This window comes from Streptomyces sp. NPDC003023 (genome assembly GCF_042888225.1).
Taxonomy (GTDB): Bacteria; Actinomycetota; Actinomycetes; order Streptomycetales; family Streptomycetaceae; genus Streptomyces.
In genome coordinates, this window is the sequence record NZ_JBIAPL010000008.1 from 57,345 (window position 1) to 172,687 (window position 115,343).

General features: G+C 72.0%; 97 protein-coding genes (2 of these 97 cut by a window edge). 48 read left to right on the plus strand and 49 right to left on the minus strand.

All coding sequences use genetic code 11. From position 1 onward, the window contains the following. The 4 genes in view from ACFYV1_RS24860 to ACFYV1_RS24875 are tightly spaced (at most 39 nt apart) and all read left to right on the plus strand, a layout consistent with a single transcriptional unit that may run on beyond the window. On the plus strand, positions 1-3,423 hold the 3' portion of the coding sequence (locus ACFYV1_RS24860) for a putative baseplate assembly protein (protein ID WP_389397771.1). 381 nt of this gene lie to the left of the window's left edge; the window shows 3,423 of its 3,804 coding nt (coding positions 382-3,804); the start codon falls outside the window, past its left edge; its stop codon occupies positions 3,421-3,423. A gap of 22 nt (positions 3,424-3,445) precedes the next feature. Further along, positions 3,446-5,602, plus strand: a complete 2,157-nt coding sequence (locus ACFYV1_RS24865; protein WP_389397772.1) for a hypothetical protein — start codon at positions 3,446-3,448, stop codon at positions 5,600-5,602. 39 nt (positions 5,603-5,641) lie between these two features. Further along, positions 5,642-7,207: a DUF6519 domain-containing protein gene (locus ACFYV1_RS24870; RefSeq protein WP_389397773.1), complete on the plus strand. Its 1,566-nt coding sequence runs from the start codon at positions 5,642-5,644 to the stop codon at positions 7,205-7,207. A gap of 24 nt (positions 7,208-7,231) precedes the next feature. Further along, positions 7,232-8,104, plus strand: a complete 873-nt coding sequence (locus ACFYV1_RS24875) for a peptidoglycan-binding protein (protein ID WP_389397774.1) — start codon at positions 7,232-7,234, stop codon at positions 8,102-8,104. 99 nt (positions 8,105-8,203) lie between these two features. Here ACFYV1_RS24875 and ACFYV1_RS24880 read toward each other — a convergent pair whose 3' ends face one another. From ACFYV1_RS24880 to ACFYV1_RS24900, 5 genes are all read right to left on the minus strand, one after another. Beyond that, complete coding sequence (locus ACFYV1_RS24880; protein WP_389397775.1) at positions 8,204-8,740, minus strand: cysteine hydrolase family protein; 537 nt, start codon at positions 8,738-8,740, stop codon at positions 8,204-8,206. A 9-nt stretch (positions 8,741-8,749) separates the two neighbouring features. Then, the gene (locus ACFYV1_RS24885) at positions 8,750-9,715 is read right to left on the minus strand and encodes an LLM class F420-dependent oxidoreductase (RefSeq protein ID WP_389397776.1); all 966 of its coding nucleotides are present in this window, start codon (positions 9,713-9,715) and stop codon (positions 8,750-8,752) included. Between the two features lie 3 nt (positions 9,716-9,718). Continuing rightward, positions 9,719-11,122, minus strand: coding sequence for an NADP-dependent succinic semialdehyde dehydrogenase (locus tag ACFYV1_RS24890; RefSeq protein ID WP_389397777.1), 1,404 nt, complete (start codon positions 11,120-11,122; stop codon positions 9,719-9,721). 55 nt (positions 11,123-11,177) lie between these two features. After that, the gene (locus tag ACFYV1_RS24895) at positions 11,178-11,561 is read right to left on the minus strand and encodes a hypothetical protein (protein ID WP_389397779.1); all 384 of its coding nucleotides are present in this window, start codon (positions 11,559-11,561) and stop codon (positions 11,178-11,180) included. Positions 11,562-11,814: 253 nt separating this feature from the next. After that, positions 11,815-12,468 (minus strand): DUF6629 family protein, encoded by a 654-nt coding sequence (locus tag ACFYV1_RS24900; RefSeq protein WP_389397780.1) that lies wholly within the window; start codon positions 12,466-12,468, stop codon positions 11,815-11,817. A gap of 712 nt (positions 12,469-13,180) precedes the next feature. On the opposite strand from ACFYV1_RS24900, the gene ACFYV1_RS24905 reads away from it, so the two are divergent. Further along, positions 13,181-14,101 (plus strand): S1 family peptidase, encoded by a 921-nt coding sequence (locus ACFYV1_RS24905; RefSeq protein ID WP_389397781.1) that lies wholly within the window; start codon positions 13,181-13,183, stop codon positions 14,099-14,101. A gap of 123 nt (positions 14,102-14,224) precedes the next feature. After that, positions 14,225-14,458 (plus strand): hypothetical protein, encoded by a 234-nt coding sequence (locus ACFYV1_RS24910; RefSeq protein WP_389397783.1) that lies wholly within the window; start codon positions 14,225-14,227, stop codon positions 14,456-14,458. 118 nt (positions 14,459-14,576) lie between these two features. Here the strand turns inward: ACFYV1_RS24910 and ACFYV1_RS24915 are convergent, their stop codons facing one another. Further along, positions 14,577-15,089: an ATP-binding protein gene (locus ACFYV1_RS24915; RefSeq protein ID WP_389397784.1), complete on the minus strand. Its 513-nt coding sequence runs from the start codon at positions 15,087-15,089 to the stop codon at positions 14,577-14,579. 156 nt (positions 15,090-15,245) lie between these two features. On the opposite strand from ACFYV1_RS24915, the gene ACFYV1_RS24920 reads away from it, so the two are divergent. Genes ACFYV1_RS24920 through ACFYV1_RS24930 form a run of 3 tightly spaced genes read left to right on the plus strand, consistent with a single transcriptional unit; the run spans position 15,246 to position 19,593 of the window. Then, a complete protein-coding gene (locus ACFYV1_RS24920) occupies positions 15,246-17,663 on the plus strand; it encodes an FHA domain-containing protein (protein ID WP_389397785.1) in 2,418 nt (805 codons plus the stop codon). A gap of 11 nt (positions 17,664-17,674) precedes the next feature. Further along, on the plus strand, positions 17,675-18,574 hold the full coding sequence (locus ACFYV1_RS24925; protein WP_389397786.1) for a hypothetical protein: 900 nt from the start codon (positions 17,675-17,677) through the stop codon (positions 18,572-18,574). Beyond that, positions 18,574-19,593 carry a serine/threonine-protein kinase gene (locus ACFYV1_RS24930; protein ID WP_389397787.1) on the plus strand — a complete coding sequence of 340 codons (1,020 nt, stop codon included), beginning with the start codon at positions 18,574-18,576 and terminating at the stop codon, positions 19,591-19,593. The genes ACFYV1_RS24925 and ACFYV1_RS24930 overlap by 1 nt, the downstream gene beginning before the upstream one ends. Here ACFYV1_RS24930 and ACFYV1_RS24935 read toward each other — a convergent pair. Next, entirely contained in the window at positions 19,587-20,900 is a 1,314-nt protein-coding gene (locus ACFYV1_RS24935; protein WP_389397788.1) for a streptophobe family protein, read from the minus strand. The two genes, ACFYV1_RS24930 and ACFYV1_RS24935, sit on opposite strands and share 7 nt — an antisense overlap. A 161-nt stretch (positions 20,901-21,061) precedes the next feature. On the opposite strand from ACFYV1_RS24935, the gene ACFYV1_RS24940 reads away from it, so the two are divergent. The 3 genes from ACFYV1_RS24940 to ACFYV1_RS24950 all read left to right on the plus strand — a co-directional run bounded on the left by ACFYV1_RS24940 (position 21,062) and on the right by ACFYV1_RS24950 (position 25,014). Beyond that, positions 21,062-22,363, plus strand: coding sequence for a DUF6777 domain-containing protein (locus ACFYV1_RS24940; protein ID WP_389397789.1), 1,302 nt, complete (start codon positions 21,062-21,064; stop codon positions 22,361-22,363). 192 nt (positions 22,364-22,555) lie between these two features. Beyond that, positions 22,556-23,998 (plus strand): tannase/feruloyl esterase family alpha/beta hydrolase, encoded by a 1,443-nt coding sequence (locus tag ACFYV1_RS24945; RefSeq protein WP_389397790.1) that lies wholly within the window; start codon positions 22,556-22,558, stop codon positions 23,996-23,998. A 32-nt stretch (positions 23,999-24,030) separates the two neighbouring features. Then, complete coding sequence (locus tag ACFYV1_RS24950) at positions 24,031-25,014, plus strand: aldo/keto reductase (RefSeq protein ID WP_389397792.1); 984 nt, start codon at positions 24,031-24,033, stop codon at positions 25,012-25,014. Between the two features lie 55 nt (positions 25,015-25,069). Here the strand turns inward: ACFYV1_RS24950 and ACFYV1_RS24955 are convergent, their stop codons facing one another. The 4 genes from ACFYV1_RS24955 to ACFYV1_RS24970 all read right to left on the minus strand — a co-directional run bounded on the left by ACFYV1_RS24955 (position 25,070) and on the right by ACFYV1_RS24970 (position 29,948). Continuing rightward, positions 25,070-26,518 (minus strand): GH1 family beta-glucosidase, encoded by a 1,449-nt coding sequence (locus ACFYV1_RS24955; protein WP_389397793.1) that lies wholly within the window; start codon positions 26,516-26,518, stop codon positions 25,070-25,072. A gap of 78 nt (positions 26,519-26,596) precedes the next feature. Beyond that, positions 26,597-27,520 carry a carbohydrate ABC transporter permease gene (locus ACFYV1_RS24960; protein WP_389397794.1) on the minus strand — a complete coding sequence of 308 codons (924 nt, stop codon included), beginning with the start codon at positions 27,518-27,520 and terminating at the stop codon, positions 26,597-26,599. After that, the gene (locus ACFYV1_RS24965) at positions 27,517-28,539 is read right to left on the minus strand and encodes a carbohydrate ABC transporter permease (RefSeq protein WP_389397795.1); all 1,023 of its coding nucleotides are present in this window, start codon (positions 28,537-28,539) and stop codon (positions 27,517-27,519) included. The genes ACFYV1_RS24960 and ACFYV1_RS24965 overlap by 4 nt, the downstream gene beginning before the upstream one ends. A 98-nt stretch (positions 28,540-28,637) precedes the next feature. Next, complete coding sequence (locus tag ACFYV1_RS24970) at positions 28,638-29,948, minus strand: ABC transporter substrate-binding protein (protein WP_389397796.1); 1,311 nt, start codon at positions 29,946-29,948, stop codon at positions 28,638-28,640. A 281-nt stretch (positions 29,949-30,229) separates the two neighbouring features. On the opposite strand from ACFYV1_RS24970, the gene ACFYV1_RS24975 reads away from it, so the two are divergent. From ACFYV1_RS24975 to ACFYV1_RS25000, 6 genes are all read left to right on the plus strand, one after another. Further along, positions 30,230-31,246 carry a LacI family DNA-binding transcriptional regulator gene (locus tag ACFYV1_RS24975; protein ID WP_389397797.1) on the plus strand — a complete coding sequence of 339 codons (1,017 nt, stop codon included), beginning with the start codon at positions 30,230-30,232 and terminating at the stop codon, positions 31,244-31,246. A gap of 368 nt (positions 31,247-31,614) precedes the next feature. Then, on the plus strand, positions 31,615-32,643 hold the full coding sequence (locus ACFYV1_RS24980; RefSeq protein WP_389397798.1) for a Ku protein: 1,029 nt from the start codon (positions 31,615-31,617) through the stop codon (positions 32,641-32,643). A gap of 71 nt (positions 32,644-32,714) precedes the next feature. Beyond that, positions 32,715-33,107 carry a DUF6479 family protein gene (locus ACFYV1_RS24985; protein ID WP_389397799.1) on the plus strand — a complete coding sequence of 131 codons (393 nt, stop codon included), beginning with the start codon at positions 32,715-32,717 and terminating at the stop codon, positions 33,105-33,107. A gap of 213 nt (positions 33,108-33,320) precedes the next feature. Further along, positions 33,321-33,752, plus strand: a complete 432-nt coding sequence (locus ACFYV1_RS24990; RefSeq protein ID WP_389397800.1) for a hypothetical protein — start codon at positions 33,321-33,323, stop codon at positions 33,750-33,752. A gap of 87 nt (positions 33,753-33,839) precedes the next feature. Beyond that, positions 33,840-34,556 carry a DUF6766 family protein gene (locus ACFYV1_RS24995; protein WP_389397801.1) on the plus strand — a complete coding sequence of 239 codons (717 nt, stop codon included), beginning with the start codon at positions 33,840-33,842 and terminating at the stop codon, positions 34,554-34,556. Between the two features lie 173 nt (positions 34,557-34,729). Further along, positions 34,730-35,197, plus strand: coding sequence for a VOC family protein (locus ACFYV1_RS25000; RefSeq protein WP_389398004.1), 468 nt, complete (start codon positions 34,730-34,732; stop codon positions 35,195-35,197). A gap of 265 nt (positions 35,198-35,462) precedes the next feature. Here the strand turns inward: ACFYV1_RS25000 and ACFYV1_RS25005 are convergent, their stop codons facing one another. From ACFYV1_RS25005 to ACFYV1_RS25015, 3 genes are read right to left on the minus strand one after another with little or no spacing between them, the layout of a single operon-like run. Then, the gene (locus tag ACFYV1_RS25005) at positions 35,463-36,038 is read right to left on the minus strand and encodes a DUF6328 family protein (protein ID WP_389397802.1); all 576 of its coding nucleotides are present in this window, start codon (positions 36,036-36,038) and stop codon (positions 35,463-35,465) included. Positions 36,039-36,051: 13 nt separating this feature from the next. Further along, positions 36,052-36,414, minus strand: a complete 363-nt coding sequence (locus ACFYV1_RS25010; protein ID WP_389397803.1) for a DUF3040 domain-containing protein — start codon at positions 36,412-36,414, stop codon at positions 36,052-36,054. 37 nt (positions 36,415-36,451) lie between these two features. Continuing rightward, positions 36,452-36,607 (minus strand): hypothetical protein, encoded by a 156-nt coding sequence (locus ACFYV1_RS25015; RefSeq protein WP_389397804.1) that lies wholly within the window; start codon positions 36,605-36,607, stop codon positions 36,452-36,454. A 231-nt stretch (positions 36,608-36,838) separates the two neighbouring features. On the opposite strand from ACFYV1_RS25015, the gene ACFYV1_RS25020 reads away from it, so the two are divergent. The 4 genes from ACFYV1_RS25020 (at position 36,839) to ACFYV1_RS25035 (ending at position 42,254) form a co-directional block, all read left to right on the plus strand. After that, complete coding sequence (locus ACFYV1_RS25020; protein WP_389398005.1) at positions 36,839-38,419, plus strand: FAD-dependent oxidoreductase; 1,581 nt, start codon at positions 36,839-36,841, stop codon at positions 38,417-38,419. Between the two features lie 78 nt (positions 38,420-38,497). Then, positions 38,498-39,064 carry a (2Fe-2S)-binding protein gene (locus tag ACFYV1_RS25025; RefSeq protein ID WP_389397805.1) on the plus strand — a complete coding sequence of 189 codons (567 nt, stop codon included), beginning with the start codon at positions 38,498-38,500 and terminating at the stop codon, positions 39,062-39,064. Further along, positions 39,061-40,131: an FAD binding domain-containing protein gene (locus ACFYV1_RS25030; protein ID WP_389397806.1), complete on the plus strand. Its 1,071-nt coding sequence runs from the start codon at positions 39,061-39,063 to the stop codon at positions 40,129-40,131. Before ACFYV1_RS25025 ends, ACFYV1_RS25030 begins: the two co-directional genes overlap by 4 nt. After that, positions 40,128-42,254 (plus strand): xanthine dehydrogenase family protein molybdopterin-binding subunit, encoded by a 2,127-nt coding sequence (locus ACFYV1_RS25035; RefSeq protein ID WP_389397807.1) that lies wholly within the window; start codon positions 40,128-40,130, stop codon positions 42,252-42,254. Before ACFYV1_RS25030 ends, ACFYV1_RS25035 begins: the two co-directional genes overlap by 4 nt. Here the strand turns inward: ACFYV1_RS25035 and ACFYV1_RS25040 are convergent. Together ACFYV1_RS25040 and ACFYV1_RS25045 are read right to left on the minus strand one after the other, a co-directional pair. Beyond that, entirely contained in the window at positions 42,235-43,014 is a 780-nt protein-coding gene (locus ACFYV1_RS25040; RefSeq protein WP_389397808.1) for a uracil-DNA glycosylase, read from the minus strand. The two genes, ACFYV1_RS25035 and ACFYV1_RS25040, sit on opposite strands and share 20 nt — an antisense overlap. 67 nt (positions 43,015-43,081) lie before the next feature. Next, positions 43,082-45,634, minus strand: a complete 2,553-nt coding sequence (locus tag ACFYV1_RS25045) for a SpoIIE family protein phosphatase (RefSeq protein WP_389397809.1) — start codon at positions 45,632-45,634, stop codon at positions 43,082-43,084. Positions 45,635-45,764: 130 nt separating this feature from the next. Between ACFYV1_RS25045 and ACFYV1_RS25050 the strand changes: the two genes are divergently transcribed. Together ACFYV1_RS25050 and ACFYV1_RS25055 are read left to right on the plus strand one after the other, a co-directional pair. Then, the gene (locus ACFYV1_RS25050; RefSeq protein ID WP_389397810.1) at positions 45,765-46,688 is read left to right on the plus strand and encodes a MurR/RpiR family transcriptional regulator; all 924 of its coding nucleotides are present in this window, start codon (positions 45,765-45,767) and stop codon (positions 46,686-46,688) included. Between the two features lie 329 nt (positions 46,689-47,017). Beyond that, positions 47,018-47,401 (plus strand): hypothetical protein, encoded by a 384-nt coding sequence (locus tag ACFYV1_RS25055; protein WP_389397811.1) that lies wholly within the window; start codon positions 47,018-47,020, stop codon positions 47,399-47,401. Between the two features lie 31 nt (positions 47,402-47,432). Here the strand turns inward: ACFYV1_RS25055 and ACFYV1_RS25060 are convergent, their stop codons facing one another. The 6 genes from ACFYV1_RS25060 to zwf form a co-directional block, all read right to left on the minus strand. Beyond that, positions 47,433-50,342: an NHLP bacteriocin export ABC transporter permease/ATPase subunit gene (locus tag ACFYV1_RS25060; RefSeq protein ID WP_389397812.1), complete on the minus strand. Its 2,910-nt coding sequence runs from the start codon at positions 50,340-50,342 to the stop codon at positions 47,433-47,435. Position 50,343: 1 nt separating this feature from the next. Continuing rightward, positions 50,344-52,644: an NHLP family bacteriocin export ABC transporter peptidase/permease/ATPase subunit gene (locus ACFYV1_RS25065; protein WP_389397813.1), complete on the minus strand. Its 2,301-nt coding sequence runs from the start codon at positions 52,642-52,644 to the stop codon at positions 50,344-50,346. After that, entirely contained in the window at positions 52,641-53,447 is an 807-nt protein-coding gene (locus tag ACFYV1_RS25070) for a hypothetical protein (protein WP_389397814.1), read from the minus strand. Before ACFYV1_RS25070 ends, ACFYV1_RS25065 begins: the two co-directional genes overlap by 4 nt. A gap of 166 nt (positions 53,448-53,613) precedes the next feature. After that, on the minus strand, positions 53,614-53,832 hold the full coding sequence (locus tag ACFYV1_RS25075) for a type A2 lantipeptide (RefSeq protein WP_389397815.1): 219 nt from the start codon (positions 53,830-53,832) through the stop codon (positions 53,614-53,616). Between the two features lie 487 nt (positions 53,833-54,319). After that, positions 54,320-55,282: a glucose-6-phosphate dehydrogenase assembly protein OpcA gene (opcA, locus tag ACFYV1_RS25080; protein WP_389397816.1), complete on the minus strand. Its 963-nt coding sequence runs from the start codon at positions 55,280-55,282 to the stop codon at positions 54,320-54,322. Beyond that, positions 55,279-56,838, minus strand: coding sequence for a glucose-6-phosphate dehydrogenase (gene zwf, locus ACFYV1_RS25085; RefSeq protein WP_389397817.1), 1,560 nt, complete (start codon positions 56,836-56,838; stop codon positions 55,279-55,281). Before zwf ends, opcA begins: the two co-directional genes overlap by 4 nt. Before the next feature lie 236 nt (positions 56,839-57,074). Here zwf and ACFYV1_RS25090 point away from each other — a divergent pair, with 236 nt between their 5' ends. Next, on the plus strand, positions 57,075-58,283 hold the full coding sequence (locus tag ACFYV1_RS25090) for an endo-1,4-beta-xylanase (protein ID WP_389397818.1): 1,209 nt from the start codon (positions 57,075-57,077) through the stop codon (positions 58,281-58,283). 93 nt (positions 58,284-58,376) lie between these two features. Here the strand turns inward: ACFYV1_RS25090 and ACFYV1_RS25095 are convergent, their stop codons facing one another. Genes ACFYV1_RS25095 through ACFYV1_RS25110 form a run of 4 tightly spaced genes read right to left on the minus strand, consistent with a single transcriptional unit; the run spans position 58,377 to position 63,945 of the window. Next, a complete protein-coding gene (locus tag ACFYV1_RS25095; protein ID WP_389397819.1) occupies positions 58,377-60,812 on the minus strand; it encodes a glycoside hydrolase family 3 N-terminal domain-containing protein in 2,436 nt (811 codons plus the stop codon). A 52-nt stretch (positions 60,813-60,864) separates the two neighbouring features. Then, positions 60,865-61,728, minus strand: coding sequence for a carbohydrate ABC transporter permease (locus ACFYV1_RS25100; RefSeq protein ID WP_389397820.1), 864 nt, complete (start codon positions 61,726-61,728; stop codon positions 60,865-60,867). A gap of 4 nt (positions 61,729-61,732) precedes the next feature. Next, positions 61,733-62,692, minus strand: coding sequence for a carbohydrate ABC transporter permease (locus tag ACFYV1_RS25105; protein ID WP_389397821.1), 960 nt, complete (start codon positions 62,690-62,692; stop codon positions 61,733-61,735). 2 nt (positions 62,693-62,694) lie between these two features. Next, a complete protein-coding gene (locus ACFYV1_RS25110; RefSeq protein WP_389398006.1) occupies positions 62,695-63,945 on the minus strand; it encodes an extracellular solute-binding protein in 1,251 nt (416 codons plus the stop codon). 213 nt (positions 63,946-64,158) lie between these two features. Here ACFYV1_RS25110 and ACFYV1_RS25115 point away from each other — a divergent pair, with 213 nt between their 5' ends. Both ACFYV1_RS25115 and ACFYV1_RS25120 read left to right on the plus strand, forming a co-directional pair. Next, positions 64,159-65,217, plus strand: a complete 1,059-nt coding sequence (locus ACFYV1_RS25115; RefSeq protein WP_389397822.1) for a LacI family DNA-binding transcriptional regulator — start codon at positions 64,159-64,161, stop codon at positions 65,215-65,217. 82 nt (positions 65,218-65,299) lie between these two features. Beyond that, a complete protein-coding gene (locus tag ACFYV1_RS25120) occupies positions 65,300-66,586 on the plus strand; it encodes a Tm-1-like ATP-binding domain-containing protein (protein ID WP_389397823.1) in 1,287 nt (428 codons plus the stop codon). A 30-nt stretch (positions 66,587-66,616) separates the two neighbouring features. On the opposite strand, the gene ACFYV1_RS25125 is transcribed toward ACFYV1_RS25120, so the two are convergent. The 4 genes from ACFYV1_RS25125 to ACFYV1_RS25140 all read right to left on the minus strand — a co-directional run bounded on the left by ACFYV1_RS25125 (position 66,617) and on the right by ACFYV1_RS25140 (position 71,506). Next, positions 66,617-66,847 (minus strand): hypothetical protein, encoded by a 231-nt coding sequence (locus ACFYV1_RS25125; protein ID WP_389397824.1) that lies wholly within the window; start codon positions 66,845-66,847, stop codon positions 66,617-66,619. Positions 66,848-66,856: 9 nt separating this feature from the next. Beyond that, a complete protein-coding gene (locus tag ACFYV1_RS25130) occupies positions 66,857-67,813 on the minus strand; it encodes a TerC family protein (RefSeq protein ID WP_389397825.1) in 957 nt (318 codons plus the stop codon). A gap of 149 nt (positions 67,814-67,962) precedes the next feature. After that, positions 67,963-68,979, minus strand: coding sequence for a DUF3048 domain-containing protein (locus tag ACFYV1_RS25135; RefSeq protein ID WP_389397826.1), 1,017 nt, complete (start codon positions 68,977-68,979; stop codon positions 67,963-67,965). Positions 68,980-69,106: 127 nt separating this feature from the next. Continuing rightward, the gene (locus tag ACFYV1_RS25140) at positions 69,107-71,506 is read right to left on the minus strand and encodes a SpoIIE family protein phosphatase (RefSeq protein ID WP_389397827.1); all 2,400 of its coding nucleotides are present in this window, start codon (positions 71,504-71,506) and stop codon (positions 69,107-69,109) included. 263 nt (positions 71,507-71,769) lie between these two features. Between ACFYV1_RS25140 and ACFYV1_RS25145 the strand changes: the two genes are divergently transcribed. Further along, complete coding sequence (locus ACFYV1_RS25145) at positions 71,770-72,156, plus strand: VOC family protein (RefSeq protein WP_389397828.1); 387 nt, start codon at positions 71,770-71,772, stop codon at positions 72,154-72,156. Positions 72,157-72,167: 11 nt separating this feature from the next. On the opposite strand, the gene ACFYV1_RS25150 is transcribed toward ACFYV1_RS25145, so the two are convergent. Both ACFYV1_RS25150 and ACFYV1_RS25155 read right to left on the minus strand, forming a co-directional pair. Beyond that, entirely contained in the window at positions 72,168-73,808 is a 1,641-nt protein-coding gene (locus tag ACFYV1_RS25150) for a phytoene desaturase family protein (RefSeq protein WP_389397829.1), read from the minus strand. Then, a complete protein-coding gene (locus ACFYV1_RS25155; protein ID WP_389397830.1) occupies positions 73,774-74,247 on the minus strand; it encodes an SRPBCC family protein in 474 nt (157 codons plus the stop codon). The genes ACFYV1_RS25150 and ACFYV1_RS25155 overlap by 35 nt, the downstream gene beginning before the upstream one ends. A gap of 267 nt (positions 74,248-74,514) precedes the next feature. Between ACFYV1_RS25155 and ACFYV1_RS25160 the strand changes: the two genes are divergently transcribed. Continuing rightward, positions 74,515-76,131 carry a hypothetical protein gene (locus tag ACFYV1_RS25160; RefSeq protein ID WP_389397831.1) on the plus strand — a complete coding sequence of 539 codons (1,617 nt, stop codon included), beginning with the start codon at positions 74,515-74,517 and terminating at the stop codon, positions 76,129-76,131. Between the two features lie 77 nt (positions 76,132-76,208). Here the strand turns inward: ACFYV1_RS25160 and ACFYV1_RS25165 are convergent, their stop codons facing one another. Beyond that, positions 76,209-76,376, minus strand: coding sequence for a hypothetical protein (locus ACFYV1_RS25165; protein ID WP_389397832.1), 168 nt, complete (start codon positions 76,374-76,376; stop codon positions 76,209-76,211). A 242-nt stretch (positions 76,377-76,618) separates the two neighbouring features. Here ACFYV1_RS25165 and ACFYV1_RS25170 point away from each other — a divergent pair, with 242 nt between their 5' ends. Continuing rightward, positions 76,619-77,383, plus strand: coding sequence for a 2OG-Fe dioxygenase family protein (locus tag ACFYV1_RS25170; protein ID WP_389397833.1), 765 nt, complete (start codon positions 76,619-76,621; stop codon positions 77,381-77,383). Here ACFYV1_RS25170 and ACFYV1_RS25175 read toward each other — a convergent pair. Further along, on the minus strand, positions 77,370-78,488 hold the full coding sequence (locus tag ACFYV1_RS25175; RefSeq protein WP_389397834.1) for a glutamate--cysteine ligase: 1,119 nt from the start codon (positions 78,486-78,488) through the stop codon (positions 77,370-77,372). The genes ACFYV1_RS25170 and ACFYV1_RS25175 overlap by 14 nt on opposite strands. A gap of 132 nt (positions 78,489-78,620) precedes the next feature. On the opposite strand from ACFYV1_RS25175, the gene ctaD reads away from it, so the two are divergent. Further along, positions 78,621-80,309, plus strand: coding sequence for a cytochrome c oxidase subunit I (gene ctaD, locus ACFYV1_RS25180; RefSeq protein WP_389397835.1), 1,689 nt, complete (start codon positions 78,621-78,623; stop codon positions 80,307-80,309). Next, positions 80,306-80,695 carry a cytochrome c oxidase subunit 4 gene (locus ACFYV1_RS25185; protein ID WP_389397836.1) on the plus strand — a complete coding sequence of 130 codons (390 nt, stop codon included), beginning with the start codon at positions 80,306-80,308 and terminating at the stop codon, positions 80,693-80,695. The genes ctaD and ACFYV1_RS25185 overlap by 4 nt, the downstream gene beginning before the upstream one ends. 29 nt (positions 80,696-80,724) lie before the next feature. Here the strand turns inward: ACFYV1_RS25185 and ACFYV1_RS25190 are convergent, their stop codons facing one another. Beyond that, entirely contained in the window at positions 80,725-82,374 is a 1,650-nt protein-coding gene (locus ACFYV1_RS25190; RefSeq protein ID WP_389397837.1) for a cytochrome bc complex cytochrome b subunit, read from the minus strand. Between the two features lie 198 nt (positions 82,375-82,572). Here ACFYV1_RS25190 and ACFYV1_RS25195 point away from each other — a divergent pair, with 198 nt between their 5' ends. Together ACFYV1_RS25195 and ACFYV1_RS25200 are read left to right on the plus strand one after the other, a co-directional pair. Next, on the plus strand, positions 82,573-83,181 hold the full coding sequence (locus tag ACFYV1_RS25195) for a flavodoxin family protein (RefSeq protein ID WP_389397838.1): 609 nt from the start codon (positions 82,573-82,575) through the stop codon (positions 83,179-83,181). 142 nt (positions 83,182-83,323) lie between these two features. Next, positions 83,324-83,911, plus strand: coding sequence for a DUF2867 domain-containing protein (locus ACFYV1_RS25200; RefSeq protein ID WP_389397839.1), 588 nt, complete (start codon positions 83,324-83,326; stop codon positions 83,909-83,911). Positions 83,912-83,958: 47 nt separating this feature from the next. Here ACFYV1_RS25200 and ACFYV1_RS25205 read toward each other — a convergent pair whose 3' ends face one another. The 3 genes from ACFYV1_RS25205 to ACFYV1_RS25215 form a co-directional block, all read right to left on the minus strand. Further along, entirely contained in the window at positions 83,959-84,846 is an 888-nt protein-coding gene (locus ACFYV1_RS25205) for a hypothetical protein (RefSeq protein WP_389397840.1), read from the minus strand. Positions 84,847-84,982: 136 nt separating this feature from the next. Further along, the gene (locus ACFYV1_RS25210) at positions 84,983-85,303 is read right to left on the minus strand and encodes a hypothetical protein (RefSeq protein ID WP_389397841.1); all 321 of its coding nucleotides are present in this window, start codon (positions 85,301-85,303) and stop codon (positions 84,983-84,985) included. Between the two features lie 57 nt (positions 85,304-85,360). Then, positions 85,361-86,479 (minus strand): cellulose binding domain-containing protein, encoded by a 1,119-nt coding sequence (locus ACFYV1_RS25215; RefSeq protein ID WP_389397842.1) that lies wholly within the window; start codon positions 86,477-86,479, stop codon positions 85,361-85,363. 214 nt (positions 86,480-86,693) lie between these two features. Between ACFYV1_RS25215 and ACFYV1_RS25220 the strand changes: the two genes are divergently transcribed. Continuing rightward, positions 86,694-87,221 carry a GNAT family N-acetyltransferase gene (locus ACFYV1_RS25220; protein ID WP_389397843.1) on the plus strand — a complete coding sequence of 176 codons (528 nt, stop codon included), beginning with the start codon at positions 86,694-86,696 and terminating at the stop codon, positions 87,219-87,221. Between the two features lie 69 nt (positions 87,222-87,290). Here the strand turns inward: ACFYV1_RS25220 and ACFYV1_RS25225 are convergent, their stop codons facing one another. After that, positions 87,291-87,764 (minus strand): VOC family protein, encoded by a 474-nt coding sequence (locus ACFYV1_RS25225; protein ID WP_389397844.1) that lies wholly within the window; start codon positions 87,762-87,764, stop codon positions 87,291-87,293. 118 nt (positions 87,765-87,882) lie between these two features. Between ACFYV1_RS25225 and ACFYV1_RS25230 the strand changes: the two genes are divergently transcribed. Beyond that, positions 87,883-90,348, plus strand: a complete 2,466-nt coding sequence (locus ACFYV1_RS25230; RefSeq protein ID WP_389397845.1) for a SpoIIE family protein phosphatase — start codon at positions 87,883-87,885, stop codon at positions 90,346-90,348. A gap of 315 nt (positions 90,349-90,663) precedes the next feature. Here the strand turns inward: ACFYV1_RS25230 and ACFYV1_RS25235 are convergent, their stop codons facing one another. Both ACFYV1_RS25235 and ACFYV1_RS25240 read right to left on the minus strand, forming a co-directional pair. After that, positions 90,664-91,875, minus strand: a complete 1,212-nt coding sequence (locus tag ACFYV1_RS25235; protein WP_389397846.1) for a cation:proton antiporter — start codon at positions 91,873-91,875, stop codon at positions 90,664-90,666. A 4-nt stretch (positions 91,876-91,879) separates the two neighbouring features. Beyond that, positions 91,880-92,350: a cation:proton antiporter regulatory subunit gene (locus ACFYV1_RS25240; protein WP_389397847.1), complete on the minus strand. Its 471-nt coding sequence runs from the start codon at positions 92,348-92,350 to the stop codon at positions 91,880-91,882. Positions 92,351-92,563: 213 nt separating this feature from the next. On the opposite strand from ACFYV1_RS25240, the gene ACFYV1_RS25245 reads away from it, so the two are divergent. From ACFYV1_RS25245 to ACFYV1_RS25255, 3 genes are all read left to right on the plus strand, one after another. Next, entirely contained in the window at positions 92,564-93,547 is a 984-nt protein-coding gene (locus ACFYV1_RS25245; protein WP_389397848.1) for a LysR substrate-binding domain-containing protein, read from the plus strand. A 69-nt stretch (positions 93,548-93,616) separates the two neighbouring features. Further along, entirely contained in the window at positions 93,617-94,987 is a 1,371-nt protein-coding gene (locus tag ACFYV1_RS25250) for an alpha-lytic protease prodomain-containing protein (RefSeq protein WP_389397849.1), read from the plus strand. Positions 94,988-95,222: 235 nt separating this feature from the next. After that, positions 95,223-96,101: a trypsin-like serine protease gene (locus tag ACFYV1_RS25255; RefSeq protein WP_389397850.1), complete on the plus strand. Its 879-nt coding sequence runs from the start codon at positions 95,223-95,225 to the stop codon at positions 96,099-96,101. A 44-nt stretch (positions 96,102-96,145) separates the two neighbouring features. Here ACFYV1_RS25255 and ACFYV1_RS25260 read toward each other — a convergent pair whose 3' ends face one another. The 3 genes from ACFYV1_RS25260 to ACFYV1_RS25270 all read right to left on the minus strand — a co-directional run bounded on the left by ACFYV1_RS25260 (position 96,146) and on the right by ACFYV1_RS25270 (position 100,292). Continuing rightward, a complete protein-coding gene (locus tag ACFYV1_RS25260) occupies positions 96,146-97,228 on the minus strand; it encodes a hypothetical protein (protein ID WP_389397851.1) in 1,083 nt (360 codons plus the stop codon). A 106-nt stretch (positions 97,229-97,334) separates the two neighbouring features. Beyond that, positions 97,335-99,035: a SpoIIE family protein phosphatase gene (locus tag ACFYV1_RS25265; RefSeq protein ID WP_389398007.1), complete on the minus strand. Its 1,701-nt coding sequence runs from the start codon at positions 99,033-99,035 to the stop codon at positions 97,335-97,337. Positions 99,036-99,104: 69 nt separating this feature from the next. After that, positions 99,105-100,292, minus strand: coding sequence for an AraC family transcriptional regulator (locus tag ACFYV1_RS25270; protein WP_389397852.1), 1,188 nt, complete (start codon positions 100,290-100,292; stop codon positions 99,105-99,107). Between the two features lie 172 nt (positions 100,293-100,464). On the opposite strand from ACFYV1_RS25270, the gene ACFYV1_RS25275 reads away from it, so the two are divergent. Then, positions 100,465-102,561 (plus strand): neutral/alkaline ceramidase, encoded by a 2,097-nt coding sequence (locus tag ACFYV1_RS25275; protein WP_389397853.1) that lies wholly within the window; start codon positions 100,465-100,467, stop codon positions 102,559-102,561. Positions 102,562-102,714: 153 nt separating this feature from the next. Further along, positions 102,715-103,638 carry a glutamate ABC transporter substrate-binding protein gene (locus tag ACFYV1_RS25280; RefSeq protein ID WP_389397854.1) on the plus strand — a complete coding sequence of 308 codons (924 nt, stop codon included), beginning with the start codon at positions 102,715-102,717 and terminating at the stop codon, positions 103,636-103,638. Positions 103,639-104,115: 477 nt separating this feature from the next. Here ACFYV1_RS25280 and ACFYV1_RS25285 read toward each other — a convergent pair whose 3' ends face one another. Together ACFYV1_RS25285 and ACFYV1_RS25290 are read right to left on the minus strand one after the other, a co-directional pair. Continuing rightward, a complete protein-coding gene (locus ACFYV1_RS25285) occupies positions 104,116-104,544 on the minus strand; it encodes a pyridoxamine 5'-phosphate oxidase family protein (RefSeq protein ID WP_389397855.1) in 429 nt (142 codons plus the stop codon). 210 nt (positions 104,545-104,754) lie between these two features. Next, entirely contained in the window at positions 104,755-106,974 is a 2,220-nt protein-coding gene (locus tag ACFYV1_RS25290) for an NADP-dependent isocitrate dehydrogenase (RefSeq protein ID WP_389397856.1), read from the minus strand. Between the two features lie 189 nt (positions 106,975-107,163). Between ACFYV1_RS25290 and ACFYV1_RS25295 the strand changes: the two genes are divergently transcribed. Next, on the plus strand, positions 107,164-107,820 hold the full coding sequence (locus ACFYV1_RS25295; RefSeq protein ID WP_389397857.1) for a TOPRIM nucleotidyl transferase/hydrolase domain-containing protein: 657 nt from the start codon (positions 107,164-107,166) through the stop codon (positions 107,818-107,820). Between the two features lie 40 nt (positions 107,821-107,860). Here the strand turns inward: ACFYV1_RS25295 and ACFYV1_RS25300 are convergent, their stop codons facing one another. The 3 genes from ACFYV1_RS25300 to ACFYV1_RS25310 all read right to left on the minus strand — a co-directional run bounded on the left by ACFYV1_RS25300 (position 107,861) and on the right by ACFYV1_RS25310 (position 109,927). Next, positions 107,861-108,013 (minus strand): hypothetical protein, encoded by a 153-nt coding sequence (locus ACFYV1_RS25300; RefSeq protein WP_389397858.1) that lies wholly within the window; start codon positions 108,011-108,013, stop codon positions 107,861-107,863. Between the two features lie 217 nt (positions 108,014-108,230). Beyond that, positions 108,231-108,890, minus strand: coding sequence for a response regulator (locus ACFYV1_RS25305; RefSeq protein WP_389397859.1), 660 nt, complete (start codon positions 108,888-108,890; stop codon positions 108,231-108,233). Continuing rightward, positions 108,887-109,927 (minus strand): sensor histidine kinase, encoded by a 1,041-nt coding sequence (locus tag ACFYV1_RS25310; RefSeq protein WP_389398008.1) that lies wholly within the window; start codon positions 109,925-109,927, stop codon positions 108,887-108,889. The genes ACFYV1_RS25305 and ACFYV1_RS25310 overlap by 4 nt, the downstream gene beginning before the upstream one ends. A 347-nt stretch (positions 109,928-110,274) precedes the next feature. On the opposite strand from ACFYV1_RS25310, the gene ACFYV1_RS25315 reads away from it, so the two are divergent. From ACFYV1_RS25315 to ACFYV1_RS25340, 6 genes are all read left to right on the plus strand, one after another. After that, entirely contained in the window at positions 110,275-110,601 is a 327-nt protein-coding gene (locus ACFYV1_RS25315) for a TraR/DksA family transcriptional regulator (protein WP_389397860.1), read from the plus strand. 47 nt (positions 110,602-110,648) lie between these two features. Then, positions 110,649-111,014, plus strand: coding sequence for a TraR/DksA family transcriptional regulator (locus ACFYV1_RS25320; protein WP_389397861.1), 366 nt, complete (start codon positions 110,649-110,651; stop codon positions 111,012-111,014). Next, positions 111,011-111,838 carry a rod shape-determining protein gene (locus ACFYV1_RS25325; RefSeq protein ID WP_389397862.1) on the plus strand — a complete coding sequence of 276 codons (828 nt, stop codon included), beginning with the start codon at positions 111,011-111,013 and terminating at the stop codon, positions 111,836-111,838. The genes ACFYV1_RS25320 and ACFYV1_RS25325 overlap by 4 nt, the downstream gene beginning before the upstream one ends. A gap of 198 nt (positions 111,839-112,036) precedes the next feature. After that, positions 112,037-112,657: a hypothetical protein gene (locus tag ACFYV1_RS25330; RefSeq protein WP_389397863.1), complete on the plus strand. Its 621-nt coding sequence runs from the start codon at positions 112,037-112,039 to the stop codon at positions 112,655-112,657. Between the two features lie 94 nt (positions 112,658-112,751). Beyond that, positions 112,752-114,857: an ATP-binding protein gene (locus tag ACFYV1_RS25335; RefSeq protein ID WP_389397864.1), complete on the plus strand. Its 2,106-nt coding sequence runs from the start codon at positions 112,752-112,754 to the stop codon at positions 114,855-114,857. A 134-nt stretch (positions 114,858-114,991) separates the two neighbouring features. Next, positions 114,992-115,343 carry the 5' end (the start) of a PepSY domain-containing protein gene (locus tag ACFYV1_RS25340; protein ID WP_389397865.1) on the plus strand. The gene runs 419 nt beyond the window's last position, so the window shows 352 of its 771 coding nt (coding positions 1-352); it begins with the start codon at positions 114,992-114,994; its stop codon lies off the right edge, out of view.

Genomic DNA, 115,343 nt, shown 5'->3' on the forward strand with positions numbered 1-115,343 from the left:
TCCCTCGACCGCGACCCGCGGGACCCGGAGCTCTCCGTGGTGATTCCGCGGGGTGCGCGCAGCAACAGTGTGCCGACGACGTCGGGCGAGGAGTCGCAGGTTTTCGAGACGAGCGAGGACCTGACCGCGCGGGCCTCGTGGAACACGCTGGCGGTGCGCAGGCGGCGCCCGTCGCTGGTGACGCCCGAGGATCTGTCACGGCGTTCGGAGATCTTCGTGTCGGGCACGTCGGCCGCGCTGACGGCGGGCGACCGGCTGCTGTTCGTCTTCGCCGGTGAGGAGGGCGGGTCCGGCGGGCGGCGGCTGCTGCTGCCGGTGGCCCGTGTCCGCACCGACCGCGAGGACGACGTGACGGCGATCGGGCTGCCGCGGTCGGCGCCGCCGATGCTGGCCGAGCTCGTCGACGAACTCCGCGAGTGGATCACGGAGGACGAGCGGGAGGTCGAGGACGGGGAGCCGACCCCGGCCAACCCCAATCCGCGGCCGGTCAGCCGGTACATCGAGGAGTTCGACGCCCAGGTGCTGGCGCCGCTGCGGGCCGATCTGGACGCGATCAGAACGCCCGCCGCGTTCGCGGCGCGTCTCGCGGAGCCGCACGACCGGCTGGCGGAGGCGCAGGCGGTGGCCGCCGCCCATGAGGACGTCGCGGCCTGGTTCGAGCAGTTGGAGGCGATGGTCGGCGAGCTGCGGGAACGGGCGGCCGACCTGGAGCCGTCCCGCCCCGCCCCGCCGGACGGAACCCGCCGGCGGGACGGGACCCGCCTGCCGGACGGCGCAACGTTGTCCGACGGCGCGGCGGCACTGCGGGCGCTGGGCGCGGTGCTGCCCGCCCTGCGCACCCGTGATGTGCGGCCCGGTGGCCGCACACGTCGGGCGGCGGGCCGGCTGCCGGTCGTCGGCTCCGAGCTGGGCGCGCAGTTGCTCGGTGCGCTCGATCCGCGTGTGGCGGACGGAATGTACGCGGCATGGCGGCAGACCGCGCCGACGGAGCCCGCGCTGCTTCGGGAGTTGCAGGCGATGCGGTTCACGGCGGCGCCGTTCGGTGCGACGGCTCCGCTGCGTCCGGTGCAGGACGAACGGGGCCGGGTGATCCGGCAGGCGGACTGGCCGCTGACGGGCGCGGCGCTCACCACCATGCGGGTGGTGTACGACCCGGCGGGACGGGTGCCGGTGCGCGCCGAGTTCCAGCACACGGAGACCGGTTCGTCGGTGCAGGTGTCGGAGAACCTGCCGGCGGAGAAGTCGTTCGACCTCGGTCCCGGCCGGATCACGCTGCGTACGCGGGCCGCCCAGGACCATGACCTGAGCTGGCTGAGCCGGCGGCCCGCGGACTCCCAGGAGCCCGGCGTCACCGCGCAGTTGCACGACGGTCTTCCGGACCGGACGCTGTTCGTGTCGCGTCCCGGCGAGGACGGCCGGGTCCATGTGGCGGTGAACAACGGTGACACGAAGGCCTGGCACCTGGCGCCCGGTGAGCATCACCAGCTGCGGCACGGCGACTACGAGTTGACGGTGTCCTACACGGTCGGCAGCGAGCCCGCGAACGTCGTCATCGGCATCGCGACGGTGCCGGAGCCGGCGAACCGCCATGTCCTGCCCCTGGACTCGGTCCGGGACTCGATCACGGTGGGCAGCTGGGTCGCGGTCGAACGTCCCCGCAAGGGTGCGGAGGGACCCGACGGCATCCCGGGCGACGGGAACCTGAGGCTCGTCACCACACGGGTCACCGCGGTGCGCACGGCCGTGTACACCAACTACGGCATCACGGGCCGCGGTACGGAGCTGACACTCGCCGATCCGTGGCTCGACGAGCACGATGTGGTGCTGTCCAACATCCGCGACACCACGGTGCACGCCGACGGGCAGTCGCTGCGTCCCGCCGACGAGCCCCTCGGCGAGGACGTGCACGGCGACGAGATCGAACTGGCCGAGCTGTACGACGGGCTGCGGCCCGGACGGCATCTGATCGTCTCCGGGGAACGGACCGACGTACTGCCCGGCTCCCCGGGTGCGTCCGGTGTCGCGGGCACGGAGCTGGTGGTGGTCGCCGGGGTGGAGCAGGTGCTCGATCCGCGGCTGCCGGGCGACCATGTGCACACCCGGCTGCGGCTCACCTCGAAGCTGGCGTACCGCTACCGCCGTGACACGGTCCGGGTGCTCGGCAACGTGGTCGCGGCGACGCACGGCGAGAGCCGTGACGAGCCGATCGGCAGCGGGAACACGGACCGGCCGAACCAGACGTTCGCCCTGTGGCAGTCACCACTGACCTGGCTGCCCGCGGACAATCCGCTGGGCGCGGAGCCGGAGTTGGAGGTCCGCGTCGACGGGCTGCTCTGGCACGAGGTCGACAGTCTGGCCGGCCGCGGCCCCCGCGAGCGGGTGTACGTGACCGGCACGACGGCCGGCGGCCGGACGACGGTGACGTTCGGCGACGGGGTGCACGGTGCCCGGCTGCCGACCGGATCCGAGAACGTCCGGGCCCGCTACCGGTTCGGCACCGGCCGGGCGGCGAATGTGCGGGCGGGCCGTATCACCCAGGCCGTCACCCGTCCGCTCGGCGTCACGGGTGTCACCAATCCGCAGCCCGCGTCGGGCGGCGCCGACGCCGACGGCCCAGGCCTGACCCGGCGCACCGTGCCGCTCGCGGTCTCCGCGCTCGACCGTCTCGTGTCGGTCGCGGACTACGAGGACTTCGCCCGCTCGCGCGCCGGTATCGGCCGCGCCGTGGCGCGGGAGGTCTTCGACGGCAGGCGGCGGCTGCTGCATGTCACGGTCGCCGGGGTCGACGACATTCCCGTCGCGGAGGACTCCGACGTCCTGCGCTCCCTGCGGTCCTCCCTGGCCCGCTACGGCGATGCGCGGCTGCCGGTCCGGGTGGACGTGCGGGAGCTGGTGCTGCTGCTGATCGCCGCGAAGGTCAAGCTCGCCCCCGACCACAGCTGGCAGGTGGTGGAGCCCCGGCTGCGGGCCGCGCTGCTGCGGGAGTTCGGAGCCGGCAGGCGCGAACTGGGGCAGGCCGCACAGCTGTCCGACGTGCTGGCGACAGCACACCGGGTGCCCGGGGTCGACCATGTCGACGTCGATGTCTTCGACGGCGTTCCCGCCTCGCTCACGCCCGAGGAACTCACCCGGCTCACGGACGAGTTCGACCGGCCCCGTGCCACGGTGCCGGCCCGGCTCGCCGCGTACGACGAGGACGTGCACCGGGTCACCGCGCAGGAGGGCGAGACGCTCACCGGGATCGCGGCGCGGTACGGCATCGCGCTCGCCGACCTGCTGCGCCTGAACCCGGACATCACCGACACCCGGCGGCTCGCGCGGGGGCGCGCGGTCTTCGTCTTCCGAGGCATCCGCCCCGCCCAGCTCGCCCTGCTGTCACCGCAGGTCGCGGACACGCTCATTCTCACGGAGGTCACCGCATGAACACGCACGAAGGGAGCACCGCATGAGCAGGGAACCGGACGGGCTCGCGGAGCTGCTCCCCCAGTGGCACCGGCTCCGGGACGCCGAGGCCGGGGAGCCCCTGCGCGCGCTGCTCGCAGTGATCGCCGAACAGGTCGACCTGGTGCGCGACGGGGTGGAGCAGGGCTACGAGGACCTGTTCGTGGAGACGGCCGCGCCCTGGGTGCTGCCGTATCTCGGCGACCTGGTGGGCTACCGGCCGCTGCCGGGCTACGAGAGGGTACGGACGGACGGGATCGGCGACGAGGGCGGCGACGCGTCGCGCGCCCGGCTCGCCGAGGCGCTCGCGCCGCGCCGGGACGTCGCGCGGACGGTCGCCAACCGCAGGCGCAAAGGGACGCTGCATCTGCTGGAGGAGCTGGCGCAGGAGATCGGCGGGTGGCCGGCGCGCGCGGTCGAGTTCTCCCGCCTGGTCTCGCACCACCAGCCGGTGAAGCTGTACGGGTCGTCGGCGGCGTCCGCCGATGTACGACGGGTGGGACGCGGCCGGCTGGCCGATGTCCGCGAGGGTGCCGAACTCGACCTGGCGGGAGGCCCGTTCGGGACAGTGGCGCGTTCGGTGGACGTGCGCAGGGCCGGTTCGTCGCGCCGCGCGGGCGGGTACTCGCCGGCGGGGGTGGGGCTGTTCGTGTGGCGGCTGAAGCCGTACCACGTCACGCGGGCCCCCGCGTACTGCATCGACCGCGCGCGCAGCCTGTACACGTTCTCGATCCTCGGCAATGACAGCCCGCTGGTGACCAAGCCGGTGCCGGAGCCGTCCACGACGCACATCGCGACGATCGACAACGTGCCCGCCGGCATCCGGCGCCGGCAGCTCGCCGACCGGCTCGCGGACTACTACGGGCCGGGCAAGAGCTTCACGATCTGGCGGGACGGCCAGGACGAGCCGGTGCCGATGTCGGACATCGTCGTCGCGGACCTCTCGCAGTGGCGGTACCGGCCCCGGCGCGGTCAGGTCGCGGTCGACCCGGTGCTGGGCCGGATCGCGTTCGGGTCGCGTTCGGCACCCCGGCAGGGCGTGTGGGTGACCTACCACTACGCGTCCGGTGACGACATGGGCGGCGGCGAGTACCCCCGCGAGCGGGACACCTCGCCGGCGGCGAAGGTCTACCGGGTGGGACCCGGCGGCTCCCACCAGAAGATCATGGACGCGTACGAGGAGTGGCGCGGCGACCGGCGTGCGGGCCGCTGCGGGCCCGAGGGCGTCATCGAGATCACGCACAGCGGTGCCTACCAGGAGCAGTTGGACTTCGATCTGGAGCGCGGTGACCGGCTCGAGCTGCGGGCGGCGGAGGGCTGCCGGCCGGTGATCCGGCTGCTCGACTGGTACAGCAACCGTCCCGACGCGCTCAACATCCGTGCGCAGGAAGACTGTTCGCCAGGCCGTGACGCCCCGCGGATCGTGCTCGACGGACTGCTGATCACCGGGCGCGGGCTGAACGTGTGCGGCCCGGTCGGCGCGGTGGTGCTGCGGCACTGCACGCTGGTGCCCGGCTGGTCGCTGGAGCCGGAGTGCGATCCGCACTCGCCGGAGGAGCCAAGTCTGGTGCTGGACCGGACGACGGCGTGTGTGCAGATCGAGCACAGCGTCCTCGGGACGATCGAGGTGATCGGTGACGAGGTGAACCACGATCCGCTGCCCATCCACATCCGGGACAGCATCCTCGACGCCACCGGCCACGACCGCGAGGCGCTGTCCGCGCCGGACTGCCGTCTGGCGCACGCCGTCCTGCACGCCCACCGCACGACCGTGATCGGCGAAGTGCACACCCACGCCGTCGAGATCGGCGAGAACAGCATCTTCACCGGGCAGATGCGGGTGGCCCGGCGCGGTGTCGGCTGCCTGCGGTACTCGTACGTGCCGCCCGGCTCCCGCACCCCGCGCAGGCACCGGTGCCTGCCGGACCTCGCGGGCGGCGAGCCGCTGCGGCCGCTGTTCACCAGCGAGCGGTACGGCACCCCCGCCTACGGGCGGCTGTCCGACGCGTGCCCGCCCGGGATCCGCAGGGGCGCCGACGACGGCTCGGAGATGGGTGTCTTCCACGACCTGTACGAACCGCAGCGCGAGGACAGCCTGCGGGCCCGGCTCGCCGAGTACACCCCGGCCGGTACGGACGCCGGGATCATCCCCGTCACCTGAGACGACTTCTTCCGAACTTCCCGAGGGGGACACCGACCCATGCACGCAGACATCTCCCGTGACACCTTCCGGCCGGAGCGGCACTACTCGGCGGTGGTCGCTCAGCAGGGCCGCGTCCAGCTGGACGCCGACGCCAACGAGCAGACGGCCATCCAACTGCACCAGGCCCGCACCGCCTTGTCCGATCTGATCGGCACGCACGGCGGCCCGCGCGGCGCCGCCGGCTTCGAGGTGCGTTTCCTCGGCGGCAGCCGGGAACTCGACGACCTGTCCATCGGCGGCGGCCGGTACTACGTGGACGGCATCCTCGTCGACGCCACCCGGCCCGCACCCGGTGTGCCGGTTCCGGACGACGACGCGGCAGAGGACGCACCGGCACAGTCCCCGGCCCCGCCGGCCACCTGGACGTACTGGGAACAGCCCGACGGGCACCGCGACCCGGAGCGGCCGGGCGACCGGCTGCCGACGCGATTCCCCTATCTCGCCTGCCTCAAGGTGTGGGAGCGGACGGTCACCGCGGCGGAGGACCCGTCGCTGCGCGAGGTGGCGCTCGGTTCCGCGATGCCGGACACGGCCGCCCGGCGGAAGGTGGTGTGGCAGGTGTCCCCGGTTCCCGGTTCGGAGCTGGAGCTCGAGGACGGGGCGACCAAGGACCAGGTCCGTGAGGCGTTCGCCAAGTGGGAGGCGGGGCAGGCCCCGACGGCCCGGATGGCGGCGCGCAGCGACCGCCCGGACCGGGCGGACGAGGACCCGTGCCTGGTGAAGCCGGACGCCCGGTACCGTGGACCTGAGAACCAGCTGTACCGGGTGGAGATCCACGACGGCGGTCCCGCGGGTGAGGCGACGTTCAAGTGGTCGCGGGAGAACGGGTCGGTGACCTTCGCGGTCGACGGACTGGACGGCACCTGGGTCGAGCTGGCCTCACTGGGCAGTGACGACAAGCTGGACCTGAACGTGGGCGACTGGGTCGAGTTCGTCGACACGGCATACACCAGCCGCCGTGAACCGCTGCCGCTGCTGCGGGTGGAGGAGCTGGACCTGCCGGGCCGGCGGGTGCGGTTGTCCGGCGAGCCCGACCCGTCCGTGGGCAGGCGCCCCGAGCTCAACCCGTATCTGCGGCGCTGGGACCACCGTCCCGGGTCCCGCCCGGCGGGCTCCGGCCGTTCCAGGGGGGCCGCGGCGAAGTCGCGGGGCGGTGCGCTGCGGATCGAGGAAGGCGCCTGGCTGCCTCTCGAGGACGGGGTGTTCGTGTACTTCGAGGCGGGCAGGACGTACCGCTCCGGTGACTTCTGGACGGTGCCCGCCCGCACGGCGACCGGCGGTGTCGAGTGGCCGTCGGACGCCGCTCGGCGTCCGCTGCTGCGTTCCCCGCACGGCGTGCGCGTGCATCACGCACCGCTGGCGTGGGTGCTCGGCGAGGGTTCCGTCGCCGATCTCCGGCTGGTGTTCGGCCCGTTGGCCGCACCGATCCCCGCCGCCGACGCAGAGGCGCTGGAGGCGGAGGCGGACGCGGAGGAAGAGGCCCTCGCCGCGGAGCGCACGGCGGCGGGCGGTTCGACGGGGCCCACAACCGGGCAAAACGATCAGGGACGGACCGACAACTGAGGGTCTCCCGGAAGGAGCACCACGATGGCAACGCCGCTGTCCGCCGACAAACTGCTCAGAGCCCTGCGCAATGAAGGACTGCGTGTCGTCGAGCACCGTAGCTGGCGCACGCACAACCGCAACCACAAGGGCCCGTGGGGGCCGGTGAACGGTGTGATGATCCATCACACCGTGACGTCGGGGACCTCCAGTTCGGTGGAGCTCTGCTACAACGGCCATTCCAGCCTGCCGGGGCCGCTGTGCCACGGAGTCATCGCCAAGGACGGGACGGTGTACCTCGTCGGCAACGGCCGGGCCAACCACGCCGGCCTCGGCGACGACGACGTCCTGCGCGCCGTGGTCAACGAGTCGGCGCTGCCCGCCGACAACGAGGCCAACACCGACGGCAACCGCCACTTCTACGGCTTCGAGTGCGTCAACCTCGGCGACGGCAAGGACCCGTGGCCGGCGGCGCAGCTGGAGGCCGTCGAGAAGGCGGCGGCCGCGATCTGCCGTGCCCACGGGTGGACGGACCGCTCGGTGATCGGGCACAAGGAGTGGCAGCCGGGAAAGGTCGACCCGCGCGGCTTCACCATGGACTCGATGCGCGGCCGCATCAGGGAACGGCTCGGCGGCAAGCCGTCCGGCCCGACCACGCCTCCCGCCCCGACGTACGAGCCGTTCCCCGGCGCGGCGTTCTTCCAGGTGGGCAGGCGCAGCGCCATCATCACGGCGATGGGCAAGCGCCTGGTCGCCGTGGGCTGCAGCCGCTACGAGGTGGGGCCCGGCCCCAACTGGTCGGAGGCCGACCGCAAGTCGTACGCCGCGTGGCAGCGCAAGCTCGGCTACTCGGGCAGCGACGCGGACGGGATTCCGGGAAAGACGAGCTGGGACAAGCTCAAGGTCCCCAACGTCTGACCGGTGGACCCGCGGCACCGCCGGGCGGCTCCCGTGTCCAGCACACGGGAGCCGCCCGGCCCCGCACGCGGGCGGCGCCGGGTGCTGCCGTACGGCCGGTCAGAAACGGACGGTGTCCACGGTGACGATCTCGGCCCCCATGTTGCGCTCCATCATCCGCAGCGCGGCGTCGGCGAGGTCGGCGTGGATGTGGGCGACGGCATCCCGCGGCACGCTCACGTCGAGATGACGGATGTGGGCGTCGAGAGCGGAATACAGGATGCACTGCTCGGTGACCTGACCGCACAGCACGACGCGCCGGACGTCCAGCTGGTCGAGCAGATAGGCCAGCGGCGTCTCGAAGAAGATCGAGTGCCGGGCCTTGACGACGAACAGGGAGTCGGTGTCGGGCTGCAGGGGCTCGACGAGGTCGGCGTGGTCGCCGGCCAGCGCGGTCCGCAGGATCTCCCCGTGGTGGGACCGCCATTCGCCGAAGTTGTCGTTGACGTAGACGACCGGCACCTCACGCTCGCGCGCGCGTCGGAGCAGCCGGACGACGCGGGGCACGGCCCGGGTGACCGACGGCAGCAGCAGGTCGGCGTCGGCGTGCTCGTATGTGTTGATCATGTCGATGACGACGAGCGCGCTGCTGCCCATCGCTTCGCCTCACAGTTCCCGCAGGGCGGGCAGCAGCGTGCTCTGCGCCCATCGGAGGAACGGCTCCTGCCGGTCGCCGCCGATCTGGACGAGGGCGACCTCCGTGAAGCCCGCGTCCACGTAGGCGCGCACCGCGTCGACGAAGACGCCGGTGTCGTCGCCGCACGGGATCGCGTCCGCCACGTCGTCCGGCGTGACGAGCCCGGTGGCCTGCTCGAAGGACTTCGGGCCGGGGAGCTCCGCGTTGACCCGCCACCCGCCGACGGCCCAGCGGAACTGGTCGTGCGCCCGTTTCACGGCGGCGTCGCGGTCGGTGTCGTAGCAGACGGGCAGCTGCCCGACGCGCGGTTTCCCCGCACCGCCGAACCGGTCGAAGGCGTCGAGGAGTTCCCGTTTCGGTTCGGTGGCGATGACCAGGTCGGCCGTCCGCCCGGCGACCGCGCACGCCTTGTCGCCCGACACGGCCACTCCGATCGGCACCCGTTCCCCGGGCACGTCCCAGAGTCTTGCGTCGACGACGTCGAAGTGCGGGCCGTGGTGGGTCACGTGCTCGCCGTCCAGGAGCCTGCGGATGATGCCGGCCGCCTCTTCCAGCATCTCGATGCGCACATGTGCGGCGGGCCAGTCCGCGCCGACCACGTGCTCGTTGAGGTTCTCGCCGGAGCCGAGGCCGAGGCGGAAGCGCCCCTGCGACAGCAGCTGCACGGTGGCGGCCTTCTGGGCGACGACCGCGGGGTGGTAGCGGATGGTCGGACAGGTCACGTACGTCATCAGTGGGATCCGGGAGGTGGCCTGGGCCGCGGCTCCGAGGACGCTCCACGCGTACGGGGCGTGCCCCTGGGAGGCCAGCCAGGGGAAGTAGTGGTCCGAGACGACGGAGAAGTCGAATCCGGCCTGCTCGGCGGCGACCACGTGGCCCACCAGGTCACGCGGCCCGGCCTGCTCGGTCATCATCGTGTATCCGAACCGCACCATGGTCTACTTCTCCGTCTCCGCGCCGTGCCAGAGGGTGGTGATGTTGCAGAACTCCCGGATGCCGTGCCCCGACAACTCGCGTCCGTAGCCGGACCGTTTGACGCCGCCGAACGGCAGCGCCGGGTGCGACGCGGTCATCCCGTTGAAGAACACGCCGCCCGCCTCGATGTCCCTGGAGAAGAGCTCCACCTCCGTCTCGTCACGGGTCCAGGCGTTGGAGCTGAGACCGAAGGGGCTGTCGTTGGCGACGCTGACGGCCTCTTCCGCGCCGGACACCCGGTAGACGGACGCCACCGGACCGAACGCCTCCTCGCGGTGGATGCGCATCCCGTCATGGACACCGGTCAGGACGGTCGGCTCGTAGTACCAGCCGCGGTCGAGGTGTGCCGGGCGGCGGCCCCCGCAGCGTGCCGTCGCGCCGCGGCTCACCGCGTCGTCGACGAGCTCCTCGAGGTCGGCCCGGCCGCGTTCGCTCGCCAGGGGGCCGACGTCGGTGGACTCGTCCATCGGGTCACCCACCTCGAGGTCCTTCATGGCGGCGGTGAAGCGGTCGCAGAAGTCGTCGTGGACGTCCGTGTGCACGACGAACCGCTTGGCGGCGATGCAGGACTGGCCGTTGTTCTGGACCCGGGCGGTCACCGCCGTACTCACCGCGCCGTCGAGGTCCGCGGACGGCATGACGATGTACGCGTCGCTGCCGCCGAGTTCCAGCACCGTCTTCTTGACCTCGTCGCCGGCGACAGCGGCGACCGAGCGGCCCGCTCCCTCGCTGCCGGTCAGGGTCGCGGCCGCCACCCTGGGGTCCCGCAGCACGGACTCGATCGCGTCGGAGCCGACGAGCAGCGTCTGGAAGCACCCCTGTGCGAACCCGGCACGCCCGAACAGTTCCTCCAGGTACAGCGCGGTCCTCGGCACGTTGGACGCGTGCTTGAGCAGTCCCACGTTGCCCGCCATCAGCGCCGGTGCGGCGAAGCGCACGACCTGCCAGAGCGGGAAGTTCCACGGCATGACCGCGAGGACGACACCGAGCGGCCGGTAGCGGACCGTGGCCCGTACGGCTCCGGAGTCCTCCACGTCGGCGGCCGCCGGTTCCTCGTCCGCGAGCAGTTCCTCGGCACGCGCCGCGTACCAGCGCATGGCCTTGGCACACTTGGCGGCCTCCGCGCGGGCGGCCCCGATGGGCTTGCCCATCTCGGTGGTCATCACCCGTGCGATGTCCTGCTGGTCGGCGTCCAGCAGGTCCGCGGCCCGGTTCAGCAGGGCCGCCCGCTCGCCGAAGGGCGTGGCGCGGTGCCTGAGGAAGGCGGACCGGGCGAGGTCGAGCCGACGGTCGATCTCCTCGGCGTCCAGCGCGTCGAAGGTCTCGAGCGTCTCGCCGGTCGCGGGGTTGACGGTGGCGATGGGCATGTACGGTCCTCCTGGGCGTTCGCGGTGGTTCCGGTGGTGCGCCGACTGCCCGCTGTCAGGTCTCCTCCTGGTGGACGCCGCTGCTGAGCCGCAGTTGGACGTCCTTCTCCTGGTCTCCTGCGGCCATGCCCTCCTCCTCCAGTTCGAAGGCCGCGGCCAGCGTCGCCTGCATCCGGTCCACCGCCCAGTAGCCGCCCTGGAGCTCCGCCGTCACGGGTGCCGCGAGCCGCACGGGCTCCGCGTCCTCGTGCGGCTTTGACACGTCGAAGGTCGCGGCCCACACGGTCATGTGGCCCTCGGACACGTACTGGGGTGAGTCACCCGCCGCGCGGTCCGATTCGAACGACCTGGTCAGCGTGCGGAAGACCGCGTCGGCGTCCTCCCTCGAGCAGCCGCTGAGCGTCACCGCGACGGCTGTCGCTTCCTGTGCACTGTTCACCGTTGTTCCCGCCTCTCGGAGCGTGTCGCCCGTCTCCCGGTCCTCGTGCCGTTCCCGACGGCGCCGCCGTGCGCCGGCGCGTGGCGCACGGCGCCTTGTACAGCCTGACCCGCGTGCCCTTCGGGTGCGACCGGACCGGGTCCGGATGCCCCGCTGCGGAGCGGGCGCGGCGGCGGTGCGGCTCGAGCCGTCGGGTACCCAGCGGCCGCCGCCGGGAACATCCCGCAGCAGCCCGTTCGGGCGGGCGGCGGGCCTACGGGCGGGCGTACGACGGGGGCGGGCGCTGCGCGACCGGGCCGCGCGCGACCCAGGCGAGCACGACGACGGAGGCGACCGCCGCGACCGCGCACCAGGTGGACACGAACGCCGTTCGCCACAGCAGCAGGCACACCACCGCCCCGGCCGCCACGAGTGCGCCGAGGATCCGCAGCACCCGGTCCCCGGCGAGCAGCAGGGAGCCGACGGTGGCGACGAGGTACGCCCCGACCAGCAACGGGGCGTACGGGAGGTCGATGACGTAGCCGACCGTGTGCCTGCGAACCTCGGCGGTCACGGTGCCGGTGCCGAGTCGCACGGCGAGTGCGGCGGCGGTCGCCGCGCCGACGGCCGCCGGAGCGAGCAGCCTTCCGCGTGCCGTCGGCGGCGCGGCGAGCAGCACTCCCGCGGGGACCCATACGGCGAGCACCGGCAGGGCGATGAGGGCCCAGGCAGTGGTGGCGGCCCCGGTGCCTCCGCCGGAGCGCCACACCGCCGCCTCGACGATTTGGTGGACGCCGAGCAGCAGCGGCAGCGCGGCGAGGAGCAGGTCGCGGGGCCGGCGGCGGTGCACGGCGACGGCCAGACAGGCTGTGCCGACGGTGGCGATGCCCGTGCCCGCCGCCAGGTCGGCCGTCGCGCTCCAGCACATGCACTCACGGTACGACGGTCGGGATCCGGACACCGGAGGGCGCTGGGCGAACAGGAGCGATTGAGGCATAAGGGAGTGACGGATGCGGCCGGCACGCCGCGGGTGCCGTCGGCCCGGCCGGCCGCGGGCGGGGCACGGGGGACGGCCGGCACGGCGCTCATCGCCGCTCCGGGATCCGGGCGGCCCGCGTCCCGGATGTGCGGGCGCCACTGCAACGCGTTCCGCCGGGCTCGAAATCTTGCACGAGGCAAATGCGCCACGGCCGCCCGGCCCGGTGTTCCGGGACGCCCGCCTCCCGGTGCTCGCTGAGCAGCCGAAACGGCGTATGCCATTCCGGTTGATGACGGGGAGCGCTCCCATGCCCGGCCGCGTCCCACCGCGGGGACGCAACACCTGACTCTTTGTCAGCAAACGGTCCGCACCCTTTGCTCTCACGCCGGCGGCGGCCGCCCGCCGTGCCGGTACGGGGGCGGCCGGGAGCCGGGCGGAAGGCCCGGCGGAGGGCCGCCGGCTCCACCGTGGCGGCACGGTCGGCGGACGCACGTCAGCGCGGCCGAAAGGCGATCTTGTCGCACGGGTGCCGGGAGCCCAGGATTCGTTCCGCGACGGTTGTCAGGCTCATGACCTCAAACCTCTCGTCAGGAACCGGCAGCCGGCGCACGAAGGACCCGCCCACCCAGCGGGACCCCCACTTCCCCCACCGGAGGATGTAGTGAACATCAAGCGCATGTCCCCCCTCGGCAGCCTCTCGAGAGGTGCGCGGCTGATCGCCGTCGCTTCCGCACTCGTGGCCGCCTCCGCGCTTGCAGTCCCGTCCGCGGTCGCCGAGCCGGCCGACTCCGCGCGGGCCACCACCGCCCAGCTCGCCCAGGCCAGCGGCGCCGTGCTCGGCGCCGACGTGCCCGGCACCGCCTGGTACACCGACGCCAAGAGCGGCAAGCTCGTCGTCACGGCCGACTCCACCGTCTCCGCGGCCGAGATCGCGAAGATCAAGAAGGCCGCGGGCGACCGCGCCGGCGCCCTCGAGATCAAGCGCACTCCTGGCACGTTCAACAAGCTCATCGCGGGCGGCCAGGCCATCTACTCGGGCAGCGGCCGCTGCTCGCTCGGCTTCAACGTCCGCAGCGGCAGCGGCGCCGCCTACGCCCTGACGGCCGGCCACTGCACCGAGGGCGCCAGCACCTGGTACACGAACTCCGGGAGGACGACCGTGCTCGGCAGCACGGCCGGCTCCAGCTTCCCGAACAACGACTACGGCATCATCCGCCACTCCAGCTCCTCCGCGGCGGACGGCCGGGTCTACCTCTACAACGGCAGCTACCGCGACATCACCGGCGCCGGCAACGCCTACGTCGGCCAGACCGTCCAGCGCAGCGGCAGCACCACCGGTCTGCACAGCGGACGCGTCACCGGCCTCAACGCGACCGTCAACTACGGTGGCGGCGACGTCGTCTACGGCCTGATCCAGACCACCGTCTGCGCCGAGCCCGGCGACAGCGGCGGCGCGATGTTCGCGGGCAGCACGGCCCTCGGCCTGACCTCCGGCGGCAGCGGCAACTGCTCCTCGGGCGGCACCACGTTCTTCCAGCCCGTCACCGAGGCCCTCAGCGCGTACGGCGTGAGCATCATCTAGGACCTTCCCCCACGGCCTGCGGCCGGCGGTCCCGCCACCCCTGGGCGGGCCGCCGGCCTTCGCCGTTGTCAGTGGTGTCGGCAATGCTTGACGGTCCGACACCTTCACGAGGGGAAGCGTGAGATGAACGATCCCGAGCTCGCCGCCGCGCAGGCGTACGTACGACTTCTGCAGACCACCAGGGCCGTGCTCGCCGATCCGCAGCAGGCGCCGCTCGCCGTTCCATTGCTGGCCGTACCGATGGCGGAGGCGGACGACGCCCTGCGCGCGATCGGACTCGCGGGCAACGAGGCGGACTTCTTCCGGCTGCTCGCGACACTGCGTCCCGCCGAGCGGGAGGACAGAAGGGCGGCGTGAACGGCGGCGGCCCCCGCCCGGGCACGCCTGCTCGGGCGGGGGCCCTGCCGGATACGCGGTTGTCGCGCGCGAGGCAGCCCCAGGGCGGACACAGGCCGGACGACGCCGGCGGTTCGTGTCAGCGCACGGCGTGCAGAGGAAGGGCCGGCGCCTCGAACGTGCCGGCGGGGACCGGCTCCAGCGGAAGCGGTCTGAACTCCCCGACCGGCGGCTGGGGCACGTGCGGGCCGGACAGCACCCGCTGCGGCTCCTTCACGCGCCGGCTGAACCAGATCACCTTGCCCTGGTCCGTGGCGCAGGTGCCCCAGCTGTCGCTGAGCATCGCGACCCTGGCGAGCCCGCCCCTGACAGGAGTGGAAGTGTGCAGCCTCGGCAGGGTGCGGTCGCGGTCGGAGACGGACGCGTTGAGATTGCGACCCGTCCAACGAAGCTCCACCGCACACGTCTTGTCGCCGCCGACGTGCTTGACGACATTGCCGACGAGCTCGTCGACGGCACTGCATACGGGTACGACATGGGCATCGAGGCCCCAGTGCTTCAGATGGGCCGCGAGGATGCGCCTGATCTGAGGGATGCGCTCAGGGGAGGCCGGCACTTCGATTCTGTACCGGCAGGCGTCGGGGACGTGCATGACCGTGGCTCCTCACCGCGACGGCCCGTCATTCGTATGCGGCCCCCGAGTACGAAGAGTGAGCCCGTGTCGCTTCTGGGTAATCAACAGAGTGCACCGGCTCCCGTCCCACCGCAACACACGGCGCGACAACGGACATATCGCTAGAATTCGAACATGGCAGAGCGGCCTGGTACGCCGACCGCGCCCGCACTCGTCGTGGAGACCGACAACGGCTCCACGGTGATGGACCCGAACCGGGCGTATCACGTCGGGCGTGACCCCCTGAGCGACATCGTCATCGACGACGCGCGCGTGTCCTGGCACCACGCGCTGCTCCACACCGTCGACGGCCACTGGACACTGGCCGACGAGGACAGCACCAACGGCACGTACACCGAGGGCCGTCGCGTCCACGAGCGGGAGGTCGGCCCCGGCAGCGTCATCCGCTTCGGGCACGCGGCCGACGGCCCGCGGGCCGTCCTGGTCGACCGTGCCGCGCCGCCCGCCACGCCGTCGTCCGCCGCCCGGCCGTCCACGGCGCAGGCTCCCGCCCCGTCCTCCGCGACGCCGCCGTCCTCCCCGGCGCGACCGTCCGCCGTCTCCATGCCCGCCGCGACCGGCACCTTCCGCAGGCCGACCAGTGTGCGGCCGCTGCCGACCCGCACCGTGCGCATCGGCAGGAGCGCCGACAACGATCTGGTGGTCGACGACCTGGTCGTCTCCCGCCACCACGCGGAGCTGCGCTCCCCCGCCGAGGCCGCGTACGAGATCGTCGACCTCGGCAGCCACAACGGCACGTACCTCAACGGACTGCCCGTCGACAGGGCCGCGGTGCTGCCCGGCGACATCGTCGGCATCGGACACTCCGCCTTCGTCCTCGTCGGCGACGAACTCCAGGAGTTCGTCGACACCGGCGAGGTCTCCCTCGACGTGCAGGACCTGGCGGTCACCGTGGACCGGGGCCGCAGGACCCTGCTGGACCATGTGTCGTTCCCGGTCGGCGAGAAGTGCCTGCTCGCCGTGATCGGCCCGAGCGGCGCGGGAAAGTCCACGCTGCTGAACGCCCTCACCGGGCTGCGCCCCGCAGAGCAGGGCACCGTCCTGTACGACGGGCGGGATCTGTACCGCGACTACGCCGAGCTGCGCCGGCGCATCGGGCTGGTGCCGCAGGACGACATCCTGCACGCGCAGCTGACGGTCCGCCGCGCCCTCGCCTATGCGGCGGAGCTGCGTTTCCCCCAGGACACCAGGCGGTCGGAGCGGGAGGCTCGGGTGGCGGAGGTGATCGGCGAACTGGGCCTCGGGCAGCGGGCGGACCAACCGATCCACAGTCTCTCCGGCGGCCAGCGCAAGCGGGTCAGCGTGGCCCTGGAGCTGCTGACCAAACCGTCCCTGCTCTTCCTCGACGAGCCGACGTCCGGCCTCGACCCCGGTATGGACCGCTCGGTCATGCACATGCTGCGCGGTCTGGCCGACGACGGGCGCACGGTCGTCGTCGTCACCCACAGCGTGCTCAGCCTCGACGTCTGCGACCGGCTGCTGGTCCTCGCGCCGGGCGGCAGGATCGCCTACTACGGGCCACCCGAGGACGCCCTCGGCTTCTTCGGGTTCTCCCAGTGGCCGGAGGCGTTCGAGGCCTTCGAGAGCGACCGCGACCGGGACTGGGCGGGGACGTACCGCGAGTCGCGGTTCCGCCGGCAGTACATCGTGGGCTCCACGGCCCAGCCGCGCGTCCCACGGCGTCCGGCGGCCGGGCCGGTACCGCCGCCGCCCAAGACGCAGACCTGGGGTGCGCAGGTGCGGACGCTGGTGCGGCGCTACACGGCCGCCCTGAGCGCGGACCGCACGTTCCTCGTCATCATGATCGGCCTGCCGTTCGTGATGGGAGCGATGGCCCGCGCGCTGGCAGGCGGCCGGCTGGACCGCGAGACGGCCATGAACGCGCTGCTCATCCTGTGCGTCGGCGGCGTGCTGACCGGCGCGGCCAACGCCGTACGCGAACTGGTCAAGGAACGGGCCGTGTACCAGCGGGAACGGGCGGTCGGCCTGTCCAGATCCGCTTACCTGATGTCCAAGGTCGTGGTCCTGGGGACGATCACGGTGCTGCAGGCCGTCGTGCTGACCCTGGTCGCCCTGGCCGGAGTCGGCCTCAACGCACCCGGCGGCGAGGGCGTGCTGCTGCCGCCGCTCGTCGAGATCACCCTGGCCGTCGCGCTGCTGTCGTTCACCGCGATGATGCTCGGTCTGGTGATCTCCGCGCTGGTGCGCAAGGAAGAGGTCACCATGCCGCTGCTGGTGCTCCTCGCGATCGTGCAGGTCGTGTTCTGCGGCGCGCTGCTCCGGCTGGACGGCGTCGCGGTCGTCGAGCAGCCGGCGTGGCTGATCCCCTCGAGGTGGGCGCTCGCCGCGATGGCGGGCACGATCGGCCTCGGCCGCATCGTGCCGGGCGACCTGACGGCCGACCCGCTCTTCGAGCACTCGGCGGGCGTGTGGCTGCTCGACCTGGGGATGCTGCTGGTCCTCTCCGCGCTCTTCGGGATCCTGATCACCCGGCTGCTGCGCCGGCACGAGCCCGCCGTCATGCGGAAGTAGGCCGGGCCGCCATGACCACCTGGGAGTTTCGCGCCACGCATGTCGTACCGCAGTCGGGAATGCCCGCCTGGGAGACGCCCGACGTGTCCCGGCCGACGGCACCGCTCGATCCTCTGCTCCCCGTCCAGCTCGCCGAGCGGCGGGGCGACTGGGGGCGCATCGTGTGCGCCAACAGCTGGTCGGCGTGGGTCGACGGGCGCCTGCTGGTCCCGGTGCCGCAGGACCCGCCGGCGGTCGGCGGGCCCGTGGCCCGAACCGCGGACCCCCGGCCCCTGCTGGCCAGGGTGGGCGAGACGCTCGCGGGCTACCGGCGCGCCGTTGAGGATCTGGCGGACGGCCTGTCCGACGGCGAGACCTTCCGGGGCCGTACCCGGGGGCTGCGGGTGGGGCTGGTGGTGGACGGTGAGTCGATGTGGCTGTACGACGCCGAGCACGAGCGCTGGGCGTACTGCGACGGCCTCCGGCTGAACACGTTCGCGACCTCGTCCCGCCCGGCGTCCGCGGCCGGGGACGCGGGTGTTTCCGGGTCCAGGCCCGCCCAGTGGCCGGGCGCGGACCCGCCGGACCCGGTCCGGACCGTCCCCCCGGACTCCGTACGCCCGGTCCCGGAGCCGACGCAGGTCGTCGCCGCCCGGGAGCGGACCGCGTCGCCCGACCTGGGCACGCGCTCCTCCGACGGGCCGGGCGGCGAAGGAACGCCGTGGCACGAGCCCACCCGGATCGTGGACCCGCACAACACCGGTGGCGCCGGTCAGCGGGAGCCCGAGGAGCCGTCCCCCCGTGCAACGGAGGACGAGGAGGAGGCGACGCGACTGCTCGAGCCGCCTCCGCGGCCCGACGAGGAACGCCCCGACGCGACTCGGGCCGTGGAACGGCCGGAAGCGGCGCGCGACCGCGGTGGTGACCGCTGATGGCGGGGTCCGCCGGTATGCCCGGCGGCGGGCCCTCCGAGCTGATCGGCAGGGAGGTGGCGAGCTACCTGGTGGAGCGCGAGATCGGCCGCGGCGGCATGGCGGTCGTCTACCGCGCGCGGGATCTGCGCCTGGACCGGACCGTCGCGCTCAAACTCCTCGCTCCCGAACTGGCCCGCAACGACACCTTCCGCAGGCGGTTCACCCACGAGTCGCGCGTGGCCGCCTCCATCGACCATCCGCACATCGTTCCCGTCTTCGAGGCGGGCGAGACGGACGGGCTGCTGTACATCGCCATGCGCTACGTCGCCGGGCAGGACCTGCGCGTACTGCTCGACCGGCAGGGCCCGCTGCCCGCCGTGACGGCGGGGCGCATCGCGGCCCAGGTGGCGTCCGCCCTCGACGCCGCGCACGCGCACGACCTGGTGCACAGGGATGTGAAGCCGGGCAACATCCTGGTCGCGGAGGGCACCGACAGCGATCATCCGGAGCATGCGTATCTCACCGACTTCGGGCTGACGAAGAAGTCCCTGTCGCTCACCGGATTCACGACGGTCGGCCAGTTCGTCGGGACGCTGGACTACGTCGCACCGGAGCAGATCTCCGGGCGGCCGGTGGACGGGCGGTGCGACGTCTACAGCCTCGGCTGCGTCGTGTTCGAGACGATGGCCGGTGCGCCGCCGTTCCAGCGGGACGACGACATGGCCCTGCTGTGGGCGCACCAGTACGATCCAGCGCCGCCGCTGACCGGTCTGCGGCCCGATCTGCCACCGGGCGTCGACGGCGTCATGTCGAGGGCCCTCGCCAAGGGTCCGGACGACCGCTACGACTCCTGCGGCGAGTTCGTGGCGGCGCTGCGGGCGGCGGTGACGGCCGGCGGGAGCGGGGCCGCCGACGGCGAACGCGTCGCGGCGGCCGGCCGCGGCGCGTTCGTGCCCGGTGAGGACGGCGCCGTGCCGGATCCGCCGCGCTGGGCGCTGCCCGTCCTTCCCGGCTCGGCCGTTGCCCGGCCTCAGTGAGGCGCCGGCAGGTCCGTCCGGCCCCGCCGGTGGACCCTGGATGCCAGCAGCCCGCCGATCGGTCCGGTGACCAGTCCCCACAGGGCCGCGAGGCCCAGTGCCGGCCAGAGACGGGGCCGCAGCGCCACCTCCCCGGCGAGGTCGCCGCCGAGGTCGCCGATGCCCAGCAGCGACAGACCGTAGTGGGCATACAGCCGTCCGAGCAGGCACACGGTCAGCACCGTGAGGACGAGCGCGACGGCCATGTGCAGCGCGTGCTGCCACAGCCGCGTCCGGGCCGGTGACCGGACCGCCGTCAGGAAGGCGGCCGCCGTCACGAGCACCGCGGCGACCACCAGCAGCCACCAGGCGCGGCCGTCGCGTTCGGCCAGTGTGCCGAGGTCCACGGTTGTCGTGTCGCCGGCGCGGAGCACCTCGTCGAGCAGCTGCGGCATCGGCAGACCGAACGGGCCGTCCACCCTGCCCTCCCAGGACGCGCCCAGGCCGAGCGTGAGGGCGAGCCAGACGAGATTGGGCAGGCCGAGAAGGACGACGGCGAAGGTGTCCGCGGTGCTGTCCCCCGTCAGGGCCACCACGATCCCGACGACCGCGCCGATCCCCGCGTAGGCGAGCAGCAGCGTGACCATCGCGAAGGCCGCCGGGCGCACCGTCTCCTGGAAGCGCAGCAGCCTGCCGGGGAGCGGGGCGCCACGCGACACGAGCACGGCCAGGGTGAGGACGCCCGCGAGCCACAGCAGGCCGAGGAGCAGGGTGAGCGGGAGGTCCGTACGGAACCCCACCCGCGGCGTCGTGTCCAGGAACTCCTCGAGGAAGCCGCCCGTGGGGTCCTCGACCGGGATGGTGAAGGTGTGGCGTGCGAGAGCGCCGAGGCCGACGAGGGCGAGCAGCCACGGCACGGCCAACCGGGCGGCCCATCCCGCGAGTTCGGGTGCCGAGGCGACGGCTCGGTGTCGCAGCGGCCGCAGGAACCCGGCAGCGACGGTGAGAGCTCCGGCGAGGCTCACGGAGAGGGGCAGCGCGGTCAGCCCGGCGCTCGTCTCCGCGATCACACCGGCGTCACCGGCGATCGCGACGGTGCCGCCGGCCGCCATCACGACGAGCGCCGCGACGACCGGGAGGAAGCCGCCGTCGGGCAGGTTCGCGGCACCGGCGGCCCACAGCCCGAGGGCGGCGGTGAGGGACATGACCACGAGTGCGGCGAGTACCGCGGCGAGTGCGTGGAGCCAGCCGTGGGCCGGGCGGGGCGTGCCGCTCGGTCTGCCGGGGCCGCTGGGGTTTCTGGGCTTGTTCGACGCCTGCTGACTCACGCCGCCACGCTATGCAGGGCGGGTGCGGTGCGCTTCCCGGGTGGGCCGACCGCGTCGGCTTGCGGGCCCTGCGGGTGGCGGGCACACAATGGGAACATCATGTGACAGAGCGGGCGAGAACATCCCGCCCGCCGTCTTCCTACACCAGGGAAGAAGAGCTTGTGAGTGCCGAGAACCCGCCCTCCGGCCCACCGACGGGTCCCCCGTCGGGCCCCCTCTCGGGACCTTCGCAGCAGGGTCCGACGCCGCCGCCCCCGCCCGGTGGATCCGGCGGAGGTCCGGGCGGTCCCGGCGGGCCGGGCGGTGGAGCGGACGGCGGTAACGGTGACGGTGGCCCGCACGGAGGTCCGCACGGAGGTCCGCGGCGGCCCTGGTGGCGCTCGGTGCCGCGGATCGCGGCCGTCGCCGTCGCGGTCGTGGCCGCCGTGGTGCTGGTCGTCGTGCTGACCCGGCCCGACGGCGTGCCCCGCACACCGTCCGGCGGTGGCGGTGGCGGGGAGGTCTTCCTCCAGGCCGCCGGCTCCACCGGGCCCGACCCCTTCACGGAGTCGACGGCGAAGGAGAGTTCGCCGCCCGCGTCGACGCCCGCGGCGAAGCCGGACGGATCCACCACGCCGCCCAACGCCACCCGCAGCGTCGAGGGCTCGACGCCTGGCCTGTACGGCGGAACCCGCAACGTGTCGAGCTGCGACGTGGAGAAGCAGATCAAGGCGCTGGCCGCCGAGCCGGCGAAGAACCGGGCCGTCGCCGAGGTCCAGAGGATCGAGCCGTCCCGTGTCGCGGGCTATCTGCGCTCGCTCACCCCGGTGCAGCTGCGGATGGACACCCGGGTGACGAACCACGGCTTCAAGGACGGCGGCCCCACCGCCTATCAGGCCGTCCTGCAGGCCGGCACGGCGGTACTGGTCGACGACCGGGGTGTTCCCAGGGTTCGCTGCGCCTGCGGCAATCCGCTGCTTCCGCCGGTCGCGCAGAAGGGCACCCCGAGGACGACCGGCGACTCCTGGCCCGGGTACCGCGCGGCCGACGTCGTAGTCGTGGCACCGGCGGACCGGCCGGTGAAGGAGTTCGTCCTCCGCGAGGACAAGGGGTGGATCAAGCGCCCGGCCGGCGACACGGGCACCCGGGACGAGACGACGAAACCCCCGTCCCGCGAGCCCTCGCCCTCGAAGTCCGACGGCGCCACCACCCCGCCGGAGCCGGCAGAGCCCCCGGCGGAGCCGCCGCCGCAGGAGCCGCCGTCGGCGCCGCCGCCGCCCGCGTCGGATCCGGCACCGGAGGACCCGTCACCCGCGGAGCCCCCGTCCGAACCGGCTCCCGAGTCCGGCGCCGACTCGCCGCTCGGACCGGCGCCGGACGACTCACCGGAGCAGGCTCCGCAGCGCTACGGCGACACCAGCGGACTCGCCCCCCGTACGCCGGACCCGGCACGCGCACCGATCCTGGGCACGGTCCTGATCTGACAGCGGGCGAGGCAGCGTTAGCAGGGCCGCGCCGATGAGCGCAAGGGGGTGCGAACCGCCGTCGAGGGACGTGGATATGGGTGGCGTCACCATTCTCCTGGGCACGACGCGTTCCTAGTGTGACGGCAGTCGTCGCGCCGCCGGTCCGGGACTTCCTCCGCCGGGCGCCTTGTCCCGGCAGGAGGCCGTTCCGTGCCGTTCGCCCTGCCGCCAGGCATCCTTTCCGCACATCGCAGACGGCCGGGAGCCGGGAGCCGCGCCGTACGGGCGGTCGCCGGGGCCGCGCTGCTGCTCGGTCCGACCGCCGTACCCGCCGCAGAGGCCCGCGAATCGGAGCACTGCGCGCGGCAGCAGACACTGCGGGTGCCCGGGGCCGAGCACCAGGAGCTCTCCTGCCTGGGCGAGTTGACGACCGCGGGCACGGTCGCGTCGGGGCACACCGACCGGGCGGACTGGTCGGGGCTCACCCCGGCGGGGCTCGCCACGCCCAGCGGAGTCCCCGGCATCCAGATCGACGGCTACTTCCCCGACGACTCGGCCACGAACACCAATCACGGCTGGCGGCACGACTCCCAGTTCGTCATCCGGCTGCCCGACCGCTGGAACGGCGGTCTGGTCGTCGCCGGTTCGCCGGGCGTGCGTGAGCAGTACGCCAACGACCGGGCCGTGTCGGACTGGGTGCTGTCGCGTGGCTACGCGTTCGCCGCCACCGACAAGGGCAACACCGGCGCCGCCTTCCACCGCGACGGCAGGCGGCCCGGCGAGGCCATCGCCGAGTGGAACGAGCGGGTCACCCAGCTGACCCGGGCCGCCAAAGCCGTCGTCGCCCAGCGCTACCACCGGCCACCGCAGCGCACCCTGGCCACCGGCATGTCGAACGGCGGCTATCTGGTGCGCTGGCAGTTGGAGAACCATCCGGAGCTGTACGACGGCGGTGTGGACTGGGAGGGCACGCTCTGGCACGCCGAGGGACCGAACCTGCTGACGTTCCTGCCGCCCGCGCTGCGCGGCTACCCGGTGTACGCGGCCGGCGGTGCGGGCGCCGGGCAGGCGCACCGGGAGATGGTCGCGGCCGGGTACCCGGCGGGCTCGGAGTTCCTGTGGCCGTTCCACCACCAGTACTACTGGGACCTGACGCAGCGCATCTACCGCGAGGAACTCGACCCGGGATTCGACGGGTCCACCGAGGCCGGCACGCCCTTCTGCGCACCGGGCACGCCGGCGTGCGACGCGGACTACGACTACGCCTCGCGGCCCCCCGAGGTGCACAGGGCCGTGGACCGTATCGCGCTGACGGGCCGGATCGGGAAGCCGCTGATCACGCTGCACGGCACGCTGGACGTGCTGCTGCCCATCGGTGAGGGGTCCGACGTCTATGCGCGGATGGTGCGCGACGCCGGCCGGGACCGGTTGTTCCGCTACTACCGTGTCGAGGGCGGCACGCACGTCGACTCGCTGTACGACGTGTTCCCGGACCGATTGCGTCCGCTGACGCCGTGCCATCGCTCGGCCTTCGCGGCCATGGAGGACTGGATCGGTGAGGGCAGGAGTCCCGCGGCGGGGCACACCGTGGCGATGCCCGCCGCCGGGAGCGACCCGCTCACCGACTGTCCCCTCGGGGGCCGGCTCACCTGACTCGGACTGACGTGACGCATAGGATGCACGACATGGAACAGCGGGTTTTGGGCAGGACCGGCCGGGACGTCTCCGTGGTGGGACTCGGCACCTGGCAGCTGGGCGCCGACTGGGGCGATGTCACGGAGGAGGACGCCGTCCGTGTCCTCGACGCGGCCGTCGAGTCGGGTGTGACCTTCTTCGACACGGCCGACGTCTACGGGGACGGGCGCAGTGAGCAGCTCATCGGCCGCTATCTGCGCGAGCGTCCGGACGCGGACCTGTTCGTGGCCACCAAGATGGGCCGGCGCGCCGACCAGCTCCCGGAGAACTACGTACTGGACAATTTCCGCGCCTGGAACGACCGTTCGCGCGAGAACCTGGGCGTGGACACCCTGGACCTGGTGCAGTTGCACTGTCCCCCGACCGCCGTGTTCTCGTCCGACGAGGTCTTCGACGCACTGGACACGCTGGTCGCGGAGAAGCGGATCGCCGCGTACGGCGTGAGCGTGGAGACGTGCGAGGAGGCGCTCGCCGCGATCGCCCGGCCGGGCACCGCGAGCGTCCAGATCATCCTCAATCCGTTCAGGCTCAAGCCGCTCGAGGAAGTCCTCCCGGCGGCCGCGCGGGCGGGTGTGGGCATCATCGCCAGGGTGCCGCTCGCGTCCGGGCTGCTGTCCGGCAAGTACACCAGGGACACGGTGTTCGCCGCCGACGACCACCGCACCTACAACCGGCGGGGCGAGGCGTTCGACCAGGGCGAGACCTTCTCCGGTGTCGACTTCGCGACCGGGATCGAGGCGGCCGCCGAGTTCGGCGCACTCGCCGCTCCCGGCAGCACCCCGGCGCGTACGGCACTGCGCTGGATCATCCAGCAGCCGGGCGTGACGAGCGTGATCCCCGGCGCGCGCTCCGCCGACCAGGCTCGCGCCAACGCGGCCGCGGCGGACGAGCCGCCGCTGTCGCAGGGTTCGCTGGACGCGGTCCGGGATCTGTACGACCGGCGTATCAGGGCGCAGGTGCACGGCCGCTGGTGAAGCGGTGGGCAGGGCCCCGGTGCGCGGCACCGGGGCCCTGCCGTACGCCCGGACGTCAGTCGAGAGGCGTCAGGGTGCCGGTGCGCGCCAGGTCCGCGTACCAGCGCGAACTCGCCTTGGGGATGCGCCTGCCCGTCGGATAGTCGACATAGACCGTGCCGAAGCGCTTGCTGTATCCGTAGCCCCACTCGAAGTTGTCGAGGAGGGACCAGAGGAAGTAGCCGCGCACGTCCACGCCCGCCTCGATGGCCTGGTGCACCGCGGTGAGGTGCCCGTGCAGGTAGTCGATCCGCTCCGGGTCGCGGACCTCGCCGCTCGGGTCGACGTAGTCGTCGAAGGCCGCCCCGTTCTCGGTGATCACGAGCGGCATGCCCGGCAGGTCCGTGCCCATGCGCAGCAGCAGGTCGCGCATGCTGGTCGGGTCGACGGCCCAGCCCATGGCGGTGGTGCTGCCCGGCGGGAGGTGGAAGGCCACGTTGTCGGCGCCGGGCCAGGGGCTGTGGTCGCTCCTGCCGTGGCCGTCGGAGCCGTGGCGGGTGCCGTCGGCAGCGGCTGAGACCAGCGTCGGCGTGTAGTAGTTGACGCCCAGGAAGTCGAGCCGCTGCTTGATGTCGGCGGTGTCGCCGTCGCGGACGAAGGACCAGTCCGTCAGGTGGGCCGTGTCCCGCAGCAGGTCGGCGGGGTAGGCGCCCTCGAACATCGGTCCGGTGAAGACCCGGTTGGCGAGGGCGTCGATCCGGCGCGCGGCGTCCACGTCGGGCGCCTGCCCGGTGAGCGGCCTGACGTGGTGGATGTTGAGGGTGACGGACACCTGTGCGGCGGAGGGCAGGCCGGCGCGCAGCGCCTGGACCGCCTTGCCGTGCGCCAGGTTGAGATGGTGGGCGGCGCGCAGGGCGGCCACCGGCTCGGTGCGGCCGGGTGCGTGCACTCCGGAGCCGTAGCCGAGGAAGGCGCTGCACCAGGGTTCGTTGAGCGTGATCCAGGTGCGGACCCGGTCGCCGAGCGCGTCGGCGGCGAGTCCGGCGTACTCCGCGAACCGTTCCGCGGTGGCCCGCTCGGGCCAGCCGCCGGCGTCCTCGAGCTCCTGCGGCAGGTCCCAGTGGTAGAGGGTGGCGACCGGCTGGATGCCCTTCTCGAGCAGCTCGTCGGTGAGCCGGCGGTAGAAGTCCAGTCCCTTCTGCACGGCGGGGCCGCGGCCCGTCGGCTGCACGCGCGGCCACGCGATCGAGAACCGGTACGCGCCGACACCGAGGTCGGCCATGATGGCGACGTCCTCACGCCAGCGGTGGTAGTGGTCGGTGGCGATGTCGCCGGTGTCGCCGTTTCTGACCTTGCCCGGGGTGCGGGAGTAGGTGTCCCAGATGGAGGGCGTGCGGCCGTCCAGCGCGGCCGCTCCCTCGATCTGGTACGCGGCGGTCGCCGTGCCCCACAGGAAGTCCTGAGGGAAGGTGCGGGTGGCGGGCGCCTGGTCGGCTGGGGTGGCGTGCCGGGTTGCGGTGGTCACGTGAGTCCTTCCGGTGACGGGAAGATCGGGGGAGGAGAGGGGGATCGTCCGGCGCTAGTCGGCGCCCGGCGGCAGGGCTCAGCCCTTGACGGCGCCCTGCATGATGCCGCCGACGATCTGGCGGCCGAAGACGACGAACATCGCGAGGAGCGGCAGCGTGCCCAGCAGGGCGCCGGCCATGATCAGCGACTGGTCGCGGATGTATCCGGCGCTCAGCTGGGTGAGCGCGACGGGCACCGTCGGGTTGCTCATGTCCAGGGCGATGAACGGCCAGAAGAAGTCGTTCCAGGCGTGCACGAACGTGATCATGAACAGCACCGACATCGCCGGCCTGGCGACCGGCAGGACGATGCTCCAGAAGATGCGGAGCGAGTGGGCGCCGTCCACCCGGCCGGCCTCGACGAGTTCGTCGGGCAGGGCCTCCGCGAGGTACTGCCGCATGAAGAACACGCCGACGGCGCTCACCAGGGTGGGGAAGATGACGGCGGGCAGCTTCTGCCCCCAGCCCAGGTCGCTCATCATCATGAACAGCGGTACGACACTGAGTTGGGGCGGCACCATCATCGTGCCGATGACCAGCATCAGCAGTACGTTGCGCGCCTTGAACCGCAGCTTGGCGAAGGCGAAGCCGGCCAGCGTCGCGAAGAGCACCGTGGCCAGGGCGATGCAGCCGGCGACGATCAGGCTGTTGATCATCGCCTTGCCCATGGCGGCCTCGTCCCACGCCCTGGCCAGGTTCTCGAACAGGTTCGGTCCCGGCAGCAGCGGCGGCGGGGTCTGCGTCACCCGCGTGTTGTCGGTCGAGGCCGCCACCATCGTCCAGTACAGGGGGAAGAGCGAGGTGAGCGCCGCGATCGCGAGGAGCACGTAGGCGAGCGGGCCCGCGTGGTGCTGACGGCCGGCCCGCGGGCGCAGCACAGGACGGCGGCGGGCCGTGGGGGTGGACTCCCGTACGGCGGCGGGTCCGGGTTCGGTCCGGGCCGCGAGGCTGTCGGTGGTCATGACGCGGTGCTCCTGGTCGGTGCGGACCTGCGGGCGGCGACGCGCCGGACGACGCGCTGGACGACGAAGACGAGGACCAGCAGGAGGAACATCATCCACGCGACGGTCGCGGCCCGGCCCATCTGGTAGTTCTTCCAGCCCTCCTCGTACAGCAGCAGTCCGAGGGTCTGGTACTGGTTGTCGGCGCCGCCGGTGATGCCGTTGGGTCCCTGCCCGAAGATGAGGGGCTCGCCGAACAGCTGGGTCGCGCCGATCGTCGACAGCACGATGGTGAAGACGATGGTGGAGCGGATTCCGGGGACGGTGACGGTGAGGAACTGCTGCCAGCGCGAGGCGCCGTCGATGGCGGCCGCTTCGTAGCGGTCCCTCGGGATGGCCTGCATGGCGGCGAGGTAGAGCAGGGCGTTGTAGCCGGTCCATCGCCAGATCACGATCGTCGAAATGGCGATCTGCGCGGCCCACTTGTTGTTCTCGAAGTCGACGTTGTCGAAACCGAAGAGGCCGAGCATCCAGTTGATCATGCCGAAGTCGCGTTCGAAGAGCATGGTGAACACGAGCGCCGCCGCGCCGACAGAGGTGGCGTACGGGGCGAGGGCGGCGACCCGGAAGAAGGTCGAGCCCCGCATGCGGTAGTTGAGCAGGTGGGCGAGGCCGAGGGCCATCAGCAGCTGCGGCACGGTGGAGATCACGCCGAGGGTGATGGTGTTGCCGGCCGCGTTCCAGAAGCGTTCGTCCTCCCACAGGGTGACGTAGTTGTCGAAGGCCACCCACTCCATGATGTTCATGGTGGCGAGCTCGACACGGTGCAGGGATATCCACGACGTGTAGATCAGCGGATAGAAGCTGAAGGCCGCGAAGACGACGAAGAACGGGGCGACGAAGACGTAGGGCGCGCCGCGCACGTCCAGCCGGTGGAGCAGGGCGCGCCGGCGCGGGCGCGCGCCGTCGGCGGGTGCGCCGGGTGCCGGGGGCTTGCCGACGGGTCCGCCGGCCGGCGCGACGGGAGTGGAAGCGGCCACGGGGGCAACCTTCCTGTGAGGCCTGGGTCAGGGGATCGGTCCCGGTGACCGCCTGCCGCTCGGGGCGGGGCGCGGTCACCGGGCGGACGGGGGCCGGCTCAGCCGGTGGCCTTCTTGATCCGCTCGTCGGTGGTCTTCCAGGCCTCTTCCGGGCTCTTGTTCTGCGACTCGATCAGCGTCAGGCCCTGCGAGAAGATGTCCTTGATCGTGCCGTCCTTGCGTCCGAGGACCTGCTCGTCGGGGATCTCCTGAGCCGCGGCACCGAAGATCTTGCCGATGGGCGCGTTGCCGAAGTACTCCTGCTCGGCGCCGGTCACGGCCGGCGACGTCAGCGCCTTCTGCGAGGAGGGGAAGTTGCCGAGCTTCTGGAACACGAACTCCTGCTGCTCGGGCGCGGTCAGCCAGGCGACCAGCTTCTTGGCCTCCTCCTTGACCGGGCTCTTGTCCATCACGCCGAGGAAGGAACCGCCCCAGTTGGCGCCCTTGGGGGCCTTGGCGACGTCCCACTTGCCCTTGTTCTTCGGTCCGGCCTTCTCCGTGATGTGGCCGAGCATCCACGCCGGGCAGACGGTGGTGGCGAAGGTGCTGTTGGCCAGCCCCGGGTCCCAACCGGGCTGGAACTGCCGCAGCTTGGCGGTCAGCCCGGTGGTCGCGGCCTGCGAGGCGAGGTCCCAGGCTCCTCTGACGGCGGGGCTGTCCCGGTAGATCAGCTCGCCGTCCTTGTCGTAGAACTGCTCGGAGTTGCCGTAGATCATCGCGTTGAACAGGCCGCTCGAGCTGTCCATGAAGGCGACGCCGTCGCCCTTGAATCCGGCCTTGAAGTCCTTGCCGGCCTGGACGTACTTGGACCAGTCGCCCGCCCACAGCTCGGCGACCTCGTCGCGGTCCGTCGGCAGTCCGGCCTGCTCGAACAGGTCCTTGCGGTAGCAGACGGCCATCGGGCCGATGTCGGTGCCGAGACCGATGAGCTTCTTGTCCGGGGTGGTGACCTGGCTGAGCTTCCAGGGCAGGTAGTGCTCGATGCCGGGTACGTCGGCGAGGTCGACGAACTTGTCCGCCTGGGTGTCGACGAGCTCCTTGGCCCGCCCGATCTCTATGCCCTGGATGTCCTTCAGACCGCTGCCCGCCGCCAGGTGCGTCTGCAGGGCCGTGTAGTAGGTCTGCTCGTCACCGGCCACCTCGGCCTTGATCGTGACGTTCGGGTTCTCCTTCATGTACCGGTCCAGCAGACCGGTCTCCTTGTACCCCATGACGCCGAACAGGCCCATGGTGATGGTGACCTTGCCGTCCTTGACGCCGCCGCCGGTACCGGAGTCGCCGCCGCTGCAGCCCACGATCAGGCCGAGGGCGGCGACTGCGGAGACAGCGCCGGTAATTCTTGTACGCAACAGCTTCTGGTTCCTGGTCATGGTGTCCTCCCCAGCGACGGTGCCGATGCACCGGAATGCGGACGCGACGGTCCGCTGAGTGGCCCGATTCATGGTGGGTACGTTCTCAAGCTACGATGGGAACGTGCCCATCAAGGTTCACGAAGACTGACGGCCTCGCCGTACACCTGTCAAGAACTTGAAACCAGATCGTCTCCCGATGCACATCAGGCGACGAGCAGGCCGGGCCGCCGGGAGCGGTGAGCGCTTCTGGCACAATGCGCTGCCTGGCGGCGTGTCAGCCGATCGACGAGGGAGGGGCCATGGGGGGCAGCGGGCGGCCGACCATCAAGACAGTCGCCGCGCGGGCCGGTGTCGGCCGCACGACGGTGTCACGGGTCATCAATGGTTCGGCACTCGTCAGCGACGAGGCGCGGGACGCGGTCCTTGCGGCGATCGCGGAGCTGGGTTACGTACCGAACTCCGTCGCCCGGGGCCTGGTCACCAGCCGGACCGACTCGATCGCCCTGGTGATCCCGGAGTCGGAGAGCAAGCTGGGCTCCGAGCCGTACTTCTCCGCGGTCATCCGCGGCGTCAGCACCGGCCTGGCGCAGACCCGGACCCAGCTCCAACTGGTCCTCGTACGCGACAAGGGCGAACAGGACCAGCTCACCGACTCGGTCGCGGCACGCCGGGTGGACGGCGTCCTGCTGGTCTCGGTGCACGAGCACGACCCCCTGCCGGGGCTGCTCGAGGACATGGGACTGCCGACGGTTCTCGCCGGCCGCCGCTCCCCCGCCGAGTCGCTCAGCCACGTCCACTCCGACAACGTGGGCGGTGCCGCCTCAGCCGTGCGGCACCTGGTCGAACGGGGCCGGAAGACCATCACCACGATCACCGGCCCGCTCGACATGGATGTCGCCCGGAGCCGTCTGCGCGGCTGGCGTGAAGCCCTCGACGCGGCCGGCCGGGACTCCGGTGAACACCTCGTCGCCGCGGCCGACTTCACCGAGGAGGGCGGCCGCCAGGGCATGCGTTCACTTCTTGAACACATGCCGGGGCTCGACGCCGTTTTCGCCGCGTCCGACGTGATGGCGGCCGGAGCCATGAGCGAGCTGCGCGCGCAGGGCCGGCGCATCCCCGAGGACGTGGCGGTGATCGGCTTCGACGACTCCTTCATCGCCCGGCACACCGACCCTCCGCTGACGACGGTGCGCCAGCCCGTCGAGGAGATCGGACACACCATCGCGCGCATGCTCCTCGACGAGATCGCCGACCCCGGCGCGCCGCGGCAGCACATCGTGCTGCCCACCGAACTCGTCGTCCGCGACTCGACCTGAGTCCCCTGCCGACGAGGGTCGGGAACCGGCAGGACGGCGGGGAGGCGGTCGCGGCCGTCCGCGCGTTCGCGTGCGTCCACGGCACGATCCTCGCGGCACGTACCGGTCAGGCCGGCCGGTCGGCGGTGGCCGGGCAGCGTCACGGTCACGTCGTCGCGCGGCGTCGGCCGGTTCACGGCCGTGACGCCCGCGTGCCCACTCTCCGTGAAGAGGGCGCGCGAGGCCGGCTCTCGTCACCCGGAAGGGCGAGCGGCCCGCTGCGCGTGTCAGCGCTGCCCAGGTGGCCGTGACATCCGGTCGGCTCCCAGAATGAGGCGCGGTCAGGAACCCGCGAGGGACCCGTTACGGCGACGCGGAGGTGCGGGGCGATGGCAAGAGCGATGTGGACAGGGGTGCTGAGCTTCGGGCTGGTCACCCTGCCCGTGGGAATGTTCACCGCCACCGACGACCACACCGTCCACTTCCACCAGCTGCAGCGCGGCACCGGTGACCGTATCCGCAACAAGCGCGTCAACGAACGCACCGGCCGCGAGGTCAGGAGCGAGGACATCGTCAAGGGCTACGACACCGGCGACGGCGAGTACGTGGTCGTCGAACCCGAGGAGCTCGACGACATCGCCCCCGGCCGGTCCAAGGTCATCGACGTCAGCGGCTTCGTCGAACTGGACAGCATCGAGCCCGTGTACTTCGCCCGCACGTACTACCTCGCCCCGCGCGGCGACGAGTACTTCAAGGTCTACGAGCTGCTGCGCGGTGCCCTCGACCGCTCGCGGAAGGCGGGTGTCGCCACCTTCACCATGCGCGGCAAGGAGTACCTGACCGCGGTCCGCGCCCAGGAGTCCGTACTCGTGCTGCACACCATGCACTACGCGGACGAGATCAGGGACCCCGGCCGGGAGTTCGACCTGCCCAAGCGGCGGCCCAGGATCGGCGCGAAGGAGCTGGGCACGGCCCGGAAGCTCATCGACGCGCTCACCGTCGAGTGGAGACCGGAGGACTACCAAGACACCTACGAGGACCGGGTCCGCGGCCTCGTCGCGTCGAAGCGCGAGGGCCGCGAGGTGGTCACGGAGGCCGGGCCGCCGGAGACGACCGACGTCACCGATCTGATGGAGGTGCTCAGCCGCAGCGTCGAGCGGGCCCGCTCCGGGGAGGGACGCGGCAGCCGTGCGCGTACCCGCAGAGCCAGGGCCTCCGCGGGTCCCGGCAGGGGCGCCAGGGGTTCCGAGGGCGCCGCGGGAGGCGATCGGCACCGGAAGGCCGCAGGGCGGGACCTGGCCGGACTCAGCAAGAAGGAGCTGTACGCCCGCGCCACCGAGCTGGGCATCTCGGGCCGGTCGTCCATGACCCGCGACGACCTCCTGGCCGCCCTCGGCGCGGCCGGCCGGGCCGCCTGACAAGGCGCGTCCATTCGGGCGGCTGCTCCGCCGCCGACGGATATACCGGCCAGATTGGGTACCCGGTAAGCATGGTCACTTTCAACCAGCCGGCCGGGGACGGCGCCGCTCTCCTCGCGGCCGGTGAGGGAGCACCCGCGGTCATCGTTTTCAGCCTGATCGTGCTCGGGCTGCTGGTGCTGCTCGTGTGGATCGTCTGGCAGGTGGGCGCGCGCCGGCGACGCGACATGCCGCCGCGGCCGGACGAACAGCCGAGGCGCCCCGATCACCAGACGCACTACGAGAGCCGTCTGGAGCCCGACGAGTTCGACACGAGTGAGGGACACGAGGTACCGGGGCGTCTGACGCCCCACGAACTCCACGGCTACGGGAACATGGGCTCCCGGCCCGCCCCTGAGAAGAAGCCTCCGCGTGACTCCGACGAGAGCGGCGGAGCCTTCGGCAGCGGCGGTCCCGGGGGCTGAGGGGCCAGGCGGACGCCCGGATCCGCACATCGCCGCCGGCTGCACGCGCAGCCGGCGGCATTCGTCGCTCACGCATTCGTCGCTGACGCACTCGTCGCGGATGTACGCCGCGGGTGTACGCGTCGCGGATGTGTCGTCGCCGGTATTCGCCGGTATTGAGGCAGCACACAGCTCGGGGGCTCAGGGGCTCGGCCAGGGGGTCCAGGAGGAAAGTTGGCAGGCTCGAAGCGTCCCGGTCCACCGACGGCGGTCCTGACGACCGCTGCCGTCGTCGCAGCGGTCGTGGCACTGGCCGGCTGCACGTCGCTCGGCTCGCGCGAGGACGCCGCCGCCCGCGCCGTCGAGCACTTCGAGGCCGTTCTGCGCGCGGGCGACGCGGAGAAAGCCTGCTCCGCGCTCGCGCCGGGCACGCTTCAGGAGCTGGAGGACAGCGCGGAGGCGCCGTGCCCCAGGGCACTCACCGAAGCCGGTCTGCCTGACGGCGGCCGGGCGGAACGGGTGGACGTGTACGGCAGGGAGGCACGGGTCGTCCTCGTCAACGACACGCTCTTCCTCTCGACGTTCCCGGGCGGATGGAAGATCACGGCCGCCGGATGCGAACCGCGTGCCGGCAAGCCGTACACATGCCAGGTCAAGGGGGAATGACGAGATGACACGGACCTTGTTCTTCCTCTGCCTCCTGGTCGCCGGCGGCGGTCTCGCGTACTGCGTCTCGATCGGGGTGATGCACCGTTGAAGCCCGACCACGACTCCCCCGGGCTGGCACCAGGTGGCCGGCTGCGAACCCTCAGGGACAACAGCCTGACGCTCGCCTTCGGCACCGCGTTCCTGCTGGCTCTGCTGGGGCAGGCGTTCGCCGGGCAGGCCCGTCTCAACAGCGAGCTGGTCACCGAGGGCCTGCACCCGATCGGTTTCGGTGACTATCTGACCTCCTCGGATTTCGCGGTCAACGTGACCGAGAACTGGCAGTCGGAGTATCTGCAGTTCTTCCTGCTCATGTTCGGGACGGTCTGGCTGCTCCAGCGGGGTTCCCCGGAGTCGAAGAAGCTCGACAGGGCGGGCCCGGAATCGGACAGGGAGCAGCGCGTGGGGGCCTTCGCCCGGCCCGACTCCCCGCGCTGGGCGTATACCGGCGGTCTGCGCCAGGCCCTGTACTCGCGGTCGCTCGGTGCCGTGATGGGCACGATCTTCGTCCTGTCGTGGCTGGCCCAGTCCGTCACCGGGCTGGCCGCTCACAACGCGGAGCAGCTGCGGACGCTGCAGGCGCCGCTGAGCTGGTCCCAGTACGTGTTCTCGGCAGACTTCTGGGACCGCACCCTGCAGAACTGGCAGTCGGAACTGCTGGCGGTGGCCTCGATGGTCATTCTCTCCGTCTATCTCCGGCAGCGTGGCTCGCCCGAGTCCAAGCCGGTGGGCTCCTCCCACGACGCGACCGGCGTGGAGGGCTGAACGCATGAGGGAGGTGGTCTGGAAGACCGGTTCGCCGTGGGGCATCATCGCGGCGACGCGCGTGACGGACGACCGGCCGGGCGCCGAGAACGCGGCAGCGGCCCCGTCCCAGGGGGACCTGCGGCCAGAACGGACTGCGTGTGGGAGAAGGAGCGCCCGTGGCACTTCAGCGGATGGACAACGTGGGCATCGTCGTCGACGACCTGGCGGCCGCGGTCGCCTTCTTCACCGAACTCGGCATGGAGCTGGAAGGGGAGGCGCGGATCGAGGGAGTCTGTGCGGACCGGATGGTCGGCCTCGACGGGGTCCGCAGCGCCATCGCGATGATGCGCACCCCGGACGGCCACGGCCGACTCGAGCTGACGAAGTTCCACACCCCCGCGGCGATCACCGCCGGGCCCCCCGACCCGCCGCCCCACACGCTCGGCCTGCACCGCGTCATGTTCGCCGTCGACGACATCGACGACACGATCGCCCGTCTGCGCCGCCACGGCGCCGAACTCGTCGGCGAGGTGGCGCGGTACGAGAACGCCTACCGGCTCTGCAACCTCCGCGGCCCCTCCGGAATCATCGTCGCTCTTGCCGAACGCATCGGTCAGGTTCCGTCTCTGCGGTCCGCGCCGGAAGGAGACCCGCGCTGAGCGCCGGCCTTCGAGGCGGTCATGGCCGGAATCCGGGTCCCGTGGGGCGTCGGGATCCCGCCTGAGAGGTCGATGGAGTACGAGTACCAGTGCCAGTGCCGGCGCAGATTCGCCCTTCAACCAACGGACGTCGATCCGCGGGGACAAGGGTGATCACAGTTGGCCAGGACACTCGCCCGCCTCCCCGGCGGCCGTAGCCGAGCAGCCCCTCGAGGCGCCGGACTTTCCGGTCGGCTGGGCGGCTTCTCCGGCAAAGAGGCAGGCTCTAGCCGTGGAGTCCCCGCTCCCGGCCCTCCCCGTCGGGGACCGGGTCGTGAGGCCCTTCGTCTTCGTCCTGGGCGGCCCCGGCGACGAGGGCACTGCGGCGGCTCATCAGGACGGCGGGCACCAGCCAGCTGAGCGTGAGGCCGCCGACTACGGCCAGGGTCATCACCAGCGCGGTCGTGTCGCTCAGGGTGGCGACGCTGCGCAGCACGATAAGTACGGCGAGCCCCACCAGGCACAGCAGCAGCACGAGACCGGCGACGGTGAGCCGCGAGGACCACTTGACCGCCTCGTACTTGAGTCCGCGGCCGGTGACCACGCGGTGTATGCCCACGGGTGCGGTCAGCAGTCCCGTGGCGGCCACGCCGACGAGCAGTGAGGCGACGTACATGGTCCGGTCGCCCTCACCGAGGCGGGCGAATCCCGGGGCGAAGGCCACGGCGAGCAGGAACACGAAGACCAGTTGCACACCGGCGAGCGCCACCCTCACCTCGCGCAGGAGCTCGGCCCACAGCCGGTCGAACCGCTCGTCCTCGTCTTCGCGCCGGCCGCCCGGACCGGTGTGCGCCACTCCCATCGACGGCCGCCGCTCAGGCCGGGCCCGGGCCGCCCCCGCGGCCCGTTCGGCGGCGCCGCGCGGCCAGCCGTTCCAGCCGGCGGCACACGAGGAGCATCAGCCCCACCGTGGTGAGCGCCGACGTCGCCGCGAACGCCCAGAGGAGGGCGGGCGACGACGTGGACGCGGCCATCACGAGGAGTACGCAGGTCAGGGTGGCGAGCACGCACACGGTGAAGGCGAGCAGATGCGACCGGAATCCGTGGGTGACCCGCCCGAGCCGCGGTCCGGGAGTCATCGTCCGCAGACGGCGGTCCAGGATCTCGTCGGCGCGCAGGTCGCGTTCGATCTCGGCGAGGATCATCCGCTCCGGTTCGGAGAGTCCGGGTCCGTCCATGGCTGGCGCCTCCGTACGCTGTCAGACGGTTGGTATGTCAGTCCTCGCCCCGGACGATGTTCGCCTCCGGGCCGCTCTCCCCCTGCCGTTCGGGTTCGCGTCCCTGCGTCACCACCGCGGGTCTGCAGGTGCGCACCCGTTCCCGTTCCGAGATCCGGCTGCTGGTCCTTTCGGTGTCGGCCCGCGTCTCCACGGCTGACACCTCCTCTGGTGCTCGGTACCGGCGGCCTGGCTTGTGGCGCTGCCGGATTTCTGTTCTTCCGGGTACCCCGTCCGTCCGGCGTCAGTCACCCGGACGGACGCTTCGGGAAGGACGCATCGGCGGCCCGTGGCCGGGCACCCGGTCCGCATGTCGAACGACTCTGATTCTCCGGACGCGGCCGAGGTGGCACCCCGGCCGACGCGCACGACGGACTCGCACTGGATGCGTACCAGCGACAGCACCTCCTACCCGCCCCTGACCGCCGATCTCGAGGTGGACGTGGCCGTCGTGGGCGGCGGTGTCGCGGGGCTGAGCACGGCATGGGAGCTGACCCGTGAGGGCGGCCGGTCGGTGGTGGTCCTCGAGGCGGACCGCGTCGCGGCCGGCGTCACCGGCTTCACCACGGCGAAGGTCACGGCACAGCACGGCATGATCTACGACCGGCTGCGGCGGACCAGGGGCCCGCAGGGTGCCCGGCTCTACGCACAGTCACAGCAGGCGGCCGTCGAACGCGTGGCCGAGGTGACCTCCGCACTTGGAATCACATGCGAGTTCGAGCGCGGTCCGTCGTACGTCTACTCCCGTGACGGCGCCGAACGCTCGGCCCTGAGGACCGAGGCGGAGGCGGCGGCCGAGGCGGGCCTCGAGGCGTCGTACGTCGAGGACACCGGTCTGCCGTTCCCCGTGGCCGGAGCGGTTCGGGTGGAGGACCAGGCGCAGTTCCATCCGCGCAAGTACCTCCTCGGCCTGGCGCGCGACCTCACCGCGTACGGCAACGTCATCCACGAGCGGACCCGCGTCACCGGCCTGCACGAGGGGAGTCCCTGCCGGCTCACCACGGAGGGCGGCTTCACGGTGACCGCCCGCGACGTCGTCGTCGCCACACACTTCCCTGTCTTCGACCGGGCGCTGCTCTTCGCCCGGATGTCGCCGCGGCGCGAACTGGTCGTGGCCGCGCCGCTGCCGGCGGACCGCGACCCGGGCGGCATGTTCATCACCGAGGACGGCGCCAAGCGGTCGGTGCGGACGGCTCCGCTGGGCGACGGCCGCCGGCTGCTGATCGTGACCGGGGAGAACTTCACCCCTGGTACGGGGGACGTCCTGGAGCGGATCGAGCGCCTCGACGAGTGGATGCACACCCACTTCGCCGTGGAGGAGACCATGTACCGCTGGGCCGCGCAGGACAACGACTCCAGCGATCATGTGCCGCTGATCGGCCCGTTCCACCCGGGAGCCCGGCACACGTACGTGGCGACGGGTTTCGGCGGCTGGGGCATGAGCGGCGGAGTGCTGGCGGGGCGGCTGCTCACCGGGCTGATCTGCGCGGTGGAACCCCCTTGGACGGACCTCTACGACCCCCGGCGGCTGTGGAGCACCCTGCGGGAGGCGCCCACCCTGCTGTCCCAGCAGGCTGAGGTCGGCAAGCACTTCGTCGGGGACCGGCTGCGCACCACCCATGTGGACTCCGCGGCCGACATCCGGCCCGGCACGGGCGCGGTCGTACGCCTGGAGGGGCAGCGCTGTGCCGTGTACCGCGACGACGAGGGCGCCTGCCACGCGGTATCGGCTCGCTGCACTCACCTGGGATGCCTGGTGGCGTTCAACGACGCGGAACGCGCATGGGAGTGCCCTTGCCACGGCTCACGGTTCGCTGTCGACGGCTCCGTTCTGCAGGGACCGGCGCTGCGGCCCCTCGAACGGCGGACCGTCGAAGGCGCCGACAACCCCGCCGGCCCGGAGGCGTCAGCGGGCACCGGGGGCTCCCGGGGGTCGGAGCGCCCGAAGGACTCGGACAGCTCCTGAGCGGTCGAGCCGCGCAATCCCACGCGGACTGGTAGGAAAAGAACAAAACCTCATCACCCGACCGGAAAGGGCTGCGGCGTGGACGCAACCAGCCGACCGGAGACCGCGGGCCCACGCAGCGGCCCGGACGCCCATCACTCCGCGGTCACCCTGCATGTCAACGGTGTCAGGCACACGCTGACCCTCGACCACCGCACCACCGTCCTGGACGCCCTGCGCGAGCACCTGGACCTGACCGGGCCCAAGAAGGGCTGCGACCACGGCCAGTGCGGTTCGTGCACCGTCATCGCCGACGGACGGCGGGTGAACAGCTGCCTGATGCCTGCCGTGTCGCACGACGAGGCGCACATCACCACGGCCGAGGGCCTTGCGCCCGGTGGCGAACTCCATCCCGTGCAGGAGGCGTTCGTCGCCAGGGACGCCCTCCAGTGCGGGTACTGCACCCCCGGCCAGGTCTGCTCCGCCGTCGCGATGCTGGCGGAGGCGGCCGACGGCCGCCCCTCGCTGGTGACCGGCGGGCCGCAAGGGGCGGCCGGCCCCGTCGCCCTCACACGGCGGGAGATCCGCGAGCGCATGAGCGGCAATCTGTGCCGCTGCGGCGCCTACCCCAACATCGTGGCGGCCATCGAGGACGTGACACCGTGAAGCCATTCGCCTATGTCCGGCCCGGCACGGCCGCGGAGGCCGTCGCCGCGTACGCCGCCCACACCGGGGCGCAGTACCTCGCGGGCGGCACCAACCTCGTCGACCTCATGAAGCTCGGCGTCGCGACGCCCGACGTGCTCATCGACGTGAGCCGGTTGCCCCTCGGCACGGTGGAGGGGGTGGCCGGGGGCGGGCTCCTCATCGGCGCCGCCGTGCGCAACAGCGACCTGGCGTCCCATCCGGCGATCCGGACCCGGTACTTCGCCCTCTCCGAGGCCCTGCTCGCGGGAGCCTCCGGACAACTGCGCAACTCGGCCACCACCGGGGGGAACCTGCTTCAGCGCACCCGCTGCACGTACTTCCAGGACGTCTCCAAGCCCTGCAACAAGCGGGCGCCGGGCACCGGCTGCCCCGCCAGGGAAGGCGTCCACCGCGATCTCGCCGTACTGGGGCACTCCGAGCACTGCGTCGCCACGCACCCTTCCGACATGGCCGTGGCGCTGGCCGCGTTCGACGCCACCGTGCATCTGCACTCCACGGAAGGCGACCGGTCCCTCGCGGTCACCGACTTCCACCGGCTGCCCGGGGACCGTCCCCAGGTGGACACCGAGTTGAGAGCCGGCGAGCTGATCACGGGCGTGGAACTGCCGCCGGTGCCGACCGGGGCGCGGTCGGCGTACCGCAAGGCCCGCGACCGTGCCTCGTACGCGTTCGCCCTGGTGTCGGTCGCCGCCGTGCTCGACATCGAGGACGGACGGATCCGGCACGCGGCGCTGGCCTTCGGGGGCCTCGCCCACCGGCCCTGGCGTGCCCGCAGGGCGGAGGAACGACTCGTCGGTGCGCCGGCCGGCCGGGAGACGTTCGTGCGCGCGGCCGAGGCGGAACTGGAGGCGGCGCGGCCGCTGCGTGACAACGCGTTCAAGGTGCGGCTCGCGCGCGGTCTCGCCGTCGACGTCCTCACGGGACTCGCGGACGGCACGGCGGACTCCGACGGTACGGCGGACTCCGACGGTACGGCGGACGCCGTCGGCTCCGGAGACGACGGCGGCGACGGGGAGCTCTCGTGAGCGGGCCGGCCGCCGGGCCGGGAGCGCCGGTGGTGCGGCGCGAAGCCCGCGAGAAGGCCGCCGGCCACGCGCGCTACGCCGCCGAGCACACCCCGTCGGGCTGCGCGTACGGCTGGCCGGTGCCCGCAGCGGTCGCGAAGGGCCGTGTGACGGGAATCGGTACGGCGGCGGTGCTCGGCCTCCCCGGCGTGCTGGCGGTGCTCACCCACGAGAACGCCCCTCGTCTGGCACAGCCGGACGATCCGACGCTCCGACTGTTGCAGGACGACCGCGTCCCGCACCGCGGCTGGCACATCGCCCTGGTCGTTGCCGACACCCTGGAGAACGCCCGCGCGGGTGCGGCGGCCCTGCGCGTCGAGTACGAGACCGAGGAGCACGACGTACTGCTCACCGGCAGTCATCCTGGTCTGTACACGCCGCAGGAGGCCAACGGCGGCTTCCCGGCGGTGCGTGAACGGGGCGACTTCGACGGCGCGTACGCATCGGCCGACATCCGCGTGGACACCTCGTACCGGATCGGCGCGCTGCACAACCATCCGATGGAGCCGCACGCCGCCACGGCCCACTGGCACGACGGCCGGCTGACCGTGTGGGACTCCAGCCAGGGTTCCGGCTCCGTCAGGGACGCCCTGGTGCAGTTGTTCGGGCTCGACCGCAAGCAGGTCACGGCGGTGTCCGAGCACGTGGGCGGCGGTTTCGGGTCGAAGGGAACGCCCCGGCCGCCGGTGGTGCTGGCGGCGATGGCCGCGCGCCACGCCGGACGGCCCGTGAAGGTGGCCCTGCCCCGGCGTCAGTTGGCCGCGGTGGCGGGTCACCGGGCGCCGACGCTGCACCATGTCCGGCTGGGCGCCGGTTCCGACGGCCGGATCGCCGCGCTCGCCCACGAGGTGGTGACCCAGACGTCGCGGGTGAAGGAGTTCGTGGAGCAGGCCGCGGTCCCGGCCCGTGTCATGTACGTCTCCCCCAACAGCCGTACGGTCCACCGGGTGACGGCCCTCGACGTGCCGAGCCCTTCCTGGATGCGGGCACCCGGAGAGGCGCCCGGAATGTACGCCCTGGAGTGCGCGATGGACGAACTCGCCGTCGCCTCCGGGCTGGACCCGGTCGAACTGCGGCTGCGCAACGAACCGGAGACCGAGCCCGACTCGGGGCTTGTGTTCAGCAGCAGGAATCTCGTCGCCTGCCTGCGCCGTGGCGCGGACCTCTTCGGCTGGCAGGACCGCGACCCGCGTCCGGGCGTCACGAGGGAGGGTGGCCTGCTGCTGGGCACCGGTGTCGCCGCGAGCACCTACCCCGTGCTGATCTCCCCGTCCTCCGCGACCGCCCACGCCGGCCGGGACGGCACGCACCGGATCCGCGTGAACGCCACCGACATCGGCACGGGCGCACGCACCGTACTGGCGCAGATCGCCGCGGAGGCGCTGAAGGTTCCCGTGGAAGCGGTGACCGTCGACATCGGCAGTTCCGACCTGCCGCAGGCCCCGCTCGCCGGCGGTTCGTCCGGTACGGCGTCGTGGGGGTGGGCGGTCCACAAGGCCTCCGCGCTCCTCGCGGAACGCCTCGCCGACCACGACGGCGAACTGCCGCAGGAGGGGCTCACCGTCACCGCCGACACCCGCGAGGAGACCGGCGAGGAGCCCGCGTACGCCCGGCACGCCTTCGGCGCCGTCTTCTGCGAGGTGCAGGTGGACACGGTCACCGGCGAGACGGCGGTGCGGCGGATGCTCGGGGTGTACGCGGCCGGCCGCATCCTCAACGCCCGTACCGCACGCTCGCAGTTCATCGGCGGGATGACGATGGGCATCGGGATGGCGCTGATGGAGGGCAGCACCATGGACGAGCGCTTCGGCGACTACGCGGAGTGCGATCTGGCCTCGTACCACGTCCCCGTCTGCGCCGACATCCACTCGATCGAGGCGCACTGGATCGACGAGGACGATCCGCACCTCAATCCGATGGGCAGCAAGGGCATCGGCGAGATCGGCATCGTCGGCACCGCCGCGGCCGTCGCCAACGCGGTGCACCATGCGACGGGTTCGCGGCTGAGGGACCTGCCGCTGACGCCGGACAAGGTGCTGGAGCGGCTCGACCCGACGGTGGGTGTCAGCGGCTCAGGCCGCTGACGCGGGCGGCGTGCCCGAGGACGTCGGCGAGCATCCTGAAGGTGAGGCGCCCGGTGAAGACGTTGCGCCTGCTGGGGTGGTAGCAGCCGAGCAGATGCAGTTCCGGCAGGTCGCCGTCGGCCGGCAGCACGACATGGGCGCCGTGCCCGAACGCGGGCCGCGGCCTGGGCAACCGGCGTCCGGTCGCCTCGAGCACGGGCAGCAGGGCCTGCCATCCGAACCCGCCGAGGACGACGATCGCGCGCAGCCGCGGCAGCAGGGACAGTTCGGTGGCGAGCCACGGGCGGCAGGTGTCGCGCTCACCGGGCGTCGGCCTGTTCTCCGGCGGGGCGCAGTGGACGGGTGCGGTGACGCGTACGCCGTGGAGCACGAGTCCGTCGCCGCGGTGGGTGGACGTCGGCTGTGAGGCGAGGCCGACGGAGTGCAGAGCGGCGAAGAGGACGTCGCCGGAGTCGTCCCCGGTGAACATGCGGCCGGTGCGGTTGCCGCCGTGGGCGGCGGGCGCGAGCCCGACGACGGCGAGCGGGGCGTCGGCGGGTCCGAAGCCCGGCACCGGACGGCCCCAGTACTCCCAGTCGGCGAAGGCGGCACGCCTGGTGGCCGCGACCTGCTCCCGCCAGGCCACCAGTCTCGGACAGGCGCGGCACCGGCTGACGGCGGCGTCCAGTTCGTCGAGCCCGGTGCAGCCCGGGGCGGTCCGTTCGGGGAAGTCGCCGTCCTCGGGACCTGCGGGCGGGCCGGCGGCCGGGGAGCTGTCCATGGTGTTCACGCTAGCTCCCGGGGCCCTGGACGGCGGACGGCAGGAGCCGGGCGGGTCGAGGGCAAGGTCAGCGGTCGGGTCCGGCGGCAGGGGCAGGGCGCGCCGCCAGCAGCAGCGCGATGTCGTCGGGCCGGTCGGCCATCTGACGGGCGTGGTGGACCAGACGGTCCGCGGTGTCCGACAGCGGGGCGGCTCCCACGTCCGCGAGCGTGGCCCGCAGCCGCTCGATGCCGAGATCGATGTCGGCCCCCGGCTGCTCCACCAGGCCGTCGGTGAAGAGGGCGAGCACCGCGCCGGGCTCCAGCGTGAGTTCGGTGGCCGGATAGGTCGCGTCGGCGTCGACCCCCAGCACCACGCCGCCGGGGAGGGCGAGGACCTCGGTGAGGCCGTCGGGGCGGCGGAGCAGGGGCTGGAGATGCCCTGCCCGGACGGCCTCGGCCCGGCCGGTGGCGGGGTCGAGCAGGATGTAGCAGCAGCTGGCGAAGAGACCTGGGTCGAGGTCGATCAGCAGCTGGTTGGTACCGGTCATGACCTCGACGGGCGTGTGCCCGCTGACGGCGAGTGCCCTGACGGCGCTGCGGAGTTGCCCCATGGTCGCGGCGGCCTGGACGCCGTGTCCCTGTACGTCTCCGATGATGACGGCCGCTCCGCGGCCGGTGTCGATGACGTCGTACCAGTCGCCGCCGATCTCCATTCCCTGTGTCCCGGAGAGGTACCGCCCCACCGTGTCGAGCCGGTCGACGACGGGGAGCCGGTGCGGCAGCAGTGCGTCCTGCAGCCCTCGGGCGAGCGCCGCCTCCGAGTCGTAGCGCTGGGCCCGTTCGAGGGCCTGTGCGATGAGTCCGGCGAGCGCGGTCAGGACGGTGCGCTCCTCCGGGCTGAAGTCCCGGGGCTGGTCGAAGCCGAGGATGCACGAGCCGACCGGGCGGCCGGAGGCGATCAGCGGCAGGAAGGCCCTGGCGCCGACGTACGCGTCGAGCGGCACGCCCGGATAGGCGTGGGCGAGGTGCTGCATGGACTCGAAGAAGAGGGGTCGGCCGGAGGTCAGGGTCTCGACACCGGGCAGTTTCGCGTCGAGGCCCACGCCGTCGAACCGGTTGAGGAAGCCTCTCGGGAACCCGGTCTCCCACGCGAGGTGGAGGTGCCGGTTGCTCAGCAGGTAGATCGCCAGCTGGCGGCCTCCGAAGGCGGGCAGCAGCTCCTCGGTGACCACGGCGGAGACCTGACGGGCCGTGACCGCCTCGGTCAGCGCGATGGCGAGGGCGACCGGGCGGTACAGGGCCACCGCCCGGTCGGCGGGTGAGCCCGCGCCCGTGCCGGGGGCGATGACGGATCCGGGGGCGTAGGCGGGCGGTTCGCCGCTGGTGAGGGTCAGGGTCACGCCGTCGAGCCCGGAGTAGAGCGTGACGGACAGCCAGCCGTCGCCGTGCGGTACGAGGAACTGGACCGGGTCCGAGGACAGCAGCGCCGCCCTGAACCGGTCCTCGTGTGCGGGCGGCTGGAACGTCGCGACGGCTTCCCACAGGATCCGTCCGATCAGATCGGACCGCTGCCGGCCGAGGAGCCGCTCCGCCTGTTCGTTCATGTACGAGATGCGGCCGAGACGATCGAGCGAGCAGACGCCGAAGGGCAGCCGGTCCGCCGAGTCCGCGACGACCGGCCCCGCGCCGAGGTCGACGAGGTAGCCGGTCAGATGGGTGGCCGACTCGTCCGCTGACCGTCTGCGGCGGCCGGTGAGTTCCAGCAGGTGCGGACGTCCGTCGGCGCCCTGCAGCCGCATTCTGCGGGTGACCGGCCGGTCCGACTCTGCGGACCGGCGGCCGAGCGCCCAGAGCCCGTAGGCGTCCTCCGGCTCGATCCGCGCCGCCACGGCCTCCGCGGTGAGAGGCAGGTCCTCCGGCTGGACACGGAGAATGCCGCGCCAGCCTTCGTCGCCGGTCACGGTGCCCGCCTCAAGGTCCCAGTCGAAGATCCCGATACGCAGCGGCGGTGCGGTCAGGGCCTGCAGCGTCACGGCCACCGGGTCGCCCTCCCACACGATGCGCGGGCCGTCCGGCCGGGCGGCGGACAGCACACTGCCGAGCCGCTCTCCCACCTGCTCGATGCGCCGCTGGTCTGCCTCGTTGACCGGCAGGCCGGGGGTGGCGGGGCGGAGCACCGCCATGACTCCGAAACATTCGCCCTCGTGGACGATCGGCACATAGAGGGACCCGAAGGGGAACGGCAGGCCCGCCATGAGCTGCGGATACCGGCGCATGGCCGCCTCGGCGTCGCCGAGGTAGACGGGACGGCCCGTGCGGAACACGTCCGAGTGGGGGAAGGGGCGGTTCACATGCATGCTCCACCAGTGGCGGAACAGGTTCATGGGGAGCCCGGCGATCACGGCGAGGCGCAGCAGTTCGGGTGACTCGGAGCGCAGGTAGAGGCCGCCCGCGAAGCCGCCGACGGACTCGATGGCGCCGGCCTCCGCCTGGGCGAGAACCATGGAGAGCTCGTCGGACTGCGGGGCGCCGTCGATCGGGTCCCTGTGGTTCGAGCCGTCCTCGGCGGGAGGCCCGGGCCCGCCCGTGCCGTATCGGGTCACCTTGCCAGCATGCTCCCCGGCGGCGTGACGGCGCATCTCCTCGGCCCGGTCCGGTCGCCCCGCCGGCCCGGGGCGGCGGGAAGTCCGCCGGCGCGGCCGAGCATCCTGACGGGCGCGGCGGGTGGGCTATGTTGAGCACGGGCTGGACATAGAAGGGGGCACATCGGTGCCATCAGGGCAGCAGGAACGTGCGCAGGCGGCCGCGATCACCCCGGGCGGGGCGCCCGAGGAGCAGGAGCCCGCTCCCGAGGAGCGGTTGCTCGCACTGCTGGGAGGCCACCGCCTCTCCCCCGGCCGGCGGCGCATCGCCCAGTACATCATCGACCATCTGACCGAGGCCGCGTTCCTGTCCATCACCGATCTCGCGGAACGTGTCGGTGTGAGCCAGCCGTCGGTGACCCGGTTCGCCACCTCCCTCGGCTACAGCGGGTATCCCGCGCTGCGGGAGGCACTGCAGCCGATCGCGCTGAGCGCGGTCGCCGGGGCGCCGGAGACCCGTACGGAGATCCGCCGGGACGAACTCCAGTCGGCGGTCGACGCCGAGATCCAGAACCTGGAGAGCCTGCGGCGGGTGCTCGCCGACACCGACAGGGTGCTCGGCATCGGCCGGGAGCTGGCGTTCTCCGTGCCGCTGACGATCCTCGGTCTGCGGATCTCCGTGTCTCTCGCGGAGTACTTCGCGTACGCCGCGCGCCGAATCCACCCCGACGTACGGCTGGTGACCGGCGGCGGGAGCGTGGCCTACGACGCGCTGCTGCAGTCCCGTGAGGCCGGCGGGACATGGGTGCTGGCCTTCGCCATGCCGCGGCACGCCAACGAGACACTGGCCGCGATGCGGGCGGCCCGCCGTACGGGGCTGCGGGTCGCGCTGATCACCGATCAGGCGTTCGGGCCTCTCGTGGAGGAGGCCGACGTGACGCTCACCGCGGGGACGGGGTCGCGGCTGGTGTTCGACTCGTACGCGGCGCCGGGGGTGCTGTCGGCCGCCGTGCTGCAGGCGATGGCGGACGCGGACCCGGAACGGACGCAGGTGCGGCTGGAGGGCTACGAGCAGGTGGCCGACCAGCACAACTTCTTCCTCGACGACTGACCCGCCTGTCTTTTGCAGCTCGAACCGGTCTCTTACCGGACTTTTTCATGCCAGAGGACGCATGAAATTTTTCATACCCTTGCTTACTCGACGGTAAATATATTTACTACTCCTGGCGCCGGGGTCCTCCGATGCCATGAGGGCGAATCCGAGCCCTCCCCCAACCGAACACTCGGTGCCGGCGCTCCCTCCTCGCGCCGGGGTCCCTGTGTTCAATCCGGGCTCCGCATTCCGCCGCGGACGCCCTCGGCGGTCCCGGTCAACCCCTGGGCCGGGACCGCCGTACATCTCTCGATCAGAGTTCATCTGCACCATCCGGAGCGACGACGATGTCCCAGATCCTCTCCCCGATCAGTCCGGACTGGCCCTGCCAGGTGAAGGCTCCGGGCAGTCACGGCTGGGAGCGCACCGCGTCCCGATGGCTGCGTGATCTGCTGCCGGCCCGTTACGCCGGCTACTCCACGCTCACCCGCCACCCGGCCGTTCTCGCCCGCCACGCGCAGCTCCAGATACAGCACGAGGCGCGAGCGGTACGGGTGGCCCTGCAGACGTCCCGGGCCGAACTCCCCACTCTGGGCGTGGCGGAGTCGGTCATCGAGAACACCATCCGGCTGTACGCCGTGGAGCTCGAGCAGCTCGGCCGGCTCGCCCGCGGGGTCAGGCTCGTGGGCGACGCGCTCGTCGCCGGCAGCGGCGCGCAGCGCAGGCGATAGGGCACCTCCGGCGGACGGCGCGGCCGGCCGCTCAGGCCAGCTGTCGCCGTACCAGTTCGTGGAGCCGGCCGCCCACGTCGGCGACGAGGTCGGCGGGCCTGCCCTCCTCCACGACCCGGCCCTCCTCCATCACGATCACCCGGTCCGCGTCCATGACGGTGGACAGCCGGTGGGCGATCACCACGCGGGTGGCGTCCAGCCGGCGGGTGCTCTCGATGACGACGCGCTGGGTCTCGTTGTCCAGCGCGCTGGTCGCCTCGTCGAAGAACAGGATGCGCGGCCGGCGCACCAGTGCCTGGGCGATCATCAGCCGCTGCCGCTGGCCGCCGGATATCGCGCCGCCCGAGGCGATCATGGTGTGCAGGCCCATCGGCATCCGCTTGATGTCCTCCGCCAGACCCGCCATCTCGGCGGCCTCCCACACCTCCTCCTGCGAGAACGTCTCCGCGCCGCAGATGCAGTCGAAGATCGACCCCGTGAGCGGCTGCGCGTTCTGCAGCACCACCCCGCACTGCCTGCGAACGGCGGCGGGATCCAGGGCCGCCAGGTCCTGGCCGTCGTACAGCACGGTGCCGGACGCGGGCCGTTCGAAGCCGATGAGGAGCCGCAGCAGGGTCGACTTGCCGCAGCCGCTCGGGCCGACGACGGCCACGAACTCCCCCTGCCGGACCTGCAGCGAGACGTCGTCGAGGACGGGCGGGCCGTCGTCGTTGTAGCGGAAGGTGAGTTTCCTCGCCTCGATCGCGCCGGACAGGGTTCCGGGCTGCGCGCTCGCGCCGCGCACCTCCGGTGCCTCGTCCAGGATGGGGCGCACCTGCTCGAACATGGGCAGCACGGCCGCCGCCGACACGAGGACGCCGGTGAGCTGGGTGACCGAGGTCAGCAGCATGGTGACGGCGGTGCTGAAGGTGAGGAACTCGCCCGCCGTCATCGAGCCGCGCGCCGGTCCCGCCAGCAGCATGAACATGATGAGCGAGCAGAGCGGCAGATAAACGGCGTCCAGCACGGTGGTCAGGTTCTTGATGCGGCCCACCCGCTGCTGCAGCTCGCGGGACCGGGCGAACTGCCGGGCCCAGGCCGCGTAGGCGAAGCTCTCCGCCGCCGCGACCCTCAGCTTCGGCAGTCCCCGCAGGGTCTGGAACGCCTGGTTGTTGAGCTTGTTGCTCAGCTCCACCAGCCTGCGCTGCCAGCGCACCTGCCACAGCCCCATGCCGAGGAACACCGCGCCGATGACGAGCAGCATGCCGATGGCGGCGAGCGCCAGCGGGACGCTGTACCAGAGCAGCAGCGCCACGTTCATCGCTCCGACGGTGGTGGACTGCAGGGCCACCGGGCCGACACCGGACAGGACGCGGCGGATCGAGCTGATGCCCATGGCCGCGCTCGCCAGCTCTCCGGTCGAGCGTCCGGCGAAGAACCTGGTCGGCAGTCGCAGCAGCCTGTCCCAGACGGCCGGCTGGAGGGTGCTCTCGATCCGTCCCTCCATGCGCAGGACGGTCAGGTTCTGCAGCAGCATGAACGCGGCCGAGACGATGCTCGTGATCATCAGGGCCAGCGAGACCTGGACGATCAGCCCGGTCTCCGCCTTCGGCACGTACACGCCGAGCACCTGCCCGGTGGCGATCGGGACGAGAGCGCCGAGGGCGACCGTGACGAGGCCGGCGAGCAGCAGGTTCCGCAGGTCCATACGGGTGCCGCGGAGGCTGAAGCGGGCCAGTCGCCAGGCGCTGGGGGGCAGTTCGGGCAGCGGCCGGTAGAACATGACGGCGCGTTCGTCGAACTCGTCGGCGTTCTCCTTGCCGATCCGGGTCCGCGAACCGCTGACGGGGTTGACCGCCTCGTAGCGTCCACGGCGCCAGATCAGCGCGACGGGTGCGCCGGAGGCGGCCCGGTGGCCCACGAGCGGACCGGCGTCCGTGCGCCACCAGCTTCCCTGGAGGCGGACGGGCCGGGTGCGGATGCGGGAGGCGACGGCGATGCGTTCGACGGGGCCGACGCGGTCCTCCTCGGGGCCGCCGCTTCTCGGCGGGTCGGTCAGGGTGATCCCACAGGCGCGGGCGACGTGCCGGCACACCGCGAGGAGGGTGTCGTCCCCGTCCGTGCCACCGGGGCCGCGCGACGCCCGGTCCCGCCTGCCGATGGACGCGAGCAGCGCCTCGTCGGCCCGGGCACCGGCGTCGGCGCCCGCCTTGATCCCGGCGGCGGTCCGGTCCTCGTAGGCCCGCTCCAGCTGTTCGATCCAGCCGTCCACCGCGGACAGCAGCCGGTACTGCTGGTTCACCATGCTCTGCCACATGGCGGCCTCGACAAGGAGGTCGCCCGCGGCCTCGGCGCTGTAGGAGGCGCCGTACTGGACACTGCCGGGTTCGACCTGCATCCACAGCACGTCGTCGTCGGCCATGGCCTCGTCGGCGGCCGGACGGCCTTCGAGGGGCGCCTCGAACAGCACCCCGAGGCCGCGGCCGACGCCCAGGCCGAAGGCGTACTCCAGCTGGGTCGCGGCCGTACGGCCGTACGGGTCCTGGTGGGCGGACGGGTACGGCTGGGCGTACCCCGGGTGATCCGCGTACCCCGTGTGATCCGGGTTCTCGGCGTACTCCGGGACGTACAGCTCCCGCAGCGCGATCCGGCGCAGCGCGCAGTCCTGGGACGGCCGGCCGGTCAGCGTGTGCCGCGGGCCCTCGACCGGGCCGAGGAGCAGCGTGCCCGGTTCGAGACGGCCGAGGAAGTGCCAGTGGCCCTCCTCCGCGGCGTCGACCGCGAACAGGTCGAGGGTGCCGGCCACGACGAGCCACAGCACCAGCGGTCCTTCGAGATGCAGGCTGCGCAGGCCGCTGCAGTCGACGGGCGAGCCCAGGCCGCCGAGGGCATGGACAACCGGGTCGGTCTGTACGGGATGGGCCTGGTGGTGGCCGGTGGCCGGGGGGTGTACGGACGACACGTCAGTGCTCCTTGACCAGCTGGGCGTACGCCCCCTGCGCGGCGACCAGCTCCTCGTGGCGGCCTCGTTCGACGACGGTGCCGTGGTCGAGCACCACGATCTCGTCGCTGTCGCGCACGGTGCTCAGCCGGTGGGCGATCACGACGCACGCACAGCCGCGCCGGCGCAGGTTGTCGATGATGACGCGCTCGGTCTCCGCGTCGAGGGCGCTGGTGACCTCGTCGAGCACGAGGATGCTCGGCCGCCGGACCAGCGCGCGGGCGATCTCGAGGCGCTGGCGCTGTCCCCCGGAGAAGTTGCGGCCGTCCTGCTCGACGCGGCTGTGGATGCCGTCGGGGCGGCGCATGATCACGTCGTGGATCGCCGCGTCCCGCAGCGCGGCCTCGACGGCCTCGTCCGGGACCGAGGGGTCCCACAGGGCCACGTTGTCGCGGACGGTGCCCTCGAAGAGGAAGATGTCCTGGTCGACGAAGGAGACGGAGGCGGCGAGCGCGCCGCGGGGGATGTCCGCGAGCAGTCGGCCGTCGATGCGGATGGTTCCCTCCCACGGGCTGTAGAGACCCGATATCAGCCGTGAGACGGTCGACTTGCCGCTGCCGGAGCCGCCGACGAGAGCGACCTGCCGGCCCGGTCCGACGGTGAGGGAGAAGCCGCTCAGCAGAGGGGCGTCGAGCGGGCTGTAGCCGAAGGTGATGTTCTCGAGCGCCACGTGGCCCTTGAGCCGGCGGCTGCTCGGGTCGGGCTCGTCGCGGGAGTAGAGGGGGTCGACCGGGAAGCTCTCCACGTCCTTGAGGCGGGTCATGTCCGCCGCGAAGTCCTGGATCCGGCCGGCCACTCCGTTCAGCCGGGTGATCGGGGCGGTGAACCGGGCAACCAGCGCCTGGAAAGCGACAAGGAGACCGATCGATATATGGCCTTCCACGGCCCGCAGGCCGCCGATCCAGAGGATCAGCGCGCTGTTGAGCGTGGCGAGGGTGGGTGCGACGACGGCGAGGACGGCGCTGGGCACACCGAGGCGCTGCTGGACGTCCAGTGTGGTGGCGTGCTGACCGGCCCAGCGGCGGAAGAAGCCGTTCTCGCCGCCGGTGGCCTTCATGGTCTCGATCAGCTGGAGACCCGTGTACGAGGTGTTGGTGAGGCGGGCGCTGTCGGCGCGCAGTTTCTGGGTGTGGGTGGAGCGCAGCCGGATGACGATGCGCATCGCGACGATGTTGAGGAGCGCGACGAGCACCCCGAGCACGGTGAGCTGGGGGTCGTAGCTCCACAGCAGGGCGGCGTAGAGAATCACCACGATGCCGTCGACGGCGGCGGCCGCCAGGTCGCGGGCGAGTGTCTCTGCCACGGCGTCGTTGGACTGCAGCCGCTGCACCAGGTCGGCCGGGCTGCGTTGCGCGAAGAACGTGACGGGCAGCCGCAGCAGATGCCGCAGGAACCGGGCGCTGCCGAGAGTGGAGGAGATGATCCGCCCGCGGAGCAGGTTCGCCTGTTGCAGGCCGGTGAGCACGGCCGTCAGAACCACCATCGCGGCCATGGCGGCGAACAGGGTCCCGAGCAGCGACGTCCGGCCGCCGATCAGGAACATGTCGATGTAGGTACGGCTGAGCGCCGGGAGGGCCGCGCCGACGCCGACGAGGAGAAGACTGGCGAGGAACGCGGCGCCCAGCGTGCCCGTGGTCCCGCGGAGCCTGTCGGGAACGGCCGACATGATGCCGGGCTTGCGGCCGCCCTTGCGGAAGCCGCGGTCGCGCTCGAAGACCAGGGCCACGCCGGTGAAGCTGGAGTCGAAGTCCTCCAACGACACGAAACGGCGGCCCTTGTCGGGGTCGTTGATGTGCACGCCGCGACGGCCGAAGCGGCGGCCCATGCCGTCGTAGACGACGTAGTGGTTGAACTCCCAGAAGAGAATGGCGGGCGCCTGCACGTCGGCGAGCGCCGTCGCCTCCATCTGCATGCCCTTGGCGCTCAGCCCGTAGCCGCGCGCCGCTTTCAGCACATTGCTGGCGCGTGAGCCGTCCCGTGAGACGCCGCAGGCTATGCGGAGCTCCTCGAGCGGCACATGGCGGCCGTGGTGGGAGAGGACCATCGCGAGCGCGGCCGCGCCGCACTCCACGGCCTCCATCTGGAGCACGGTGGGGGTCTTGACCGCGCGCGGCCTGCGGCCCTTCTGCTGCTGTCTGCGGCGCGGCGGCGCGGCGCGGCGGGCCCCGCGCCGGCCGCCCTGCGCCGGCGCCTCCGGACGGTGCCTGCCGCGGCCGGCGGGCGGCAACTGCCGTCCGGGCGCGTCGTGGTCGGTCTGTGTCACGGCAGCAGCCAATCGATCGGGCGCTGCTCTGCGAGGTGGACGGCGCCGCCGGTCAGGGTCATGGATTCGAGCGGGTAGGGCGGCCCGTCGGAGGAGGACCAACGGTAACCGGACCCGGTGCGGGTGGTGCGGTCCAGTTCGACCAGCACGGACACCGGCTGGCCTGCCTGCGAGAACTGCTCGCCGAGCTGGCTGCTGCCGAGGAACGCGGTGATGCGCTGCCGGGTCTGGGCGGTCCTGCCGACGGTCTTGACGCGGCCGCGCAGCACTCCGTACTGCTGTGTGGGCACCGACTGGACGCTGAGGTCCACCTTCGCGCCGACGGGCACCGACGAACCGCTCCCGGCGGGCAGGTACAGCACGGCCATCAGGGGGTCGTCGGCCTTCTCGATCCGTTCGACCGCCGCGACGTCCGCGCCGGGGGTGACGACGGACCCGATGGCGGCGACGAGCGCGGTCAGCCGGCCGGCGGCGATGGTGCGTACGACCGTGTCGCCCTGTGCGGTACGCACCTTCAGCAGTGGCGCGTCGGCACGGACCCGGTCGCCCTCGTCGGCGAGGACCTCGGTGACCTGGCCGGCGACGGGGCTCTGCAGTACATAACTGCCCTGGGCGTGGGTGAGGATGCCCGGGGCGTCCAGGGTGGAGGTCACCTTGCCGGTCACGGCCCATGCGCCCGAGGCGATCATGACGACGACGGTGACGGCGAGGACGAGCAGACCCTGTGGCCGGGCGAAACGTACCGGAAGGTCTATCTGCTCGGGCGACTGCAGCTTGGAGAGGGCCTGTTGGCGGAACTGCACGATGCTCTTCCCTCAACTGCGGGGGGGGGTGCGGGGTGGGTACGGGGAATCCTATGCGCTGCGCCACCGGGGCGGTGACGCACGGCTGTGTGCCCCGGAACCTGGCCGGCTCCGGGGCACACGGCTCGGCTGTGCCGGCAGAGCGGGTGCCGGCGAGCCGTGGGACTTAGAGGCCCGCGACGATGCCGGCGGCCGGGCCGGTGAGGGCGGCGGCGTTGACGCCGGTGACACCCGAGACGAGGCCGGTGGCCGTGGCGACGGTGCCGGAGACCGGGGCGATCATGTCAGCGGCGGCCAGAACGTTGTCCACCGTGTGGCTGTGCAGGCCGCCCGCGATGTTGTCGAGCTCGGAGTCGGCGATCTCCTGGGTGGGGACGAAGCTCATGAGAAGTTCCCTTCGGGGTGGATATAGCGAATAACTGCGCCCGGCCGCAAGAAAAGAGCCGGACCGGACGCCGGCGGGCGTGGGGGGATTCCCGGAACCGAGAACCCGACTTCGAAATCCCGCGGTGCAAAGGATCAAAGCACGCAACGCCGTTGAGCATCCAATCGCACCGGACGGATCCGCCCGGGGAACGGCACCTGATTGCCCCCGCGTGGACGCCTCTACATGAATCGACGCCACCTTCTTCACCGGATCGTCGAATCCGCGCGCCGGTAGGCCGCCCGGCCGGCCCGCAACGAAGTGGACATTCCCGCACAGACACCGGTGCACGCAGGTCAGAACGGAGGGCGGAGTCGGGAGACCGTGTGCCGCCTGAGCAGTAGGTGTGCAGATTCACGGCAGGCGAAAGTTGTTTGACGGTGCCTCACGAAGCCTTCACAGCGCGACGGGGATTTCCGACCCCGGCCTTACCGGTGTAACCGCGTAATTACGGAGTGTTCCCCCGGAGCGGTTCCGTGGCTGATTTCGGCGCGGGTGCGGTGATTTCGGCGTGCAGTGCCGCTGCGTACGCTTCGTCCGGATCGAGCCGGCGCAATTCCTCCGCGATGAGCTCCGCCGTGCTCCGCACTTTCAGCGCGAGGACACGGGAGGGCTGGCCGGGGATGCTGAGCCGGGCGACGGGTCCTTCCGGCCGGTCGATGAGGATCTCCCCTTCCACGGTGTGCAGCCGGACGGCGGTCACCACCGGACCGTCGGTGACGACCTGTTCGACCGGCACCGCCAGCCGGTCCGCGAACCAGCGGGCGAGCAGTTCGGCGCTGGGATTGTCGGCCTCGCTCTCGATCACGGCGGAGACGACGTCGGTACGCGCCTGGTCGAGAGCGGCTGCGAGCAGGGAACGCCACGGGGTGAGCCTGGTCCATGCGAGGTCGGTGTCACCCGGCTCGTACCCGGCGGCGCGGGCGTCCAGTTCCTCGATGGGCCGCTCCACGGCGTAGGCGTCGGTGATGCGCCGTTGCGCGAGCGCGCCGAGCGGGTCCTTGGCGGGAACGGGCGGGGCGTCCACCGGCCACCACACGACGACCGGGGCGTCGGGCAGCAGCAGCGGCAGCACCACCGAGTCGGCGCGGTGGGTGAGTTCGCCGTGCAGGCGCAGCAGGACGGTCTCCCCCGCCCCGGCGTCGCTGCCGAGGCGCACCTCGGCGTCGAGGCGGGTGTCGTGGCGGTCGCGCGCCGAGCGGGCGTGGCGCTTGATGACCACGAGCGTGCGGGAAGGGTGTTCGCGTGAGGCGTCACCGGCCGCTTTGATCGCGTCGTAGGCGTTCTCCTCGTCGGTGACGATGACCAGGGTGAGCACCATGCCGACGGCAGGGGTGCCGATCGCCCGGCGGCCCCGTACGAGCGCCTTGTTGATCTTGCCGGCCGTGGTGTCGGTGAGGTCGATCTTCATGGCCTTCGCCAGCTCCGTCCGTCTCGTGCGAGCATGTCGTCCGCTTCGGCGGGCCCCCAGGTGCCTGCCGGGTACTGCGCGGGCTTCGCGCCGCGGTCCCAGAACTCCTCGACCGGGTCGAGGATCCGCCAGGACTCCTCCACCTCCTCGGTCCGGGGGAAGAGGTTGGCGTCCCCCAGCAGTACGTCGAGGAGGAGGCGTTCGTACGCCTCCGGGCTGGACTCCGTGAATGACTCGCCGTACGCGAAGTCCATCGTCACGTCGCGCAGCTCCATCGATGTACCCGGCACCTTGGAGCCGAACCGCACCGTCACGCCCTCGTCCGGCTGGACGCGGATGACCAGCGCGTTCTCGCCGAGTTCGGCGGTCGCGGTGGAGTCGAACGGGGAGTGCGGGGCGCGCTGGAAGACCACCGCGATCTCGGTGACACGGCGGCCGAGACGCTTGCCGGTGCGCAGGTAGAACGGGACGCCCGCCCAGCGGCGGTTGTCGATCTCCAGCTTGATCGCGGCGTAGGTGTCGGTCCTGGAGTCGGCCGCGATGCCCTCCTCCTGGAGGTAGCCGGGGACCTTCTCGCCGCCCTGCCAGCCGGTCGTGTACTGCGCACGCACCGTGTGGGCGGCCAGGTCGGCGGGCACCTTGACGGCCTTGAAGACCTTGAGCTTCTCCGTGACCAGGGACGCGGCGTCGAAGGAGGCGGGTTCCTCCATCGCGGTCAGCGCCAGCAGTTGCAGGAGGTGGTTCTGGATCACGTCACGGGCGGCGCCGATGCCGTCGTAGTAGCCGGCCCGGCCGCCGATGCCGATGTCCTCGGCCATCGTGATCTGCACATGGTCGACGTACGACCGGTTCCAGATCGGCTCGAAGAGCGTGTTGGCGAACCGCAGCGCCAGAATGTTCTGGACGGTCTCCTTGCCCAGGTAGTGGTCGATGCGGAAGACCTCGTCCGGTGCGAACACCTCGTGCACGATCTCGTTGAGGTCGCACGCGCTGCCGAGGTCGTGGCCGAACGGCTTCTCGATGACCGCCCGGCGCCAGGAGCCCTTGGGCGCGTTCGACAGCCCGTGGTCCTTCAGCTGCTGGACCACCTCGGGGAAGAACTTCGGCGGCACGGAGAGATAGAAGGCGTAATTGCCGCCGGTGCCCTGGGCCTTGTCGAGGTCCTCGACGGTGGACCTGAGCTGCTCGAAGGCTTCGTCGTCGCCGAAGTCGCCCTGGACGAAACGCATCCCCTCGGACAGCTGCCGCCACACCTCCTCACGGAACGGCGTACGGGCGTGGTCCCTGACGGCCTGGTGGACCACCTCCGCGAAGTCCTGGTCCTGCCATTCCCGTCGGGCGAAGCCGACGAGCGAGAAGCCGGGCGGCAGCAGACCGCGGTTGGCCAGGTCGTAGACGGCGGGCATCAGCTTTCTGCGCGACAGATCACCGGTGACGCCGAAGATCACCAGTCCGGAGGGGCCGGCGATTCGGGGCAGCCGCCGGTCGAGGGCGTCCCGCAGCGGATTGACCCAGCCGCTCCGCTGCTGCGTCTGCCGCGACCCGTTCTGTGACATGGAGTCAGGCCTCCCTGCGCCTATGGCGTTCAGATGCGTCCCTCCCGAGCATCGCATCTCCCGCTGATCTCGCAGGGGCGCACACACCCGTCGGAGGACTTCCGTGCAAGGGGATTGACCCGCCGATTTACCAGGCTCTAGGTTCCCAGAAAATTGCGGAGCGATTCTCGAAACTTTCGAAACCGAGTGAGCCCCGGAGCCACTCGGAGTCTCCGCCCTCTCGAAAGGGAACGTCTGTGATCAAGGTGACCCGCACCCTGGCCGTCGGCGCCGCGACGGCCGGGCTGCTCGCCGGCTTCGCCCTGCCCGCCGCGTCCGCCCAGTCCCAGGCCGCCCCGGCCTTCCCGACCGGGTCACAGGAACCCGGCGTACAGGCACCCCGGGTACAGGCACACGGCGTACAGGCACACGGCGTACAGGGACGCGGCGAACTTGTGGGCGGCGACCAGGCCGCCCGGCCCGGAGGCGCGGACCGCACCGCGACCCTCGGGGCGCTCGGCAGAAAGGCCGGACTGCGCATCGGCACCGCCGTCGACACGTCCGCGCTCGTCACCGACAGCACCTACCGCGAGACGGTGGCCCGCGAGTTCTCCGCCGTCACCGCGGAGAACGTCATGAAGTGGGAGCTCACCGAACCGGAGCGCGGCAGACACGACTGGGCGGCCGCCGACCGGCTCGTCGACTTCGCCCGCGGCAACGGACAGCTGGTGCGCGGCCACACGCTCGTCTGGCACAGCCAGCAGCCCGCCTGGCTGACCGAGGGCTCCTTCACCCCGGACGAACTCAGGGAGATCCTCCGCCGCCACATCACCGAGGAGGTACGCCACTTCAAGGGCCGGATCTGGCAGTGGGACGTCGTCAACGAGGCGTTCAACGACGACGGCACGCTGCGCGACAGCATCTGGCTGCGCAACCTCGGCCCCGGCTACATCGCGGACGCCTTCCGCTGGGCGCATCAGGCGGACCCCAAGGCGAAGCTCTACATCAACGACTACAACATCGAGGGTGTGGGTGCGAAGAGCACCGCCCTGTACGAGCTGGGGAAGCGACTGCGTCGGGACGGGGTGCCGGTCCACGGCGTCGGTCTCCAGGGTCACTTCGCCGTGCAGTACGGCTTCCCGGGCGACGTGGCCGCGAACCTGAAGCGGTTCGACGACCTCGGGATGGAGAGCGCGGTCACCGAGGCCGACGTCCGCATGCCCTTGCCCGCCGACACCGTCAAGCTCCAGGCGCAGGCCCGCGGTTACAGCGTGCTGCTGCAGGCCTGCCTGATGACGAGGCGCTGCACCGACTTCACCCTCTGGGGCTTCACCGACAAGTACTCGTGGGTGCCCGGCACCTTCGAGGGCGAGGGCGCGGCCAACGTCCTCGACGAGAACTACGCCGTCAAGCCGGCGTTCGACGCCCTGCGCCAGGACCTGATGCTCGCCGCACGCCGTCGCTGAACCCTCGGCACGCGGAACGAACCGCGTTCTCCGCGGCGAGCAGCGTGAACCTCCGGGAGCGGACGCTCCCGGAGGTTCGCGTACGGGTCGTGGTCAGCCGGCGACCGGTGCCACCTCGGTGTCGCAGTGCAGCACGCGGTCGTGGCCGCAGGCCCGCTCCGGACCGGTCAGCCGCAGCCGCAGCGCGTGCCGCACGTCGCCGGAGGCGCTGGAGGCCGCGAGCCTGAGCTCCAGGTCACCCGGCTCGACGATCCGCCTGCCCCCGACGCCCGTGAACGAGGCCAGGTCGGCGTGGAAGCGGAAGCGGACGCGGGCCGCGTGGCCGGCCGCGAGCGGAACCCTGGCGTAACCGATGAGCCTGGCCTGCGGACGGGTGGTCTGGGCGACCGGATCGTGCAGGTAGAGCTGGACGACCTCGGCGCCGTCGCGGTCGCCGGTGTTGCGCACGACCACCTCGACGTCCGCGGATCCGTCGGTGGGAATCTCGGACGGCACGCCGGAGCCGGCCTCCCACTCGAAGGTGGTGTACGACAGACCGTGGCCGAACGGGTAGAGGGGTGTGGGGTCGAGGTTGCTGACCCCTCCGGCGAGTCCCAGCGGCGGCTGGAGGTACGTCCAGGGCTGGCCGCCCGGCCCGTGGGGCACGCCGACCGGCAGCCGCCCCGAGGGGTTGACCCGGCCGGAGAGCACGCCGGCGATCGCCGAACCGCCCTCCTCGCCCGGGAAGAATGTCTGCACCACGGCCGCGAGCCGGTCCGCCCAGCGGCCCAGCGCGTACGGACGGCCCGTCACCAGTACGGCGACCACCGGCGTTCCGGTGGCCAGCAGGGCGTCCAGGAGTTCGGCCTGGACGCCCGGCAGCGAGAGGTCGGCCGCGTCGCAGCCCTCGCCGGAGGTGCCGCGGCCGAAGAGTCCGGCGCGGTCGCCGAGCACGGCCACGCACACGTCCGCGTCGGCGGCGAGGCGTACCGCCTCGGCGATGCCGGAGGTGTCGGGTCCGTCGACGTCGCAGCCGGCGGCATGGCGGACGGCGGTCTCGGGGAACTCGCCGGTCAGTGCGGCGAGCACGGTGGGGATGTCCACGCCGAGGGGCACGTCCGGGTGCGAGACGCCGACATGGCTGGGGAAGGAGTAGCAGCCGAGCATGGCCAGCGGATCGTCCGCCCGCGGTCCGACGACGGCGACGCGGGCGGCGTCCCGGAGCGGCAGGATCCCGCTGTCGTTGGCGAGCAGGACGCAGGACCGCTCCGCCAGCAGACGTGCGGTCTCCCGGTTGGCCGGCGGGTCGAGGTCGACGGTTCCGCGCACGGACCGGGGGTCGGCGTCGGCTCCACCGAGCGCGGCGGGCAGCGGCGACCAGTCGGGGTCGAGAAGGCCGAGTTCGCACTTCTGGAGCAGCACCCGGCGCAGGGCGCGGTCGACCAGCGCCTCCGGCAGGGCTCCTGCCCGTACGGCTTCGACGAGCGCGTCGCCGTAGGCGCGGACGGTCGGCAGTTCCACGTCGACGCCGGCGGTCAGGGCGAGCCTGGCGGCGTCTCCGGGAGCGGCGGCGACCTTGTGGAGGGTCTCGAGGAAACCGATGCCGAAGTAGTCGGCGACGACGGTTCCGATGAAGCCCCAGGTGTCGCGGAGCAGGCCGGTGAGCAGGGCGGCGTCGGCGGCCGCGGGTACGCCGTCGATCTCGGCGTAGGAGTGCATCACGGAACGGGCGCCGCCGTCGCGCAGCGCCATCTCGAACGGCGGGAGGATGACGTCGGCCAGCTCCCTGGCGCCCGCGCGGACGGGGGCGAGGTTGCGGGCGCCGGCGGACGCCGAGTACCCGGCGAAGTGCTTGAGGGTGGCGACGACACCGGCGGACTGCAGCCCGTGCACGTAGGCGGTCCCCAGGGTGGCGACGAGGTACGGGTCCTCGCCGATCGTCTCCTCGACCCGGCCCCATCTGAGGTCGCGCACGACGTCGAGCACCGGGGCGAGGCCCTGGTGCACGCCGACGGCGCGCATGTCCTCGCCGATCCGGCGGGCCATGCCGGCCACCAGCGCGGGGTCGAAGGTGGCGCCCCAGGCGAGGGGTACGGGGTAGGCGGTGGCGGACCAGGCGGTGAACCCGGCCAGGCACTCCTCGTGGGCGAGTGCCGGGATGCCGAATCGGTTCGCGTCGGCGATCTGCCGCTGAGCGCGCGCGAGGGCGACCGTACCGGTCCCCGGGTCGACGGGAGCGGTGCCGAACGGGCGGGTGAGCTGGCCGAGGCCGCGGGTGATGAGGGTGTCCCAGTCGACCGGGTCGACCATGTCGTTCTGGTGGGGCGCGACACCGTCGCCGTCGCCGTCGGCGCCCACCCACACCCCGTAGAGCTGGGCGGTCTTCTCCTCGAGGGTCATTCTGCCCATGAGGTCGGCGACTCTTTCGGAGGCGCTGAGCGAGGGGTCCCGCCAGGGGCCCTCGGCGCCGGCCGCCCGGTTGGCGTGGATCTGGGTGTCGGGGGCGGCGGCGGTGGTCGTGGGCGCGTCCGGGGCATGCGGAATTGCCATCGGGCAGGGGTTCCTCTCGGTGGTGGCAGAGTGTGGGGCTCGGCGGCGGGGGCTACTTGCCGCCGACGCCCATCAGGCCGTTGACCAGGGAGCGCCTGGCGAAGAGATAGACCGTGAAGATGGGGACCACGGAGAGCACGACGGCCGCGAGCAGGGCGGGTACGTTGAGCCCGAACTGGCCCATGAAGTTGAACAGTCCGAGGGTCAGCACACGCTGCTCCTCCGACTGGGTGAGGATCAGCGGGAACAGGAATCCGTTCCACGCCTGGAGGGCGGAGAAGATCGCGACCGTGCTGATCCCGGCCCGTGACATCGGTACGGCGAGCTGCCACAGCATCCGCAGCGGCGTGGCCCCGTCCAGCGCCATGGCCTCGTACAGCTCCTCCGAGATGTCGCGGAGGGTCGAGGTGAGCACGAGTACGGCGACGGGCATGGAGAACGCGGCGGTGGGAAGGATCACCGCGGCCGGCGAGTCGTACAGGCCCATCTCGGCGATGAGCAGATACAGCGGCACCACGACCGCCTGGGCGGGGATGGCGACGCCCAGCAGGAAGGTCCGGAAGGCCAGGGACGAGAGGCGGCTGCGGGTGCGCACCGCCACGTAGGCCAGCGGGACGCAGAGCAGCAGCACGATGGCGACGGTCGCGACCGCCACGATCGCGGTGTTGGTGAGCAGGGTCAGGAAGCCGCTCTCGAGCACGGTGTTGTAGTTCTCGAGCGTCGGATCCGTGGGGAAGGCCAGCGGGTTGCCGCTGAGGGCTTCGTCCTGCCGGGTCAGCGACGACGAGAGCAGGGTGTAGAGGGGCAGGAGCACGACGACGAGCCACGCCAGCGCCCCCAGGCCCACGAGCGGATTGCCCTTCGGCCGGCGGGTCGTGCGCTGCACCGGACGGGTGGTGGTCAGGTGTGCGGTCATCGGGTCACATTCCTTCCCGGGTGGAGCGCATCGACCCGAATCCGCTGAACTTCACCATCAGCAGTGACAGGGCGGTCGCCACCACGACGAGCGCCGTGGCGATGGCGCTGGCGTAGCCGAGGTCGTAACTCTGGAAGCCGGTGCGGTACATCAGGTAGGGCACGATCGTGGTGTCGGTGCCGGGGCCGCCCTTGGTCATGATGAGCACAGTGTCGAAGTAGGTCAGCGAACCGACGATCATCAGCACCGACGACGTGGTGACGGTGTTGCGCAACTGCGGCAGCGTGATCGAGAAGAACTGCCGGACCGGTCCCGCTCCGTCGATCGAGGCCGCCTGGTACAGCACGTGCGGGATCTGCCGGGTGCCGCCCTGGTAGATCAGGGTGTGGAACGGCATGAACTGCCAGCCGCCGACGAACGCCACGGTGAGCAGCGCGCCGGTCGACGACCCCAGGATGTTCGGGTCGACACCGAACCAGGGCCCGATCTCCTTGATGACACCGAAGTTGGGGTCGAGGAGGGCGTGGAAGAGCACCGCGATCGCTGTCGTGGACAGCAGCAGGGGCACGAAGAAGACCGCCGACAGCACGGCACGGTTGCGCTGCCGCCCGGCCGCCCAGACGCCCAGCATCAGGGCGATCGGGGTCTGGAACGCCCAGCTGATCACGGTCAGCAGCAGGCTCAGCCAGCCGGCCTGGCGGAATTCGGGATCCTGGAAGAGCCGGGTCCAGTTGTCGAATCCGACGAGGGCGGGCGAGGTGAGGCCGTCCCAGGAGGTGAAGGACAGATAGACGGCCAGCGCCATCGGCACGATCGCGAAGACCCCGAAGAAGAGGATGCCGGGCAGCGCCCAGGCGACGGAGGGGCGGCCGAAGCCCTGGCCCGCCGCGGTGCGGCGGCCGCGCCTGGTGGCGGCCGCCGCTCTGCTCCGCTGCTTGTCGAGCGGTGTCGAAGCTGTGGTCATGGTTACTTGAGTGCCTTCAGGGCCGTGACGAACTGCTCGGGCGTGGACTTGCCGGCGAACAGCTTGTTGATCTCGGTGAGCATCGGCGTGGCCTTGTTCGCCTCCAGTGCCTGGTCCCAGGAGAGCGTGAAGCTCGGGGCCAGCTGGACCATCTCGTACTGGTACTTGGCGAACGCGGGGTTGGGCGAGGCCTCCAGCAGCTGGGACGCGTCGGCGCTGGTGGGGATGTCACCGTTGTCGACGAGTGCCTTCGAGTACTCCTTCGAGGCCATGGTCTTGAGGAAGTCGACGGCGGCGTCCTTGTGCTTGGTGCGGGAGTTTATGGACCAGTAGTTGGTGGGGTTGCCCACCACGTTGTTCGCGTCGCCGGTGCCGCCGGCCACGGTGGGGAACTTGGTCCAGGCGAGGTCCTTCTCGGCGAAGTCCGGTGCCTTGCCCAGCTGGGTCGAGTACTCCCACGAGCCCATCAGGTGCATCGCGGCCTTGCCCTGGGCGAAGAGCGCGGGGGCGCCGCCGTTGGAGTACGAGACGGAGGTGAAGTTCTTGCCGAAGGCGCCGTCGTCGATCAGCTCCTTCACGGTGCGGGCGGCCTCGAGGACGGCCGGGTCGCCCCAGCCGGACGAGTCGCCGTTCTGGATCTTCCGGAAGACTTCGGGTCCGCCGATGCGGTCGAGCAGGTACTCGAGCCACATCAGCTGGGTCCAGGCGTCGGTGCCGCCGAGCGCGAACGGCGTGATCTTCTTCGCCTTGAAGGTGGTGACGGCCTTCTGCAGGTCTTCCCAGGTCTTGGGCGGCTGAAGGTTGTTCTCCGCGAACAGGGTCTTGTTGTAGAAGAGCATCACCGGCTGCATGCCGCGCATCGGTACGCCGTAGACCTTGCCGTCGAGGCTGCCGGCCTCGACGACGGACGGCAGGAATCCGCGCCGGAGGATCTCGTCCTTCTGGAAGTACGGGGAGAGGTCGACGATCTGGTCCGCGTCCACGTAGGGCTTGATGGAGCCGCCGCCCCAGTTGAAGAAGATGTCCGGGGCGTTCGGCGATCCCATGGCGGTGCGGAGCTTGTTGACGTACTCGGCGCCGGGGACCGAGACGAGCTTCACCTTGACGTCGGACGTCTTGTTGAAGTCGTCCACGGCCGCCTGCTGAACCTTGACCGCGTCGTCGCCGTAGACGTAGGCGGTGAGTGTCCTGCTTCCGGCGCCGCCCGCGCCACCGCCCGAACCGCAGCCGGCGAGGACCGCGGCCATCACCATCGCGGCGGCCGCCGCGGTCCCTCTGGCCGTACCCGAACCTCTGCGGAGAAAGCCCGACCCCATAACTGCCCCTTGTCGAATGTTTCGAAAAGCTCGGCGAATGTTGCCGGAACCGTACGAGGGGGTTTCCGGCGCGTCAAGGGGTCCGGCGAGGACTTTCCGTGATCAGTGGCCGGGCCTTGTGCGGGCCGTGCGGCGGGCTACGATCCCTGCATGAGACCCGCAGACGTCCAGTCCCGACCGGAGGATCCGTCCTCGGACGAACCTGTCGAGGGCGGTGCCACCCTGGCCGAGATCGCCCGTGCGGCCGGCGTGTCGGCTCCGACAGTTTCGAAAGTCCTCAACGGGCGCGCCGATGTCGCCGCCGCCACCCGCACCCGGGTGGAGGAGCTGCTGCGCCGCCACGGCTACCGCCGGCGGCGTGGCGCCTCGCAGCAGTCGCGGATGATCGACCTGGTCTTCCACGAGCTGGAGAGCTCCTGGGCCATGGAGGTCATCCGCGGGGTGGAGAACGTGGCACGGGAGGAAGGCCTGTCGCTGGTCCTCTCGGAGAGCGCGGGGCGGCTGACCCCCGGCCAGACCTGGGTGGACGGGGTGCTCGCCCGGCGCCCGGCCGGGGTCATCCTCGTGCTGTCCGACCTCGACCCCGCGCAGCGCGCCCAGCTGACGAGCCGTGACATCCCGTTCGTCGTGGTGGACCCGGCGGGCGATCCGGGGGACGACGTCCCGTCGGTGGGGGCGACGAACTGGCAGGGCGGCCTCGCCGCCACCCGACATCTGCTGGAGCTCGGGCACCGCCGCATCGGAGTGATCGGCGGCCCGTCGCGGATGATGTGCAGCCGTGCCCGGATCGACGGATACCGCTCCGCGCTGGAGAGCGCCGGCGTGCCCGTCGACCCGGACCTGGTGCGTGAGGGCGACTTCCACCACGAGGCCGGACACGCCGCCGGTCTCGAACTGCTGCGGCTGCCGAAGCCGCCGACCGCGGTGTTCACCGGCAACGACCTCCAGGCGCTCGGTCTCTACGAGGCCGCGCGGGAACTGGGAGTGAGGATCCCGGAGGATCTGAGCGTCGTCGGCTTCGACGATCTGCCGCTGGCTCGCTGGGTGGGGCCGCCCCTCACCACCGTGCGGCAGCCGCTGACGGAGATGGCGGAGGCCGCCGCACGGCTGGTGCTCGATCTCGGACGCGGCCGGCGGCCGGCGGCGAGCCGGATCGACCTCGCGACCAGCCTGGTGGTCCGCAACAGCACGACGTCTCCCGCGACCTGACGCACCCTGCACCCCCGCGCTGCCCTGGCTCTTGCGGCAGGCGCTCTTGTCGACGGCCGGTTTTCCGCGAAAAGTACGGGCCATGACGACCGTTGTGCTGGTGGGCACGCTGGACACCAAGGGTGTGGAGTACGGCTGGCTCCGTGAGCGGCTGCGGGCCCGCGGGGTGGAAGTCCTCGTGGTCGACGCCGGTGTCGTGGGCGAACCCCGGATCCCCGCCGACGTCCCGCGCGCCGAGGTGGCCCGCGCGGCCGGGGCCGATCTGGCGGAGCTTCGGGCGGACGCCGACCGCGGCGCCGCCGTGACGGTGATGGCCCACGGGGCCGCCGAGACCGTGCTGCGACTGTACGAGGAGGGCCGGCTGCACGCGGTCCTCGCCGTCGGCGGCAGCGGCGGCACGTCCATCGCGACCCGCGCGATGCGCCGGCTGCCGCTCGGCGTTCCCAAGGTGATGGTGTCGTCGATGGCCGCGGGCGACGTGTCGGCGTACGTCGGCGCCACCGACATCACCATGATGTACAGCGTCGTCGACATCGCGGGCGTCAACAGCGTTCTGGAGCCGGTTCTGGCGAACGCCGCCGACGCGGCAGCCGGCATGGCGAAGGGTTTCGCCGCCCGGCCCCGGGCGGTGCTGCCGGCCCGGCTCGGTGCGGGGGCCGGACCGCTGATCGCGGCCAGCATGGCGGGCGTGACGACCACGGGCGTGGACGCGGCGCGCGAGCGGCTGACGGAACTCGGCTACGAGGTCCTGGTGTTCCATGTCAGCGGCGCGGGCGGCCGGACGCTGGAGTCACTCGCCGGGCAGGGCCTCTTCGCCGGCGTCCTCGATCTGACGCTCAGCGAGCTGGCCGACGACCTGGTCGGCGGAATCCTGACGGCGGGACCCGACCGGCTGCGCGCCGCCGGACGCCGGGGAACGCCCCAGGTGGTGAGCCTCGGGGCACTCGACATGGTGAAGTTCGGTCCGCCCGACACGCTCCCCCGCCAGATGCGCGAGCGCCGTGTCCAGGTACACAATCCGTCGATCACGGTGGTGCGCACGACCGAGGAGGAGTGCGCGGAGCTGGGCCGCCGGGTCGCGGCCAAGCTGCGGGAGGCCACCGGACCCACCGAGGTGTGCGTACCGCTGCGGGGACTGTCGACCCTGGGCGCGCCGGGCGGCCCGTACCACGATCCCGCGCTGGACGAGGCGCTGTTCGTGGCACTGCGCGACGGGCTCCGCGACAGCGCCGTCACGGTGGTGGAGTACGACGCGGACATCAACGACCCGTCGTTCGGCCGGGCGGCAGCGGAACGTCTGCACCGGCTGATCGCCGCGGACGGCGACGCGGCGGCGGACCGGAACCCGCCGCCCGCGAAGCGGCTGTGAGCAGGACGCCGGGCGGCTGAGGGGACCGGCTCAGGAGCCGCGCTTCTCGGCCCGCTCCCCTTCCGGCTCCCCGGTCTTCACGGTTCTCGCGGCCTTCGCGGACCGGCTGCGGCTGCAGTCGCTGTTGTCGCACGGCCCCTCGGTGTAGACGGGCACGTAGACGCCCATGGACTTGTGCCGCTCCACCGAGGTCGGCATCGCGCGCCCGCACGACGGGCAGACGTGTCCGGAGCGCGCTGCTGCATGCTTCTCACTGGACATACCGCCACTTTACTCCCGCTTTACTCCACTGTCGGCCGGTGGCCGGAGCACGCTGAGGACGACGGCCACCGTGAGTACCACGACGATCACGGCCAGGCTGACGGGCGAGGGGATCTCCGGGATGTCCGTGCTGATGATCTCGTGAGCGGCCTGGAGGATCAGCTTGACGGCGATGAACGAGAGGATCAGAGCCAGGCCCTTGCTGAGGTGGTGGAAGCGGTCCAGCAAGCCGGCCAGCATGAAGTACAGAGCCCGCAGACCCAGGATGGCGAAGGCGTTGCTCGTGTAGACGATGAAGGCGTCGTTGCTGACCGCGAGGACGGCGGGCACGCTGTCGACGGCGAACACCAGGTCGGCGGCCTCGATGGCCGCCACGACGGCCAGCAGCGGTGTCGCCACGCGCCGCCCGGCCTCCTTGACGAAGAACCTCGGCCCGGCGTATTCGTCCCGCACCGGAACGACCTTGCGCAGCAGGCGCACGGCGATGCTTCTGCCGGGATCGAAGCTGTCCTCCTCCTCTTTGAGGATCTTGTAGGTGCTGTAGAAGAGAACGGCGGCGAACACGAACAGCACAGCGGTGAAGCGGCTGACGACAGCCACGCCCGCGGCGAGGAAGAGACCGCGGAAGACCAGGGCTCCCAGCACGCCGAGGAAGAGGACGCGGTGCTGATAGGCGCGGGGGACCTTGAAGTAGGCGAAGATCAGCGCGAACACGAAGAGGTTGTCCACCGACAGACTCTTCTCCAGCAGCCAGGCGGTCGTGTACTCGACCCCGGCCTGCCCGCCGACCACGAGGAAGACGACGGCGCCGAAGACCAGCGCCAGACCGATCCAGACGCAACTCCAGGCGGCTGCCTCCCGGAAGCCGATGACGTGCGCCTGCCGGTGCGCGAGCAGATCGACCGTCAGCGACACCAGCACGGTGGCGGCGAAGACGATCCAAAGCCAGTACGGCACGTCGTGCACGAGGCAGACCTCACAAGGCGACCGGCCAAATCGGGCAGCGCTCCCTTCTACGAGTCTGGACGAGCGGGCATCCGTTGTCCTGCGCGCGCCTCGTGGCGAGGACACCGGGGTCGCTCCCGTCGCGGAGCCGGCCTCGCGGGACGGGAGGTTCAGCGGGCCGTGAGCAGGATCCACACCTGGCCGGGAGCGAAGTTCAGCCGCTCACCCGACGTGTCGGTGAAGACCGTGTCCCCGTCCGCGCCGGCCCGCTCCCAGCGGGCGTCGTGGGCGCGGCCGTCCCTCAGCACCAGCGCCGTACCCGAGCCGGTCGTCTCCGTGTACGGGGACACGCTGCCCGACCCGTCCCGGAACCGCGAGGGCCGGACCTCGGTGTGCTGCACGACCACCGTCGCCGGTGCGAGCCGCCCGCCGTCCGTGGTCCGCGCGGCGGTCCCGTCCATCGCCACCAGCCATCGTCGCTGCTCCGGCGACCAGGTGAAGGTGTACCCGGCAGAGGGGTAGCGCACGGTGTGCTCGTCCACCCGCCGCCCGCCGCCGGGAGCGGCGCCGAACCGCATTCCGATGTCCGAGGCGGCGCTCACGTCGTGAGCGGCGGCCAGGGCGCGCTCGGGACGCAGATACAGATTGTGCGGGGCGGGACGGTCGGCGGAGCGGACGAACGCCTGTGGTGCCTTCCCCTGCGGCAGGGCGGCGACGGGAGCCGCCTCGATCAGGGGCCTCAGCGCCGACTGTGCGCCGGAGTACGCCAGGGCGGGCCGGCCGAACTGGCGCAGTAGCGCGAGGTCGGATTCTCGCGCGCTGCGCACGGGCCCGATCCGCGGCGGCAGCCGGGAGGAGAAAACGGCCAGGATCCTGCTCAGACCGGCTTCGACCTGCTCGACGTACACGATGTCGGCCGCTCCGAGCCCGGTGTGGGGGCGCGCCGCGCGGACGTTGTCGATCTTGACGGCGAGGACCGGTCCGTGGCGTACGGGCAGACCGGTGAAGAAGGACGTGCCCCGCTCCGACGGCGGTGGCGTGGTCCCGTCGGGCCCCGGATCCGGATCGGTGCACCCGAACAGGGACACGACCAGAACGGCCGCGCACAGCGTCGCGACCGCACCACTGCCATGCACCGGTCCGCCACCGCGTTCGCGGCGGCGTACTCGTTCGCGTCTCGCGTCCATCGCCCACGCTCCCCGTGCCACAAGTGCACCACGAAAGGCCCCGCACCGACAGACACCGCACCGGCAGACACCGGACCGGCAGGCTTCGCACCGGCAGGCCCCGGCTGCACCGAGCCGCGTGCAGCCGCTAGCCGGGCAGCAGCTGCTCCGTCCAGATCGTCTTGCCGGCGGCCGTGTACCTGCTCCCCCACCGGTGTGTCAGCTGGGCGATCAGGAACAGCCCGCGGCCGCCCTCGTCGGTCAGCCGCGCCCGTCGCAGATGGGGCTGTGTCTCGCTCGGGTCCGAGACCTCGCAGACCAGGCGCTGATCCCTGATGAGCCGTACGCTCACGGGCCCGCCCGCGTAGCGGATGGCGTTGGTGAGGAGTTCGCTGACGATCAGTTCGGTGGTCTGGACGAGGTCGTCCAGGCCCCAGACCGCGAGCTGCTCCGTGACCAGTGCCCGCGCGTCGGACACGACCCGTACGTCAGCGGGGAACTCCCAGGCCATGACGGCCCCTTCGGGCGAGGCCGAGACGCGCGCGAGGAGCAGCGCAGCATCGTCGTCCGGCGGCTGCGCGAGGAAGGGGACCAGCATGTCCCGCCCGATCTCCGGCACCCCCACCGCATCGCCCGCGCCCCGCTCGCGCCGGCTCCGCAGGTGCTCGATCACATGGCCGGCACCGGTGCCGGCCGCCTCGGAGAGCGATCCGGCCGTGAAGGCCAGCAGATCGGCGGTGCTCAGCGCCACCTCCACCGGTTCGAACGGTGCTCCCTCCAGCCCGAGCGCCGGCCCCGGCGGCAGTGCGACCCGGCCCACCTCCCCGGAGGCACGGGCCAGCACGGGCGGGGAATGTCCCGCGCTGGCCATCAGGCACCGTGAGGTGACCGGGTCGTAGACGGCGTACAGGCAGGTCGCGCCGCGGACCGTGCCGTCGGATCCGCCCTGCTGCTCGTCGTCCGCGAGGCGCACGACGAGGTCGTCGAGGTGCGTCAGCAGTTCGTCCGGCGGGGGGTCGAGGTCGGCGAGGGTCCGCACCGCCGTGCGCAGACTTCCCATGGCGGCCGCCGCGTTGAGCCCGCGGCCCCGTACGTTCCCGACGACGAACGCCACCCGGGTCGAGGACAGCGTGATGACGTCGAACCAACTGCCGCCCGTGCCGGCGAGCGTCCTGCCGGGCACGTAGACACCGGCTGTCTCCGCCGCCGTCACCTTCAGCACCGGGCGGGGCAGCAGGCTCCGTTGCAACGTCTCCGCCGTGCGGCGCTCGCGCGTGTAGCGGCGGGCGTTGTCGATGGCGAGCGCCGCACGGGAGCAGATGTCCTCACCCACGGCCGCGTCACGCGTGTCGAACGGCGGCTGCTCCGGTGAACGCCACAGCGACACCGCGCCGAGTACATGACCGCGTGCCTGCAGCGGTACGACCATGAAGGAGGCGGCCCCCGGCGCCAGCACCAGCCGGCGCCGCTCCGCGTCGCCGGCGATCCTCGGCAGCAGTTCCTCGATGTCGGGAACGATGACGGCGGAACCGCCGCGCAGGCGATCGCTCTCGTACGCCTTGACGCGGATGACGGATCCCGGCGGATACAGCTCCTGCGGCCATTCCGCGCCGCCTCTGACGACGGCGGAGACACGGCGCAGCGGCGCCCCGGTGGCGAACTCGCCGGGTTCCTCCCCGACGAGTACGGCCTCCGTGATGTCCACGCAGGCCAGGTCGGCGAAGGCGGGGACCAGCAGGTCGGCGAGCACCTGGGTGTTGCGGCCGACCTCCAGGGAACGGCCCAGCGCGGACGCCGCCGTTGTGACGAGCAGGGACCGGCGCCGGGCGCGTTCCTGTTCGGTCACGTCCGTGAAGGTCACGGCGACGCCGTGGACGACTCCGTCCCGGCCTGCCATGCGCAGGGCCGAGAGGGAGATGGTCCGATCGCGTTCGGGGGCCTCGGCCAGCCGGGCCGTCGTGACGAAGTCGATCAGCGGTTCTCCGGTGGTCAGGACGTGGTGCAGCTGTGCCTCCACGGACATCGCGTCGTCCGGCACCAGCACCTCGTCGAGCCGCCGGCCCGCGGAATCGGCGGACAGCCTCGGGTCGTTCGGCAGCGAGTTGCCCCTGACCAGCCTCAGGTCGCCGTCGTGGACGGCGAGCCCGACGCCGGTCTGCGAGAACAGGGTCCTCAGCAGTGCTTCGTCCTCGTCCCAGCGGTCGGCGACCGCGGCGGGCACGAGCCGCACCAGGAACCGTGCCGCCGGCGGACCGTCGACGGGCAGCAGGTCGAGCCGCACCCGCCGGGGACCCTCCGTGCCCTGTAAGGCCGTACGCACGGAGCGCGGACCGTGCGCAGAAACGTGGTCCCGCAGGTCGCTCCAGATGCCGGGATCCGCCAGCAGGTCCTCGACCGTGCGCTTGCGCAGCTCCGCGGCGGTCCGGCCGGTGAGTGCGGCGGCACCGCTGGTGCAGCCGAGCACCGCGCCGTGGCGATCGATGACGAGCAGTGCCGAATCCTCCGGCCGCTCCGACCCCGTGCCCACGATGTGGCCGCTGGTGCTCACGCGTCGATCACTCCCAGATGGCGCTTCCGAGCTTCCTGTCCGGTGCCGCAGGCGCGGCAGGCGTATGGAACCCCGCGCCTACATTGAACTGCACACCAAGGGGCGCCGCCCGTCGACACGGGGGGCGGCCGGCGGGGCCGAAAATCGAACGTGACAGCGAGCGATGCCCTGTTCTAAGATCATCGGCACGGCATCGCGTGTCGGTCACCGACCGGGTGAGGCATGGAGGTGCCCGTGAGTTTGCCTTACGGAGGCATTCCACAGTGTCGGTAGAGCTGAACCACACCATCGTACTGGCCCGGGACAACCGGAAGTCCGCCGAATTCCTCGCCCACATCCTGGGTCTCGAACTCGGTCCGGAGTGGGGGCCGTTCATCCCCCTCACCCTCAGCAACAACGTCACCCTGGACTTCGCGAGTGTCGATCACGAAGTCCCGTTGCAGCACTACGCGTTCCTGATCTCGGAGGAAGAGTTCGACCAGGTCTTCCGCCGCGTCCAGGACGCGGGGATCACGTACTACGCCGACCCGCACGGCAAGCGGCCCGGCGAGATCAACCACAACGACGGCGGCCGCGGCATGTACTTCAACGACCCGGCCGGTCATGGCATGGAGGTCATCACCCGCCCGTACGGCAGCGGCGGCAGCTGACCTCACAGTCGTCAGAGCCCTCGCTCGCCGGGACCCGCGGCCCTTCCGCCGCGGTCCCGGCGGGCGAGGGCTCGCTGCGTCCGGCTCAGCAGCCGTGCGGGGGCCGATGTCCGCAGCGCGGCCCGGGCCGCGTTCGCGCCGGGCGCTCCGTGCACACCTCCGCCGGGGTGCGCACCGGCGGAGGCCAGGTACAGCCCTTCCACGGGCGTCTCCGGGCGGCCTGTGCCGGGCATCGGCCGGAAGAAGAGCTGCTGGTGGATCGCGGTCGTGCCGCCGTTGATGGCGCCGCCGACGAGGTTCGCGTCGACGGCCTCCAGCGTCGGCGGGGCAAGGATCCGACGGGCCGTGATCCTGGCCCGGAACCCCGGCGCGTACCGCTCGACCTCGCGTTCCATCCGGTCCGCCATGATCTCCTGCTCGTCGCGGTCCCACCGTCCCGTCAGGCCGTCGTCACCGGCATCCCCCTTGGTGCGATGGGGGACGTGCGTGTACGCCCAGGCCGATTCGGTGCCCTCGGGTGAACGCGTGGCGTCCGCCGTGGTCATCTGACCGAAGAGCATGAACGGCCGGTCGGGCACCCGGCCCGTCGCGAGCTGGGCGGCGAACCGGGTCAGCCCGTCGACGCCGTCGGCCAGATGGACGGTACCGGCGGTGGACGCCTCGCCCGCCGTCCACGGAACGCCGCCGTCCAGGGCCCAGTCGACCTTGAAGGTCGCGAAGTCCCACTGGAACCGGCGCAGATCCAGCAGGACCCGCGCCGGGAGATGCCGCTCGTCGACCAACTGCCCGTACAGCGCGGGTACGGACACGTCGGCCAGCACCGCGCGGCCGGCGGGCACCGCCTCGCCCGCCGCCGTCCGCACCCCCACCGCGCGACCGCCGCGGACGACGACCTCGACGGCCCGCTCACCGCACCGCACCGCGCCTCCGCGGTGTTCGAGCCTGCGTACGAGGGCCCGGGTCAGCATCCCGGCACCGCCGACCGGCACCGGGAAGCCGTGGCTCTGGCCGAGCATCGACATCAGCCAGCCGAAGCCTCCGCTGCCCGCCGCCTCGGGGGCGAGGTCCGCGTGCAGCGCGTTCCCCGCGAGGAGCAGCCGGCCGGCCTCGGCCGCGAACTCCTCCTCCCCCAGCCGCCGTACGGGAAGCAGCAGTGTCCGCCCGAGCCGCAGCCCGCCGCCGCGCAGCCGGGCCGCCAGCCGCAGCGAGGGAAGCACGGGCGGAAAGGGCGTGAAGAGCAGGTCGAGGACATCCGGCCGCACACGGTCCCACACGTCGTACAGGTCCTGCCACGACCGGCCGTCACCGGGTGCGAAGGCCTCCAGGCCGGTGACGGTGTCCTCGACGTGGCGTTCGAGGACCGCGCACCGGCCGTCGCTCAGCGGGTGCGCCAGGACCCGGGGCGCGTGGCTCCAGCGCAGCCCCTCTCGTTGCAGGCCGAGACCGGCGAGCACCGGGGAGGCGGCGGCCAGTGGGTAGAAGGAACTGCACAGGTCGCTCACGAAGTCGGGATGGACGGCCCGGTCACTGCGTACCGCGCCGCCGGGTTCCGGCTGCGCCTCGAGGACCTCGACACTCCAGCCCGCGTCCGCGAGCAGGTTGGCGGCGACAAGCCCGTTAGGACCCGCTCCGATCACCACTGCGTCCGGCATGGATGCCTCCTGAACTCTCGACCACGTCGGCCAAACGGCTGAGCATGCGGCGGTGGCGTACGACGAGGAAGGCGTCGAGAGCGGCGTTGTGGAGGGTTCCCCCGATGCCGGTCAGCGGATGCTCGTCGACGATGACGAGGGTGTCGTCGCCCCAGGGGCGGACGTCGATGGCGATCCTCGCGGTCCCCAGAGGCCCGCTCTCCGCTTCGAGTTCGAGAATGCGGGGCTGCTCGCACCGGCGCACGACGGTCCTGCCGTGGAGTGTCCACGGGCCGACCCGCACGGTGTACCGGAGGGCGGAGCCGACCTCCGGCCAGTTCCCGTGGGCGGGCTCGCTGTCCTCGGTGCCGACGACCCACTCGCAGTAGCGGTCCCGGTCGCCGAGCACGGACCACACCGCGCCGGGCGGCCTTCTGATCAGCTGGTGATGCACGGCCATGGGTCCTCCGACAGGTCATCGGGATGCTTGTCGACACGCGAGTGCCCCTCCCCCGGTGATCTATGACTGCCCGGACGCGGAGGGAGCCGCCGAACGACGGGCGGCGCACTGCGGGCGATTCCGTCGGCCGGACCAGTCACGCCGTTCCCGGATGGCGCAACGTCGCTTTATGCCCATTAGATGTAACAAAGTGTGCGCGCTCAGGCGGCGCACGACGAACCGCACGGTGTACGCCTACCCGGATGTTCCGCGAACGGAGCCCGCGCCATGACCACCGACCCCCACAACGCATCCCCGTCCGACTACCAGGACGACCGACCCCGGCCGCCCGACAGGGTCTCCGACGCGGGGTACGCCGCTCCGGCCTACCCGACGCACGCCCTGCCGCCGCTGCCTCCGTACCCGCCGGCCTTCCCCCCATCGCCCGTGGCCGCCGCCGGTCCGGCCGAACCTGCGAGCCTCGACCCCGTCCACCCGTCGCCGGAAGCGCCGCGCCCGGACGAGGAGCCGTACCCGGTCCGTGAGACGTCCTACGGACCGGGCGTGGGCATAGGCGCGGGCGGCGCGGGAGCACCCGCCGCGCACGGGCCCTCCCCGACGGAGCCGACACCCGTGCGCACCCCGGCCGAGAAGCCGCGGTCGCCCCAGGCGGACGCCGGGAGGCCGGCGGGGGACGAGATGCCCGGCGAAGCCTCGCCCGAGACGGCCGGTACGGCCGGCGCTGACGCGGCCCCTGCGCCCGCGCGGCAGAACGCCGCCGCCGACCTGCCGCCGTACCGCGACGCCGACACCGACACCGACACCGACACCGGGGCCGGCTTCCGCTCCGAGCGTGAACCGACCCCTGTGCGCGACGCGATCGAGGACCCGAGCCCGCTCCGCAAGGAGACGCCGGTCCCGGTGCTGTCCCGCCTTCCCGAGTACGACAGCGCGCCGGCCGACGCCGATCCGGCCCCCGCGACCGGCCCTGTCGACGACTCGGCACCGCACGACAGCGAACAGCCCATCCACACGCTGCTGTGGACGGCCGCCACCGAGCGGCCGGTGGAGGAAGTCGCCGCCCTGGTGAGCCGGCTGAAGCGGACCGGAGAGGTCGACAGCCCCGGCGACCTGGCCCTTCGCGCGGCGGCGGTCTCCCGCCCCCTCGAAGAGGTCCGGCAACTGGTCGCCCTGCTGAACGAGTACCCGCACCCCCTGCACGAGGCCGACACCACCCTGCGCGCCGCGGCCGTCGGCCGGCCCATCGAGGACGTGGTGCGGCTCGTGAACATGATCGGCACCGACGCCAGCGAGTGGCGGTCCGCGGCGAACGAGGCCGCCGATGACGAGCCCCGGCCCCCGGCCGGCACGGGCGGCGGCCGGAGCGAGGCGACGGCGGGCCCCCAGGACGCCGCCGTGCCGTCCGACCGGACGGCCAAGAAGTCGCCGTGGGCCGTGGCGGCGCTGACCAGCGCCCTGTCGGTCGGTCCGGCCGGCCACACCGTGTCGCCCGCCCTGCGTTCCGCACTGCGCTGGCCCGCGGCGCTCGTCCTCTTCGCGTGCGGCATCATCCACCTGCCCACCGACGTCGCGGGCCTGCGCTCCGGCGGCTACGCGCAGACGCTCTCCATCGCCGTCACGGTGCTCTGCCTGGTCGTCGCCGTGTGGCTCACCATCAGGGACTCGGCACTCGTCTGGGCGGGCGCCGCCGGACTCGCGATCGGGGTCATCGCGCTCCACGCGCTCGCGCACCTCGGCACGATGGATCTGCTGCAGAGCAGCCTCGGTGATTCCTTCACCTGGGCCGCAGCGGCCGCCGTGCTGTGCGCCGGGGCGAGCACGATCCTCGCCGGCTCCGTACTGCTGAGGCAGCGGCAGCCCGCCCCCGGGGCGACCAACACCTGACGGCCCGCTCGTGCCGCGAAAGAGCCTTCCGCCACGTCGGCCCCCGCCGCCCGTGCGGAAGGCTCAGCACGCGAAGGTCAGACCCGGGGACCGCGCCGGTCGGGAGCAGCCGAATCCTCCCGTGGCGGTTCGCGGTCCTCTTCCCGTTCCCCCTCCGCCTGCGACGGGGTGGAGCGGGGGAAGTTCTCGTGTTCCTCGTCCTCGGGTCGTTCGCCCTCGGCCTGCGAGGGTGTCTGCTCGCTCATGGGCCACTCCTCACCATTGCTCGCCGCGGGAGCCGAACGGCCCTCACCGGCGGACGGGACCGAGGTGCCGCGATCCGTCCGCCGGCCGGCACAGGTCGGCGGGTTCCCGGACCCGCGGGCCCCAATCACGGGGTGCGGCGGGGCCGGCCGGCCGGGCCGTGCGCGGACGTGCGCCCGCCCCACGGCCCGCCGAAGATGGGCGCACATCGCATCCCCCACGGGAGAGAGGGCGGTGACAGACCGTGGATCCGGACACCGAGTTCACCGACCCGGCGGCGGACGGTGCCGCCGCAGGGCGGTCCGCCCTGGCAGCGGCCCGCCAGGCCCTGGCGCACGAGGGCGTGCATCTGATGGCCCCGCCCGACGTGCTGGCCTGTACCGGAGCCGACGAGGCCGGCTGGGCCCGCTTCGCGGCCCACTGGGACGACCTCTCGGAGGACGAGTACGCGGCCCTGCGCGGCACCCGCAGACTGCGGCGTTACGGTCATTTCCGCCTGGCGCCCGCGACCGGGGAGCTGAGGCTGCTGCCGCACAGCGCCTTCGTCCAGCCCGCCGACACCAATCCGCTGTACGCGACCGTGGACCGCCACTTCGAGCCGTTGACCGGCGCTTTCGTCGCCGATCCCGTCCTGCGCTCCCTCATCGGCGTCCTCGGCCGGGTCGCCGGCGCGCTGGAGCCCGCCGATTGGTGGAGCGTCAAGGTGCACCCCTTCCGGGTGCTCGCAACGCCGGACGGCGGCGGGGAGCCCACCCCCGAGGGACGGCACAGGGACGGCGTCACGCTCGTGTCCTCGCTGCTGATCGGCCGGGACAACGCCACGGGCGGCGAGAGCGCCGTGTACACCCCCGAGGGCGAGAGGATGCTGTCGGTCACGCTGGACGAGCCGGCGGCCCTTCTGCTGTCGGACGACCGCGGCTCTCTGCACGAGGTGTCACCCGTCCGGCCTGTCGACACCGCGCTCCCGGCCCGCCGCGACGTCCTGGTGACGACCCTCACCCCGGGCTGACCGCACTCGTCCCCGCCCCCGAGGTCCCGGCGAGGAGATCGTCGACGACGTCGGTCAGCCGTGAGCGGCGAGCCCAGGACGCGCGCTGCCGCTGAGCCCCGCAGCCCTGCTCGCGCAGGCGCCTCAGGAACGCCGCGACGCACTCGGCGTCGCCGTACTCCTCCAGCTGCGGCCGGACGTGGTCGACCAGTCGCCGTGCCTGCGTCTCGAACGGCAGTACGCGTCCGGTGAGCGCGTCCACGCCGCTGCCCGGCCAGCCGTCGCGCGCGGCGCGCCAGTAGGCGGCGCGCAGAAGTTCGCCGCAGGTGCGGGGGCCCGCGTCGCCGCGGCGGACCCGCTCGACCGAGCGCACGACCAGGGCCCTGACGAGGGCGGTGAGGGCGACGGTGTCCGCGACGTCCACCGGGACGTCCATGACCCGGATCTCGAGCGTCGGGAAGCGCGGGTTGGGCCGTACGTCCCAGAAGGGAAGGTTCGCGTCGAGCATCGCCTCGGACTCCTGCAGCGCCGCCGTCAGCCGTTCGTAGTCGGCGAGCGAGTCGACGTACGGGGGAGCACCGAGGGCGGGGAAGCGGCCGCGGACGACGATCCGCCAGCTCGCGTAGCCGGTGTCCCGGCCCTCGAAGAACGGCGAGTTGGCGCTCATGGCCACCAGCAGCGGCAGCCAGGGGCGCAGATGGTTCCCGGCCAGTACGGCGAGCTCACGATCCGGCACCCGCACATGCACATGGGCGGAGCAGACGGTGAAGTCGTCGAGCATGGTTCCGAACTGGCGTACACCCGCGCGGTAGCGGGGATGGTCGCCCAGGACGCGGGCTCCTTCCCCGCCGATGACGGGCGTGCCCGTGGCGCACGGGCAGAGCCCGTCCGGGCCGCAGGCGTCGCGGGCCGCCGCGCGCACGGCGGTCAGCTGCCGCATGAGTTCGTCCGTGTCCTGGCACGGCGGGGTGCGCACCTCCAGCTGGCCCTCGTGGAACTCGCCGGAAACCAGGTCCCCGACGGCGCCGCGGGCTCGTGCCACGATACGGCTGCCCGCAGGTTCCACGGCCCGGCTGCCGGTCCCGACGAGGAAGAACTCCTCCTCGACTCCGATCGTCGCGGTCATGCCCCCAGAATCCCCCGGACGGCGCCCGTGCGCGAACAGGGGATACGCAGGATCCCGCCGGGTCCGGACCGGTTGCACGGGTTCCGTACGGCCCGGTGCCGTATGCGGCAGGCGCGACAGGAAGAACAGCTGATGACGGCCGTGGACAGCGCTTCGACGTCCGAGCGGAGCGGCAGGGACTCCACCGTGGGCGCGACCGTGCTCCGGTGGCTGACGACGACGGACCACAAGGTCATCGCGAACATGTATCTGGTGACGTCGTTCGGCTTCTTCCTGTTCGCGGGGCTGCTCGCCATGCTGATGCGCGCGGAGCTCGCCAGGCCGGGGACGCAGCTGTTCTCGAACGACCAGTACAACCAGCTCTTCACCATCCACGGCACGGTGATGATGCTGCTCTTCGCCACACCGACGTTCGTCGGGTTCGCCAACGCCGTGATGCCGCTTCAGATCGGCGCGCCGGACGTTGCCTTCCCCCGGCTCAACGCCTTCACCTACTGGGTGTTCCTGTTCGGCGGCCTGATGGTGATCTCAGGTTTCCTGACGAGCAACGGGGCGGCCGCGTTCGGCTGGTTCGCGTACGCCCCGCTGAACGGTCCGGTGCACTCCCCCGGCACGGGCGGTGACCTCTGGGCCATGGGACTGGTGGTCTCCGGTCTGAGCACCATCCTCGGCGCGGTGAACTTCATCGCCACCGTCGTGTGCCTGCGCGCGCCGGGCATGACGCTGTTCCGCATGCCCGTCTTCACGTGGAACGTGCTGTTCACGTCGATCCTGGTGCTGCTGGCCTTCCCGGTGCTGACGGCCGCGCTGCTGGTTCTGATGGCCGACCGCCGGTTCGGGGCACATGTCTTCGATCCGGCCAACGGCGGGGCCCTGCTGTGGCAGCACATGTTCTGGTTCTTCGGGCATCCGGAGGTCTACATCGTCGCGCTGCCGTTCTTCGGCATCATCACCGAGATCCTGCCGGTGTTCAGCAGAAAGCCGGTCTTCGGGTACTTCGGGCTCATCGGCGCGACCGTCGCCATCACCGGCCTGTCCGCGGTGGTGTGGGCGCATCACATGTTCGCGACCGGCGCGGTGCTGCTGCCGTTCTTCTCGCTGGCGTCGTTCCTGATCGCGGTGCCGACCGGAGTGAAGTTCTTCAACTGGATCGGGACGACCTGGCGCGGGTCGCTGTCCTTCGAGACACCGATGCTGTGGTCGATCGGATTCCTGGTGACGTTCCTCTTCGGCGGTCTGACCGCGGTCCTGATCGCCTCGCCGCCTCTCGACTTCCACACCACGGACAGCTACTTCGTGGTGGGGCACCTGCACTACGTGCTGTTCGGCACCGTCGTCTTCGCCATGTTCGCCGGGTTCTACTTCTGGTGGCCCAAGTTCACCGGCCGGATGCTCGACGAACGGCTCGGCAGGATCCACTTCTGGACCCTGTTCACCGGCTTCCAGCTGACGTTTCTGGTGCACCACTGGCTCGGCACCGAGGGAATGCCCCGGCGGTACGCCGACTATCTCGCCGGAGACGGATTCACCATGCTCAACACCCTCTCCTCCGTCGGGGCGTTCCTGCTGGGGACGTCGACCCTGCCGTTCCTCTGCAACGTCTGGAGGACGGCACGGTACGGAGAGAAGGTCACGGAGGACGATCCGTGGGGCTTCGGCCGGTCTCTGGAGTGGGCCACGTCGTGTCCGCCGCCGCGGCACAACTTCGTGGCGCTGCCCAGGATCCGCTCCGAGTGCCCGGCCTTCGACCTGCACCACCCGGGGATCGCGGCGGTGGACACCGCGTCCAGGACCCGCACCGGACGGGGGCGTACGTCATGAAACCCGAGGCCCTGCTGTTCCTCGGAGTCGCCGTGTTCTTCGGCGCGTCCGCGGCGGTCTACGGATGGTGGGCGGGCGACCCGGCCGGAACGGCCGTACTGACGGTCTCCTTCCTGATGGCCGCGCTGGTCACGCTACACCTGTGGCGGCAGGACCGGCGGCTGGGGACCGTGGCGCAGAACCGCGGGCGGGCCGAGGTCCGTGAAACGGCCGGCCCCGTCGCCTTCTTCCCGCCGCGCAGCTATGTCCCGGTGCTCGCCGCGATGGGCACCGCCGTGCTGGCCCTGGGCGTCGTCTACGGCCTGTGGCTGGTCCTCGTCGGCGCCGGCCTGCTCGCACCGGGCGTGCTCGGCTTCGTCTTCCAGTACAACGACCGCGAACCGTGAGTATGCCGCCGGCGGGCCGCGGCGCCCGGCTAACCCCCGGTGCGGCTCTCCTCCTCCCGGCCGTCCTTAGCTTCCCGGCCGTCCTTCGCTTCCCGGCCGTCCTTCGCGGCCGGGCTGGCGGCCGGGGCGGCGCGGTTGTGCGGGTGGAACCAGCGGCTGAGGCCGTGGCGGATCCGCTCCGTGCGCGTGCCGTCCTTCGGTGCGGACAGCGGACCGGGCGCGGCGCGGTGGGTCAGTACGTACCGCCTGCCCGCAGGCAGCGGCCGGTGGCGCTCGCCGTAGCCGCCCTCGAGGGACTGCCGGAGGTCTCCTGTCTCCTCCCCCTCCGCCAGGAGCTCGGCCTCGTGGGCCTGCAGGGCGAGGCAGAGGCGTTTGGTCACCCAGAACGCGGCCAGGGGCCCGAGGACCACCAGGAAGCGCAGCGCCCAGGTCAGGGCGTTCACCGAGACGTCGAAGGTGAGCGCAACGATGTCCTGACCGCCGGCGACGAGCAGCAGTCCGTAGAAGGTGATGGCCGCGACGCCCAGCCCGGTGCGCACCGGCCGGTCGCGGGGCCGGTCGCACAGGTGCTGTTCGCCCCGTTCGGCCGTGATCCAGCGTTCCAGGAAGGGATAGGCGTACAGCGCGAGGAAGAAGACGCCGGGGAACACGACCGCGGGGATCAGCGGGTTCCACTGGATCGTGTGGCCCCACAGCCGGGTCTCGAAGCCCGGCATGACGCGCATGGCACCCTCGATGAACCCGAGGTACCAGTCGGGCTGGGCGCCGGTCGACACATGGTCGGTCCGGTAGGGGCCGTACGCCCACACGGGGTTGATCTGGGCCACTCCGCCGAGGACGGCCAGCACCCCGAACACCATGGCGGACAGGCCGGCCGACTTGGCCGTGAAGTGGGGGAACATGGGGCGGCCGACCACGTTGCGCCCGGTTCTCCCGACGCCGGGCCACTGGGTGTGCTTCAGGTGGAAGACCAGGATCAGATGTGCCGTCACCGCCGCCAGCAGCAGGCCGGGCAGCAGCAGGATGTGCACGGGATAGAGACGGGGGATGATCTCGTCCCCCGGGTACTCGCCGCCGAAGAGGAACATGCTCAGGTAGGTCCCGGCGACGGGGACGGCGAGGATGAACCCCTGTGCGGTGCGCAGCCCGGTTCCGGAGAGCAGATCGTCGGGCAGCGAGTAACCGGCGAACCCCTCCAGGATCGTGACGATCAGCAGCGTCACGCCGATCACCCAGTTGGCCTCCCGCGGACGGCGGAACGCTCCGGTGAAGAAGATCCGCAGCATGTGTACGCCGATCGCAGCGACCATCACCAGCGCGGCCCAGTGGTGGATCTGACGGATCAGCAGGCCGCCGCGCACGTCGAAACTGATCTCGAGCGTCGAGGCGTACGCCTCGCTCATGGTGATGCCCTGCATCGGGACGTAAGCACCGTGGTAGGTCACCTCGCCCATGCCCGGGTCGAAGAAGAAGGTGAGGTAGACGCCGGTGACGAGCAGCACCACGAAGCTGTAGAGCGCCAACTCGCCCAGCAGGAAGGACCAGTGGTCGGGAAATGCCTTGCGCAGCAGAGCGCTGCCGTCGAACAGGGGCAGGCGCGCGTCGAGCGCGACGGAGGTGTCCCTCGCCGCCTGTCCGGCCCTGCGCCCCAGCCGCCCGCGTCCCTTGGTCGACAGCACCTGCCACGCACCTCTCACGGACGATCCGACCCAACGCGCACTATGCGCATTTTGCAGCTTTTGCCACCTCTACCCGGTAACCCGGCCCGCGGTCACCGGTGTCGCGGAGCGGTTCGCGGTGGAGCGGGAGTCCGCCGTGTTCACCCGATCGGCCCGGTGAACGGCGTGCCGGTCTCCTCACGGGGTACCGGTGCTCGCATGAAGGCACTGGTGATCAACTGCACGCTCAAGACGTCCCCGGACCCGTCCAACACGGAAGCGCTCGCCAAGGTCGTCGCCGACCGGCTCGAGCAGTACGGCGCGGAGGTTGAGTTCGTACGCGCGGTGGACCTGGACATCAGGCCGGGGGTCGTCAGCGAGGCCGTCGTCCCCGGCGACCAGTGGCCACAGGTCCACGAGAAGCTCCTCGCGTCGGAGATCCTCGTGGTGGCCTCGCCGACCTGGCTCGGCCGGCCCTCCTCCGTCGCCCAGCGGGTGCTGGAGCGGATGGACGCGATGCTCTCCGAGACGGACGACGACGGCCGTCCCGTCGCGTACAACAGGGTCGCCGGCGTCGTCGTCACCGGGAACGAGGACGGCGCGCACCACGTGATCAGCGAGATCTCCGGCGCACTGACCGACATCGGCTACACCATCCCCGGTCAGGCGTGGACGTACTGGCACCTGGGGCCCGGCCCGGGTCCCGACTACCTCGACGACGAGCGCGGACGCGACTGGTCGCACAGGACCGGCCGCGCGATGGCGGCCAACCTGTTCGGCGCGGCGAAGGCGCTGGCCGCGAATCCGCTGGGCGCACCGCCGGAGTGAGACACCCGGCGGCGGGGCGTCGCGGGAGCCCTCTCGCCCGCACGGGGGAGGCGGGGTTCAGACCTCGGAGCGACGTTCCGGAGCCGTGGCGGCGGCAGACTTCTCCGTACGGATCACTGGTCGTCCACGTGGAGGTCTGCGAATGAGGCTCAGGAACACCGAGCACACGACTCGGCCCTGGCGCATCCACGAGATCGCGCCGGATTTCCGTCTCTACGACGTCTGGGCACTGCCGACGCCGGGAGGTCCCGGCGACTTCCCGCGGCTGGTGCGTCAGACGGCCGCGGGTGACACGTCGAACAACCCGTCCCGTATCGCCCGCAACCTCTTCGCGATCCGCTGGAAGCTCGGGAAGCTGTTCGGCTGGGACACCCCGGGCACCGGGGTCGGCTCCCGGGTGCCGACGCTCCGCGACCGTCTGCCGGCCGATCTGCGTGACGGCCCGTCCGGGCCGGAGTTCGGACGGCTGCCCTTCAGTCCGGTCTATCTCACGGACGACGAGTGGGCGGCCGAGATGGCGAACAGCACGATGCACGGGGTCATGCACATCAGCTGGGTCCCCGACGGCTCGGGAGGCCACCGGGGCCAGATGGCGGTTCTGGTGAAACCGAACGGGCCCTTCGGAAGGGCGTACATGGCCGCCATCGCCCCGTTCCGGCACGTCTTCGTGTACCCGCCGCTGATGCGGGGCATCCGGCAGTCCTGGCAGCAGACCGGGTCCACGGCGTAGGTCCGGGCGGGGTACGGGCCGGGAGGGGTACGGACCGGGCGGCGGTCTCAGCCGTCGTCCGCTTCCGTCCGCCGCACGGCGGCGACGGCCTTTTCCGCGCGGCGCCGAGCGTCCCGGGCGCCCCGGTCCGCCTCCCGCGCACGGTCGCGGGCCTCGTGCAGCCCGCTCTCCGCCCGCCGTTGCTCCGCCTTCGCGTCCGCCAGCTCACGCGCCAGCGTCTCCGCCCGTTCCCTCGCCTCGTCGACCGCGGTCTGCGCCGCCTCCAGTGCCGCCGCGGCCTCTTCGCGCGCCTGATCGCTCTCGCGGGCCCGCTGCTCGGCGTCCGCGGCGTCCTGCCGGGCGCGGTCGAGTCTCTCGAGGCGGCGCCGGTCGGCGCTCTCCTTGCGGGGGCGCCGCTCGGCCGGTTCGGGCGGCGCAGGCACCGCGGCCGGTTCGGGCGCCGCTCCGGGCCGCGGCTCCAGTCCGGTGAAGCCGACGGGCGCGGCGAGCGGCTTGTCGAGGTGTCCGGTCGCCCACTTCCGCGCGGCGTCCGGGTCGGCCAGTACCGCGTGCAGGGTGGCCTCGATCTCGTGGAGCGCCGCGTCACCGACCGGCTGCCCCGCCTCCGCCGCAAGTCGCCGCGCCTCGCCCGCCAGCGCCCTCACCAGCAGGTGCTGCTGCCTGCCGAGCTCGCGCAGCTGTCCGCCGTCGAGGTCGCGGTGGGCGTTGCGCAGCCCTTCGCCGAGGCTGATCAGCGGCTGGGTCTTCTCGGGCTCGCGCCGCACCAGCAGGTTTGTGGCCCACGCCGAGAGTGTCGGTCTGCGCAGCGCCCGGATCCGCTCCGCCAGCTCCCGGTCGCCGGCGCGCCGGGCCTGCGCCGCGCGTTCGTTGCGGACGGCGGTGAAGTCCTGGGGCCGCAGCGCGTACAACTCGTCGAGGGTGCTTTCCAGGTCCACCGTGCTCCTTACGGTCCCTCCCCCGCCGGACACGTACCGCTTCCCAGGATCCCATTCCACGACGGCGGTGTCAGTCGCTGCCGCCGACGGGCACCGGTTCCCCGCCCCCTCGTGCGGGGAACCGGCGAGGCCGGTGCTACCCGGCCGTGCGGGCCGCGCCGTTCGGCGTGAACGCCGACGGGCGGTCGTCGGAGCCGATCCGGGCGCCGAGGAAACCGATGCCGGCCGGGCCGTACGGCGGGATGACCGCGGTGCGGGAGACGGGTGACACGGTGACGGTGCCGTCGGACCCGGGGATGCGTCGGCTGCCGCCGACGCCAAGGCCCGGGGCGGCGGCTTCGGCGGCCGGGGCCGCGGGTGCCGAGGCTGCGCCGTGGACCGTGCCGAGGTCTGTCACGGCGGTGGCCGACAGCGGCTCCGGCGGGATGGTGACCGGGAGGGGCGTACGCGGTCGCATGTGCGGCTCCTTGGAAGGGGCGGGTCCGTGCGGAACACCGTGGGATGCGGCGGTGCGTCAGATGACGTCGCAGGGCGTCCCGTTGAGCGTGAACCGCGCCGGTTCCGCGAAGCTGCCGGTGTACGTCCCCTGGAATCCGAACGACTGCGTGCCACCGGCCTGGATACGGCCGTTGAAGCCCGAGTCGCGGGCGGTCACCGCGCCGCCGGACGGGGTGACCGTGGCGTTCCAGGCGTTGGTGACACTCTGACCGGCGGGAAGTGTGAAGCCCAGGTTCCAGCCGTCGACCGCCGCGGCGCCGTCGTTCCTGATGGTGACCTCCGCGGTGAATCCGCCCGTCCACACGTTGGTGGAGTAGCCGACCTGGCAGCCGCCCGCCGGCTCGCCGGGCGGCTCCTCCTCACCGCCCCCGTCGTCGGGGCCGATGGTGGAGGAGAAGGAGTTCACGGACAGACCCGCGCCGCCCTGCCAGGGCTCGAATCCGGCCTGGACACTCGTCAGGTACCAGTCGGCGGCCGCCATCCCGCGACTGACGGTCTGGTCGACGAAGTCCATGACGTCGAAGGACCAGCTGGGGAGGGCGGACGGGGCCACGAAGGAGATCACGTCATTGCCGCCGTTGTTGCCCGTCCAGACCTCCCACGTCCGGCCGCCGACTGTCGCGGAGCCGTTTCGGGAGCCGATCGGCTGGATGGGTCCCACACGGTTGAACCAGATCATGATCTCGGTGCGGTTGACACCGTCGGTCCTGGGCTCGGGGTCGAGCCAGATGTCGAACGAGGCGTTGTAGACCGCGTTGTCGACGAAGCCGTAGGAAATGCTGGTGGGCGCGGAGCCGATGGTGGAGACCTGCTTGGGAAGCTCGGTCCCCGGTGAACAGTTCGTGTAATGGCACCCGTTGAATACCGAGGGGTACGACTTGGGTGCCCCGTTCGTGGGCACGGAGCCGTCGGCCCTGGTGACGGTGAAGCCGCTGTCGGTCACGTCGAGGCACTGGGTGGCGCTGGTGCCCCAGCGGTTGTTCTGGACCACGTACCGGCCCTGAACGGTCGTCGAGCCGTACTGCTCACAGATCTCGACGCCGGCCTGGGCGGCCGGTGCCGCGGCCAGCATGGCGGCCGGCAGGCCGACGGCGAGCAGCAGGGCGGTCGCGAAGGCGCGTAAACGGTGTCGCATGGTGTCCCTTCAGCAGTGGGGGAAATGCCGTGGGAGCGCTCCCATTCGCTGGTGGACTGTAGGAGTGTTTCGAACTTCTGACAAGACTCACGGTTCGGATTGATGCTTCGTGTTCAAGCCCTGACCCGGAGCCGTCGGTGGGGCGTGCGCCTCCTCCATCGTGTTCGGCCTGATCACGCCCGCAGCGGCCACGGCCCGTGCCATGATCGCGCTCATGCCTTCCGCGCCCCGTTCCGTCGTATGGCCCGCCGCCCTCGCCACGAGCCGCCTGGCGCTGCGTCCCATCGGTGCGGCGGACGTGCCGGCGATCGCCCGGCTGTGGACCGATCCCGAGGTCCGGCGGCATCTCGGCGGCCCGGTCGACAGCAACGTCGTACGGATCCGGGAGAAGAGATGTGTCGGCGCCCCCGGCACCTTCGCCGTGGTGCGGCAGGCGGACCGGACCGTCCTCGGCCTGGTGACGGTGGAGACCGGGGCCCGGGACGGCAGGACCGAGGTGTCGTACCAGCTGCTCCCCGAGCACTGGGGCCACGGCTACGCCCGCGAGGCAGTCGCCGCGGCCGTGACGTGGGCACACGGCGACGGCTCCTCGCCCGCGTCCGAAGTGGTCGCCCTGACCCAGCAGGCGAACCACCGCTCACGGCGGCTCCTGGAAGACCTCGGCGCCGTCGTGGTGGACACCTATGTCGAGTGGGACGCGCCCCAGGTGCTCTACGCGTTCCCACCGCTCACAGCGCCATAGGCGGAAGGGGCGACACGCGGCACGCGGCACGCGGCAGGCGCGTGAGACGTGCACGGCAGGTGCGGTCGGTCAGGTGCGGTCGGCCGCCGCGTACAGGGCGGCGACGTCGATCTTCTTCATGCCGAGCATGGCGGCGATCGCACGCTGGGCCCGGCCCTCGTCCTCGTCCTTCACCAGCTCCTCCAGCGCGGCGGGAGTGACCTGCCAGGACAGGCCGTACTTGTCCTTCAGCCAGCCGCAGGGGCCCTCCTCCCCGCCCTCGCCCAGCTTCTCCCAGTAGTAGTCGACCTCCTCCTGGTCGGCGCAGTTGATCAGCAGGGAGATCGCCTCGTCGAAGGTGAACTCCGGACCGCCGTTGATCGCGGTGTAGGGCTGGCCGTCGAGGACGAAGTCCACGGTCAGCACGGTGCCGGCCGGCCTCGGGCCCGCCTCTCCGTAGTAGAGGACGTGCTTGATCTCCGAGTTGGGGAAGACCGAGACGTAGAACTCGGCCGCTTCCTTGCCCTGGGTGTCGAACCAGAGATTGGGAGTAATGCGCGGCATGGCGTGCTCCTGACGTGGTCACTGTCGGCGGATGTTGCGTACTGTCCTGGTACTGACCCCCGCGCCGCCCGGAATTCATCGCTCGCGTCCCCGATGCGCCGGGCGGAGGATAGGACCGATGACCGGATCCGTGACCCTGATCGGTGAGAGCCCGGAGGACCCGTACGCGCACGGTCGAGCCGCCTCAGTGGTGCTGGACCGGCGCGGCGTGGTGACCGGCTGGAGCGAGCGCGCCCGCACGCTGACCGGGTGGATGGCCGAGGAGGTCCTCGGCCACCGGGCCGTCGAGCTCCTTGTGGCCCCTGGCGACGAGGAGCTCGTCCTGGAGGCATCCGCGGCCTGCGTCAGAAACAGCGGCTGGTTCGGGGTGGTACCCGTACGGGCGCCCGACGGACGCAGGATCAGCCTCGGGATCCGTGCCCGCAGGGTCGTGCGAACCGGAGGGGACCGCGAGTGGTACCTCGTGGCGGCACCGGCGGACGAGGTGGTGCAGTGGGAGATCGACCGGTCGGTCATGGACGGGCTGTTCCGCAGGTCCCCGATCGGCCTGTCGGTGCACGACACCGATCTGAACATCCTGCGGATCAACCGGGCGATCGCCCGTATCGGCGGCATCTCGAGCGAGGACGCCCGCGGTCACCGCATCGGGGACTTCCTCGTCGCCCAGGACGCGGCGACCGTGGACGCGGGACTGCGCGAGGTGCTGGAGACGGGCACCCCGATGATCTTCACGGAGCAGCCGTGCCGGGTGCCGGGCATGCCCGGCAGGGAGCGGTACGTCTCCGTGTCCGCGTTTCGCATCGAGGACGCCGGCGGCCGCGTGCTGGGAGTGACCCAGCTGGTCGAGGACGTCACGGACGGACACCGGGCACGTCGTCGGCTCGCCCTGCTCACCGAGGCGGGTGCCACGATCGGGACCACGCTGGACGTCCAGACGACGGCGCAGGAACTGGCCAGGGCGGCGGTGCCCGGACTGGCGGACTGCGTCTCGGTGGACCTCCTCGAGCCGGTCAGCCGCGGGGAGGAACCCGTCGCGGACGGAGGTGCTGGTCCGGTGCGCAGAACGGCGTACCGGACCGTCACGCCCGAGACCGAGCACCTGCTCTTCCCGGTCGGGACGATCAACTCGTTTCCCGAGGAGACGCCCCAGGCCAGGTGCCTGGCGACCGGGCGTCCCGTGCTGGAGCCGTTCATCGACATCTCGGGCACGCTCACGGCCCTCGGCCGGGGCCAGGTGCCGGAGGCCCACGCCGTCCATTCACTGATGATCGTGCCGCTGACGGCACGCGGGCTGATCCTGGGATTCGTCAGTCTGTGGCGGTCACGGCTTCCCGAGCCGTTCGAGGAGGACGATCTCACCCTGGCGGGCGAGCTTGCCGCCCGGGCGGCGGTCTCTCTCGACAACGCGCGCCGCTTCACCCAGCAGCACCGGGCCGCGCTGGCGCTGCAGCGGCGCCTGCTGCCGCGCGAGTTGCCGGTGCATCCGGCGGTCGTCGTCGCCCACCGCTACATGCCCGCGGGCGGTGCGACCGGCGTCGGCGGGGACTGGTTCGACGTCATCCCGCTGTCCGGTGCCCGTGTGGCGCTCGTCGTCGGCGACGTCGTCGGGCACGGCATCAACGCCGCGGCCACCATGGGCCGGCTGCGGACGGCCGTGCACACGCTGGCCGATCTCGACCTCGAGCCCGACGAGGTGCTCTCCCACCTCGACGATCTGGTGACCCGGCTCGCCGGTGAGCAGGAGCAGGACATCGACGGCGCGCCCGGCGAGCAGGTGGTCGGCGCGACCTGTCTGTACGCCGTGTACGACCCGGTGACCCGGCTGTGTTCCATCGCCCGCGCCGGCCACCCGCCGCCGGCCGTGGTGACACCGGAGGGCGAGGCGGTCATCGCGGAGCTGCCGGCCGGGCCGCCGCTGGGGCTGGGCGGGCTGCCGTTCGAGGCCGCGGAACTGACACTGCCGGAGGGCACGGTGATCGCCCTCTACACGAACGGGCTCCTGGACCGTGCCGAGCACGACATGGAGGCTGGGCTGTCACAGTTGTGCGCGACCCTGGCCGGTCCGGGCCGGCCGGTGGAGGAGATGGCGCAGGCCGTGGTCGACCGGCTGCTGCCGGCGCGTCCGGCCGACGACGTGGCGCTGCTGCTGGCGCAGACGCTCACCCTGGCACCGGAGCTGGTCGCCACCTGGGAGCTGCCGGCGGAGCCCACTGCTCCGTCGCGGGCCCGCCGGCTGACCGCGGAGCAACTGGCGGTGTGGGGTCTGGAGGACATGGCCTTCTCCACTGAGCTGATCGTCAGCGAACTGGTCACCAACGCCTACCGCTACGCGGGCGGCGGGTCGGTGACCCTCCGGCTCATCCACCACCAGCGGCTCATCTGTGAGGTGTCCGACCCGAGCAGCACCTCGCCGCATCTGCGGCGGGCCCGCAGCACCGACGAGGGCGGGCGGGGCCTGCTGCTGGTGGCCCAGCTCACGGCCAGGTGGGGCACACGGCACACCCGCGAGGGCAAGACCGTCTGGACGGAGCAGATCCTCCCCCCGCTGTTCGACGGGCCGGGCGGGCTCGAGACGGACCTCTGACGGCGTCCGGGGCCGGAGCCTGTCGTCCGTGTCGTCCGTGTCGTCCGTGTCGTCCGTGTCGGGGCCAGGGTGGCGTCGGGCCGGGGGCCGGTTCGTGAACGTCCGTGTCGGCGCCTCGGTCCCGGCGGGTCCTGGACCTGGAGGTCCCGACCGTTCCCGGCGGGTTCCTGGAGGGCCCGACCGCTCCCGGCCGTCCCGACCAGTCAGACGCCCCACCCGGTCCCGACCAGTCCGGTCCCGACCAGTCCGACGTCCCGCCCGGCCTGCCCGGTCCCGCCGTCCGCGACGGGCCCCGCGCCGTCGCGGACGTGCGGCTCAGTCGCGGACCTCGACCGGGGTCGGCGATTTCGCCGGAACCGTGGCCGCGACCGTGCCGCGTCCGACGAAGCGGCCGGCGATCGGCTCCGTCCAGCGGGCGGTCAGGGGCCCGATCAGCACGAGGAGCAGGACGTACGCGGTGGCCAGCGGCCCCAGTTGCGGCTCGATGCCGGCCGAGACCGCCAGACCCGCGATGACGATGGAGAACTCGCCGCGTGCCACGAGCGTCCCGCCCGCGCGCCAGCGGCCCTTGACGCCGACCCCCGCCCGTTTCGCCGCCCAGTACCCGGTGGCGATCTTCGTCAGGGTGGTCAGGACCGCCAGCGCGAGGGCCGGCAGCAGCACGGGCGGGATGCTCGACGGGTCCGTGTGCAGGCCGAAGAAGACGAAGAAGACCGCGGCGAAGAGGTCACGCAGCGGGCTGAGCAGCGTGTGCGCTCCTTCCGCGACCTCGCCGGACAGGGCGATGCCGACGAGGAACGCCCCGACCGCCGCGGAGACCTGGAGCTGCTGCGCGACGCCCGCCACGAGCAGGGTCAGCCCGAGGACCACGAGCAGGAGTTTCTCGGGGTCGTCGCTGCTGACGAAGCGTGAGATGAGGCGTCCGTAACGGACCGCGACGAAGAGCACCACTCCCGCGACACCGAGCGCGATCGCCAGGGTCACGCTTCCCGCGGCGAGGCCGGCGCCTGCGAGCAGTGCGGTGACGATCGGCAGATAGACCGCCATCGCCAGGTCCTCGAGGACCAGGATGCTGAGGATCACCGGGGTCTCCCGGTTGCCGAGTCTGCCGAGGTCGCCGAGGACCTTGGCGATGACGCCGGAGGAGGAGATCCAGGTGACACCGGCGAGCACGACGGCGGCCACCGGCCCCCAGCCCAGCAGCAGGGCGGCGAGGGCTCCCGGAAGGGCGTTGAGCGTGAAGTCGACCAGGCCGGCCGGGTACTGCGTCTTGAGGTTGGAGACGAGGTCGCTGGCGGTGTACTCCAGGCCGAGCATCAGCAGGAGCAGGATGACGCCGATCTCGGCGCCGATCGCCACGAACTCCTCACTGGCGCCGAGGGGCAGCAGTCCGCCCTCGCCGAAGGCGAGACCGGCCAGCAGGTAGAGCGGGATCGGCGAGAACCTGAGCCGGCCGGCGAACCGGCCGAGGAGTCCGAGGCCGAGGATTATCGCCCCGAACTCGATGAGGAACAGCGCGGAGTGCACCCGGTCACTCCCGTCCGAGGATCGTCGCGGCCGCCTCGACGCCCTCGCGGGTTCCGATGACGATCAGCGTGTCGCCGCCGGCCAGCCGGAAGTCCGGCCCCGGGGACGGTATCGCCTCGGCCCTGCGCAGCACGGCCACGACCGACGCGCCCGTCTCCGTACGCATCCGCATGTCCCCCATCACGCGACCGTTCCAGTACGAGTGGGCGGACAGCTCGATGCGCTCCGCGAGCAGCCCGATGTCGGTGGTGTGCAGGACGTTGGGGCTGTGGTGACCGGGCATCAGCGCGTCGATCAGTGACGCCGCCTCCGCGCTGGTCAGGTGCAGTGACTGGGCGCAGGCATCGGGGTCGTCCGGCCGGTAGACGTTCACCGACCGTGTCCCGTCCCGGTGGGCGATCACCGAGAGGTGCCGGTGTTCGCGTGTGGTCAGGTCGTACTGGACGCCGATGCCCGGCAGGGGCGTCGTGCTCATCCGGGGAGCGGGCACGGCCCGTCCTCCTTGTTCGTCGTTCGTTCGCGAGTTCCCCACCGGCTCCGGGTGGGCTTTCGCGGCGCGCTCCGGTGGCCCGCACGCACTCATGGTGTCATCCGGCGCCCCGGCCGGAACACGCGTACCGGCACGGACGGCCACTTTGGTCTGGACCTGCTTATTGCCGCGGTCCTGCCCCAGCGCCAAGCTGCAGTCATGGAACTGGAGTTGCGGCACCTACGGACCATCCGGGCCATCGCCGACGCCGGCAGTCTCACCAAGGCAGCCACCGCACTCGGGCTCGCCCAGCCCGCGCTCAGCGCGCAGTTGAGGAGGATCGAGCGCTCGCTGGGCGGGACGCTGTTCGAACGCGGGCGGACCGGGGTACGCACCACCGCTCTCGGCGACCTGGTCCTCGACCGGGCCCGCGTCCTGCTGCCGGCGGTGCACGAACTGCAGCAGGAGGCCGCCCGCTTCGCCAGAACGGGGGCACGGCCCGGGACGGGGAGCGCGTTCCGGCTCGGCGGCACCCACGGGCCGCTCCTCGGGGGCCTCGTCGACCGGCTCGCCGCCGCGGACCCGGGCGTCTCGGTGGTCACGCACACCTCGTGGTCGGAGCGGGAGATCGCCGCGTCGGCCGCGGAGGGGCGGCTGGACTACGCGCTGATCGGCGCCTGCGGGGAGAGCGCCCCGCCCGAGTCGGGCCGGCTCGCGTGGACCGAGGTGGCGCGCGATCCGGTGTTCGTGATGCTGGCGACGACCCATCCGCTCGCCGTACGGCGCGAGATCGAGCTGGCCGAGCTGGCGGCGGAGGCATGGACGGACGTACCGGGCGACGGCTGTTTCGCCGACTGCTTCGCCGGCGCCTGCGTGCGCGCCGGCTTCACACCGTCGTGCGTGTACGAGACCGACACCGCCTCCTGCGTGCATCTGGTCCAGGTGGGACGGGCCGTGGGCCTGTGCAGGGCGACCTTTCCCGACACACCGGGCCTGGTGACGCGGCCGCTCACCGGGACGCCGCTGGTCTGGCGCCATCTGCTCGGCTGGCACCCCGACGCGCCCGCCGCCGTCACGGCCCCCGTCGTCGTCGGCCATGTGCGCGCCGCGCACCGTGACGCGACGGCGCGCAGCTCCACCTACTCGGGGTGGCTGACCGCCCGGACCCCGGCCTTCCATAACGCCGTGCAGGGGGCCGACTGACAGCTGCCGCGGCAGGGTTCGCCGTCCCTACGGTTTCGGCACACCTCCAACGAGACCGAGGGGACTTCCATGCTCCACAGACACGCCAGGTCAGCGTGTGCCGCCACCGTCGCGGCGGGCGCGCTGCTCCTGACCGCCCTGCAGGGTGCCGCTTCGGCACAGCAGGCCGGATCGGGGCCCGCCACCGCGCGCAGCGCCGCTGACACTCTCGCGGTGTCCGCCGCGCAGCCGGAACTGCTCCGGGCCATGCAGCGTGACCTCGGGCTCACCCGGGCCCAGGCGGAGAGGCGGCTGGTGAACGAGGCCGAGGCGGGCGCCATCGCGGCAGGGCTCCGGCAGCGGCTCGGCGGATCGTTCGCCGGAGCATGGGTGGAGGGGGCCGACTCCGGCACCCTGACCGTGGCCACGACCAGGGCCGCGGACGCCGCGGCGATCAGGGCGGGCGGCGCCGACATCGAGATCACGTCCCACACGCTCGCCGAACTCGACCGTACGAAGGCGGCGCTGGACCGGGCAGCCGTTCACCATCCCTCGACCGACGTGCCCGTCTGGTACGTCGACGTCCGTGCCAACACCGTGGTGGTCCGGGCCGTGAAGCCGTCCGCCGCGCAGGCCCTGATCGAGGCGAGCGGCGCGGAGCGGGACCTGATACGGGTCGTCACGACCGGCGAGCAGCCGCGTCCGCTGTACGACATCCGCGGCGGCGACGCGTACTACATGGGCGGCGGCGGCCGCTGCTCGGTGGGCTTCGCGATCACCCGCGGCACCACGCAGGGCTTCGCCACCGCGGGCCACTGCGGCCGGGCCGGCACCGCCACCAGCGGCTACAACCAGGTGGCACAGGGCACCTTCCAGGCGTCGACGTTCCCGGGCCGGGACACGGCGTGGGTGGCGACGAACGGCAACTGGACCTCGACCCCGTACGTCAAGGGGCAGAGCGGCCAGAACGTACAGGTCACCGGCTCGGTGCAGCAGCCGGTGGGCGCGTCAATCTGCCGGTCGGGTTCCACCACGGGCTGGCACTGCGGCACGATCTCCCAGCACAACACCAGCGTCACGTACCCCGAGGGGACCATCACCGGGGTCACCCGTACCACGGTGTGCGCCGAGCCCGGCGACTCCGGGGGCTCGTACATCTCCGGCAGCCAGGCGCAGGGCGTCACCTCCGGCGGTTCCGGCGACTGCAGGAGCGGGGGCACCACCTATCACCAGCCGATCAACCCGCTGCTGCAGGGATACGGGCTGACGCTGAGGACCACCACCGACCCGGGTGAGCCCGGCGAGCCCGGCGAGCCGGGTGGCACATGGGCGGCGGGCACCGTCTACCAGGCGGGCGCACAGGTGACCTACGGCGGCGCGACGTACCGCTGTCTGCAGGGCCACCAGGCCCAGCCGGGCTGGGAGCCGCCCGGCGTGCCGGCGCTCTGGCAGCGCCTCTGATCCGACCTGCCTCCCAGGGGGAGCGTGTGCCGTGGCCGCGGGGCCACGGCACACGCTTTTCGCGGCGCACGCCCCGCCGTCCGATGTGGCGCACGCCCCGCCGTCCGATGTGGCGCACGCCCCGCCGTCCGATGTCCGGTCCGCGGTGTCCGGACTCTTGCCGCGCGGTCCGCCACACGCTTCACTGTCGATCACCCCACAGGAGAGCCCCGTCCAAGACACCGAAGGGTTTCCTTTGACTGCCGTACCCGTACGTCTGACCGGCATCACCGCCGCCGCCTGCGCCATGGTGCTCGCCGCGGCCCTGCCGTCGTCGGCGATCAACTCGTACAACGCCACGCCCGCTCCCGAGCGCACCGAGGTCGGCGCGCTCGTCGCCACCTGGGACGCCGACGACGACCCGGCCACACCCGACCGGGTCGACTGGGTCTGCTCCGGAACGATGATCGACGCCGACACGTTCCTCACCGCCGCGCACTGCACCACCGACTGGCCGGAGAACGTGCGCTTCTACGTCTCCCTCGACCAGGACGTGCAGGCCGGCCTCGACGCGGCCGCCGCGGAGCACCCCGGCGACCCGGCGGCCGTGGCGGACGCCGTGGCCGTCGAGGGAGTCGCGCACAGCCACCCCGGGTATCCCGGGCCCTCTGCGGACACCCACGACATATCGGTCGTGGAACTGCCCGCCAAGCAGGTGCGGGCCCGCTGGTCGTTCACTCCTGCCACCCTGCCCGAGGCGGGGGCGCTCGACGCGCTCGGGTCGCAGGGGCTGAGCGACACGCCGTTCGTGGTCGCCGGTTACGGGACTCAGGAAGCCTCCCGGCAGCCCGGCGGCCACACGCACCCCGGCGGCGGCGTCCGGATGAAGGCGCCGGTGACGTTCGACGCCCTCAACAAGTCCTGGGTGCGCCTCGCCATGACCGCCCCGCAGGGCAACGGCGGAGCGTGCTACGGCGACTCGGGCGGGCCGAACTTCGCCACGCTGGACGGCGAGCGCACCCTGGTGTCCACGACCATCACGGGCGACTCGCCGTGCTACGCGACCAATGTGACGTACCGTCTGGACGCCCCCGGCGCCCGCGCGTTCCTCTCGCCGTTCACCCAGCTGCCCTGACGGGTGCTCGCGGCCGGGGCGGCCTGCTCACGGACGGCGGCGGGTCACCAGTCGCCGTCCGCGACCGGCTTCCCCGGCTTCGGCGCGTCACCGAGCGGCAGGACCTGCCCGGCGGACGGCGGCTGCCACGGGGTGTGGTCGTCGCCGATCCAGTCGCCGACCGGCCGCACGTCCGTGAGAGCGTCGGCCGGCGCGAGATCGGTGGCGCTCTCGTCGTAGTAGTCGTACCAGGGCAGTCCGGCCCTCGTGTAGGCGGCACGGTCGGCGGGTGAGGAGGGCGCGTCCTCTCCGGTGATGCGGCGCCACTCGGGCGGGGTGACCAGATGCACGAAGATCCGGCCGGAGGGCTCCTGCGCCCAGTCGGAGAGGTTCCGGTCGTCGCGGTACACCTCCTGCCGCATGGAGCCGCCGACGCCGAGTCCCATCGCCGCCGCGCGGGCAGGGGGCGCTCCGGCGGGCGCCGAGGGAACCGGCGGCGCGGCGCCGAACGCCATCGGGGCGGGAGGCGGCACGGCCCCGAACGCCATGGGGGCGGGAGGCGGCCCGCTCATCCACGCGGTGGAAGCGGCGCGCTCGGCACGGAGCCGCTCCTGTTCGCGCCAGGCGTCGAGTGCCGCGGCGGACAGTCCGAACGTCTGCAGCTGCACGCCGCCCCAGCTCTCCTCGCCGGTGACCTGCCCCTCGACGGTTGCGCCCATCCCCAGTGGTACGGCCACGAACTGACGTACCGTGCCCTTGCCGGAGTTGATGCCGTCCAGCCACGGCTGGCGCGGCAGCACCACGTAGTTCTGCGGCGTGCGGGTCAGGGTGCCGCGCCACGGCTCGCCGGAGACGGCGCACACCTTGCCGACGCCGACCTGAAGGGCGGCCGGCTCGCCGCTGCCTGCGAAACTGAGCCACATCGCCTCGCGCAGGTACACGGGAAGCATGACGCCGCCGCGCTCGCGCATCTGCGGCGGCACGGTGTCGAGGTGGTCCTCGACCCTCCGCACCGGGAACTCGCCGAGCCCCGGCGGCAGGGGGTGCGTCCCCGTCTCCGGCAACCGCAGCGTCCTGATGAAGCTGACGCGCGCTCCCCCGCCCAGCAGCAGACTGTTTCCGTCGACACGCACGGCGCTCGCGGCCACGGTGCACTCCCCTCGTCCCGGCACGACCTGTGTGGGGTATCACGACCGGAAACGGTTGCCGGTTCCCCTGGTCGCCGTCCTCACGCCGGGCCGTGCCCGAGGCAGGTCATGCCGGCGCGACGATGTCCTGCTCCGCCCAGACGACCTTGCCGTCCGAAGTGCGGCACGAACCCCAGCGCCTGCAGAGCATGTTGATCAGCTGGAGTCCGCGGCCGCCTTCGTCGTTGAGCGTCGCGTGCTGGATGAGTGGCAGATCGGGACCGGTGTCGGACACCTCCACGACCAGCCGCTCGTGCCGCAGCAGCCGCAGCCTGCCGGGCGCGCCGCCGTAGCGCAGAGCGTTGCCGACGAGTTCGCTGACGACGAGTTCTGTGGTGTCGGCGAGGCTGTCGAGGTCCCATCTGCCCAGTTGCTCGACCACGAGTCTGCGGGCCGCGGAGGCGGCCGTGGCGTCGGCGGGCAGCGGCCAGACGGCCATGTCCTCCCCCGGCTGCGGCCCGTGCACGGCGGCGACGAGCATCACCGCTTCGTCGAACCGCTTTTCCGGGCCCCAGTCGCCGGTCAGCAGCCCGCACGACTCCAGCTCCGCGGCGCCGGCGGCGGACGCGGCCTTGCGCAGCCGTGCCAGCTGGACGTCGATGTCGTCCTCGCGTGTCTTGATCAGGCCGTCGGTGTACAGCAGCAGCCGGCTCCCCACCGGTACGGGCACCTTCGCCGGGTCGTAGGGGATGACGCCCGCACCCAGCGGCGCGCCCACGGGTACGTCCAGGTACTCGGCGTTGCCCGCCGGGTCCAGGAGCAGCGGCGGCGGATGACCGGCCGTGGCGAGGGTGCAGTCGGCGGTGGCGGGGTCGTACACCGCGCACAGGCAGGTGGCGACCTGGTCGTCCTCGAGGTCACGCACCGCGAGGTCCAGTCTGGCGAGGACCCGTTCGGGCACCGTGTCCAGGGCGAGGAGCGTCCGGGCGATGGCACGCAACCGGCCCATGGTCGCCGCCGCGGCGAGTCCGTGGCCCATGACATCACCGACGACGAGGGCTGTCCGCCCGCCCGGAAGCGCCATCACGTCGTACCAGTCGCCGCCGACACCGCTCGCGTCGGCGGTCGGCGCGTAGTCGGCGTGGACGTCGAGGCCGAACGTCTGCGGGGTGGTCCGCGGGAGGAGGTTGCGCTGCAGACTGACGACCTGCTCGCGCTCCCGCTTGTACAGGCGGGCGTTGTCGACGAACACGGCCGCCCTGGACGCGAGTTGCTGGGCGAGCGCGAGGTCGGTGCGGGAGAAGGGCGGTCTCCTGCCCGACCGTACGAAGTCGGCCACGCCGAGCAGCACGCCGCGGGCGATCAGCGGAACCACCATGTAGCTGTGCACCCCGGCCCTGCGCATCTTCTCCGCGGCGCTGGAAGTGGGCGCGACCCTCGCGAAGTCGTCCCGGCTGAGCCGGCTCATCAGCACCGGCTTCCGGTGCATCAGGGCGTGGACCGCGATCGTGTTCTTGTTCACCGAGGTCAGCTCGCCGACCGGGTCGGGCTCGAGGTCCATGAGGTGGGGTACGGCGGAGACGGCGATGGCTCGCATGACGGGCCGTTTCCCGTCCGGGCCCGCCTCGACGTGCTCGCCGCGCAGCGCCGACTCCAGCAGGTCGATGGCCGCGCCGTCCGCGAGCCGGGGCACCACGAAGTCGGCGAGTTCCTGCGCCGTACGCTCGAGGTCGAGCGTGGTGCCGATCTCGGTACCGGCGAGACTGAGCCATTCGAGCCGGCTGCGGATCCTGAACCGCTCGCCCAGCGCCGCCGTCCTGCGGCGCAGTGCCGGCCCTCCGGCCCGCCGCCCCCATCCCGGATGTCTCACCGAACCGCCTTCCCTGCCGTCGCTGGATCAAGTATGGGGTGGCGCGGGCCGTAGCGCTCCCGGACTGCGGACCTCGATCGAGGAGATGTCGTGGCCGGGGCGTGTCGGCGGTGGTGCGGCGGGACGGCGCGGCGGGGCGGCGCGCATCGCGGAAGGACTGGTTCCGAACCAGCGGGTCACGGCCCGGCGCAGCGTCCGGGCGTCGCTGAAGCCCAGCATTCGCGCGATCGCGTGCAGGGGCAGGTCACTCGTCATCATCAGTTCCTCGGCGCGTACGAGGCGGACGGAGTCGACGAGCGCCTCGTACGTGGTGCCGTGTTCCGCGAGCCGTCTGCGCAGCGTGCGCTCGCTCATCCCGTGTTCCAGCGCCTGCTGCGCCAGCGGCGGCACGTCGGGCAGCCCGCGGGCGACGGACACCTCGAGCCCCTGTACCAGGTCCTGCCGCTCCCGTCCCTGCGCGCGTGCCGCGTCGAGGAGCCCGACCACCTGCGCGAGGGTGTACGCGTCGGCCCCGGGCAGCGGGCTGCGCAGGCACTCGGCGGCGAAGACCAGCCGGTCGTCAGGCGCGCCGAAGGTGACGGGGCAGCGGAAGTACCGCTCGTACTGGTCGCCGTACGGCGGGCGGGCGTGTCGTACGGCGACGGAGTGCGGTGTGAACTCCTCGCGCCAGGCGTCCCTGATCAGGGCGACGATGCTTCCGAACGCCTCCTCCAGGAGGAAGGCGCGCAGTCCCGAGTCGGCGTACCGGGCGGTCGCGAGGATCGCCGTGCCCGCCGGGACGCTCTCGACGCCGTAGTCGAGCATGGAACCGGTGATGCCGTGGTGGCGCACCCCGAGCTCGAGGGCGTCCTGGAGCGTGGGGCTGGCCTGGAGGCCGAGGCCGACGAGACCCCAGGCCGTCACCCGCTGACGGCATCCGACGGCGAGGCCGAGGGCGGGATCGCCGAGGTCCCTCATGGCCTCCCTGATCACCGAGCTGCCCTGGCGGTAGGACACCCGCTGGCCGACCGCGCTGAGGGCCGCCTCGCTCAGACCGGCGCGGCGCAGGGAGGGGCCGAGGTCGTGTCCGCGTTCCGCGGCCACGAGCGTCAGATAGCGCAGGAGGTGGGGGGTGATGGTGGCGGAGCCGTGGCGCGGGTCGGCGAGCCGCGCCGTGAGCGGTGCGTCCGCCGGCCTGTGCGGGTGGTCGGTGGTTCCCGGTTCGTGCGGCGCCATTGCCTCACCTCCGGGCGGTCACTGTAGGGACTTGTGCGGTGGGAGGACAGGGCGGGTGGCCGATGAAGTCCCGTTACTGGCCGGTCAGGTCCTGTCCATCCGCCTCCGGACGCCGTTACCGTCGGTCACACCTGTCACGAAACGGCACGTGTTCCGGTAAGAGGGAGTAGGCATGCGGTTCCCCACAACCAGCTCCAGAACGGTCTCTCTGCTCCTCGCGGGGGCACTCGGCGCGCTGACACTGGCGGCCGTTCCATGGGCCGAACCGGCCGGTGCGGCCGCCGGTCGGACTGCCGGCGTCGCCGGCACGTCATCGGCCGCCGCGTCCACGGAATACCTCGTCGGCCGGGGCATCTCCGATGTGACCGGGGAGGCCGCCGAGGTCGGCATGATGGGCTACTCGAGCTTCGACCAGAAGGCCACCGGCATCCATCAGCGGCAGCGTTCCCGGGCCTTCGTCGTGGCCGACCGGACCACCGGGAAGCGGGTCGTGTACGTCAACGCCGACCTGGCCATGATCTTCCAGTCGGTGCAGCAGGGTGTCCTCGAGAAGCTGAGGCAGCGCTACGGCTCGCTCTACAGCGAGGAGAACGTGCTGCTCTCCGCGACGCACACCCACGCCGGTTCCGGCGGCCACTCCCACCACCTCGCGTACAACCTGGCCTCGCTCGGTTTCCAGAAGGACACCTACAGGGCGATCGTCGACGGCATCGTCGAGTCCGTGGCGGAGGCGCACGACGACCTCGCGCCGGGCACCATCACCCTCGGCAGGGGCGAGTTGACGAACGCGAGCGTCAACCGCTCGAGGACGGCGTTCGAGAAGAACCCGGCCGGTGACAAAGCGGCGTTCCCCGACGCGATCGATCCCGCGATGACCGTGCTGCGCTTCCGCCAGGGCGGCAGCGACATCGGTGCCATCAGCTGGTTCGCCACGCACAACACGTCGCTCACGAACAAGAACACGCTGCTCAGCCCCGACAACAAGGGGTACGCGGCGTACGAGTGGGAGCACGACCACAAGGGCGTGCGCTATCTGGAGGACCGGGAGGGCTTCGTCGCGGCGTTCCCCAACACCAACGCCGGCGACATGTCACCGAACCTCAACCTGAAGCCGGGTTCCGGCCCGACGGAGGACGAGTTCGAGAACACGCGCATCATCGGCGACCGGCAGTTCCGCAAGGCGCGGCAGATCTACGACGCCGCGGCGACGCCCCTGACCGGCAGCGTGGACTCCCGGATGCGGTTCGTGAACATGGAAGAGGTGACGGTCGACGGCAAGTACACCCCGGACGGCAAGGAGCACCGCACCTGCCCGGCCATGGTGGGCGCGTCGACCCTCGCCGGGAGCGTCGAGGACGGGCCCGCGATCCCCGGTTTCACGGAGGGGATGAACAGCCCGGTGGCGAAACTGCTGGAGCCGTTCGACATCGATCCGCCCGAGTGGCTGGTGAGCTGCCAGTACCCCAAGGCGAATCTGGTGCCCACCGGGCTGGTCAACGCGGCGACACCGACGACTCCGACGGTCCTGCCCCTCCAGATCGTCAAGATCGGCCAGCTCCACCTGGTGGCCGGCCCGGCCGAGTACACCATCGTCTCGGGCCTGCGCATCCGCCGCTCGGTCGCCCAGGAGCTCGGCGTCCCGCTGGAGAACGTGCTGATGCAGGGCTACGCGGGCGCGTACAGCCAGTACGTGACCACGCCGGAGGAGTACGACCTGCAGCATTACGAGGGCGGCTCGACGCTCTACGGCAGGTACACGCTCCCCGCGCAGCAGCAGGAGTTCGCGTCACTCGCGGCCGCGCTGCGGGACGGCACACCGGTCGACCGGGGCCCGCAGCCGGCCGACCACTCGGACCGTCAGACCTCGCTGCAGACCGGCGTGGTGATGGACAACCCGCCGACGGGCAAACAGTTCGGCGACGTCCTGGCGGAGCCGGCGGAGTCGTACGGACAAGGGGCCACGGTGACGGCCGAGTTCGTCACCGGACACCCGAAGAACAACCTGCGCCGGGGCGGCACCTTCCTCGAGGTGCAGCGGCAGGTGAACGGCGAGTGGGTCCGCCACCTGGACGACGGAGACTGGGACACCAAGTACCGCTGGGTACGGCTCAACGGGATGACCGGCACCTCCAAGGCCGTCATCACCTGGAAGGTCGCCCCGGGGACTCCCGCGGGGACGTACCGGATCGCGCACTTCGGCGACTCCAGGACCCTGCTCGGCAAAATCACCGCGTTCAGCGGCAACACCCGGGCCTTCCGGGTCGGCTGACACGACCGGGCCACCCGGCGGCACGACCGCCGGGTGGCCCGCTTTTCGGCACCGTATCCGGAATGTGATGCTCAAGTTCAGCTCAGATGTAATGACGTATCGCACGTCGACTCCTTACTCTCCTCGCAAAATCGAGTGAAGGATGTTCGCACCATGAAGGCCTACAAGTCCGCCGCCGCCACGGCGATCACCGTGCTCGCGGTCGCCCTCACAGCAACCGGATGCGCCGGCGACTCCGAGAACGGCGGAGACGGGCCGACCCGCACGGCGGACGCGAAGGACCTGCCCAAGCTGCCCACGTACAAGGTCGCCACGGGTGTCGACTTCGCTTCACCGACCCTGGAGAAGGCGCAGAAGGCCGGAAAGATCGTCATCGGCGCCAAGAACGACCAGCCGTTCCTCGGCTTCGAGGACGCGAACGGCCGGCGGTCCGGATTCGACATCGAGATCGCCAAGATGATCGCCGCGGACCTCGGCTTCTCCGCCCGGCAGATCGAGTTCAAGACGGTCGACACGGGTGTCCGCGAGCAGGCCATCTCGAGCGGAGAGGTCGATCTGTACGTCGGGACGTACACGATCAACGAGGAGCGGAAGAAGAAGGTCGCCTTCGCCGGCCCCTACTACATGGCCGGCGCCGACCTGCTGATCCGCGAGGACGACCGGACCATCGCCGGCCCGTTCTCGCTGGAGGGCAAGACGGTCTGCTCGGCGAAGGGCTCCACGGCCCTCCGGGAGATCAAGAAGCCGGAGTACAACACCCGCACGGTCGAGACGACCAAGTACACCGAGTGCGTGGACCAGTTGCTCGACGGCAAGGTCGACGCGGTCACCACCGACGACGCCATCCTCAAGGGCTACGCCGCCCAGCACCCGGACAAGCTGAGGGTGGTCGGCCAGCCGTTCACCGAGGAGCCCTACGGCATAGGCATGGCGAAGGGCGACGAGGCGCTGCGCGATGCCGTCTCCGACGCGCTCCGGGCGCACGACGAGAACGGCGACTACAAGATGGCGTACGACGCCACCCTCGGCCTCTCCGGCTCCCACTACGTGGGCCCCCCGCTGGTGCAGCGGGACTGACCGCGCCTGGCCGGGCCGTCTCCTCTTTCGGACCGGCCCGGGCGGTCCCTGATCCGATCAGGTGCTCGCCTGGGCGGCGTCCGAACGTGAGGGGACGGCCGGATGCGCGGCGGGGCGCGGCCGGGGCAGTAGGAGAGTCACGGCGGTGCGTCCGCCAGGGGCCGTAACGGACGCCCAGGGTGTGTGCGGGCCGGCGCCGTCGAGACCGCTCCGCAGCGGATCGTCGCGGCCCGTCCCACGGTCTTCACCGAGAGCCTCGCCGCGTGCGGGGACTGTTTCCCGGGCATGCCGCGGGTCGGTCCCGCCGACGTCGCGCAGGGGTACGTCCGCTCCGTCGAGGGCGCGCGGACCGGGCGGATCCACGCGCTGCAGAGGGCGTTCCCTCGGCGCGCCCGCGCACCACGGCAGCTGCACGTCCGCGCGACAGCACACGGCAGGGCGGTGCCGGGTGTGGCACCGCCCTGCCGTGGCTCTCCCTCATGCCTCGCCCAGGTCCGAACTGATCCAGCGCTGCGGCCTCATCCGGATGATCAGCTGGTCGCCGTGGTCGCTCCAGGCGAAGTCGACGTACGCGTCGACCTTCTCCGGCTCCAGGTAGCGGGCGGAGATCTCCACCAGCTGCTCCCGGGTGGCGGGGGCCGTGTCGACGACCGGGCCCTCGACCGAGACGTATCGGACCGTCGGTTCGACGCGGTCGACCATGAGCGTGAACCGCCCCGCGGCCTCGATCGCGGCCGCCTTGCGGGAGTCCCGGCCGGTCATGATCCAGATGTCGCCGCCGGGCTCGTACTGGTACCAGATCGGCACCGTGAGCGGCGCCCTGCCGTCCTGTCCTGCGTCGACCGCCAGCGCGGCTACGAGCGGCTCCGCCAAGAACTTCTCGCGGTCTTCACGGGTGAGCGCCACAGGTGACTCCTTCGAATGCGGTCGGTCGCCGGGCCCGGTACGTGCCCGTCCCGGCTCGTCCCTGGTGCCAACCGCCGTGCCGCCCCGTCGTGTTCCCGCACTGCCGCCCCGTCGTGTTCCCGGTGTGTTCCCGCCGGACACGGAAACCGCCCCGGCCGGGCACAGGTGCCGGCCGGGGCGGTACGCGGGGGACGGTTGCCCGTCGCTCCGTCAGGCCAGGTTCGCGAGAGCCTGGTTGAGGGTCTGCGACGGGCGCATCACGGCGGAGGCCTTGGCGGCGTCCGGCTGGTAGTAGCCGCCGATGTCGACCGGCGAGCCCTGTACGGCGATCAGCTCGTCGACGATGGTCCGCTCCTGCTCGCCGAGCGTCTTGGCGAGAGCCGCGAACGCCTCCGCCAGCTGCGTGTCGTCGGTCTGCTGCGCCAGCTCCTGGGCCCAGTACAGGGCCAGGTAGAAGTGGCTGCCGCGGTTGTCGATGCCGCCCAGCTTGCGGCTCGGCGACTTGTCCTCGTTGAGGAAGGTGCCGGTCGCGCGGTCGAGCGTGTCGGCGAGGACCTTCGCGCGCGCGTTGCCCGTGGTCGTCGCGAGGTGCTCGAAGCTGACGGCCAGCGCGAGGAACTCGCCGAGGCTGTCCCAGCGCAGGTAGTTCTCCTTGACGAGCTGCTGGACGTGCTTCGGGGCGGAGCCGCCGGCACCCGTCTCGAACAGACCGCCGCCGTTCATCAGCGGGACGACCGAGAGCATCTTGGCGCTGGTGCCGAGCTCGAGGATCGGGAACAGGTCGGTCAGGTAGTCACGCAGCACGTTGCCGGTGACGGAGATGGTGTCCTCGCCGCGGCGGATGCGCTCCAGGGAGAACGCGGTCGCCTCGACCGGCGAGAGGATCTTGATCTCGAGACCGTCGGTGTCGTGCTCGGTCAGGTACTCCTTGACCTTCCCGATGAGCTGCGCGTCGTGCGCGCGGCCCTCGTCGAGCCAGAAGACGGCCGGGACGCCGGTCGCGCGGGCGCGGGTGACGGCCAGCTTGACCCAGTCCTTGATGGGCGCGTCCTTGGTCTGGCACATGCGGAAGATGTCGCCGGCGCCGACGACCTGCTCCAGCACGGCGTTGCCGGCGGCGTCCACGACGCGCACGGTGCCGGTGGCCGGGATCTCGAAGGTCTTGTCGTGGCTGCCGTACTCCTCGGCCTTCTGCGCCATCAGACCGACGTTCGGCACGGAACCCATCGTGGACGGGTCGAAGGCGCCGTTGGCGCGGCAGTCGTCGAGGACGACCTGGTACACACCGGCGTAGCTGCTGTCCGGGAGGACGGCGAGGGTGTCGGCCTCCTGACCGTCCGGGCCCCACATGTGGCCGGAGGTGCGGATCATCGCCGGCATGGAGGCGTCGACGATGACGTCGCTCGGGACGTGCAGGTTGGTGATGCCGCGGTCGGAGTCGACCATCGCGAGGGCCGGGCCCTCGGCCAGCTCGGCGTCGAAGGACGCCTTGATCTCGGCGCCGTCGGCGAGCGACTCGAGGCCCTTGTAGATGCCGCCGAGGCCGTCGTTCGGGGTGAGACCGGCCTTGGCGAGGGACTCGCCGTACTGGGCGAAGGTCTTAGGGAAGAAGGCGCGTACGACGTGGCCGAAGATGATCGGGTCGGAGACCTTCATCATCGTGGCCTTCAGGTGCACGGAGAACAGCACGTCCTCGGCCTTGGCGCGGGCGACCTGGGCGGTGAGGAACTCGCGCAGGGCGGCCACGCGCATCACCGACGCGTCGACGACCTCACCGGCGAGCACCGGGACCGACTCGCGCAGCACGGTGGTGGCGCCGTCGTCGCCCTTCAGCTCGATGCGCAGCGAACCGGCCTCGCCGATCACCGCGGACTTCTCGGTGGAGCGGAAGTCGTCGACGCCCATCGTGGCGACGTTCGTCTTCGAGTCCGCCGTCCAGGCACCCATGCGGTGCGGGTGGGCCTTGGCGTAGTTCTTGACCGACGCGGGAGCGCGGCGGTCGGAGTTGCCCTCGCGCAGGACCGGGTTGACGGCGCTGCCCTTGACCTTGTCGTAACGGGCGCGGATGTCGCGCTCCTCGTCGGTCTTCGGGTCGTCCGGGTAGGCCGGCAGCGCGTAGCCCTGCTCCTGCAGCTCGGCGACGGCAGCCTTCAGCTGCGGGATGGAGGCCGAGATGTTGGGCAGCTTGATGATGTTGGCGCCCGGCGTCTTGGCCAGGTCACCGAGCTCGGCGAGGGCGTCGTCGATGCGCTGCCCCTCCTCGAGGTACTCGGGGAACTGCGAGATGATCCGCCCCGCGAGCGAGATGTCACGGGTCTCCACGGTGACACCGGCCGTCGATGCGTACGCCTGGATCACAGGCAGGAACGAGTACGTCGCCAGGGCGGGCGCCTCGTCAGTGTGCGTGTAAATGATGGTCGAGTCAGTCACCGGGTGCTCCGCTCTCCACGTCTGCAACATTTCTCGACATCAAGATACCCCGTGATCGGTCCCCTCTCGACAGGGCCCTGCCCAGGGGTGGTCGTCATGGCACCAAAGGGCCGCGCTCCGCCGTGGGAGCGGATAATCCGGTGGGCCCCGAGTGCCGCCTCGCGTAGGCTCCGGCGCCGTGGAGAGGCCATGAGCATGAAACGTTTCGGGGCGGCGCTCGTCGCGTGGGCGGCCGGCGGCCCTGGTGCCGCGGCGGCCGCGGCAGCCGCGCGGGAGCTGGCCGCGGACGTCGGTCTGCGCAAGGTCGTGCTCGTCGAGGGCAGCAGTGACCGGGCGGCGCTCGAGGCACTGGCGCCCCGCCTGGGCCGGGATCTCGGTTCGGAAGGCGTCTCGGTCGTCGGGATGGGCGGCGCCATGAGCATCGGCCGCTACCTGGAGCTGCTGGGCCCGCGAGGCCTCGACGTCGAGCCGGCGGGACTGTGCGACGCCGCCGAGGAACACTTCTTCCGGCGTGCGCTGGAGCGCGCCGGCCTGGGGCCTCATCCGGACCGGGCCGCGCTGGAACGCCGGGGTTTCCAGGTCTGCGTCGCGGATCTCGAGGACGAGCTCATCAGGGCCCTGGGGACGGACGCCGTGGAAGAGGTACTCGCCTCGCAGGGCGACCTCCGGTCGTTCCGCACGTTCCAGAAGCAGCCGGCGCAGCGGGAGCGGGACGTCGACAGGCAGCTGCGGCGCTTCCTCGGGACGATGAGGGGCCGCAAGATCCACTATGGGAGAACGCTCGTCGAGGCGCTCGGCCCGGAGGCGACGCCCCAGCCGCTGCTGGGGCTGCTGAACGGGGTGTGACCCGCCCGCCGGCCGCACGGGGCGGCCGACCGGGCAGGTCTCAGCGACCTGCCAGGACGTCGCTGAAGTCCATGACGCGACTTATCTCACGCAGGGTCTCCTCCGCGGTGCGGCGGGCGTCGGCGGGCACGTCGCCGCGCTCGTCCACCAGGTCCGCGTAGATCGGTGCGTCGGTGCGGTCTGCGGGGCTCATCTGGAACAGGGTCCTTTCACAGGGTGACCTCGTGTCCGCGCCGACCGCGGCCGAGAAGCAGGCACCGAGTGTAGGAGGTGACGCGTGAGCCCCTGTCGGCGGCCCTGGTCCAGCGCACCGCCGCCACCGCTCAGGGCCTGGTCAGGGCCCGGTCCGGGCCCGGGCGGGGCTTGGTCCGGCCTGATCCGGACTCGAAAAGGGCTCGATCACGACGCGATCACGGCTCGATCAGACCGGCCCTGATCGCGTACCGGGTCAGTTCGAGACGATCACGCAGGCCGAGCTTGCGCAGCAGATTCGCCCGGTGGCGCTGGACGGTCTTGACACTGATCACCAGCGTCTCCGCGATGTCCTTGGACGACTGCCCCTCCGCGACGAGCTTGAGGACCTCCTCCTCGCGCACGGTGAGGATCTGGTCGGGGGTCTCCTGGCCCTGCCGGGCGCGGTCGAGGTAGTTGCGGATGAGGGCTGTGACGGCACCGGGGTAGAGGAACGGCTCGCCACGCATCGCCGACCGGCACGCCGCCAGCAGGTCGCGGTCCGCGACGGACTTCAGGACGTAGCCGCAGGCCCCCGCCTTGAGGGCCTGGAAGAAGTACTGCTCGTTGTCGTACATCGTCAGCATCAGGATGCGCAGCCCCGGCTGGAGGACGGCGAGCTCCCGGGCCGCCTGAAGGCCCGTCATGCGGGGCATGGCGATGTCGAGTACGGCCAGGTCGACGGCGTGGCTGCGGGCCATGGCAATGGCTTCCGCGCCGTCACCGGCCTCCGCGACGACCCGTAGGCCGGGCTCCCCGTCGAGGATCAGCCGGACGCCGCGCCGCACCAGCGCGTGGTCGTCGGCGAGCAGGATGCGGATCTCCTCGTGCTGCGTCACGGCCGCGCCTCCCCGGCTCCGGTGCCGGCCGGCCCGGCGGATGTCCGCGCCGGGGCCGCGGGGCCCGCTTCGACGGGCGCCGACAGCGACACCCGCGTACCGCCCGGGCCGCCTGGGTCACCGGGCCCGCCCGGACCGCCGGGGCCGATGTCGAGGGTGGCGCCGATCAGCAGTGCCCGCTCCCGCATGCCGCGGATCCCCGCCCCCTCGCAGGCCAGTCCGATCCCGCGGCCGTCGTCCACGATGCTCAGGACCACTGCGCCGGGCGCACGCCGGACGGCGAGCCGGGCGTTCTCCGCGTCCGCGTGCCGGGCGATGTTGGTCAGCCCCTCCTGGGCGACGCGGTAGAGCACCAGTTCCGTCTCCCTGTCCAGTCCCGGCAGGCCGGGATCGAAGTGGCGCTCGATGCGCAGTCCGGTGTGCGTGGCGAAGTCGGTGGTCAGCGCGGTGAGCGCGCTGACCAGGCCGAGGTCCTCGAGCACACCGGGCCGAAGCCGGCGGGCGAGGCGGCGGACCTCGTCGAGGGACTCGCGCGCCGTCTCCTGCGCCTGCCGCAACTCCGCCCGCAGCGGCTCCGGGGACTGGTCGGCCACCCGCTTGAGCGCCAGCAGCACAGCGGTCATGCTCTGCCCCACCTCGTCGTGGAGCTCCTGCGCGATCCGCCGGCGCTCCGCCTCCTGGGCAAAGAGCGCCCGGGCGCTGCTCGTGGCGCGCTCGGCCTCCAGCCGCTCCAGCATGTCGTTGAACGTGTCGATCAGTTCGGTCACCCCGCCGCCACCGGGCGGGCTGGGCAGCCGGTTCCCGGGGCGGAGCAGGTCGACGGTGGTCATGAGACGGGTGAGCCGGTCCAGCGGTGCCAGACCGATGCGCAGCAGGGCGGCGTTCGCGACCAGCATCACGCCGAGGCCGCCGACGAGAATCACGGCCTCGGTGAGCAGCACGGGTACCGACACGGTCACCGGCGCCCACAGCAGCAGCGCCGTGGCCAGACCGAGGACCAGGGCGTTCATCACGAAGATCCGCCAGAACAAGGACACGGTGTACCAGACCTCCACAGTCTTCGCAGGTGCCACCACACCACTATCCGCCACCGCCGCACACGCCCGGCGGCGGGGCCGTGCACAGCGTCCGAGCCTGTCGTGCGGGCAGGCGTCCGTCGATCGGCGGCGGCAGCCATCCGCGCGGGTGCACCGCCACCCGTCCGCCCCGCCGTCTGCACTCCCGGACCCACCGGAAATGGGTGCTGGGACCGATGGTCCCGGCCGCGCGGGGCGGACATGGTTGGGGTGAACCCTTCGCCCTCCGCCGCACCGGCGGAAGCACGGGCGTCCGCGCACACCGGCAGGACGCCCCGGCGTTCGACTCCCCGGGAAGGACTGTTCAGATGTCGCTCGACGCGGCCCCCTCCGACTCACGTCCCGAGCGCCTGACCGCTCACGAGGTCCGTCAGCGTCTTCAGCACGAGCGCGACTCACGGCTCACGCAGCTCGCGGCGATCGAGAAGGAGGGCAACGACGCCCCCCGCGAACTGATGACGGCTCAGAAGACGTCCATCGAACGCGTACTGGCGGAGATCGACGCCGCCTTCGCCCGGCTGGACGACGGCGGATACGGACGCTGCCAGGAGTGCGTACGGCCCATCCCCGTCGAGCGCCTGGAGATCCTCCCCTACGCGCGCTGCTGCGTCGGCTGCCAGCGCCGGGCCGTGTGAGCGCCGAGGGCCCGGGCTCGTCCGTCATGCACCTGGAGGGGTGACTCGTGAACAACCGGATCGACGAGGCCGTCGCGGCGCATCTGTCGGCCGACGACCTCGAGGCACTGCGCGAGAACCTGCGGGAGCAGCGCGCCTTTCGTCTGGAGCAACTGGCGCGGTTCGCCCGCTCCTCACGGGACGACCGCGCGATCCGGCGGCGGTCGGCGTCGCAGCTCGAGGTCCAGGTGCAGTTGAGCGCGTCGGCCCGGATGGTCCTCGCCGATGTGGAGGCCGCGCTGGAGCGCATGGACAGGGGCGGGTACGGCATGTGCCACCTCTGCGCGCGCCCGGTCCCCCTTGACCGTCTCACCGTCGTGCCGCAGGCGCGCCACTGCGGGCGCTGCCGGCAGATGAGGGAGGCGGAACGATGACCGGCTTCGGCCTCCGCCCAGTCCCCGGGCGGAGGCGGACTCCCTGGCCGCTCTGCCGGACGTGTCCGCGCTTCGCCATCGACCTGGGCAGCTCCCGTACCCGGGCGTGGTCCCCCCGTCACGGTGTCATCCTCGATGTTCCGACGGTGACGTTCCCGGGCGCCGGGGCCATGTATCCCGTCCGGCGGGGCTCCATCGTGGACCCCGAGGGGACCGCACGGATGCTCGACCGGCTGCTCCGCAGACGGGTCCCGAGCTTCAGCCGGCCGCTGATCGTGATCACCACTCCGGTGCTGGGCGGGCCGGGCTTCCGCAGTGCCGCGCTCACCGCGCTGGAGGTGCTGCACCCTCGTACGGTCCTGACCGTTCCCTCCGCGAAGGCCATCGCGCTCGGCGCGGGTGCTGACCTGACCCGGCCGCTGCTGGTCGCGGACATCGGTGCCCATGTCACAGAGGTCGCGCTGCTGTGCGACGGCGAGGTGACCGACGCGTATCGCACGGCGCTGGGCACCGGCGACCTCGGCGAAGGCACGACCCACCGCGAACTCACCCGGGCGGTCGTCGCCATGGTCACCGACATGCTGCGCCTCGACGAGACGGAGCAGACCCTCGACGCACTGGGCCGGGGTGTGGTGCTGGCCGGCGGCGGCGCGCTCCGGCCGGAGCTCACGTACGACCTGACGGGGCAGTTGCGTGTCCCTGTCCAGCCGGTGCCCGCACCGCACACCGCCGCGCTGAGGGGCGCCTCCCTCGTCCTGGAGTCGGCCCACCACCATCCCGCCACGGGCTCACCGGACCGTCCTGCGGACCGCGTCGGGGAGTGATCAGCCGGACCTCGCCATGCGCCGGCCGGACCGCTCGCCATGCGCCGGCCGGACCGCTCGGCGGACGTCTGGCGGACCGCCCGTCAGACATCCGCCGGACCGCTCGTCAGGCGTTCACCGGACCGGATCCGTGAGTCCTCCGCACGCCGTTCGTCGCCGGGACCTGCCGCTGGGGCGTCCCAACCGAGGAGACACGACATGTTCGAACCCGAACCGAGAGCGCAGCCACCGCCCGCGTCCGGCACCACGGGGCTCTGGCGATGGCGGCGCAACCCGCTGCGCCGCCGGTGCGACCTGCTGCAGGCGTGGACCGGCCTGCTGCTGACCGTGGTCGTGGCGGCAGCGACCCCCACGGCGATGGTGGTGGTGCACGGTTCCGTCCAGACCTCGCTCCGGGAGAGTGCCGCCGCCGAGGCGCGTACGCGGGAGCGGGTGACGGCGGTGCTGGTGCGGGACACCCCCCGCCACCCGGAACCGGGGTCCGACGAGGCCCGCCATTCGCGGTATCCGGCCGAGGTGCGTTTCCCCGGCCCCGACGGCACACCGCGCACCGGCACGACCGAGGTCGTCCCCGGCCTGCCCGCCGGCAGCACCGTGCGTGTGTGGCGCGACTCCGGGGGGCGACTGACGGAGGCGCCGATGCGGGAGTCCGAGATCCGCAGCCGGGCCTACGGCTGGGCCGGCTCGGCGGGCGCGGCGATCGCCCTGACGGGCGTGACGCTGTACGCGGTGATCGGACGTGTCCTGGACAGAAAGCGGGCCGCGGCATGGGAGCGGGCCTGGGCCGACACCTCCCCCCGCTGGACCGCCTCGGCATGACGGGCCGCAGGCCGGGCGCCCCGGCCGCGCGTATCCGGCCACACCCGGCCCGACCTGCCACGTCGGCTCGTCGTGATGCGTCAGACTGCACCCCGTGCGAGGACATCTGCCCACGGAGACGACCAGTTTCATCGGCCGCGTGGCCGAACTGAACACCCTGCGGCATCTGATCGGGACGCGCCGACTGGTGACCGTCACCGGCCCCGGTGGCGTCGGCAAGACACGGCTGGCGCTCCACGCGGTGAACAAGGCGGCCGAGGTGGACGGGGTGGACACGGCGGCCGAGGTGGAGACGACGGCCGGGGTGGACACGGGGGCCGGGGTGGAGACGACGGGCGGCCGGTTTCCCGACGGCGTGTGGTGGGCCGATCTCTCCGTCCTCCAGGGGGACGGGCTTCTGGTGCCCGTGGTGTCCGAGGCCGTCAACCTGTCCGACCACACATCCCGGACACCGGTCGACGCCCTGTGCGAATGGCTCGCGCCCCAACGGCTGCTGCTGGTGCTCGACTCGTGCGAGCACCTCGTCGGGCCGTGCGGCCGGCTGGTGGCCGACCTGCTGACGGCCGCCCCCGGACTCACCGTCGTCGCCACCGGCAGGCAACCGCTCGGGCTCGCGGTGGAGTACGTCCTGCGGCTCGATCCCCTGCTGTCCGACGGATCGGACGCGCGTGAACTCTTCACGGACCGCGTCGCGCCGTCACGGCGGCCCGCCCTGCCCGAGGAGACGAAGGCTGTCACGGACATCTGCCATCGGCTCGAGGGCATTCCGCTCGCCATCGAACTCGCCGCTGCCCAGGTCGGCGTGTACGGCGTCGAAGGCGTACGGGACCGGCTGGGTTCCCGCTTCGAGGTCCTGGAGCGCGCCGAGCCCGTGCGGCCGCCCCGGCATCAGGCCCTGCGCACCACGATCGGCTGGAGCCACGAGCTCTGCGAGCCGCGGGAACGGCTGCTGTGGGCCAGGCTCACCGTCTTCCGTGACGGCTTCACTCCGGGTGACGCGACGCGGGTGTGCACCGGTGGGCCGCTCACGGAGGAGGACGTGCCGGCGGCACTGCGGGGTCTCGTCGCCAAGTCGGTGGTCCGCCGCGAGGGCAACTGCTACCGCATGCTCGACACCATCCGCGAGTACGGCCGGTGGTGGCTGGAGGCCATCGGTGAACAGGACGCCGTCGCGGACCGGCACGCCGACCTGTGCCTGGGCATGGTGCGGCTCGCCGAGTCCGAGTGGGTCGGAGCCCATCAGGCGTACTGGTACGAGCGGATCGCCGGCGCCCACACGGATCTCTGCACGGCCATGGAGCACCTGCTCGCGACCGATCCGCGACGTGCCCTGGAACTGGCCGGGTCCGTGGGCTTCTTCTGGGCCTGCTGCGGTCACCTTCACGAGGCCCGCGGCTTCGTCGAGCGGGCCCTCGCCCGCTGCGGACGTCCCGGCCCCCGGCACGTCCGTGCCCTGTGGACGCTGGGGGTCGCGCTCACCCTGCAGGGCGAGTACGACCTCGCCCATCTGCGCAGCGAGCAGTGCACGCAGGCGGCGCTGGCCCACGGGCGCTCGGAGGACATGCTCGACGCGGCGTATCTGGCCGGCGTGCTCGCTCTTCTCACCGGTCGGCCCGAGGAGGCGGAGGCCCTCATGCGGAGCCTGGACCTCGACACGGACGAGGACTTCGGCGACACGGCGGCCGGTCTGCGGTGCCGGCTGGTCGAGGTCTTCGCGCTGACCGCCGGCGGCCGACCGGCACAGGCTCGGGCGGCGGCGTACGCCCTGCGTGAGCGGTGCGCGCGGCACGGTGAGTCGTGGACGCGCTCGTACCTGAGCTACCAGCTCGCGCTGCTGGCGCTGCTCGACGAGCAGCCTCGCACCGCGGCGGCCCACGCCCGGGCCATGCTCGTCGGCAAGCGAGGCCTGGGGGACAGCTTCGGTGTGGCGCTCGGGCTCGACGTGCTGGCCGCCGCGCTCGCTGCGCAGGGTCTGGGCGAGGACGCGGCGTACGTCTTCGGCACGAGCGAGACGTACTGGCGGGCCACCGGTCATCCGCAGCGCGGGATGCCCGAGCTGGGCGCGATGCGCCGGGAGTGCGAGCGGGCAGCACGGACGGCGGCCGGGGACGACCGCTACGAGACCGCCTTCCGCCGCGGGGCGTCCGGGCTGCCGGAGGCCGGTCTCACGTCCGCGCTCCGCCTGGCGGACCGTGCCTGACGAACCGTCGGCGCCGGCACGGCGAACCGGTGGGAGGGGGCGGCGGGCTCATGTGGCCCTGATCGGCGGACGCGATCGGGTGATCTTCCGAGCCGCCCGTGTCCCGGACCTGGCCAGGGGTTACGCGTGGCGACATGAACGTTCATACCCATGCGCTCCGTCTGCGTGCCGCAATTCCCGTATGCCTCCTCGCCTGTTCGGCCCTGATGCTCACCGCCTGCGGCAGCGACAAGGGCACCGAGGTCAACGCGGCCGCCGCACCGACGGGCAGCCCCACGAGCACCGCGAACCCGACCGGTACCGCCGACCCGACCGGTACCGCGAGCCCCACCGGCACCGGCAGCCCCACCGGTTCGCCGAGCCCGACGGACACCGCCACCCGCCTCACCGACGACCAGGCCGAACGCAAGGCGCTGGTCCCGGCCGCCAAGGTCACCTGGGACAAGGCGGCCGGCACCGCGGTCGGCGCGGTCTCCGGGAGCAAGC

Coding starts and splice junctions, on each gene's coding strand:
- opcA (WP_389397816.1), bottom strand. CDS start 55,282: ATGAAGATCGACCTCACCGACACCACGGCCGGCAAGATCAACAAGGCG.
- ACFYV1_RS25215 (WP_389397842.1), bottom strand. CDS start 86,479: ATGCGACACCGTTTACGCGCCTTCGCGACCGCCCTGCTGCTCGCCGTC.
- ACFYV1_RS25275 (WP_389397853.1), top strand. CDS start 100,465: ATGCGGTTCCCCACAACCAGCTCCAGAACGGTCTCTCTGCTCCTCGCG.
- ACFYV1_RS25040 (WP_389397808.1), bottom strand. CDS start 43,014: ATGGACAGCTCCCCGGCCGCCGGCCCGCCCGCAGGTCCCGAGGACGGC.
- ACFYV1_RS25100 (WP_389397820.1), bottom strand. CDS start 61,728: ATGACCGCACACCTGACCACCACCCGTCCGGTGCAGCGCACGACCCGC.
- ACFYV1_RS25110 (WP_389398006.1), bottom strand. CDS start 63,945: ATGGTGATGGCCGCGGTCCTCGCCGGCTGCGGTTCGGGCGGTGGCGCG.
- ACFYV1_RS25095 (WP_389397819.1), bottom strand. CDS start 60,812: ATGGCAATTCCGCATGCCCCGGACGCGCCCACGACCACCGCCGCCGCC.
- ACFYV1_RS24890 (WP_389397777.1), bottom strand. CDS start 11,122: ATGCCCATCGCCACCGTCAACCCCGCGACCGGCGAGACGCTCGAGACC.
- ACFYV1_RS24920 (WP_389397785.1), top strand. CDS start 15,246: ATGGCAGAGCGGCCTGGTACGCCGACCGCGCCCGCACTCGTCGTGGAG.
- zwf (WP_389397817.1), bottom strand. CDS start 56,838: ATGTCACAGAACGGGTCGCGGCAGACGCAGCAGCGGAGCGGCTGGGTC.
- ACFYV1_RS24915 (WP_389397784.1), bottom strand. CDS start 15,089: ATGCACGTCCCCGACGCCTGCCGGTACAGAATCGAAGTGCCGGCCTCC.
- ACFYV1_RS25165 (WP_389397832.1), bottom strand. CDS start 76,376: ATGAGCGAGCAGACACCCTCGCAGGCCGAGGGCGAACGACCCGAGGAC.
- ACFYV1_RS25195 (WP_389397838.1), top strand. CDS start 82,573: ATGAAGGCACTGGTGATCAACTGCACGCTCAAGACGTCCCCGGACCCG.
- ACFYV1_RS25115 (WP_389397822.1), top strand. CDS start 64,159: ATGAGACCCGCAGACGTCCAGTCCCGACCGGAGGATCCGTCCTCGGAC.
- ACFYV1_RS25325 (WP_389397862.1), top strand. CDS start 111,011: ATGACCGGCTTCGGCCTCCGCCCAGTCCCCGGGCGGAGGCGGACTCCC.
- ACFYV1_RS25160 (WP_389397831.1), top strand. CDS start 74,515: ATGACCACCGACCCCCACAACGCATCCCCGTCCGACTACCAGGACGAC.
- ACFYV1_RS25230 (WP_389397845.1), top strand. CDS start 87,883: ATGACCGGATCCGTGACCCTGATCGGTGAGAGCCCGGAGGACCCGTAC.
- ACFYV1_RS24880 (WP_389397775.1), bottom strand. CDS start 8,740: ATGGGCAGCAGCGCGCTCGTCGTCATCGACATGATCAACACATACGAG.
- ACFYV1_RS24925 (WP_389397786.1), top strand. CDS start 17,675: ATGACCACCTGGGAGTTTCGCGCCACGCATGTCGTACCGCAGTCGGGA.
- ACFYV1_RS24885 (WP_389397776.1), bottom strand. CDS start 9,715: ATGGTGCGGTTCGGATACACGATGATGACCGAGCAGGCCGGGCCGCGT.
- ACFYV1_RS24950 (WP_389397792.1), top strand. CDS start 24,031: ATGGAACAGCGGGTTTTGGGCAGGACCGGCCGGGACGTCTCCGTGGTG.
- ACFYV1_RS25315 (WP_389397860.1), top strand. CDS start 110,275: ATGTCGCTCGACGCGGCCCCCTCCGACTCACGTCCCGAGCGCCTGACC.
- ACFYV1_RS25045 (WP_389397809.1), bottom strand. CDS start 45,634: ATGCGCCGTCACGCCGCCGGGGAGCATGCTGGCAAGGTGACCCGATAC.
- ACFYV1_RS25280 (WP_389397854.1), top strand. CDS start 102,715: ATGAAGGCCTACAAGTCCGCCGCCGCCACGGCGATCACCGTGCTCGCG.
- ACFYV1_RS25105 (WP_389397821.1), bottom strand. CDS start 62,692: ATGACCACAGCTTCGACACCGCTCGACAAGCAGCGGAGCAGAGCGGCG.
- ACFYV1_RS25185 (WP_389397836.1), top strand. CDS start 80,306: ATGAAACCCGAGGCCCTGCTGTTCCTCGGAGTCGCCGTGTTCTTCGGC.
- ACFYV1_RS24875 (WP_389397774.1), top strand. CDS start 7,232: ATGGCAACGCCGCTGTCCGCCGACAAACTGCTCAGAGCCCTGCGCAAT.
- ACFYV1_RS25200 (WP_389397839.1), top strand. CDS start 83,324: ATGAGGCTCAGGAACACCGAGCACACGACTCGGCCCTGGCGCATCCAC.
- ACFYV1_RS25150 (WP_389397829.1), bottom strand. CDS start 73,808: ATGCCGGACGCAGTGGTGATCGGAGCGGGTCCTAACGGGCTTGTCGCC.
- ACFYV1_RS25005 (WP_389397802.1), bottom strand. CDS start 36,038: ATGGGAGTGGCGCACACCGGTCCGGGCGGCCGGCGCGAAGACGAGGAC.
- ACFYV1_RS25210 (WP_389397841.1), bottom strand. CDS start 85,303: ATGCGACCGCGTACGCCCCTCCCGGTCACCATCCCGCCGGAGCCGCTG.
- ctaD (WP_389397835.1), top strand. CDS start 78,621: ATGACGGCCGTGGACAGCGCTTCGACGTCCGAGCGGAGCGGCAGGGAC.
- ACFYV1_RS25220 (WP_389397843.1), top strand. CDS start 86,694: ATGCCTTCCGCGCCCCGTTCCGTCGTATGGCCCGCCGCCCTCGCCACG.
- ACFYV1_RS24910 (WP_389397783.1), top strand. CDS start 14,225: ATGAACGATCCCGAGCTCGCCGCCGCGCAGGCGTACGTACGACTTCTG.
- ACFYV1_RS24975 (WP_389397797.1), top strand. CDS start 30,230: ATGGGGGGCAGCGGGCGGCCGACCATCAAGACAGTCGCCGCGCGGGCC.
- ACFYV1_RS25225 (WP_389397844.1), bottom strand. CDS start 87,764: ATGCCGCGCATTACTCCCAATCTCTGGTTCGACACCCAGGGCAAGGAA.
- ACFYV1_RS24870 (WP_389397773.1), top strand. CDS start 5,642: ATGCACGCAGACATCTCCCGTGACACCTTCCGGCCGGAGCGGCACTAC.
- ACFYV1_RS25330 (WP_389397863.1), top strand. CDS start 112,037: ATGTTCGAACCCGAACCGAGAGCGCAGCCACCGCCCGCGTCCGGCACC.
- ACFYV1_RS24985 (WP_389397799.1), top strand. CDS start 32,715: ATGGTCACTTTCAACCAGCCGGCCGGGGACGGCGCCGCTCTCCTCGCG.
- ACFYV1_RS25125 (WP_389397824.1), bottom strand. CDS start 66,847: ATGTCCAGTGAGAAGCATGCAGCAGCGCGCTCCGGACACGTCTGCCCG.
- ACFYV1_RS24930 (WP_389397787.1), top strand. CDS start 18,574: ATGGCGGGGTCCGCCGGTATGCCCGGCGGCGGGCCCTCCGAGCTGATC.
- ACFYV1_RS24900 (WP_389397780.1), bottom strand. CDS start 12,468: ATGTGCTGGAGCGCGACGGCCGACCTGGCGGCGGGCACGGGCATCGCC.
- ACFYV1_RS24970 (WP_389397796.1), bottom strand. CDS start 29,948: ATGACCAGGAACCAGAAGCTGTTGCGTACAAGAATTACCGGCGCTGTC.
- ACFYV1_RS25155 (WP_389397830.1), bottom strand. CDS start 74,247: ATGGCCGTGCATCACCAGCTGATCAGAAGGCCGCCCGGCGCGGTGTGG.
- ACFYV1_RS25075 (WP_389397815.1), bottom strand. CDS start 53,832: ATGAGCTTCGTCCCCACCCAGGAGATCGCCGACTCCGAGCTCGACAAC.
- ACFYV1_RS25250 (WP_389397849.1), top strand. CDS start 93,617: ATGCTCCACAGACACGCCAGGTCAGCGTGTGCCGCCACCGTCGCGGCG.
- ACFYV1_RS24865 (WP_389397772.1), top strand. CDS start 3,446: ATGAGCAGGGAACCGGACGGGCTCGCGGAGCTGCTCCCCCAGTGGCAC.
- ACFYV1_RS25300 (WP_389397858.1), bottom strand. CDS start 108,013: ATGAGCCCCGCAGACCGCACCGACGCACCGATCTACGCGGACCTGGTG.
- ACFYV1_RS25010 (WP_389397803.1), bottom strand. CDS start 36,414: ATGGACGGACCCGGACTCTCCGAACCGGAGCGGATGATCCTCGCCGAG.
- ACFYV1_RS25135 (WP_389397826.1), bottom strand. CDS start 68,979: ATGGACGCGAGACGCGAACGAGTACGCCGCCGCGAACGCGGTGGCGGA.
- ACFYV1_RS25020 (WP_389398005.1), top strand. CDS start 36,839: ATGCGTACCAGCGACAGCACCTCCTACCCGCCCCTGACCGCCGATCTC.
- ACFYV1_RS24980 (WP_389397798.1), top strand. CDS start 31,615: ATGGCAAGAGCGATGTGGACAGGGGTGCTGAGCTTCGGGCTGGTCACC.
- ACFYV1_RS25000 (WP_389398004.1), top strand. CDS start 34,730: ATGGACAACGTGGGCATCGTCGTCGACGACCTGGCGGCCGCGGTCGCC.
- ACFYV1_RS25245 (WP_389397848.1), top strand. CDS start 92,564: ATGGAACTGGAGTTGCGGCACCTACGGACCATCCGGGCCATCGCCGAC.
- ACFYV1_RS25240 (WP_389397847.1), bottom strand. CDS start 92,350: ATGAGCACGACGCCCCTGCCGGGCATCGGCGTCCAGTACGACCTGACC.
- ACFYV1_RS25055 (WP_389397811.1), top strand. CDS start 47,018: ATGTCCCAGATCCTCTCCCCGATCAGTCCGGACTGGCCCTGCCAGGTG.
- ACFYV1_RS25270 (WP_389397852.1), bottom strand. CDS start 100,292: ATGGCGCCGCACGAACCGGGAACCACCGACCACCCGCACAGGCCGGCG.
- ACFYV1_RS25175 (WP_389397834.1), bottom strand. CDS start 78,488: ATGACCGCGACGATCGGAGTCGAGGAGGAGTTCTTCCTCGTCGGGACC.
- ACFYV1_RS25295 (WP_389397857.1), top strand. CDS start 107,164: ATGAGCATGAAACGTTTCGGGGCGGCGCTCGTCGCGTGGGCGGCCGGC.
- ACFYV1_RS24960 (WP_389397794.1), bottom strand. CDS start 27,520: ATGACCACCGACAGCCTCGCGGCCCGGACCGAACCCGGACCCGCCGCC.
- ACFYV1_RS25120 (WP_389397823.1), top strand. CDS start 65,300: ATGACGACCGTTGTGCTGGTGGGCACGCTGGACACCAAGGGTGTGGAG.